Source organism: Cesiribacter sp. SM1 (genome assembly GCF_020178975.1).
Taxonomy (GTDB): Bacteria; Bacteroidota; Bacteroidia; order Cytophagales; family Cyclobacteriaceae; genus Cesiribacter.
Genome location: NZ_JAHXBU010000089.1, coordinates 230,686 through 346,028 on the forward strand (window position 1 = coordinate 230,686; position 115,343 = coordinate 346,028).

The 115,343-nt window shown below is 47.5% G+C and carries 74 protein-coding genes and 3 tRNA genes (2 of these 77 only partly in view); 23 read left to right on the forward strand and 54 right to left on the reverse strand.

Going from position 1 to position 115,343, the window contains the following annotated elements; all coding sequences use genetic code 11:
• The 6 genes from KWJ01_RS16095 to KWJ01_RS16120 form a co-directional block, all read right to left on the reverse strand.
• A protein-coding gene (locus KWJ01_RS16095; RefSeq protein WP_224997777.1) for an oxidoreductase crosses the window boundary here: on the reverse strand, positions 1-459 show its 5' portion. It extends 573 nt beyond the left edge of the window; only the first 459 of its 1,032 coding nucleotides appear in the window; the start codon lies at positions 457-459; its stop codon lies beyond the left edge, outside the window.
• A gap of 130 nt (positions 460-589) precedes the next feature.
• Complete coding sequence (locus KWJ01_RS16100; protein WP_224997779.1) at positions 590-1,123, reverse strand: YceI family protein; 534 nt, start codon at positions 1,121-1,123, stop codon at positions 590-592.
• 91 nt (positions 1,124-1,214) lie between these two features.
• On the reverse strand, positions 1,215-1,817 hold the full coding sequence (locus KWJ01_RS16105) for a TetR/AcrR family transcriptional regulator (protein WP_224997782.1): 603 nt from the start codon (positions 1,815-1,817) through the stop codon (positions 1,215-1,217).
• A 176-nt stretch (positions 1,818-1,993) separates the two neighbouring features.
• Positions 1,994-3,910: an acetate--CoA ligase gene (acs, locus tag KWJ01_RS16110; RefSeq protein WP_224997784.1), complete on the reverse strand. Its 1,917-nt coding sequence runs from the start codon at positions 3,908-3,910 to the stop codon at positions 1,994-1,996.
• Positions 3,911-4,129: 219 nt separating this feature from the next.
• The gene (locus KWJ01_RS16115; protein ID WP_224997786.1) at positions 4,130-4,957 is read right to left on the reverse strand and encodes a universal stress protein; all 828 of its coding nucleotides are present in this window, start codon (positions 4,955-4,957) and stop codon (positions 4,130-4,132) included.
• Between the two features lie 128 nt (positions 4,958-5,085).
• The gene (locus tag KWJ01_RS16120; protein ID WP_224997788.1) at positions 5,086-5,736 is read right to left on the reverse strand and encodes an HAD family phosphatase; all 651 of its coding nucleotides are present in this window, start codon (positions 5,734-5,736) and stop codon (positions 5,086-5,088) included.
• Between the two features lie 177 nt (positions 5,737-5,913).
• Here KWJ01_RS16120 and KWJ01_RS16125 point away from each other — a divergent pair, with 177 nt between their 5' ends.
• Positions 5,914-7,866 carry a sialate O-acetylesterase gene (locus tag KWJ01_RS16125; RefSeq protein WP_224997789.1) on the forward strand — a complete coding sequence of 651 codons (1,953 nt, stop codon included), beginning with the start codon at positions 5,914-5,916 and terminating at the stop codon, positions 7,864-7,866.
• 11 nt (positions 7,867-7,877) lie between these two features.
• Positions 7,878-9,404, forward strand: a complete 1,527-nt coding sequence (locus tag KWJ01_RS16130; RefSeq protein WP_224997791.1) for an acetylxylan esterase — start codon at positions 7,878-7,880, stop codon at positions 9,402-9,404.
• A gap of 250 nt (positions 9,405-9,654) precedes the next feature.
• Here KWJ01_RS16130 and KWJ01_RS16135 read toward each other — a convergent pair whose 3' ends face one another.
• Positions 9,655-10,215 (reverse strand): NADPH-dependent FMN reductase, encoded by a 561-nt coding sequence (locus KWJ01_RS16135; RefSeq protein ID WP_224997792.1) that lies wholly within the window; start codon positions 10,213-10,215, stop codon positions 9,655-9,657.
• A gap of 361 nt (positions 10,216-10,576) precedes the next feature.
• Between KWJ01_RS16135 and KWJ01_RS16140 the strand changes: the two genes are divergently transcribed.
• On the forward strand, positions 10,577-12,559 hold the full coding sequence (locus tag KWJ01_RS16140; RefSeq protein ID WP_224997794.1) for a sialate O-acetylesterase: 1,983 nt from the start codon (positions 10,577-10,579) through the stop codon (positions 12,557-12,559).
• A 394-nt stretch (positions 12,560-12,953) separates the two neighbouring features.
• On the opposite strand, the gene KWJ01_RS16145 is transcribed toward KWJ01_RS16140, so the two are convergent.
• On the reverse strand, positions 12,954-14,081 hold the full coding sequence (locus KWJ01_RS16145; protein WP_224997796.1) for a Fic family protein: 1,128 nt from the start codon (positions 14,079-14,081) through the stop codon (positions 12,954-12,956).
• 390 nt (positions 14,082-14,471) lie between these two features.
• Between KWJ01_RS16145 and KWJ01_RS16150 the strand changes: the two genes are divergently transcribed.
• The gene (locus KWJ01_RS16150; RefSeq protein ID WP_224997798.1) at positions 14,472-15,137 is read left to right on the forward strand and encodes a GNAT family N-acetyltransferase; all 666 of its coding nucleotides are present in this window, start codon (positions 14,472-14,474) and stop codon (positions 15,135-15,137) included.
• Positions 15,138-15,236: 99 nt separating this feature from the next.
• Here KWJ01_RS16150 and KWJ01_RS16155 read toward each other — a convergent pair.
• The 3 genes from KWJ01_RS16155 to egtB form a co-directional block, all read right to left on the reverse strand.
• Positions 15,237-15,323 (reverse strand) — tRNA-Leu (locus tag KWJ01_RS16155).
• A gap of 55 nt (positions 15,324-15,378) precedes the next feature.
• Complete coding sequence (egtD, locus tag KWJ01_RS16160; RefSeq protein ID WP_224997800.1) at positions 15,379-16,419, reverse strand: L-histidine N(alpha)-methyltransferase; 1,041 nt, start codon at positions 16,417-16,419, stop codon at positions 15,379-15,381.
• A gap of 107 nt (positions 16,420-16,526) precedes the next feature.
• Positions 16,527-17,819, reverse strand: coding sequence for an ergothioneine biosynthesis protein EgtB (gene egtB, locus KWJ01_RS16165; RefSeq protein ID WP_224997802.1), 1,293 nt, complete (start codon positions 17,817-17,819; stop codon positions 16,527-16,529).
• Positions 17,820-18,111: 292 nt separating this feature from the next.
• Here egtB and KWJ01_RS16170 point away from each other — a divergent pair, with 292 nt between their 5' ends.
• Positions 18,112-19,149, forward strand: a complete 1,038-nt coding sequence (locus KWJ01_RS16170; protein WP_224997804.1) for a flavin reductase family protein — start codon at positions 18,112-18,114, stop codon at positions 19,147-19,149.
• Between the two features lie 87 nt (positions 19,150-19,236).
• Here the strand turns inward: KWJ01_RS16170 and KWJ01_RS16175 are convergent, their stop codons facing one another.
• The 5 genes from KWJ01_RS16175 to glgP all read right to left on the reverse strand — a co-directional run bounded on the left by KWJ01_RS16175 (position 19,237) and on the right by glgP (position 25,045).
• The gene (locus tag KWJ01_RS16175; RefSeq protein ID WP_224997805.1) at positions 19,237-20,091 is read right to left on the reverse strand and encodes a pirin family protein; all 855 of its coding nucleotides are present in this window, start codon (positions 20,089-20,091) and stop codon (positions 19,237-19,239) included.
• Positions 20,092-20,230: 139 nt separating this feature from the next.
• The gene (locus KWJ01_RS16180; protein WP_224997911.1) at positions 20,231-21,196 is read right to left on the reverse strand and encodes an alpha/beta fold hydrolase; all 966 of its coding nucleotides are present in this window, start codon (positions 21,194-21,196) and stop codon (positions 20,231-20,233) included.
• 79 nt (positions 21,197-21,275) lie between these two features.
• Positions 21,276-22,070, reverse strand: coding sequence for an SDR family NAD(P)-dependent oxidoreductase (locus KWJ01_RS16185; protein WP_224997806.1), 795 nt, complete (start codon positions 22,068-22,070; stop codon positions 21,276-21,278).
• Between the two features lie 404 nt (positions 22,071-22,474).
• Entirely contained in the window at positions 22,475-23,209 is a 735-nt protein-coding gene (locus tag KWJ01_RS16190; protein ID WP_224997807.1) for an SDR family oxidoreductase, read from the reverse strand.
• Between the two features lie 135 nt (positions 23,210-23,344).
• Positions 23,345-25,045, reverse strand: a complete 1,701-nt coding sequence (gene glgP / locus KWJ01_RS16195; RefSeq protein WP_224997808.1) for an alpha-glucan family phosphorylase — start codon at positions 25,043-25,045, stop codon at positions 23,345-23,347.
• A 569-nt stretch (positions 25,046-25,614) separates the two neighbouring features.
• Here glgP and KWJ01_RS16200 point away from each other — a divergent pair.
• Positions 25,615-26,841, forward strand: a complete 1,227-nt coding sequence (locus KWJ01_RS16200) for a sorbosone dehydrogenase family protein (protein ID WP_224997809.1) — start codon at positions 25,615-25,617, stop codon at positions 26,839-26,841.
• A gap of 295 nt (positions 26,842-27,136) precedes the next feature.
• Entirely contained in the window at positions 27,137-27,712 is a 576-nt protein-coding gene (locus KWJ01_RS16205) for a YceI family protein (RefSeq protein ID WP_224997810.1), read from the forward strand.
• Positions 27,713-27,727: 15 nt separating this feature from the next.
• Here the strand turns inward: KWJ01_RS16205 and KWJ01_RS16210 are convergent, their stop codons facing one another.
• Together KWJ01_RS16210 and KWJ01_RS16215 are read right to left on the reverse strand one after the other, a co-directional pair.
• The gene (locus KWJ01_RS16210; RefSeq protein ID WP_224997811.1) at positions 27,728-28,090 is read right to left on the reverse strand and encodes a DUF983 domain-containing protein; all 363 of its coding nucleotides are present in this window, start codon (positions 28,088-28,090) and stop codon (positions 27,728-27,730) included.
• Positions 28,091-28,206: 116 nt separating this feature from the next.
• Complete coding sequence (locus KWJ01_RS16215; protein ID WP_224997813.1) at positions 28,207-30,357, reverse strand: PAS domain S-box protein; 2,151 nt, start codon at positions 30,355-30,357, stop codon at positions 28,207-28,209.
• Between the two features lie 647 nt (positions 30,358-31,004).
• Between KWJ01_RS16215 and pgeF the strand changes: the two genes are divergently transcribed.
• Positions 31,005-31,778 carry a peptidoglycan editing factor PgeF gene (gene pgeF, locus KWJ01_RS16220; RefSeq protein WP_224997815.1) on the forward strand — a complete coding sequence of 258 codons (774 nt, stop codon included), beginning with the start codon at positions 31,005-31,007 and terminating at the stop codon, positions 31,776-31,778.
• A 144-nt stretch (positions 31,779-31,922) separates the two neighbouring features.
• Here the strand turns inward: pgeF and KWJ01_RS16225 are convergent, their stop codons facing one another.
• Positions 31,923-32,552 carry a DUF4403 family protein gene (locus KWJ01_RS16225; RefSeq protein WP_224997817.1) on the reverse strand — a complete coding sequence of 210 codons (630 nt, stop codon included), beginning with the start codon at positions 32,550-32,552 and terminating at the stop codon, positions 31,923-31,925.
• A gap of 312 nt (positions 32,553-32,864) precedes the next feature.
• A complete protein-coding gene (locus KWJ01_RS16230; protein WP_224997819.1) occupies positions 32,865-33,860 on the reverse strand; it encodes a 2-hydroxyacid dehydrogenase in 996 nt (331 codons plus the stop codon).
• Between the two features lie 471 nt (positions 33,861-34,331).
• On the opposite strand from KWJ01_RS16230, the gene KWJ01_RS16235 reads away from it, so the two are divergent.
• Positions 34,332-35,867, forward strand: a complete 1,536-nt coding sequence (locus KWJ01_RS16235) for a S8 family serine peptidase (RefSeq protein WP_224997821.1) — start codon at positions 34,332-34,334, stop codon at positions 35,865-35,867.
• A gap of 570 nt (positions 35,868-36,437) precedes the next feature.
• On the opposite strand, the gene KWJ01_RS16240 is transcribed toward KWJ01_RS16235, so the two are convergent.
• Together KWJ01_RS16240 and KWJ01_RS16245 are read right to left on the reverse strand one after the other, a co-directional pair.
• A tRNA-Lys gene (locus tag KWJ01_RS16240) sits at positions 36,438-36,510 on the reverse strand.
• 170 nt (positions 36,511-36,680) lie between these two features.
• Positions 36,681-36,753, reverse strand: a tRNA-Lys gene (locus KWJ01_RS16245).
• A 73-nt stretch (positions 36,754-36,826) separates the two neighbouring features.
• Here KWJ01_RS16245 and KWJ01_RS16250 point away from each other — a divergent pair.
• Complete coding sequence (locus KWJ01_RS16250) at positions 36,827-37,549, forward strand: SH3 domain-containing protein (protein WP_224997822.1); 723 nt, start codon at positions 36,827-36,829, stop codon at positions 37,547-37,549.
• A 138-nt stretch (positions 37,550-37,687) separates the two neighbouring features.
• On the opposite strand, the gene KWJ01_RS16255 is transcribed toward KWJ01_RS16250, so the two are convergent.
• On the reverse strand, positions 37,688-38,494 hold the full coding sequence (locus KWJ01_RS16255; protein ID WP_224997823.1) for an SDR family oxidoreductase: 807 nt from the start codon (positions 38,492-38,494) through the stop codon (positions 37,688-37,690).
• A 213-nt stretch (positions 38,495-38,707) separates the two neighbouring features.
• The gene (locus KWJ01_RS28355) at positions 38,708-41,368 is read right to left on the reverse strand and encodes a gliding motility-associated C-terminal domain-containing protein (RefSeq protein ID WP_224997824.1); all 2,661 of its coding nucleotides are present in this window, start codon (positions 41,366-41,368) and stop codon (positions 38,708-38,710) included.
• 120 nt (positions 41,369-41,488) lie between these two features.
• Here KWJ01_RS28355 and rlmD point away from each other — a divergent pair, with 120 nt between their 5' ends.
• The gene (gene rlmD, locus KWJ01_RS16265; protein ID WP_224997825.1) at positions 41,489-42,892 is read left to right on the forward strand and encodes a 23S rRNA (uracil(1939)-C(5))-methyltransferase RlmD; all 1,404 of its coding nucleotides are present in this window, start codon (positions 41,489-41,491) and stop codon (positions 42,890-42,892) included.
• Between the two features lie 211 nt (positions 42,893-43,103).
• On the opposite strand, the gene KWJ01_RS16270 is transcribed toward rlmD, so the two are convergent.
• The gene (locus KWJ01_RS16270; RefSeq protein WP_224997826.1) at positions 43,104-44,741 is read right to left on the reverse strand and encodes a methyl-accepting chemotaxis protein; all 1,638 of its coding nucleotides are present in this window, start codon (positions 44,739-44,741) and stop codon (positions 43,104-43,106) included.
• Positions 44,742-44,785: 44 nt separating this feature from the next.
• A complete protein-coding gene (locus KWJ01_RS16275; protein WP_224997827.1) occupies positions 44,786-45,286 on the reverse strand; it encodes a chemotaxis protein CheW in 501 nt (166 codons plus the stop codon).
• A gap of 896 nt (positions 45,287-46,182) precedes the next feature.
• Here KWJ01_RS16275 and KWJ01_RS16280 point away from each other — a divergent pair.
• The 4 genes from KWJ01_RS16280 to KWJ01_RS16295 all read left to right on the forward strand — a co-directional run bounded on the left by KWJ01_RS16280 (position 46,183) and on the right by KWJ01_RS16295 (position 51,523).
• A complete protein-coding gene (locus tag KWJ01_RS16280) occupies positions 46,183-47,856 on the forward strand; it encodes a PAS domain S-box protein (RefSeq protein WP_224997828.1) in 1,674 nt (557 codons plus the stop codon).
• Positions 47,857-48,024: 168 nt separating this feature from the next.
• Complete coding sequence (locus KWJ01_RS16285) at positions 48,025-50,559, forward strand: PAS domain S-box protein (RefSeq protein ID WP_224997829.1); 2,535 nt, start codon at positions 48,025-48,027, stop codon at positions 50,557-50,559.
• 6 nt (positions 50,560-50,565) lie between these two features.
• A complete protein-coding gene (locus KWJ01_RS16290; protein ID WP_224997831.1) occupies positions 50,566-50,937 on the forward strand; it encodes a two-component system response regulator in 372 nt (123 codons plus the stop codon).
• A gap of 67 nt (positions 50,938-51,004) precedes the next feature.
• The gene (locus tag KWJ01_RS16295) at positions 51,005-51,523 is read left to right on the forward strand and encodes a GAF domain-containing protein (RefSeq protein ID WP_224997833.1); all 519 of its coding nucleotides are present in this window, start codon (positions 51,005-51,007) and stop codon (positions 51,521-51,523) included.
• Between the two features lie 718 nt (positions 51,524-52,241).
• Here the strand turns inward: KWJ01_RS16295 and KWJ01_RS16300 are convergent.
• The 10 genes from KWJ01_RS16300 to KWJ01_RS16345 form a co-directional block, all read right to left on the reverse strand.
• The gene (locus tag KWJ01_RS16300; protein WP_224997835.1) at positions 52,242-52,643 is read right to left on the reverse strand and encodes a hypothetical protein; all 402 of its coding nucleotides are present in this window, start codon (positions 52,641-52,643) and stop codon (positions 52,242-52,244) included.
• Between the two features lie 371 nt (positions 52,644-53,014).
• A complete protein-coding gene (locus KWJ01_RS16305) occupies positions 53,015-54,370 on the reverse strand; it encodes a porin (RefSeq protein ID WP_224997837.1) in 1,356 nt (451 codons plus the stop codon).
• A gap of 42 nt (positions 54,371-54,412) precedes the next feature.
• Entirely contained in the window at positions 54,413-56,584 is a 2,172-nt protein-coding gene (locus KWJ01_RS16310; RefSeq protein WP_224997838.1) for a cache domain-containing protein, read from the reverse strand.
• A 938-nt stretch (positions 56,585-57,522) separates the two neighbouring features.
• A complete protein-coding gene (locus KWJ01_RS16315; RefSeq protein WP_224997840.1) occupies positions 57,523-57,975 on the reverse strand; it encodes a hypothetical protein in 453 nt (150 codons plus the stop codon).
• Between the two features lie 13 nt (positions 57,976-57,988).
• The gene (locus KWJ01_RS16320) at positions 57,989-59,404 is read right to left on the reverse strand and encodes a SusD/RagB family nutrient-binding outer membrane lipoprotein (RefSeq protein WP_224997842.1); all 1,416 of its coding nucleotides are present in this window, start codon (positions 59,402-59,404) and stop codon (positions 57,989-57,991) included.
• A 5-nt stretch (positions 59,405-59,409) separates the two neighbouring features.
• Positions 59,410-62,511, reverse strand: a complete 3,102-nt coding sequence (locus KWJ01_RS16325) for a SusC/RagA family TonB-linked outer membrane protein (protein ID WP_224997843.1) — start codon at positions 62,509-62,511, stop codon at positions 59,410-59,412.
• A gap of 443 nt (positions 62,512-62,954) precedes the next feature.
• Complete coding sequence (locus KWJ01_RS16330; RefSeq protein WP_224997844.1) at positions 62,955-64,013, reverse strand: metallophosphoesterase; 1,059 nt, start codon at positions 64,011-64,013, stop codon at positions 62,955-62,957.
• A 111-nt stretch (positions 64,014-64,124) separates the two neighbouring features.
• Positions 64,125-65,675: a glycoside hydrolase family 10 protein gene (locus KWJ01_RS16335; RefSeq protein ID WP_224997845.1), complete on the reverse strand. Its 1,551-nt coding sequence runs from the start codon at positions 65,673-65,675 to the stop codon at positions 64,125-64,127.
• Positions 65,676-65,898: 223 nt separating this feature from the next.
• Positions 65,899-67,821, reverse strand: coding sequence for a glucosamine-6-phosphate deaminase (gene nagB, locus KWJ01_RS16340; protein WP_224997846.1), 1,923 nt, complete (start codon positions 67,819-67,821; stop codon positions 65,899-65,901).
• A gap of 44 nt (positions 67,822-67,865) precedes the next feature.
• On the reverse strand, positions 67,866-68,183 hold the full coding sequence (locus tag KWJ01_RS16345; RefSeq protein WP_224997847.1) for a hypothetical protein: 318 nt from the start codon (positions 68,181-68,183) through the stop codon (positions 67,866-67,868).
• Positions 68,184-68,455: 272 nt separating this feature from the next.
• Here KWJ01_RS16345 and KWJ01_RS16350 point away from each other — a divergent pair, with 272 nt between their 5' ends.
• The 3 genes from KWJ01_RS16350 to KWJ01_RS16360 all read left to right on the forward strand — a co-directional run bounded on the left by KWJ01_RS16350 (position 68,456) and on the right by KWJ01_RS16360 (position 73,673).
• Entirely contained in the window at positions 68,456-71,512 is a 3,057-nt protein-coding gene (locus KWJ01_RS16350; protein ID WP_224997848.1) for a glycoside hydrolase family 3 N-terminal domain-containing protein, read from the forward strand.
• A gap of 49 nt (positions 71,513-71,561) precedes the next feature.
• A complete protein-coding gene (locus KWJ01_RS16355; RefSeq protein ID WP_224997849.1) occupies positions 71,562-72,737 on the forward strand; it encodes an acyltransferase family protein in 1,176 nt (391 codons plus the stop codon).
• A 192-nt stretch (positions 72,738-72,929) separates the two neighbouring features.
• Positions 72,930-73,673: a DeoR/GlpR family DNA-binding transcription regulator gene (locus KWJ01_RS16360; RefSeq protein ID WP_224997851.1), complete on the forward strand. Its 744-nt coding sequence runs from the start codon at positions 72,930-72,932 to the stop codon at positions 73,671-73,673.
• 122 nt (positions 73,674-73,795) lie between these two features.
• Here KWJ01_RS16360 and KWJ01_RS16365 read toward each other — a convergent pair whose 3' ends face one another.
• Together KWJ01_RS16365 and murQ are read right to left on the reverse strand one after the other, a co-directional pair.
• Positions 73,796-75,301 carry a sodium:solute symporter gene (locus KWJ01_RS16365; protein ID WP_224997853.1) on the reverse strand — a complete coding sequence of 502 codons (1,506 nt, stop codon included), beginning with the start codon at positions 75,299-75,301 and terminating at the stop codon, positions 73,796-73,798.
• 114 nt (positions 75,302-75,415) lie between these two features.
• Positions 75,416-76,228 (reverse strand): N-acetylmuramic acid 6-phosphate etherase, encoded by an 813-nt coding sequence (murQ, locus tag KWJ01_RS16370; protein WP_224997855.1) that lies wholly within the window; start codon positions 76,226-76,228, stop codon positions 75,416-75,418.
• A 595-nt stretch (positions 76,229-76,823) separates the two neighbouring features.
• Here murQ and KWJ01_RS16375 point away from each other — a divergent pair.
• The 3 genes from KWJ01_RS16375 (at position 76,824) to KWJ01_RS16385 (ending at position 84,572) form a co-directional block, all read left to right on the forward strand.
• Entirely contained in the window at positions 76,824-80,720 is a 3,897-nt protein-coding gene (locus tag KWJ01_RS16375; RefSeq protein WP_224997857.1) for a phosphodiester glycosidase family protein, read from the forward strand.
• 21 nt (positions 80,721-80,741) lie between these two features.
• Positions 80,742-82,031 carry an exo-beta-N-acetylmuramidase NamZ domain-containing protein gene (locus KWJ01_RS16380; RefSeq protein ID WP_224997859.1) on the forward strand — a complete coding sequence of 430 codons (1,290 nt, stop codon included), beginning with the start codon at positions 80,742-80,744 and terminating at the stop codon, positions 82,029-82,031.
• A 174-nt stretch (positions 82,032-82,205) separates the two neighbouring features.
• A complete protein-coding gene (locus tag KWJ01_RS16385) occupies positions 82,206-84,572 on the forward strand; it encodes a glycoside hydrolase family 20 protein (protein WP_224997860.1) in 2,367 nt (788 codons plus the stop codon).
• Positions 84,573-85,119: 547 nt separating this feature from the next.
• On the opposite strand, the gene KWJ01_RS16390 is transcribed toward KWJ01_RS16385, so the two are convergent.
• From KWJ01_RS16390 to KWJ01_RS16435, 10 genes are all read right to left on the reverse strand, one after another.
• Positions 85,120-85,929, reverse strand: a complete 810-nt coding sequence (locus KWJ01_RS16390) for a DUF4397 domain-containing protein (protein ID WP_224997861.1) — start codon at positions 85,927-85,929, stop codon at positions 85,120-85,122.
• Between the two features lie 11 nt (positions 85,930-85,940).
• Positions 85,941-87,551, reverse strand: a complete 1,611-nt coding sequence (locus KWJ01_RS16395) for a SusD/RagB family nutrient-binding outer membrane lipoprotein (RefSeq protein ID WP_224997862.1) — start codon at positions 87,549-87,551, stop codon at positions 85,941-85,943.
• Between the two features lie 12 nt (positions 87,552-87,563).
• Complete coding sequence (locus KWJ01_RS16400; RefSeq protein ID WP_224997863.1) at positions 87,564-90,668, reverse strand: SusC/RagA family TonB-linked outer membrane protein; 3,105 nt, start codon at positions 90,666-90,668, stop codon at positions 87,564-87,566.
• A gap of 676 nt (positions 90,669-91,344) precedes the next feature.
• Positions 91,345-92,787, reverse strand: a complete 1,443-nt coding sequence (locus KWJ01_RS16405; RefSeq protein WP_224997864.1) for a family 43 glycosylhydrolase — start codon at positions 92,785-92,787, stop codon at positions 91,345-91,347.
• Positions 92,788-92,825: 38 nt separating this feature from the next.
• The gene (locus KWJ01_RS16410) at positions 92,826-94,442 is read right to left on the reverse strand and encodes a family 43 glycosylhydrolase (RefSeq protein WP_224997865.1); all 1,617 of its coding nucleotides are present in this window, start codon (positions 94,440-94,442) and stop codon (positions 92,826-92,828) included.
• 28 nt (positions 94,443-94,470) lie between these two features.
• Positions 94,471-95,619, reverse strand: a complete 1,149-nt coding sequence (locus KWJ01_RS16415) for a glycoside hydrolase family 172 protein (protein WP_224997866.1) — start codon at positions 95,617-95,619, stop codon at positions 94,471-94,473.
• A 97-nt stretch (positions 95,620-95,716) separates the two neighbouring features.
• Complete coding sequence (locus KWJ01_RS16420; RefSeq protein ID WP_224997867.1) at positions 95,717-96,784, reverse strand: family 43 glycosylhydrolase; 1,068 nt, start codon at positions 96,782-96,784, stop codon at positions 95,717-95,719.
• A 100-nt stretch (positions 96,785-96,884) separates the two neighbouring features.
• A complete protein-coding gene (locus tag KWJ01_RS16425; protein ID WP_224997869.1) occupies positions 96,885-98,414 on the reverse strand; it encodes a RagB/SusD family nutrient uptake outer membrane protein in 1,530 nt (509 codons plus the stop codon).
• A gap of 19 nt (positions 98,415-98,433) precedes the next feature.
• Positions 98,434-101,685, reverse strand: coding sequence for a TonB-dependent receptor (locus KWJ01_RS16430; RefSeq protein ID WP_224997871.1), 3,252 nt, complete (start codon positions 101,683-101,685; stop codon positions 98,434-98,436).
• A gap of 41 nt (positions 101,686-101,726) precedes the next feature.
• Complete coding sequence (locus KWJ01_RS16435; protein ID WP_224997873.1) at positions 101,727-103,583, reverse strand: glycoside hydrolase family 2 protein; 1,857 nt, start codon at positions 103,581-103,583, stop codon at positions 101,727-101,729.
• Positions 103,584-104,015: 432 nt separating this feature from the next.
• Here KWJ01_RS16435 and KWJ01_RS16440 point away from each other — a divergent pair, with 432 nt between their 5' ends.
• Entirely contained in the window at positions 104,016-108,008 is a 3,993-nt protein-coding gene (locus tag KWJ01_RS16440; RefSeq protein ID WP_224997875.1) for a two-component regulator propeller domain-containing protein, read from the forward strand.
• 48 nt (positions 108,009-108,056) lie between these two features.
• Here the strand turns inward: KWJ01_RS16440 and KWJ01_RS16445 are convergent, their stop codons facing one another.
• A complete protein-coding gene (locus tag KWJ01_RS16445; protein ID WP_224997876.1) occupies positions 108,057-109,496 on the reverse strand; it encodes a DUF5005 domain-containing protein in 1,440 nt (479 codons plus the stop codon).
• Between the two features lie 277 nt (positions 109,497-109,773).
• On the opposite strand from KWJ01_RS16445, the gene KWJ01_RS16450 reads away from it, so the two are divergent.
• Positions 109,774-110,508: a GntR family transcriptional regulator gene (locus KWJ01_RS16450; protein ID WP_224997878.1), complete on the forward strand. Its 735-nt coding sequence runs from the start codon at positions 109,774-109,776 to the stop codon at positions 110,506-110,508.
• A 33-nt stretch (positions 110,509-110,541) separates the two neighbouring features.
• Here the strand turns inward: KWJ01_RS16450 and KWJ01_RS16455 are convergent, their stop codons facing one another.
• From KWJ01_RS16455 to KWJ01_RS16475, 5 genes are all read right to left on the reverse strand, one after another.
• On the reverse strand, positions 110,542-111,405 hold the full coding sequence (locus KWJ01_RS16455; RefSeq protein ID WP_224997880.1) for an SMP-30/gluconolactonase/LRE family protein: 864 nt from the start codon (positions 111,403-111,405) through the stop codon (positions 110,542-110,544).
• Positions 111,406-111,473: 68 nt separating this feature from the next.
• Complete coding sequence (locus KWJ01_RS16460; protein WP_224997882.1) at positions 111,474-112,238, reverse strand: SDR family NAD(P)-dependent oxidoreductase; 765 nt, start codon at positions 112,236-112,238, stop codon at positions 111,474-111,476.
• Positions 112,235-113,293 carry a hypothetical protein gene (locus KWJ01_RS16465; RefSeq protein ID WP_224997884.1) on the reverse strand — a complete coding sequence of 353 codons (1,059 nt, stop codon included), beginning with the start codon at positions 113,291-113,293 and terminating at the stop codon, positions 112,235-112,237. Before KWJ01_RS16465 ends, KWJ01_RS16460 begins: the two co-directional genes overlap by 4 nt.
• 33 nt (positions 113,294-113,326) lie before the next feature.
• Positions 113,327-114,616 (reverse strand): DUF4185 domain-containing protein, encoded by a 1,290-nt coding sequence (locus KWJ01_RS16470; RefSeq protein ID WP_224997886.1) that lies wholly within the window; start codon positions 114,614-114,616, stop codon positions 113,327-113,329.
• A 30-nt stretch (positions 114,617-114,646) separates the two neighbouring features.
• Positions 114,647-115,343: the final stretch of a sialate O-acetylesterase gene (locus KWJ01_RS16475; protein WP_224997888.1), read on the reverse strand. 866 nt of this gene lie beyond the right edge of the window; only the last 697 of its 1,563 coding nucleotides appear in the window; the start codon falls outside the window, past its right edge; it ends in the stop codon at positions 114,647-114,649.

Consider the following 115,343-nt stretch of genomic DNA (forward strand, 5'->3'; position numbering starts at 1 on the left):
ATCCTGTGTTTGGAGCAACAAAATTTTTCCCTCTATAGGATCGCTAAGCGCCAGGCCTCTGAGAGGATCCCAAAAAGAGATGGCATCAAAAAAAGCTTTCCCGGTTGTATCTGCGTACACCAGCTGCCAATGCCGGCCTCCATCGCCGGTGCGGTAGATCCGGGCTGGCTGGCCTGCGGAGGCAATAAGTGCTTCCTGGGCATTAAAAACCCAAAGTGAGCGAAAATCAAGACTATCGGAAGGTGCAGGGAGTTTCTCCCACTGCATACCTCCATTTAAAGTACGCAAAATAGTGCCGCCACTGCCACTGGCCCAAACTACAGTATCGTTCACCACTGCCAGGCCCCGCAGGCTGGCCGTGCTGTTGCTGTTTTGCCTGGTCCAGTTAAAATGCTGGGCAAACAGGGGCGAGCTGTTAAAGTGAACAAACAGGAAAAGAAAAAACAGGAATTCTCTCATAAGCGGCAGTTTACAAATTTTCCGGAACAGTTACGAGCAGCGTATGGCAGGAATCCATCTGCCAAGTATAAATAAAAAAGGGCCGTCCTGAATATCAGAACAGCCCTTTTCAAATATACGTGAGGAAAGTTTATGCCTGCTTTACCAGCTGCACTTCACCCTGTATCTTCAGCTCTTCTCCCAGCATTACGCCACCTGTTTCCAGGGCTGCATTGTAGTTAATGCCCCAGTCTTTGCGGTTAATTTTACCACTTAGCGAAAAGCCGGCTTTGGTGTTGCCATAAGGATCCCTTACAATGCCGCTGTACTCAGCCGTAACTTTAACTGGCTTGGTTGTGCCTTTGATGGTCAGATTACCAAAGAGGTTGTAGGTATCATCATCTACCTTTTCCACCCTGGTAGACTCGAAGTGCATGTTGGGGTGGGTTTCAACCTCAAAGAAGTCGGCATTACGCAAATGCTCATCTCTTTGCGAATTGTTGGTGTTAATGGAGGCTACCTCTATGTTAGATACCACTTTGGCTTTTGAGAAATCATCACCCTCCGTTTCAGCTATTGCATCGAACTTGGTAAAGCTGCCTGTTACATTAGAAATCATCAGGTGCTTGATTTTGAAACCTAGTTCGCTGTGGGTGGGGTCTAAAACCCATTTAGTTGTTTCCATCTTGTTTTTACTATTAAATCTATTGAATAAATGGATATATCTACTATTGTTATATTTCCTAACAGTGTTAGGTAAAGGGTAAAAAAATATACTACGACTTGATTCCTGATATAAAGCCGGCAATAAAATCTTTTAAAACCATCAGGTTGAGCTCTTCTTTACTTTCATTCACACTCATGATGTTGATAGAGATAAGTCCGTGCAGCATCGACCAAAAGGTATGTAGCTTCAGAAATGGATCTGTGGCCGGATTTTTACCGGCTGCAATTAATTGCTTAACCGGCTGCAGCACCAGCTCGCTGAAAGTGCTCAATTCGCTGATCTGGTTCACGGTTTCGCAGGAGGGTATTCCCAAACCATACATCACCTGGTAGTAGGCCGTGTTTTCGAAGGCAAACCGCCAGTAAGCGTAGGCCATGGCTTCTATCTGCTGCTCCGGGCTGGCAGACTGGCTTATGGCTTTTACCAGCTCACTATTTAATTTCTGAAAGCCCTGCCTTGTGAGCTCCAGCAGGATAGCTTCCTTATTGGCAAAGTGGTCGTAAATCACAGGAACACTATATTCAATAACTTCTGCAATTTTACGGATAGAAAGCGCCTGCCATCCATCCTGAATCACCAGCTGCCAGGCAGCTTCCAGGATGGCGGTGCGCATTTCTTCTCTTTGCCTTTTTTTTCTTTCTGCTATTCCCATTTAGCCCTGTTACTTTTTCTAACAGTGTTAGCAAAGATACAGCAGCTTTTTGAAACAGGCAAAAATACCTGTACAGATTTAGTCTGCAGAATAATAATTTATTCCTTCAGTGGATGCTATAGATGATTACAGGCTCTTTTTCCGGCTGCTTTAAAAGAAAAGGTTAAGGGCGGGCACTATTCAAGTGCCGCCCTGCCTTCAATGATTTGCTGTACCACTTCCGGGTCCTGGAGGGTAGAAATATCGCCCAGGTTTGAGGTATCTCCACAGGCTATTTTCCTTAGAATTCTTCTCATGATCTTGCCGGAGCGTGTTTTTGGCAGTCCCGGGGTAAACTGTATGGTATCCAGTTTGGCAATAGGGCCTATATGTTCTGTAATAATCTGGTTGATCTCCTTGCGCAGGTTAACCTGCATCCTGGATTCTCCTGTTTCTTTCAGCGTAACAAAGCCATAGAGGGCATTCCCCTTGATATCGTGCGGGCAGCCTACAATGGCAGATTCAGCCACAGCCGGATGTTCGTTAATAGCATCTTCTATAGGGGCTGTGCCCAGGTTATGTCCAGAAACAATGATCACATCATCTACCCTGCCGGTGATCCGGTAATAGCCTACAGCATCTCTCCTGGCGCCATCGCCGGTAAAATACTTGTTATCATAAGCCGAGAAGTAGGTTTCCTTATAGCGCTGATGATTTCCCCAGATGGTTCTGGCAATGCCGGGCCAGGGAAACTTAATGCACAACCTGCCCTCCACCAGGTTGCCCTGGAGTTCTTCACCGTTTTCGTTCATTAAAGCAGGCTGTACACCAGGCATAGGCATGGTGGCAAAGGTAGGTATGGTTGGAGTAACATACGGAATCGGAGAGATCATGATACCACCCGTTTCCGTTTGCCACCAGGTATCTACAATCGGGCTCTGGTTTTTCCCGACATTATCGTTGTACCAGTGCCAGGCCTCCTCGTTGATTGGTTCACCAACAGACCCCAGCACCTTTAGGGAAGAAAGGTCGTGTTTTTCAAGATAAGAGAGGCTTTCTTTGGCAAGGGAACGGATAGCCGTTGGTGCGGTATAGAACTGGGTGACCTTGTGCTTTTCTACAATTTCCCAGAACCTGCTAAAATCAGGATAATTGGGAACCCCCTCAAACATCACCGTGGTAGCACCATTGGCAAGGGGGCCATATACAATGTAGCTATGCCCGGTAATCCAGCCAATATCAGCCGTACACCAGTATATATCGCCATCGCGGTACTGGAAAACATTTTTGAAGGTATAGGCGGTATATACCATGTACCCGGCCGTGCTGTGTACCATGCCTTTTGGCTTGCCGGTAGAGCCCGAGGTATATAAAATAAACAAAGGATCTTCCGCATCCATAATTTCAGGCTCACAGGCTGTAGAGGCCTTATCCAGGAGAGGCTGCAGCCATTTATCCCGCCCTTCTTTCATGTTGATACTGGAATTGATCCTTTTTGCAACCAGCACCGTCTCCACTCCTTCGCACTCTTTCAGGGCTTCATCCACAATGCCTTTAAGATCAATTGTTTTGGCTCCACGGTAAGAGCCATCGGAGGTGATCACCATTTTACAATCGCAGTCGTTGATTCTGGTAGCCAGGGCTGTGGCAGAGAAGCCCGCAAACACCACCGAATGTATGGCACCAATTCTGGCACAGGCAAGAATTGATATGGCCAGCTCGGGTATCATGGGCAGGTAAATACATACCCGGTCGCCTTTTTTGACACCATTTTCCTTTAGAACGTTTGCAAACTGGTTTACACGTTTGTGCAGACTGTTGTATGTAATGTGCTGTGCTTCTTCCTTGGGATCATTCGGCTCAAACAAAATGGCTGTTTTCTCACCTTTTCCAAGCAGGTGCCTGTCAATACAGTTTTCGGTGATGTTCAGTTTTGCACCCTCAAACCATTTGATTTCAGGTTTGCTAAAATCCCACTCCAGCACTTTGTTCCAGCGCTTTCTCCAGGCGAAGTGCTCCTCTGCCACTTCTTCCCAAAATAATTCTGGCTCTCTGATCGATTTGCGATAAATTTTAAAATACTCTTCTAAACTTTTGATGTGGTAATTGCTCATAACTATTTATCGTAAAAAAAATGCATCAGCGTTAGGGTCGTTCAATCTCAATATAAGATGGTTTTTTCATAATGTGATAATGGAACAGCAGAAGTTGATTCTGCTCAGGGTTTTTCCGGAGCTGATGACTGGTATCACAACTGCAAAAAAGTAAAATGCCTCTACAGGCTGCCTGCAGTACAGGCTGCCTGTTTAGCAAATGCTGCAGCAGTTTATCAATTATTTTAAAGGTATAGAGAGCAGCGGCACCTCACTGTGGGAGGCCATCAGGCAGGTTTTACTCCGGTGGATGAGTGATTCCCAAAAGCCATATTTGTGTGGGACCATGATCAACAGATCGGCATTCATCTGTTTGATCTCTTTTTCTATCTCTTTTACTACCGCCGCTGATGCTACATGTTTATAATGATGCCTTACCCCTTCCAGCTGTTCATCAATACGCTGTATGCCATACTGGATGTTAGCCTGCTCCTGTAGCTTACTCACTTTATCCTGAACATGAAACACCTCCACATCTGCCCCCAGAGAAGAGGCAAGGCTCTTTATCTTCTCCAGGATATTTTTTTGCACTCCACGTAATACATCACAGGCAAATAAAATTCTTTTTATGCCCTTATAGCTGGCACCGGGTGGAATGGCCAAAACCGGAAACCTGAGCTTCATGATGGCAGAAGTGGTTGTATTGCCAAAAAGATCCTGCGCCAGGGAGCTGGACGCCATGCCCATGACAATCAAATCAGCATGATGACTTTCGAACAACTTATCGAGCTCCTCACCAACCTCCCGCATCAGGCTACAGACACACGCCACTTCAATGCCATAGCTTTTTGAGAGACTGCCGGCCCGCTCTCTTAGCAACTCATTATTGTGGTCAATCAGCTTTTGGATACTGCCTGCTGGCAACAGTGTATTTGTTGTAGAAGCCGGAAGGCTGAATGAATTAAAAATGACAACTTTTGCCTGCAGTGCCTGTGCCGCTGCACAGGCGTATTCCAGTGCACCTTCTGCTTCTGGTGAAAAATCAGTGGCAACAATCAGGGTTTTCATGGTGGTACTGCTTTTTGTACCTCCTTAAGTTCCCCATAAATCCTTTATCAGGATATGATATTTGTCAGCACTTTTCATTTCTAAAGCTGCTGCAGGCTAAAAAACCGGAGCCTGGCAGTAAGTACGGACTATTGATCTTTGCCAGTTATGTAGTCGATCCTGATCCAGTTCATCCCTGCCCGTTCTGCAGCTTTGGTACCAGCTTCGCCATCCTCAAAAACCAGACACTTGTGGGGGCTAACGCCAAGCTGTTGCGCTGCCAGCAGAAATGGATCCGGATAGGGCTTACCCTTTTGTGTATCGCCGGCACATACCAGCACTTCCACCAGGGAGGCAAGGCCCAATACTTCCAGGGTCTTTTGTACCATTTTACGGGAGCCGCCGGAAACCACCCCTATTCTTTTTGTTTCAGCATGCGCAATAAGGTGATCCACAACAAACTGGATTGGCTTAGTCTGCTGAATGTATTCTGTGTAGAACAATTCTGATTTGTCGCGCTCAAATGCAAGCGGATCGAAGCTACTGCCGTAACGCTTGTTTATTTCCTGCACCACTTGCGGTATAGGCAAGCCGGCAAATTCATCAATAATGGAAGGATCTATGTTTATACCACCACGGGCGGCTACATTTACATAAGTATCTTTATGCGCCTGCATATTATCGGCCAGTGTACCATCGCAGTCGTATAGAAAAGCTTCGTAAGCTCCCTGGGATTCTTTACTTAGTTCCTGCAGTGCAGCAGCACCAACCGCTGCTGATTTAGTTTCTTTGAAAGTCATGTTAGAGATTAATTTCCAGATTCTAAACTATAACGAATATTTCATTACCAGTGCTGTAGAAAGGTAAGACGCTTATCGCAGTCACAAAATAGGTACAGCACGAGAAAGTACGCCCGATCCCTGCTCTTCATACCTCCGGATTGCTTATCTTTAGCATACGTGCAAATACTATAAAACATGAAAAGAGCTGTGAAATATAGCTTTCTACTTGCTGCCCTTCTCTTATCTTTTAACCTCTACAGCCAGGTAAGACTTCCGCGCCTGGTTAGCGATGGCCTGGTATTGCAGAGAGATACTGATGTAAATATCTGGGGCTGGGCTGCTCCCGGAGAAAAGGTAAGCCTTAGCTTCAGGGGAAAGCAGTATAACACCAGCGCCAGTGACTCGGGCAGGTGGAGCGTAACACTCCCCCCCATGCAGGCAGGGGGTCCTTACGAAATCACAGTGGAAGCCAGCAATAAAATAACGATCAAAGACATCTTAGTAGGCGATGTCTGGATTGCCTCGGGACAATCGAACATGGAGCTCACCATGCAGCGGGCCTCACCCATATACCAGCAGGAAATTGCCGCGGCCAAAAACCCCAGCATCCGTTACTTTGATGTGCCCGACCGTTACGATTTTAACCAGCCCCAGGATGATCTGGCAGGCGGTAACTGGCTAAAGGCCACGCCTGAGCATGTGCTTAAGTTCTCTGCTGTTGGCTATTTCTTTGCTAAAGAATTATACGATAAATACGGAATACCCATTGGCCTGATCAATGCCAGCTTAGGCGGTTCGCCGGTAGAAGCCTGGATCAGTGAGGAAGCCTTGAAAAAATTCCCTGTCCATTACGCAGAAGCGCAACGCTTCAAAGATGGGGAGTTAATCAGGCAAATAGAGGAGAAGGACCAAAACATCAGCAATACCTGGTATGCAAGTTTGCAGAAACAGGACAAAGGATATGAAAACCCTGCAGCTCCCTGGCACTCCCCTAATGTTGATGATTCGCAGTGGTCCCGCATGAGCATACCCGGCTACTGGGCCGACGAAAAGCTGGGGCCGGTAAACGGCGTGGTGTGGTTCAGGAAAGACATTGAGGTGCCGGCCTCCATGGCAGGAAAGCCTGCCAGACTTCTGCTGGGCAGAATTGTAGACGCCGATTCGGTATTTCTGAATGGCACCTTTGTGGGCACTACTGGTTACCAGTACCCTCCCAGAAGGTATGAGGTTCCTGCCAATGTGCTGAAAGCGGGAAAAAATACACTGGTGGTGCGGGTGATCAGCAACTCGGGCAGGGGTGGTTTTGTAGCAGACAAGCCCTACCTGCTTGCTACAGGAGCCGATACCCTTGATCTGAAGGGTGAATGGAAGTACCAGCTTGGTGCCAGCATGGAGCCCCTTCCCGGCGCCACCTTTATCCGCTGGAAGCCCCTTGGCTTATACAATGGCATGATTGCCCCGCTGATACACTACCCTATTAAAGGAGTGATCTGGTACCAGGGCGAATCAAATGCCGATGAGGCAGCAGAATACAGGGACCTGTTTTCAACACTTATCCGGGACTGGCGTCAAAAATGGGATCAGGGTCAGTTTCCCTTCCTGTATGTGCAGCTGGCAAATTTTATGGAAACCACCAGCCAGCCTACCGAAAGCCAGTGGGCCGATCTGCGCCAGGCCCAGTTGCAGACCCTTAGCGAACCCAACACGGCCATGGCTGTAGCCATAGACCTGGGCGAGTGGAACGACATCCACCCGCTCAACAAGCAGGATGTAGGCAGGCGCCTGGCGCTGGCAGCGCAAAAAGTAGCCTATGGCAATAAGAAAGTGGTACATAGCGGACCGCTCTACCAGTCGATGGAAGTAGAAGGTAGCAAAGTAGTGCTGAATTTCTCCGGGACAGGCAGCGGCCTGGTGGCAAAGAATGGAGGAGCGCTAAAATACTTTGCAGTTGCCGGTGCCGATAATAAGTGGGTATGGGCGAATGCCACCATCAGGGGAAATAAAGTTATTGTATGGAGCGATAAAGTGAAAAATCCCGTTGCCGTTCGCTATGCCTGGGCCGATAACCCGGAAGGCGCCAATTTATACAACAAGGAAGGATTGCCCGCTTCCCCTTTCCAAACAAACAGCACAAGCCAACAGCCTTAAAGCACCTCCGCATGAAAAAAGCAATATACCTGTTCTTTGCCCTTGTGGCTTCTACTGCTTCGGCACAGCAGTCTTCCGGCGGCGCAAATGTAAAATACCAGCCGGTCATAAACTTCAGTGCCCAGGAAGATCATCAGCACATGCTGAAGCAACTGGGCATTAAAGCGCTGCGGCCGGGGCCCAGCGGCGATGAAAAAGCCCCAAACCCTGCTAATTACAACGAAGCCCTGGCGAACCCCTACCCGGAACTGCCAGAGCTGCTGACGTTAAAGAATGGTAAAAAGGTAACAACGGCCGAGCAGTGGTGGAACAAGCGGCGCCCCGAAATTGCAGAAGATTTTGAGCGGGAGGTGTATGGCCGTATACCTAAAGAGGTACCCAAAGTAAGCTGGGAAACCCTTATTTCTGAAAAAGAGTGGGTAGGCTGGATACCGGTAAACGCCAAAAAGCTGGTAGGCCGGGTAGATAATTCGCAGTACCCCCTGCTGGAGGTAAATATAGCCATGACGGTAGTGACCCCCGCCAACGCCAAAGGACCGGTGCCCCTCCTGATGATGTTTGGCCCCAGCGAACTGCCAGCACCGGCCCAACCTCCTAAAGAAAGCCTGGAGAAAATAAACGCGGCTTTTAAAGCCTTACTGATCGAACAGGACCCTTCCCTTAAAGAGGTATTTGAGCAATATCCGGCCTATAATCCCATTGCTTCACAGGTGCCTGCTTTTGGCCCACGGCCGGCGGGCGATCCGCCTACCACACATCAACTCCTGGCGGCAGGCTGGGGCTACGCCCTCATAGAACCGGGCAGCATCCAGGCCGATAACGGTGCCGGCCTTACCAAAGGCATCATAGGCCTGGTTAACAAGGGACAGCCCCGCAAACCCGACGATTGGGGTGCTTTAAGAGCCTGGGCCTGGGGAGCCTCACGAGGACTTGATTACCTGGAAACAGATCCGGCAGTAGATGCTAAATGGGTAGGCATTGAAGGCGTATCCCGCTTTGGCAAAGCAGCGCTGGTGACAATGGCTTTTGATCAGCGTTTTGCCATGGCCCTGGTTGGCTCTTCCGGGCAGGGCGGCGCAAAACTGCACCGCAGAAACTTCGGCGAAGCCGTTGAGAACTTAACCAGCAGCTACGAATACCACTGGATGGCAGGCAACTACCTTAAGTATGGTGCCTCTGAGGCCACCTTTGGTTCTAAAAATGCAAATGATCTTCCGGTAGACGCCCACCAGCTGATCGCATTGTGTGCACCGCGTCCTGTTTTTATCAGTTACGGCATACCGGAGCAGGGCGATGCCAGGTGGGTAGACCAGCAGGGCAGCTATATGGCTACCGTAGCAGCTGGTCCGGTATATCAATTGCTGGGAGCAAGAGATTTAGGTATTACCGAAGATTATAAGACAGCAAAGATGCCTGCGGTGAATACAGGCCTGCTGGAAGGTGAACTCGCCTGGCGCCAGCACGATGGCGGCCATACCGATGCACCAAACTTCAAATACTTTATTCCATGGGCGAATAAGTTTATCCAGGGAAAGTAAACAGATTCAGAAACAATAAGCGAAACAGCAGACGGCTAACCAATCAAGCCTCTGCTTCCGGTAGTGTTAAGATATAATAATTGAACACCACCAGTGAGGTAAGGTAGCAGGGCACTATCAGACAAGCTTATTTACTACACTAAACAAGGGGCTGTGCTGGTTTCCAGACAGCTCCTTTCTTTTTTTCTTTGCCTGATGATTTTTTATGTGCGCCAGGCTGTGGTGCTGGATAAAACAAACAGATAATAACTCAAGCCTCCTGCATTCTGCTCCTGGCTTCCATACTCCACAGCAGCTGATCAACGAATGCCTGTGTGCGTTTGTCTACCGTTTCTGCATCTGCGGGAAAGCCCCCTTCATCAAATGCCTCATGTACTTTAGAAACATGATACCTGGCGTTAACAACCCACACTCCCTTTTTCCATAAAGAAAACAGCAGGGAAGGCAACAGCAGAGCACCACCATAGGGACCTGTAGATACTGTAACAATTCCGGTTGGCTTCCCCTTCCACTCATCCGATAAAAGGTCGATCACATTTTTAAGACTGGCAGGGTAACCGCCATTATATTCCGGAGCAATTACGATAATGCCATCTGCACGATGCATTCTTTCAGCAAAGTCCAGTATCCGGGCAGAAGGATTTTCCATATTCCGTAGCCTTTCTTCAAAAATCGGAAATCCATATTCCTGCAGATCAATCAGGTCGCAGCTTGCTGCCTGCTGACCTTCTATCCACTTTTTGAAATAAAGCCCCAGCCTGTGGCTGTTTCTTCCTGTTCGTACACTGCTTGAAAGTATAGCAATATGCATAGCACAAAATAAGTTTAGCTGCCTTTAAAATAATCGGAAAGCCGCTGCTAAAAGCTAAATACCCAACCCTACAGGGCGCAGCCGCCTTTGTTAAAACCTGCTTGCCTCCATTGTGTTCAGAAAGACCGGCTTTCCTCTTAAGCCTGTGAGCAGGAGAGTTTACCGATAGGATATAATGTGTGTTGCTGCTCTTCTTTAGCAACAGAAGATGGTGTACTCATATTGATGTTTTGTATAAAGATGACTACCAATACAGGGGATGAAAGCAGTAAAAGAGGATATCACTATTAAATAGGGAGCAGCATTTCTCAGTTTATGCATATTCTTTTATGTTTATTGCTCTCTTTTCCCTGTTTGATAAATGAACAAGCTAAAAGCAAATACCAGCTGGAAATACCAGTTACTCGCAATTAAAATTGTTTTTACCCTCCTGCTCATTGCTGCCCATGCGCTGCTGTATGCGCAGGTACAGTTACCAAAAGTATTCAGCAACAACATGGTACTGCAAAGAGACCTGGATATACCTGTATGGGGCACTGCTGATCCGGGGGCGCAGATTACCGTTGAACTGGGAGCGCACCGTATTAAAACCATTACCGCAGAAGATGGAAAGTGGCTGTTGCATATGCCAGGCATGCCGGCAGGAGGCCCGCATAGCATGAAGGTGTATGAGGGAGCACAATCACAGCCGGTGGTTGTGTTCAATGATGTACTGATGGGTGATGTATGGCTGGCATCCGGTCAGTCGAACATGGAGTGGCAGGTACAGCAGTCCATGAATGCAGCCAGGGAGATAAAAAATGCAGATTACCCCGCCATCCGTTATTTTAATGTGCCTCATGCCATGGAAACTGGTCCGCAGAACGATGTGAAGGGTGGCTCCTGGATAGCACTTGACTCTGTAAGTGTAAAAACAGCATCTGCGGTGGCCTATTTTTTTGCCAGGGATCTGCAGGCTGAATTGGATGTTCCCATAGGCATTCTGCAGGCTACCTGGGGCGGCACACCGGTCGAAGCCTGGACCAGCCGTGAGCAGTTGCTCTCATCTCCCATCACACACAACAGGGTGCTTCAAAACGATTCTGTTACGGAGGATCATTTTATAAAAGACAGCCTTGATCTGGAACGCTTCTGGAAGATCGTTTACAACCCACAGCACAATACCCACAAAACCATTCCAGGCAAAAGCTTTAACGATTCTAAATGGCCCCAGCTCAACATGCCTGTTACCCTCAAAGACATGGACATGCCCCCTTACGAAGGAATGGTCTGGTTGCGAAAAACAATCAGCATTCCGTCCAGTATGAGCGGAAAAGGCTTAAGCATTCACCTGGGGCATCCGGAAATGAACTACTCTTTATACTTTAATGGCAAAGAGATCGCCAAAACCATCTGGAATGCCAGTCCAACGCACCACTACAGCATTCCGGCCAAATTAGTAAAAGAGGGGAAAAATGTTATTGCCGTTCGTATGGCCTTTCTGTGGGAGGGCGGTGGTTTTAACCCGCCTGCCGAAGAGATGTTTGTTACCGATGGCAACTCCAGGATAAGTCTGGCAGGCCCCTGGAAATATATGAAAGACCTGGAACCGGCAATACCAACCATAAAAAACTACCATAAGTATCCTACCTATCTGTATAACGCCATGATAAACCCGGTGATACCCTATGGCATCAGGGGCTTTATCTGGTACCAGGGAGAAGACAATGTATCTGCCCCCCAGGACTACCGCACTTTATTCCCTATGTTGATCAGCGACTGGCGCATCAGGTGGAAACAGGGATACCTGCCATTTTTGTATGTACAGCTGGCCAACTACATGGAGCAAAAGGCTGAACCCGCTGAAAGCAACTGGGCGGCCCTTCGTGAAGCCCAGGCCATGGCGCTGGCACAACCCAACACCGCCATGGCTAGCATTATCGATGTTGGCGAGGCAGACGACATTCACCCAAAAAACAAGCAGGAGGTAGGCCGGCGGCTTGCCCTGCTGGCTAAAAATATGGTGTACAACAAGCCTGTGCAGGCCTATGGCCCCCTGTACCAGTCTGCTGAAATAGCTGGCGATCAGGTAAAAATTAATTTTACCGAAACAGGTTCAGGACTGGCCACAAGAGGCAACGGCCAGCTAAAAGGATTTGCTATTGCCGGTAGCGACGGGAAGTTTTACTGGGCCAATGCTGCTATAGATGGAAATGGGGTGATCGTCAGCTCAGAGAAGGTAAAGAAACCAGTTGCAGTACGCTATGCCTGGGCCGACAATCCGGATGCAAACCTGATCAATAATGAGGGCTTGCCAGCTGTTCCTTTCCGTACCGACAATTGGAGCATCACAAATGATGAATAGAGAGAAACGCATCAATGGCTCCGGGAGGCGGCATGCTTTCCGGCAATCATCTCTTTAGTAGTAGCGCTGAACCGTTGCTGACATTGATTTTGGGGCCTCTATAGGGCCCAAGTTATAGGACATCAATGGCTATTATGGCCAAATGCGCTATTAATGTTAAAGATAAAGGTCTCTTTCCGAAGAAAAAGGCCTTTTAAACGTGCGCATGAGAAGACTCGAACTTCCATGCCCTTGCGAGCACCACCCTCTCAAGATTATACATATATCCTGATTAACAGGCATTTAAACATATCTAGGGCCTATATAGGGCCTAGTCATCTGGCTTTTAACTGGGACAAATTTTTATGCACGTACCATTTCAAGAACAAGTTTGATTTAAACCTTAGCTCTCTTTTTAGGAACGGAACAGGTTTAGATAATCACTAAACTCATACACCCTACTTCGCTGTCCACCTGTAATTTCTCTTAGAATTGCCTGAGCCTCCAATTCTTTTATGAGGTTATAGGCAGAGGGCATGGAAAGGCCCGTTACCTTCCTTACATTTTCCGCATTCAACACTGGCCGCTGATACAAGTACTCTAAAACCTTTTGGGCATTCACTGCCCTACTGCCCAGGCTCTGGATCTTAAAATCAGTCTCCTTTTGTAGTCTTAAAATTCCATCGAAGGTGCTAATCCCTTTTTGGGCAGTTTCGATAACCCCCTGCAGAAAAAACTTAAACCACCTGCTCAAATCATTTGCCTCTCGAACGCGCATCAAATTATCGTAGTAGTACTTACGGTTTCTTTCCAGAAAATCAGAGAGGTACAGGATAGGCTTTTTCAAAATTCCTCTACTTACCAGATACAGGGTAATCATCAGGCGGCCTACACGTCCATTGCCATCCAGGAAAGGGTGAATAGTTTCGAACTGGTAGTGAATGAGGGCTATCTTGAGTAACTCAGGAAAATACAGTTCTTCGTTATGCGCAAACTTTTCGATGTCCCCCATCAGTTCCGGTATTGAGGTATGCACCGGAGGCACAAACACTGCATCGTTAATGCTTGCTCCACCAATCCAGTTCTGACTGGTCCGGAATTCTCCTGGCTGCTTCTGCTCTCCTCGAACGCCTTGCATCAGAGTTTTGTGCGTTTCGCGAATAAGCCGGGAGGAAAAAGGAAGCCTATCCAAAGCACCCATCGCATGATTCATAGCCTGAATGTAATTCTGTACCTCTTCCCAATCATCACGTTTATCCAGGGGCACATCCTCCTTATCCAGCAAAGCCTCCTCCATATTCGTTTGCGTACCTTCAATTTTGCTGCTCTGGGTAGCCTCCTTCAGGACGTGCATGCTAATAAATAGCTCTATGTTCGGGATATACTCAGAATACATATCCAGTCGCCCCAGCTCCCGGTCTGCTATACCAAGTAATTGCAACACCTCCATGTCATCCATGATCCAAGGGCGGTTGATGGGGTTTGGCTGAAAGCTTTTATAGGAACCCTGCTTTATGTATTGACCTGCTTTGAACTCTTTCATAGTGGGACCTTATTTAAAGATCTGGCGCGTAATTTAAACAGGCCGACACGCTATTTAAAATTTTAAGGAAAAATTTAAATAAGATAGAGCACTATTTAAGATTTCGGGGCAAAACTTAAATAAGACATAGCGCTATCAAAGTAATGGCCTTTATTTTTAAATTGATACTATATATGCCGTAAGGAGCAGCAGCCAGTGCAGAAACTCGTACTGGTAGAGATCGCTCAATATAAATGCTTTTCCCTCCCTGTGCCTGTAAACAAAAAAGGCCTCTTTCCGAAGAAAAAGGCCTTTTAAACGTGCCCCAAAGCAGACTCACATCGAACTTTTTAGTGGTGGACTTAAAGCGGGTGTTGCTGTTCTACTCAGATTTCAGCTGTTTATTCTGAGATGAAAAGTAATGAACCAAAACCCACTCAGCCCAAACTTCATCATAAGGGGGAGGCTCTCCACCAGCATTTCAAACTTCCTGGTGCTCTCACCGAGCTTAATTCGCTTTTCGCTAATTTAGCTGCAACCAAAACATTGAAAATAAGTATGGATACTGTTGAAGTAGTTAGAGTAACACAAATTGACATAGACCAATTACAAAATATTGGCAGGCAAACCTTCGCTGAAACTTTTTCTTCTGGCAACAGTGAAGAAAATATGAAAGAGTACTTAGACAATTCATTTTCTACAGAAAAATTGAAAACTGAACTGTCTGACAAAAACTCCGAATTTTATTTTGCACTACTTGGTGATCGAGTAGTAGGATACTTAAAAGTCAACCTCGGGCAATCGCAGACTGAAATGCAAGACGAGAATGCTCTTGAAATCGAACGGATATATGTTTTAAAAGAATATCATGGAAAAAAGGTTGGGCAACTACTTTACGAAAAGGCACTGGAGATTGCTGAGCAAAAAGGTGTAGACTTCGTTTGGTTGGGCGTTTGGGAGGAAAATCCAAGAGCAATTCAATTTTATAAGAAAAACGGTTTTGTGGAATTCGACAAGCATATTTTTAAATTAGGGGAAGACGAGCAGACAGACATCATGATGAAATTACAGATGTAATAAAAGTAGATGAAAGTAGCTGGCAACTGTTCCAAGCATGCCCTGATATTTTGTTAAGAACAGACACAAAAAAAGCGACAACTTTAACAGTTGCCGCTTTGGTGCGCATGAGAAGACTCGAACTTCCATGCCCTTGCGAGCACCACCCCCTCAAGATGGCGTGTCTACCAGTTTCACCACATGCGCAGGATTGGAGTACAAAAATAGGAGATTTTTCAATTATTGCCAATACCCCCTTGCGCTATATTTTTTCCCATAGTGAGTCGGTGAAATAATGGCGGCAGTCGAAGAAGTTTTCCTTTACCTCAAAACCGCTTTTGCTGGCATACCGCCTGATGGTATCCAGATCGTACTTACGGCTGATTTCTACATGTACTGGCTCCCAGGCCCTGAAGCTGAAGGTTTTCTCCAGACTGCTGATGTGTACCTCCTGCTGTACACAGCTCATCAGATAGCTGCGTGCCTCGCCGGAATCCGGCTCGTAGAGGGGATAATGCTTCCATTGCTGGAGATTGAAGTTAGCGCCCAGTTCTTCGTTGATCCGGCGCAGCAGGTTCAGGTTAAAGGCGCGGGTGATACCGGCAGCATCATTATAGGCAGCCAGGATCTGCTCGGGATCCTTTTTCAGGTCAAAGCCAACCAGGATCAGGTCGTGCGGGTTGAGTCCTTCTGCCAGCTGCCCCAGGAAATCCATTGCTTCTTTCTCGGAAAAATTGCCAATGTTTGAGCCAAGAAAGAGTACTACATTGCGACGATCTGCTGTTTGCCGCAGCTGGCTTAAGGCTGTAAAATAGTCGTTGCAGATACCCTCCACCTGCAGGCCGGGTATACTCTGTTTCAGATCATTGGTAAGGATCTGGAGTACATTTTCTGAAATATCTATGGGCAGGTATTTAAAGTCTACGCCGGCCCGGGTAAAATGCTTTAACAGGATTTTGGTTTTGAAGCCATCGCCGGCACCAAATTCTATGAGATTGAAACGCCCGCTGCCATTCTGGAACAGCTGCTGCAGGCTTTCTTTGTGCATATCCAGTATTTCATATTCGGAGCGAGTTAGGTAGTACTCGGGCATGTTCATGATTGACTGGAATATAGCATCGCCGCGCTTGTCGTAAAAATACTTGGAGGGCAGTCGCTTTTGCGGAGCAGACAGCCCCGCCAGCACATCCCGGGCAAATGCACTGTTTTTCACTTCTGGGGCTGGAGCCTGGCGCTCCCTCCCCTCCGCAACCCTTCTTACCGCAGGCTGTCCGGAATTCTTATCGGTAGGTTTGGATATCATTTGTTGTTTTATACTGGAATATTGGGGTATACCTGAGTGGCAGCTGCATAGGCCGGGAATTATTACCCTTGCTCTGCAGCTACAAGACTTATTAAAAAAAGCCCCTGCTAAATATGCTGCGCCAGCCTGATGCCACTGTACATCCAGCGCAGATGAGGATTAAAGAAATTACGGTAGGTGGCACGGATGTGATCACGCGGTGTAGCACAGGAACCTCCGCGCAGCACCATCTGGTTGATCATGAATTTACCGTTGTACTCACCCACAGCTCCTTCGGCCTCACTAAAATAAGGGTAAGGCCTGTAGGCGCTGGCGGTCCACTCCCAGGCATCGCCCCAGAACTGCAGGTTAGCTGTTGCCCGAACTGCAGGTTCGTACAGCCTGCTTTCCTGGAAGTTGGCAGTTGCCGGTGGCTCAGGGCTTAGGCGCAGGCAGGCTACCTCCCACTCCTGCTCTGTTGGCAGGCGTAGTCCCTTCCATTTGGCAAAAGCATCGGCCTCATAAAAACTAATGTGGGTAACCGGTTCATCCAGATTTAATGGCTCCAGTCCGTGCATGGTATAGCGGTGCCATGCACCCTCTACTTTATGCCAGTGGTAGGGTGCTGCTATTTTCTCCTGCTTCACCCACTCCCAGGCCTCCGAGAGCCAGTGACGGAAATAGCCATAACCACCCGCCTCCATAAATTCGAGGTACTCACGGTTGGTCACCAGCCGGTTGGCAATGCTATAGGCCTGCAGGTACACCTTATGCCTGCCCAATTCATTATCAAAACAAAAGCGATTGGGATGCTGCCAGCCAATTTCATACACCCCTTCTTCTATTGGCAGCATGCGCAGGGGTTCAGGAGCTGCTGCCGGGGTGGCGGCAGCTGTTTCAGGCCGTGGTGCATAGGCTGGTAACAGCGGGTTGTTGCCCAGTATGTACTTGATGTCATAGATCAGCAGCTCCTGGTGCTGCTGCTCATGCTGAAGCCCCAGTTCTACGATCTGCTGCATTTCCTCCCCTATTTCTTCTTCCTGCAGGTAACGCTCCATATGCTCATATACCCAACTGCGGTAGCGGTAAACCTCTTCTACAGACGGGCGGGTTAAATTGCCCCTGTTGGTGCGCAAAATGCGTTTGCCTACAGTTTCATAATAGCTGTTGAAAACATAGGCAAACTGCTCATTGTAGCGTTTGTAGCCCGGCAAATTACCATCCAGTACAAATTCTTCAAAAAACCAGGTGGTATGCCCCAGGTGCCACTTTGGCGGACTTACATCTACCACCGGCTGCACTACGTAATCTTCCGGCTGAAGGGGAGCGCAAATCTCTTCGCTCCTGGAACGTATGTGCATAAAACGCTCCAGGAGGGATTTGGCTTCCGTATGTATAGCTTGTTGGGTCTGTGTCTGCATATATATATATTTTTTGTGTGGCTGTAATAATGGAGGGTGCGCCCCCTACTGAGGCAGTTATGCTCAATAGAACATCTTTACAGCCTTTCTGTTGAAGGTTTTATAACTTCTCTTATACTTTGATACGTAATATTTCCTAAAATGCTCCTGTCAAGCAGTGTTTTTATCGGGCTATGCGGGTACAGGTGAAACAACTACTCATCCTCTAAACTTAATTAAAGTGAAGGAAGCAGCCCCCCTTATTATTACTATATACGGTTGCTGATCTAAAAGCAGATTATTCAAAGGAAAAATGTCTCTATATAAAACCTTAACACTAGGCAAAATAAAAGAAGAGGTGCCCGGGGTTAAATCATTCATTTTCGAGGAGCCGGATACAGGCCAAATTCAGTACCAGGCAGGCCAGTACCTGACATTTGTGATACCTGGCGGTGAGCAGGAAGTCAGAAGATCCTATTCCATTACCTCCTCGCCTGCCCTGGCAGAACCTTTATCAATTGTGGTAAAGCGGGTGCCCAATGGCATATTCTCCCGCCATATGCTGGACCATGCCAGGCCCGGCGACAAACTGCAGACCATTGGTGCCGGCGGATTTTTCACACTGCCTGCCGATCTCTCTGACATCAGGCAAATCTTCTTTTTTGCTGCAGGTAGTGGAATAGCCCCCATCTATTCACTCATGAAAACTGTGCTCCACACCTACCCGCAAATTTCGGTGGTGCTCATCTACAGTAACAATGCACCGCAAAGCACTATTTACCTGCAGGAGCTGCAACAGCTGGAAAAGGCTTTCAGGGGCAGCCTGCAAATCGAATTCTTATTCAGCATTTCTAAGAATCTTTCCAGGGCCCGCTTGTATAAAGATTTGCTGAAAGCTCTTCTGAAGGAGTATGCCACAGTCCCGGGCCATCAGCTGCTTTCCTACATCTGCGGGCCAGTAAACTACATGCGCATGTGCGTGTATGGATTGCGGCAGGCCAATGTGCCTGCAGAAAACATCAGACGCGAGATATTTCACATTCCACAAATAGTACATAAGATTGAACCCCCGGATACTGATCTGCACAGGGTAACCTTCAGGCTTGGCGGACAAAGCCACCAGCTGGAAGTGCAGTACCCCGACACCATTCTGGATGCCGCCAGGAAAAAAGGCATCAGCCTTCCCTACAGCTGTGAACTGGGCCGCTGCGGTAACTGTGTTGCCAAATGCCGGAAAGGGCAGGTATGGATGCTGAACAATGAAGTACTAACAGAGCGTGATCTGGAGCAGGGCCTTATCCTAACCTGCGTGGGTTACCCCATAGGTGGCGATGTGGTACTGGAGGCATGAGGCGGGGCTGCTAACAAAAAAATGAGCGGCTGCTGCACTGATTGATTCAGCAGCCGCTTCTATTGCTGGCAGACGCAGCCAGAACTTTTAATGAGTCCAGGTGCCGAATTTGCCTGCCCTGAAATCCCTATAGGCTTCCATAATTTCCTGCTCGGTGTTCATCACGAAAGGCCCCTGGGCCACCACAGGTTCGTTGAAAGGTACGGCATGGCCCAAAAGTACTATGGCATCTGCAGAAGCCTCTATGCTGATTTCGCTGCCATCATTGTTGAACTCCACCAGGCGCAGCGCCTCGGTATTCTGGCCATTTACAGTCAGCTTACCCCTGATCACATAGAAGAATACATTCCGTTCCTTTGCAATATCCAGCCGCAGACTACCTCCTGCCTTGAAATCTACGGTGGCCAGGTGCAGGTCTGCCAGTGGCTGAAAAGCACCTTGGGTCTCCTGCCACTCACCAGATACTGCATGGATGGTAACCTTTCCATCATCCTGCACTACTGCCGGAATATCTTTCTGCTGCAGACCTACATAATGTGGGTTCACCATTTTATGCTTTGCCGGCAGGTTTACCCAAAGCTGAAGAATCTCCAGGTCTCCACCTTTTTTCTTGAAGTTATCAGAAGATACTTCCGCATGAATCAGGCCACTGCCGGCCGTCATCCACTGCACGCCACCCGCCTCAATGGTACTTTCAAATCCGCCCGAGTCTTTGTGCATAATATCGCCCGAAAGAATAAAGGTTACTGTTTCGAAGCCACGGTGCGGGTGCGGCCCAAAGGGCAGACCGCGGTTATTGGTCTTATAGACCTGCGGACCATGATGGTTTAAGAACAGGAAGGGATCGATCTGCTCAATGGAATTAGTAGGGAGAGCACGGTAGGTAGTGAGGTCGTCTATTGGGGCTGCTACGGCTTTATGCTGCTTTTTGATGGTTCTCATATGGCTTGATTTTTTTATAGATAATTCAATAATACATCCACTGAAACAATGTTCAAACATCATTCCATATTTTTCGCAGCCCTGTAACTACCAAAGCCGCCTCTTTTTCTCTGCCAGACTGTCATGCATGCTGCTGCCGCTATAATTTTAAAAACTGCAACAGGGGTGTAATAAAGCGGTCAAATGCCTCTATGTGCGGCAGGTGCCCTACGTTGTCAAGCTCTACCAGCCTGGAATTCTTGATCTTTGCTGCTGTTTCTTTTCCCAGCCGGGGGTAATTACCCATTGTTTTCCGTACCTCTTCCGATACCAGGTTTTTGCCCAGTGCTGTTTCATCGCGCTGCCCGATGATGAGCAGGGTGGGTACCTCCAGGGCATCAAACTCATATACCACCGGCTGTGTAAAGATCATATCATAGGTAAGAGCAGAATTCCAGGCAATTATGGGGTAGCGCTCGTTAAGTGTCCAGCCTGCCAGTAAACGTGCCCAGCGGTCATACTGGGGCTTCCATTCTCCGCCATAGTAGTTCTGGGTCTGGTAGCTTTTAATTTTCTCATAGTTCTGCTTCAGCTCGTTCTGGTACCACTGATCTACCGTCTGGTAGGGCACCTTGCGTTTCCAGTCTTCTAGCCCTATGGGATTCAGCAAGACTAGTTTTTCTGTGGTTTCGGGATACATGAGGGCAAAACGGGTAGCCAGCATGCCTCCCATGGAATGGCCCAGTACGGCCACCTTTCGGATCTGCAGCGTATCCAGTATAGACTTTGTGTTTTTTGCGAGCAGCTGAAAGGTATATTGCAGGTGCTCCGGTTTTGTAGATTTACCAAAGCCTACCTGGTCTGGTATAATAACCCTGTAGCCCTGCCCGGCCAATGCCTTTGCTGTTTGCTCCCAATAGGCACCGTTAAAATTTTTGCCATGCAGCAGCATTACCGTTTTGCCATTGGCGTTTGCGGCAGGCTTTACATCCATATAAGCCATACGCAGCTGCTGGCCCTGCTCGGTAAACTGCAGGTATTGTACCGGAAAAGGGTACTGGTAATTCTCCAGGTTTATATCCAGTGGCTTTAGCGGCTGCTCCTGCGCCAGGGCTGGTGCTGCCATCAGCAGCAAACTTAGTAGTGTCAGCAGTAGTAAGCTTCCTTTTTTCTTTGTGTCTAAATTCACCTTAATCTTGTTTTGGTTAAATAATGGAGTGAACAATACCCCCATCTGCCCTGATTGCTGCACCATTGGTGGCTGCAGAAAGAGGGCTTGCCATAAAAACGATCATGTTGGCAATTTCTTCTGTTGTGGCAAAACGCTGTATGAGGGAAGTTGGCCGTGCAGACTTAAAGAAATCAGTCTCCACTTCTTCCCTGGAAATATTCTGCTGCCTGGCCAGATCATTGATAAACTCAACTACACCCTCGCTTTTAGTAGGGCCGGGCAGCACGGAATTTACCCTTACATTGCTGCCTTTTGTAAGCTCTGCCAGGCCCCTGGCTACAGAAAGCTGTGCTGTTTTGGTCATGCCGTAGTGGATCATTTCAGAGGGAATGTTCACGGCAGATTCACTGGAGATAAAAATAATTCTACCCCAGTTTTTCTCTATCATTTTAGGGAAGTACTGCCGCGATAATCTTACGCCGCTAAGTACATTTACCTCAAAAAATCTGAACCATTCTTCATCCCTGATCTCAGCAAAATCTTTCGGTTCAAAAATACCTACATTATTAACGAGTATGTCTACTTCCGGAAACTGATCAATAAGTAGCTGCACCTGCTCTGCTTTGCTAAAATCTACAGGCATTCCTTTTACCAGGGCTCCATGCTGTTCTTTTTTGATGGCAGCAATGGCCTCATCTATGCGCTCCTGGGTTCTGCCGGTTATAATTACCGATGCACCTTCTGCAGCAAGCAGCCTGGCTGTGGCAAAACCAATTCCGGCTGTAGAACCTGTAACAAGTGCTGTTTTTCCTTTAAGTTGTAAATCCATTGTTATTGTGTGATTTTACCAGCTGTTGTGGTAGTGTAAATTTCGTTTGAAAGCTATTCGAATAGCGGCTGATATGCCACGATTATTCTTCAGACCGTGTACAGGTAATTTTGTTTGGGTTGAGGGCCAGGAAGTCAGCAATACTTAAAGGAAAAGCCTATGCATATCCACAGCCATCACCAAAGTAAAGGCTGCTATGCTACAACAGGTTGCTGCCCTGCACTAGCAGATTTAAATTTTTAATGCTTTAAGGTGCTGCACGCCAATAGAAAAGCCGGTGATTGCACCGGCGTTCCATTCTGGCTTATTCTATAGCAATCGTTATGCTGGTTTTCTCTTCTGCTGATGATGCCTTAAGCCCCTGTACGTGAAATAAAGCTCCAGTGGCTTTCGCCTAACAACCTTCAGCGGTTCATTTGCTTTACCATTTCATCGATTTCCTGCCTGGAGGCTTTTCTGGCAGCTTCGGAGCGCCCATAGCCTATCTCCAGCTCACCGGCTTCAAGCCGCTGCATTACCGAATCGGCAAATTCATCGAGTGGCACCCCAAAGGTATGAATGCCTGCCCCGCCCAGGTCTGTTTGTACGGCCGGCGGCACTATTTCCACTACCTTCACGGAGGTATTTTCCAGCTCATGCCGAAGCGACAGGCTAAGGGAATGAATGGCTGCCTTAGTAGCGCTGTAAACGGTGGCAAAAATAGCCGGAGTAAAAGCCAGGCCAGAAGAGACATTTACAACAGCAGCCTTTTGCTGTTTTAGCAGGTGGGGAACAAAGAGCGAGGTAAGATGAACAGGAGCCTCCAGGTTTATTGCAATTTCTGCACGGCGTTCCTCCCAGCTGGCATTATCAACTGTGAGGCTGGTTCTTCGCTGAATGCCTGCATTGTTCACCAGCACATTTAACTGCGGAAACTCCCGAACTGCCCATTCAAAGAGGGCTATCCGTTCAGATGCTTCCCCCACATCACACACCCTGATGTGGAGCTGCGGATGTTTTTGCCGGGCCTCCTGCAGGATTGATTCACGACGTCCGCATATGATTACGCTGCTACCGGCATTTAAAAACCGCTCTGCCAGTGCAAAGCCAATGCCTGTTGCACCACCTGTTATTAAAACTGTATTGTTGGCTAATTCCATTCTTCTTATTGCTGTGCTAATCAAAAAGTTAATCAATGGTTTCTACTCCAGGCGTGAAATTTTGAGCAGCAAAGCATAATATCAGCACATAAAGGCCGGCGAATCTCCGGCCTTTATGTGCTGCAACCCTGCCTGCTAGCGGTAAGCTTCGTTTGCATGGGCCATTCTCTGCTGCTCAACATGCGGGTGGTGGTATATTTCCCGGTAGTACTCATCGGCCATCCTGTCGGCGCTAAAGTAAGGAACCACATCACGCATGCCCTGCTTTACAATAGATAACCACCTGCTCCTGTCGTAATAATACATGGGTATTACTTCGTCCTGCAGTATTCTCATCATGTTATTATAGTCATTATCGTCCTGCTCGGCTTCAGAGAGGCTGGTATCTGTTACGGGAATGAGGAAGCTGTTTTCGCGGTGGCGTGCAAACTCCGGGATCCAGCCATCCTGAATGGTGAAGTTGATGGCGCCGTTCATGGCGGCTGTCATGCCGCTGGTACCGGATGCTTCACGAGGCCTGCGCGGGGTGTTAAGCCACACATCTGCACCCTGCTTCAGCTTTTTGGAGAGGTCAATCTCGTAGCCTGTAAGCACGGCAAAATTATCTTTCTGGTACGAAAGCTTTACCAGCTTATCGAAGATATCGATAGCGCCATGATCGAAGGGGTAAGGCTTGCCCGCCCAAATAAACTGCACGGGCAGCTCCTGCCGGTTAATCAGGTAAAAGAAATGGTGCATATCGCGCAGGAGCAGATCGGCCCTTTTGTAGCCGGCAAATCTTCTGGCCCAGACTATGGTTAACACATCCGGCCTGAAGATCTTGCCTGTCTGGTCTGCCACCACCTCGAAAAGCGTCTTTTTCATTTCGGCTTTTCTGCGTACCAGGGCATCGTCGTTATCATTTTCCAATGCCTGCTGCAGGTCTTTGTCTCTCCAGAAAGGCACATTCTGGGCATTGGTAATGGCTTTTATTTCAGCAATATTGTCATTGCCGTACCACATATCACGCGATACCTCTCCGTGCAGCTGCGATACACCATTGGCCACTTTGGCCAGTCTCAAGGCTGCCAGGGTGTAATTGAACATATCGCCATACATGCCTGTAATAGACCTGGCTTCCTCCAGCGTAAGGCCGTTGAAGAAAGACATTCTGTTGAGCAGGTGTATATCACGCTCTTCGTTACCCGCTTTTTCGGGCGTATGTGTAGTTAGTACAATTCTGTTCCTGACGGCATTTAAGTCCCGCCTTTTTTCATATTTGTAGAAGGCCAGCGGCAGGGCGTGTGCTTCGTTCATGTGGAAAATATCAGCGCCACCCAGGGCATCTACCACTTTGGCGCCACCAATACCCAACACTATGCTTTGTGCAATGCGGGCCTCGGGCTCTACATCGTACAGCTTGTAAGAAATAGTACGGGCCAGGTAGTCGTTTTCGGGAATATCGGTGGTAAGCAGGTAGAGGGGCACTGTACCAAAGGTTTCGGGCTTAAGCACCATTGCTTTTACCCAAACAGTACTGCCATGAATGGTCACCGGCACTTTAATGCCTGTATCTTCCAGGTAGGTATAGTACTTCTTCTGGAACTGAATGCGCATGGTCTGGTCGTCGTTCCGCACCTGGTCATAGTATCCGTATTTCCACAGCATGCCCACGCCAATCATATTCTGGCGCAGATCGTAAGCACTGCGCATGTGAGATCCTGCCAGGTAGCCCAAGCCACCGGAATAAATCTTCAGGGCCTGGTCTATGCCAAACTCCATCGAGAAGTAAGCAACCCGGGTGTTATATTTCTGGTCTACATCGTAGGGGTGATACCATTTGTTGTACTTAGTCATATGGGAAGAGTTATATTAGGGAACTGGAGGCACTTTAGATTATAATCCATACAAGAGGGAGGGGATTACGTGCACATTAAATTTTAGAATAACAGATGCATTTAAATGGCTGATTTAAAAACATCTTTCAACCTTCATCAATTGAGTAAGTGGCCATTTTGTTTTGGCACTGTGGCGGGGGCAGCCGGTAAAAGCAACTCAACTCATGTATGTAAACGTTTGAACGTCAATTTAAACAACTATTTTTTTCTTATCCTCCTTTCTAAATTTTTAGTGGTGCTGCTATAGCCAAGGCTCTTGCTGCAGGCTTTGCCCGGGCACAGCACCGGCTGTTCAGGGTAGCATCTGAACGTTTATCATCATTTCATATATCAGGTGAATCTAATAAATGCAATGAAGAATACTTCAACAATGCAGAAGTTATATTCGGAAACCAGGAAAAATCTAAAAAGAAAGACTTTTAACAAACCAAATACGAAACACTGTGTTAAAACTTTGCTACCCCCTTTCCTCTCCCCTGCTAGCTTACAGCATACATACTTTTTTATCAACTATATAAATGGCAGATTATGAAGAGATGGCTTTACCCAATTTTTTTTGTATTTGTTTTCGTTGGCCTGGTGGTCAGCTGCAGCGATGATGATGACAGTTTCTGGGACTCCCTGATACCTGAGACTGAAGAAGAGGATCCGACCCAATCGCAGATAAACGGGTACGTTTTTAAACCAGAGCTGCAACCCGCCACAGATGAGCATGTACAGCAGTTGGAATTACCTGCCGGCTTCAACATCCAGAAGTTTGCCGAAGGGCTGGTGAATCCCCGCATACTGGTGGCAAACAACACTGGGCATGTATATGTATCTGACCGGCAGGAAGGTCTTGTGCTCCTGCTGGAAGATACCAATGGCGATGGCGCAGCCGAAAGAATAGAAACGGTGGCGGAAATTGACCAGGCACACGGCCTTACTATTCACCAAAACAGGCTGTACATTGTAACGATCCGTGAAATTTATGCCGCCGATATCAACAGCGATGGCACCCTGGGTGAACCACAGCTGCTTAGCGATGAACTACCCGATGGCGGCCAGCACCCCAACAGAACCATAGCTTTCGGACCAGACGGCATGATGTATGTAACAGTTGGCAGCACCTGTAACACCTGCCATGAACCAAATGAAAAGCATGCCACCGTGCTAAGGGCAAACCCAGATGGCAGCGATTTGCATATTTATGCAGAGGGACTAAGAAACACCATAGGCTTTGGCTGGCATCCCGAAACCGGAGAAATGTGGGGCATGGACCATGGCATCGACTGGCTTGGCGACACCGAACAGATGGAGGAACTGAACCGCATTGAAGAGGGTGCAGATTACGGCTGGCCCTATATTTACGATAATGGCAAGTACAACCCGGTAGATCGCCCGCAGGGTGATACCACCTACCAGGAATACCTTGCCATGACAACCCTCCCGCTAATGCTGTATACGGCACATGCAGCCCCCATGGAAATGGAGTTTTACACAGCAGACCAGTTTCCCGCAGATTACCAGGGCGATGCCTTTATTGCCATGCGTGGCTCCTGGAACCGGAGCAATCCCGTTGGTTACAAGCTTGTAAGGCTACATTTCGAAAACGGACAGCCCAGCCACTTTGAGGACTTTGTATCGGATTTTCTGGTAAATGGCAATCGTGCTCATTTCGGGCGCCTGGTAGGGCTTGCTACCCATGCAGATGGTTCGCTGCTGCTCTCTGATGATACCAATGGTGTTATTTACAGAATTGCCTACCAGCAGTAGACCCGCCTGCCACAAAGCAGCGAGCCTCTGTTCCGATGGAAGAGAGGCTCCTTGCAGCAGGGGCTTTTTAAGAAGATAGAGTTCTAGACGAGCACTCAACCCTACAAAGAAATCTGGCCTTTACCGGCCGGATTTTTTTTCTGTTACAGCCAGTATGCAGCCTTTGCACTCAAATTCATCTGCACAGTAGTTTGTAAATTCTGAAAAATTTCAGAAATAGCTTCTGTTACGCTTTTCTTCTCCTGTCATATCATTTTCAAGGATTTTATCCAAAGGCAACCTAACACTTAGAGGTATGAAAACTTTTACCCTTACCCTTGCTTTTGCGCTGTTCAGCACCAGCCTGTTTGCGCAAATGCTATGGAAATCAGATCAGTCTCAATCCAGGCTTGGCTTTACGGTTACCAGCATGGGCATTAACCAGGTAAGTGGCCTGTTTAAAAGCTTTGAGGCCACCATTCAGGCCCGTCAGGAGGATTTCAGCGATGCTGTGTTTGATTTAACGATCGATGCAGCTTCAATCGACACCAGTAACAAAAGGCGAGACAATGATTTAAGGAGCAATAATTTTTTTGATGTTGCCAATCTGCCCAAAATAACCTTCAGGAGCACCTCCATTACCAAAACAGGGCCTGACACCTACAAGCTTACAGGCGATTTAAGCATGCATGGGGTAACCAAATCTGTTACCATTGACCTGATTCATAAAGAAACCGTTAAAGACCCGGAAACGAAAGCACTGATCTCCGGCTTTCAGGTAAAGGGCATGCTTAAACGCTCCGACTTTAACATAGGCCGCGGATTTATGGCATCCATGGTAGGCGATGAGGTAAGTATTGAAGCCGATGGCAGGTTTATAAGGTATCAGTAGCTGCTCACGTGTGTGTTACAGCTTTCTGATCTTATCACAGGGGCCCTCGTAACGAACAAAAATGTTGATCCAGAGCGACCTGGAAAGCCTGAAGATTACTGGTAAAAACCCTATCACCACGCCTACTACTGTTACAAATACCATGAGCATGGTAATCTCCTCAACCAGCAGGTTTAGTATGAACAACGCCATCAGGAAAATGCCTGTGGTAATGGCATAACTGATAAACATTGCGCCAAAATAGTAGCCAGGCTCAGGCTCAAAAGGCTGTCCGCAGCAGGGGCACCTGGGGTTCATTTGTGCAAATCGCTTTGTGTACAATGTACCTTCCGGAAACATGCTGCCCTCCCGGCACCTGGGGCATTTAGCCGTTAGCATGCTGTATATTAAATTGGGTTTGTTGCCCATGCTTTTTTTTGCTTTAGATCAGCTTAACGCAAAGTTAAAAAAATCAGCTCTTGCCACTGGCTAATCTTAAATTTGCAGCTGCTTTTTTAACTTTTAAAATACACTTTAAAGGTTGTTCCCCGATCTAAGTTGCTCTCCACCTCTATTCTTCCGCCTGCATTCTCAACAATCCGTTTTACAATGTAAAGGCCTATGCCGGTTCCCTCTACATGCGTATGCAGCCGCTTAAACATGGTAAAAAGCTTAGGCAGCTGCTCCTGGCTCAAGCCTATGCCATTGTCTGTTACACTCAGAACCGTGTGCTCTTCTTCCCTATAGGTTTTTATCCGGACCACCAGTGGCCGCTTCGGTGACTGGTACTTGATAGCATTCGACAACAGGTTATACAGAATACTTCTTAAGTTCTTTTTTGCATACAACAGCCTGGTAACCTGCAGATCTTCCCGGAAGTTAACGTCCGATACCTCCAGGTTACCTGCCAGGTCTGCCTTCAGCTCTTCCAGAATATCTTTGAATGAGAGTTGTTCAGGTACTTCTTTGCTACCCTTCTGCGTTTTTGTTATTTCTGCCAGGTCCAGAATGGTACTCTTTAGCCGCAAGATGGAAGATTCCATCATTTCCAGCACCGAACGGTCCTTATCTTCGATTTTATCGTTAAAGTTTTTTCTTGCCAGGGCTACTAAGCCCTCCAGGTTTAATATAGGGCTTCTTAAATCATGTGAGGCTGTGTAAATAAAGTTATCAAGGTCGTTGTTGATCTTGTTCAACTCTATGTTTGTAGCCTTCAGATCTTCCTGCGCCAGCAGCAGCTTTTCATTTGCAAGTCTGCGGTCATGTATGTCGGTGTTGGTGCCAATCCACATGCTGATGGAGCCATCGGTGCTGCGCTGGGCAAGGCCCCTGCTCAAGTGCCAGCGATACTCATTGTCTTTTCCTCTTAAGCGGTGCTCCAGCTGAAAATCAAGCCCTGTTTCAATAGAATACATCCATACCTTTTCGTTTTCTTCCCAGTCGTCGGGATGGATAATGCTCTTCCAGCCCCAGTCTTTTAGCGCCTCAAAAGAAAGCCCGGTATAGTCCAGCCACTTCTGGTTAAAATAATCTACATCTCCATTGGCTTTTGCAGTCCACACTTTCTGCGGCATGGCATCGGCCATGAAGTTTAAACGGGCAGCACTTTCTTCCAACACCTTCCTGGCTTGCACCTGCTGGGTAACATCGTATGCAAATACCATAATGCCGTCAACCTGATTTTCGGCATTAAAGCGGGCCTGGTAAATAAAGGTATAATAGTTATTTTGAAGAGGGCCGCCATCATGGCTTGCCAGCGGCATTAGCACCTCGTTACCCACATAGGTTTCTCCGGTTTGATATACCCGCTGCACGATGGGCCAGATTGGCTGGTCTGCCAGCTCAGGCAGCCCCTCCAGCAGGGGTTTGCCCAGGAGCTGCCGCCCCGGGAAAACGCGCTGGTACTGGGGGTTTACAAATTCAAAGATGAAATCTGGCCCGCTGTGCACACATATAATGGCGGGCGCTTCCATCAGGAAACGCTCCAGCCTGTCACGATGCCGTTCTGCTTCGGTCCGGGCCTGCTGTAACTCCAGGGTTCTGGCATTTACCTTTTCTTCCAGCCGGGCATTCCAGGCCTGCAACTGCTCTTCCTTTCTGAGCAGTTCTTCGTTAGAGGCCCTCAATTCCTCCTCCGATGCCCTTAACTCTTCGTTGGTGGCCTGTAGCTCTTCCTGAAAAAGCTGAAGTTCTTTATTGGCTGCTTCCAGTTCTTTTTGCTGGTTCTGCAGCAGCTGACCTGTATTCTCCTTTTCTTGTTCCAGCTGTTTTCTCCGGCTAATATCGCGCATGATCCCGGAGAAGAAATAGTTGCCCTCTTCTTTCCAGGAGGAGAGCGAGAGTTCCAGTGGAAAAACTGTTCCGTCTTTGCGCAATCCTTCTATTTCCACCGTATGGCCTACCAGTTTTGGAAGACCAGTTTTCATAAACCGCTGCATGCCCGCCGTATGTGCCTGCCTGTGTTTTTCAGGCATTATAACATTCAGGTTCAGGCCAATCAGCTCACCATCCCGGAAGCCGAAAATCTCAAAGGCTTTGTGATTGGCAAAAACTATTGTAGCATTTTCATCAGAAATAACAATAGCATCGGTGGCAGTTTGCGCAATTGCCTGAAATCTAACCTCAGAAAACGTTAATCTATCTCTAAAACTCCTCAGCTCGTCCATTCTTGATCACATTAACAAAATGCTGCCCACTGAAAAAAACGTAGCCACAGCCCAAAAATCTATCCTTATTTATCAACGATAAGGTAATAACTCATGCTGTTCAGAATTACCCTATTCATGAGCAAATATTGCATAAGTAGGTTACAAACTATCTGCCCCACATTTCACAGTCCACACTGTTGAATGATTGATTGTAAAAAATAAGCTTCATTAAACGGAGGAGCTTAAAAAAGAAGAACCTCCGGCATGTGGTAACTGTCTGGGGTAAAACTAAAAAAACACACCATTGGAAGGTAAATTCTATGATTTTTTTATTCCGGGATCACTCTTTTTACAGCTGAAGGCTTCACCTAAAAGCTATCTTTTAAATAGTTTTCGTCATCCCCACGGAGGTAGTGGTAGTGATCTGTGAGACATACCCGATAAAGTTAGATTTTACTGCTTTTAGTTAACAGATTCCCCTTTTCAGGGGAATAACGGGAATGCTTAGGCATTCATGAGACTGCTACTGAGATAATCACCTGTGTTTGCCCTAGCTACCGCAATACAAGCTGCTAACTCCCCCCCTGTAGCCAGGCTTTTGCTGCGCCGAAAAGTTTTTAGCTATATTTAAAGTGTATTTTTCCGCACTCGGTAAAACATAAATTATGAAGCAAGTAATGATTAATGGCCTCAGACTGTGGCAGAGCGAAAGCTTAAGCAAAGAAGCTGCGGTTAAACATTTTATAACCGACAGAAGCACTACTGACAACGGAAAAGAATTTACCCTTAGCTACTTAAGCTCCCCCAACCGGGAAGAGATACGCCACAACAGGAGCCTACTGGCAGCAGCAATGGGTGTAGAGGAAAATCAGCTTTACCTGCCCTCGCAGGTCCATAAAACCAAAATAGTGCGGGTGAGCAGCAGTACGCAAAAACAGGAGCTGATGGATACAGATGCACTCATTACCAATGAAAAAGGCCTGTGCATTGCTGTAATGGCAGCTGACTGCGTACCCATCCTGCTGTACGACCGCAGAAACGGAGCTGTGGCTGCCGTACATTCGGGCTGGAGAGGTACTGTTGCCCTGATCCTGGAAAAAACCCTCCGGGAGATGCACAGTGTATTTGGCACCGAGGGCAAAGACCTGGTTGCCTGTATCGGACCTTCTGTATGCCAGGCATCTTATGAGGTAGGCCAGGAGGTTGTGCAGGAGGTGGAGAAAACCTTCGGTGCACACAACAGCTTACTGATACCCCAGGCCAACCAGAAGGCAAAACTCGATCTGTGGAAAGCCAATAAGCTGCAGCTCCTGGATTTTGGTGTTGAAGAATCCTGCATTGAAATATCTGAGCTGTGCACAGTAAAGCACAACGAGCATTTTTTCTCTGCCAGAAAAGGTGATACAGGCCGCTTTGCTGCCGGAATCATGCTGGTATAATGCTCCACCTATGCTGGATTGAGAACTACAAGCTGATACTATGACTATGATAACCCGCTAAAGCCATCCGGTACACGCACCCCAATAACTACCTGCGGAAGCATCTTTAGTCACTGATTGAAAACTAACGGCCAGACACCAGGCTTAAGGCTTCAAATCAGCGGGGATCAGGCTAAGCAGGTCAACTACTTCTACGTCAACATCTGCGCTTACAATAAGCTGCAGTGATACACCGCTTGCCTGCAGCATAAGGTCTTGTACGTTAACAGTACTAACCGCACCTGTCAGTCGCAGCCCCTTTACCTCAAGGCCGGTTTCCAGCTGGCCATTTACCTTCTGTACCTGTTCTGTTATTTTTGCACCCAGGTCGAGCCTGGTTTTACCCAGAATTTTATTACTGGCAATTGTATTTGCCAGCACCTCCAGTCCGGCATTGTAAAAGCTGCTCGATGTTCTCACATCCAGGTTATAGCGGCTTAAGAAAAGCTGCTGCCTGCCATTATCATAGCCCATGGCTGCGTGAACATAAATATCAACACTATCTCTTTTAAAAAGAGTACGCAACACTTTAAGCCTTAGGGCTACTGTTATATCATAAGACTTTACATTGCTGTTAAAAAGGCTTACCCCAAGCACTTGTGCATATTTTACCTCCTCTCCGGAATCGTCTTTTGCCGAAATATATTCGCCTACTAATTTTAGCCTAAGCGCTTCTTCCAGGGAAGCATAAGAAATACGTACAGGTATCCTGATGTTGATATTATGATGGTCCATTGGTGCGTCTTATATTGAATTATGAGGCACGGATTGTACTGGCCATTGACCCACACCTCTACAGCGCTGCTATAGTAGCAAAAAAACCATAGTTACCGAAAAGATCCGCTTAATTTTAGCTGCTGCGGCAATGCCCGGCTGCAAGCTATGAGTGCGCCTGCCCTTAGCCTTATTTCCGTAACTGACTACCAGAACAGCTGCTGGAGTCCCCACCCCAGCAGGCCGGCCAATAAAGCACAATGAGCAGTATTATGGGCAAAAGGGCTAGAGAATAGGCCATGGCAGCAAAGCAATTAATACAACCTGCCGGGTTTAGAACAGGCAAACCTCATTCTGCAGTGCCTGCTGGTTCTGAAACTGGGCAATATTCTGCAGGGTTACTTCGGCAATACTTTGCAGGGCATTGCTGGTAAAGAATGCCTGATGCCCCGTAATGAGCACATTATTGAAAGAGAGCAGGCGCATGAATACATCGTCCTGAATAACCCTGCTGGAAAGGTCTTCAAAGAAGAGATCAGCTTCTTCTTCGTAAACATCGAGCCCCAGGTAGCTGATCTGCTCACTTTTGAGCCCTGCAATAACTGCCCGTGTATCAATAAGCGCTCCCCGGCTGGTATTAATCAGCATCACCCCTTTTTTCATCCGGGCAATACTTTCTTCATTGATAATGTGATAGGTTTGGGGTGTAAGGGGGCAGTGCAGGGAAATAATATCTGCCTGCGAATAAATACTGTCGAGCTTAGAGAATTCAACGCCAATTTCGTCAGCTTCGGCCGATGGCTGAATATCGTACCCCATTACCCGGCAGCCAAAGCCTTTCAGGATGCGGGCGGTTACCAGGCCTATTTTACCCAGTCCGATCAAACCTACGGTTTTGCCGTGCAAATCAAATCCCATCAACCCGTTAAGGGCAAAGTTACCCTCCTTTACCCGGTTGTAAGCCCGGTGGGTTTTACGGTTTAATGTAAGAATGAGCGCGATGGTATGTTCGGCCACCGAATAGGGCGAGTAGGCAGGCACACGCACTACTTTGATGTTCAGAGCAGCGGCAGCTTTCAGGTCTACATTGTTGTAGCCGGCACAGCGCAGTGCCAGTAGTTTTACTCCCTGCCGGGCCAGTTCCTCCAGCACATCGGCATCTACCACATCATTTACAAATACGCACACCACCTCATGGCCTTTGGCCAGTACAGCGGTACTACGGTTTAAGGGCACTTCCAGAAAGTGCAGGTTAAATCCCTGTTGCTGGTTGGCCCTGCTAAAAAAATCTCTGTCGTAAAGCTTGGTGCTGAAAAATATAACCTTCATGGCCGATAGGTTTTGAAAAGAACTAAAAAATCATCTGCTACGGCAAGAAAAAAGATTTACCCAGAGATACAAGGCAACTGAACATATAAAGCTTAAGCCAGTGCAAATTTAATCCCAGGCAGGAGAAGTATGTCATTTCAAAATCCACACACGATAATGAGCCCTTTTTAAATAATTTTTTTATCCATATATTACATCACATCCCTGTTATTTTATACTGTATATATTACAAGGTAAAAAGGCGTAGCCATATGCGACAAAATGTTCCAACATCGAAATTTTAATTTTTTTTTAATTTTGATGATTGTTTATTAAATCAGACATACCTATATTGTTTTTTCATTAATCAATTGTAATCCAGCCGTTTAAATTTATTTTACCTTTTTTAACAATATTTGCTACTGCTCTGCACTTTTTCTCATTTTTCACTGTATTCATTACACAAACAACATACCCACACTAATCAATTTTATGAAGATTAATTACAAATCGAAGGCTGTTTACGGCCTGATGCTTGGACTGACAGTTTCATTCAGCTGCAGCGACAATCTAGAGATTGATGCCGTTAACCCATCATCTCCTGAAAGCCAAAGCGCAGCCAACATGGCGGATCTTAACGCTAACTCCAATGTTAAGTTTAAGTCCAACAGCTACATTGTAATGTCTAGCGGCGCTCTTTCAGACGATCTCAAACAACAGTTAAGAGCACTGAAAGGAGATATTACTGCTTCTATGGATGAAGTAGGTATTGTAACCGTTACTTCAACAGATTCAAAATTTGCCGCCAAAGCAGCCAAGATCAAAGGCGTAAGCTCTGTGATCCGCGACCTGGAAGTTCAGTGGTACAATCCTTCTGAACAAAAAATTGTAGAATTTGACGAAGCCACTTACGGCAACCCTCCTTTCAGCGGCGACAATGATCGTTATTTTGACCTGCAGTGGGGGCATGATGCCATTGACGCACCGGAAGCATGGAATGCCGGCGCCCGCGGCAAAGGTGTTCGTATAGCAGTTCTGGATAGCGGCTTTGACCTTGACCACGCTGACCTGGCTCCAAACATTGACCTGCAGGCTTCTGCAAACTTTGCAGTGGGTGAAACATTAGACTATCGCCTTACAGGTGTAGGCAGCCACGGCACACACACAGCCGGCACCATTGCCGCAGCCGATAATGGCATAGGTATTATTGGTGTAGCACCAGAAGCTACCCTGATCCTGGTTAAAGTATTGCGCGATTCAGGCACAGGTTCTTTTAGCTGGATGATGCAGGGTATTCTGCACGCTACAGCACAGGGTGCTGATGTAATCAACATGAGCTTAGGCGCTGCCATTCCACGTAATGGCAAGTTTTTAGATGATAATGGAACACCAGATGATCCTTCTGATGACTTTATTGTAAGCGACACAAAAGCTGTACAGGAACTGATCACAGCTATCAATAAGGTAACTTCTTATGCAAAACAGCAGGGTGTTACCCTAATCGCTTCTGCCGGTAATGATGCAAACAATGGTCAGCAGGACAAATCCCTGGTACACATTCCTTCCAGCTCACCAAGCGTAATTTCTATTTCAGCTACAGCACCACAGGGCTGGGCACTGGCTCCAACAACTACTTTCCTGGATAACCTTGCTTCTTATTCAAACTACGGTATCCATGATGTAGATTTTGCCGCTCCGGGTGGTGACTACTCTTACCCAGGCAACGAGATCGCAACCATCGGTGCTGTTACCCAATATGTGTATGTATTTGATTACGTATTCAGCAGCGGCAGCAACCTAGATCCAACAAGATCATCATACTACTGGTCTGTAGGTACCAGCATGGCTGGTCCTCACGCTGCAGGTGTTGCTGCACTGATCGTAGGCCAGAATGGTGGAGACATGGACCCTGCAAAAGTTGAAGCTGTTATGAGAGCTTCTGCCGACGATCTTGGCAAGCCCGGCAGAGATCCTTACTATGGCCATGGACGCGTAAATGCAGCCAAAGCTGTAACAGCAGTACAATAAACATACAACAGGAGATACTTTAAGTATCACTACTTCCTTAACAGGGAAGAATAATTAAAAAAACTGCCATTCATGGGTTCATGAATGGCAGTTTTTTTTTTAGCCCCAGTTTATCTGTAATCAAACCTAACTGCAGGAGATGAAATCATTGTGCTGCACCGTTAAGGAATCAGTAAAAATGCTCGCTCCGCCTCCAGCTGGGCAGCATTCTTTAAAAGGCTTCCTGCGCACAACAATCAAAAACATGAGCTCCGGCAAAGAGCTTACAGCACATGCAGCGCTGCCCAATAGAAAAAAAGAAAAATGGGTTAAGCAGAAGCAAGGAGGCTTCAGGAAAGCCGCCACCCGCCTGGAGGCGAGGCGGCATAGCATATACTCTTTTGCAGCGGCACCCCTAACACCCCTAAATAAAAAAGCCTCAAATCAAGAAGACTTGAGGCTTTTAGAGTAATCCCGTTGGGATTCGAACAGCGCGGCTGCCGCCCAGAACCCACACATTAAACGTGTATTGCTCTACCAGCACCATATTAATAGAAAAAGCCTCTAAAGAAAATTTAGAGGCTTTTAGAGTGATCCCGCTGGGATTCGAACCCAGGACCCATACATTAAAAGTGTATTGCTCTACCAGCTGAGCTACGGAATCGGTGCTTTCTAAGGCATTTTAATGACAGGCCGACGCAAAATGGCAGACCCATACATTAAAAACCTGTTACTCTATCGTACGACGAACCGCAACAAAGTAACGGAATCAGTACTTTAGAATTTTTTTTCAGTCAATATATTCTCCGCTTCCCGGAAAACGTTTTTACTTTGTGATCCCGCTGGGATTCGAACCCAGGACCCATACATTAAAAGTGTATTGCTCTACCAGCTGAGCTACGGAATCAAGAAAAAAACAGGGCCGCCTTTTTAGAGAGCCCTTGTTTTGCTTAATTGCGTTGCAAAGGTAGGAACTCAACATGAAATTGCAAAACATCATATTCAAAATCTTGACTTTTTCTCTACTTTCGCTGTCGGCACTGGCAGCAAAACCTGGAGAAACCCTGCAAAAAGCAGACTCGCTCTTCAATCAACAGGCTTATACCGAGGCACTTCCACTCTACGAGCAACTGTTAGAAAAAAACAGGGCTTCGCCGGCAATGTTATTACGCATGGCCTACATTCAGGAGGCCCTGGGCCATATTCCGGAGTCCCTGTACCTGCTTAACCTGTATTATCGCGAAACTTCTGATGAGGATGCTGCCGCCCGTATTAGGGAGCTGGCGGGGCGCTACGAGCTAAGCGGCTATGATATTATCGAAGAAGAATACTTGCGCAGCATTATCAGACGCTACCAGCTTCCGATTGTAGGTACGCTGCTTTTTTTCAGCCTGCTCCTCACCGGCCTGATCCTGTACCGCAGAATTAAGCATCAACACAGATCGGTAATTACTACCTTGTTTTTAATGGTGCTCCTGGGCGGGCTCTTCTACTTTGTGAATGTAAGACCCTCCTACTCCAAAGGCATCCTGATGCAGGACAACACTTACCTGATGCGAGGTCCTTCTGCCGGGGCCGGGGTACTTACACAGCTAAAAGCCGGACACCGGCTGGAGGTTCTGGGCCGGGAAGATGTATGGATAAAAGTTATCTGGAACAACGAAGTCGCTTACGTGAAAGCAGATTTTATTGAGACGGTGTAGAAAGTAACAAGTGAGTGGGTGACTTGATCGTCTGTCGTTGTGGTGAGTTAATGTACTGTTTGTTGAATGATATCAACTTCAAAGAAAATTATCCGCAGCGCCTTTTAACTCAATATTCACCAGATCACTCACTCACAATTATTTGAAAGGAGAATCAGGCTCTTTGGCCATCTTGTTGTACACAATTTTATCCATGATGCCTGGCACCCATTTATTTAGGAACACAGCCAGCTTTCCTTCTCCGGTGAGGATCAGGTCCCTTTTTCCCTTTTGAAGGGCTCTGAAGGTCTCTTCTGCTACTTCTTCGGCCGTCATCATCTTGCCTTCATCCCGCGGTGAGGCTCCCTGTGGCGTGCCATCGGCAGTGAGTGCAGCATTCCGTATGTTCGAAGCAGTAAAGCCAGGGCACACCATCAGCACCTGCACGCCCCGCTTCATTACCTCGGTACGCAGCGACTCAAAAAAGCCTTCCATGGCATATTTAGAAGCTGTATAGGCGGTACGGGCTGGCGTCCCCCTGTGCCCGTTGATAGACGATATACCAATGATTGCTCCCCTGCCGGCCAATATATGGGGCAGGGCATATTTAACGGCGTAAACAGCACCATAGAAGTTAATATCCATCACCTGCCGGAACACCTCCAGCTTCAGGTCTTCGAACAAGGCTCGCATCGAAATACCTGCATTACATATAAGCACATCAAGCCGCCCGAACTGTGCCACCGTTTCCTTAACCATGCGCTCATTATCCTGCTCAAGAGCGGCATCGGCCTGCACAGCCAGCACCTGAAAGCCCTGCCCCTCCAGCTGCAGCCGCGCCTGCTCCAGTTTGCCGGCATTACGACCCGTAATCACTACTTTAGCCCCATTGCGGCCGAACACCTGTGCCAGCGCCAGCCCAATACCCGAGGTGGCGCCAGTAATAAGTACTACTTTCCCTTGCATAGCGGCAAAGCTAATAAAAACTGCCAACCTTCGGGGAAGCAAGCCTGCAAACTATTGCCCGATGCTCCTGCAACACAGCCTTTAACAGCACTTAACATGATCATAAGAAGATAAAAAAAGGGCCTGCGAGAAGAGCAGGCCCGGGAACAGAACAATTTGCAACGTATGATTTCCAGAGATACTAGCTCGCACAAACTTTAGTTTGCACAATCTTTAGTTTGCACAATCCGCCCCAAAGGCAGGGTCGCCCAAGAGTAGCGAAAGCGGACTTCGGTAAGTCTGGTTGGTGTACTTCAGCAAGTAGTAGTAAGTACCCACAGCATAGCCCTCGCCATCCCACCTGAAGTTCCTTTCATTGCTCTCGAATACCAGCTTACCCCAGCGGTTGTATACCCGCACATACTCAAAGCGGTTGTAGCAGTTATCTTCGGGCAGGTCTTTGATTTCGAAATACGGATTGCAGCGGTCGCCATTGGGCGTAAACACATTCACAAACCTAACAGGGTCAAAATCCTGCTGCCTGTCTTTCACTAAAATCTGCAGGGTTAGATTGTCAGACTTTTTGTCCAGACAGGGACTATCCTCCAAGTTGAAAGAGAAACTAACCATAGCCTCACTTTCTCCCTGCAAAAGATCGCAATCGGCTGTAAAGGAAAGCAAGGAACTTACTTCACCTGTTCCGCTTACATCCTGCCAGTTATAGTTAATGGCATTGTTAGGCGATTCAATATTCTGCAAACTCAAAAGTAGCCCGTCTACTTTATTAGCGTCAATACCACGCAACAATATACTTACCTCTTCTCCCACAAAAAGCTCTAAGCGTTCAATATTGTCTCCTTCAGCCACACGAGCTGATAGCTGAGGAGCAAAATTCGTTGGATAATTCACCCTAATATTTACTTCAATGGTATCAGCCATTGATCTTTTGCATAAGGCAGCATCCTGACTAATAAAATAAACTTTAAATACATCCTTACTTGTATCTATGTTACCGCAGCCTGGTATCCAGCTAAAATCACCCTGAACCGTACCAACACCAGTGCCTCCAGTAAATGACATACCATAGTCTTCCAGATCAAAACCTGCTCCAACAGCTCTAAGGTTGAGTTGATCCACATCGGGATCCTCTGACTTCACCAAAAAAGTGAGTGGTTGTTCAAAAAGAACCTCCATGTCCAGCTCATCTGCCTGCTGAAAATTATTTATGGAGGTCGTTACATCAGGAGGCAGGCTCCCTGGTAATTCTACCCCAAAGCTCACATCATAAGTAGCCTGCCGGTGCTGGTCACAATCAGGCTTATCATCAAGCGCAAGCCTGAATGTAAATTTATCCTTAACACCAAAATCGCGCTGGGCGCTGCAAACGGCTTCCCAGCGTACACCCCAGCGCACTTTTCGCTGTCCGTCCGGTGCTACTACCTCATCAATTTTATTAATGCTGAAACCCCATTGCTGTGCATCGAATCCCTGCGGCACCCAGTTGAATTCAAGGTCATCGCCATCGGCATCAAACCCTTCCACAATAAAATCATATACATCACCCTCCTGCACCACCGGCATATTGTGGGTTCCCTGGCGCACAGAAAGCTGGCTATTTGCCAGGTTCACAAAATGTGCAGGTTCGTTTGCCGGAGGGGTAAGGGATACCTCCACGTGCAGGGTATCGGTCATAGGTACGGAACAAACATCATCATAAGCCACTACACTAAAACGGTAAGGCTGCGTGAATACGGGCGGACATTCCGGCAGGCACACGTTAAGGAAAAGCTCTGGTGCATTTGATGTTACAGTTCCCTGCTGCACAGAAAGGGTGACACCACCTGCGCCGGAAAAATTATCACCTACTACCCTAAAGCGCAGGTTCTCAGTAAAACCGTCTTCTGCCTGGATGTCTTCATCTGTAACCTTAAGGCTAAGGCAGCGATCCTGGCCTGCCACCGGAAAATCGGCATCCACCACCTTAATGTGATCCCTGAAAATCTGACCATCTGCCTTTTCGGCCACCAGTACAGGAGGAAAGTCTTCTCCTGCCACATTATAGACCAGCATCTGGAAGTCACGGCGCACTTCACCGATCTTTACACCTTCTCTAAACTCTTCTGCCAGTACGGAAAAAACAAACAGGCCTTCTCTATCCGGTTTTACACGTAAATAGCCACCCTTGTCAATCTGCAAGGCAGGATTGCCAGGCACCATATTACTTACAGAATAGCCTGTGGCCCATGTTACACCCGGATAGGGAGCTGAATTTGGTGAAGAAGGAATCGGGAAATCCGGACTGCTGAAGCCTGCAATGGGCGTAGCCAGCTTGTAGACCAGCGAATCTCCGTCGGGATCGGTACCCCTGAAATCAAAGAAAAAAGGATAGCCCAGGCGCGCAAAATCGCTTAGGGGCGGAAAAAGAACCGGAGAAGAGTTCACAAAGGACTCTCCATTGCTGTTCACAACTGGCGGAAACTCCAGGTAAAAAGTCTGGCCGGAAGCATCAGGCCTTACTATGTTATTGATGATGTTGTTACGGCAGCAACGTTCATAGGTCACGTAATATCCTTCTTCATCATTGTAAAAATCTTCGCGAAGTGTTATATCTGACGAATATACTACCTTACTGGTCTTAAGCCGCGCAATGGCACAGGCCGGGTTGGTATAGGGCACATCTTCCCTGCTCCGGTAAGGCAGGTTTACAATCTGCATCAGCTGGTTATTGCGCTTACTCCAGATATACACCTGCGCATTAGGATCTATAGCACCGGGATTACCGTTAATGTCGTCGTTATAGAGGATGAGTCGTAACCTGTAGCGTTCTCTCTGTAGGTACTGTAACTCAAATTCGCCGCCCACGATATGTGTAGCAAAGGCCGGACCTGCTGACACTAGTAAAAGTAGGGCGAGAATGTACCAAAAAATCCCTTTTTTTCCCATAAGTGTAATATATGCAGAATTTTAGTATTAGACCTGAGCCTAGCGTGAAAAAATTGTAAATTTGCAGTGCTCATGGCAAGACTAAAGAAAAATCAGGTACTGGAGAAGCTGGAGATAGCTACTGTAGCCGCCGAAGGAAAATGTGTGGCCCGACATGAAGGGCAGGTAATATTTGTGCAGAACGTGGCTCCCGGCGATGTGGCAGACGTACGCATCATCCGTGATAAAAAAACCTATGCCGAAGGCATGCCGGTGCGCTTTCACTCCTATTCAAAGCTGAGGCAACAGCCTTTTTGCCAGCACTTCGACTACTGCGGGGGCTGTAAATGGCAGCACCTCACTTACGAAAGCCAGCTGGAATTTAAGCGTCAGCAGGTGGTGGATAACCTGCAGCGCATCGGGAAAATAAGCCTGCCGGAGGTAAAACCTACCATTGGCTCCGAAAAGATCAGCATGTACCGCAACAAGCTGGAGTACACCTTCAGCAACCGTAAATGGCTTACCCAGGAAGAGCTGCAGAGCGGACGCGAAATCCGGAAAGACGCCCTGGGCTTCCATATGTCGGGGCGCTTTGACCGGGTGCTGGATATTGAGTACTGCCACCTGCAGCCCGACCCCAGCAACGCCATCCGCAATGCGCTGCGCAAATTTGCCCACGACGAAAACCTGCCGTTCTACGACCTGGTGGTGAATGAAGGTTTTATCCGCAACCTCATCATCCGCACCAGCAGCACCGGCGAAACCATGGTGATTGTGCAGTTTGCACGCCCCTTTATGGAGGAGGTACAAAAGGTAATGGAGTTTCTGAACCGGGAGTTTCCGGAAATCACATCCCTGCAGTACATCATTAACCAGAAGTTTAACGAGACCTACTACGACCAGGAAGTGGTATTGTTCAAGGGCCGCCCCTGGATTGAGGAAGAAATGGAGGGGCTGCGCTTCAGGATAGGACCAAAATCGTTCTACCAGACCAATTCCGACCAGGCCTATACGCTTTATAAGGTAACACGCGATTATGCCGCTCTTACCGGCTCCGAGGTGGTATATGATCTTTACACCGGCACCGGTACCATTGCCAACTTTGTTGCCCGGCAGGCACAAAAAGTGGTAGGAGTTGAATCGGTACCCGAGGCCATAGAAGATGCCAGAATAAATTCAGAGATCAACGGCATTGGCAACACCAGCTTCTTTGCCGGCGATATGCGCGATCTGCTCACGCAGGAATTTATACAGCAGCATGGCCAGCCCGATGTGGTGATTACCGACCCACCACGGGCCGGCATGCACGAAGATGTGGTTAAAACCCTTTTGGCCGTAGCTCCACAGCGCATTGTGTATGTAAGCTGTAACCCTGCCACCCAGGCCCGCGACCTGCAGTGGCTATCAGAAAAATATGATGTGAAAGCCATACAGCCTGTAGATATGTTCCCGCACACCCACCACATCGAAAATGTGGTGCTGCTGGAATTGAGGTAAAAATATTTACACTTCTTCTAACCTCCAAGCCTCACTCCTGTAAATCAAGCATTTACAGGGGTGAGGCTTTCTTTTTTACTTTACCATCAATAGCCAAGCATCAATACTTTAAAAAAGCTGATCGAACAGGATCAATCAGCTTTTTGGATGTTAGCAATATCTAGGAGTAGTATCTGGGAGACTGTTTTTCTGACTAACCCAGATTTGTCTGTTACATTTTTTCAAAGTTACTATCTAGTGCATCTCCTGCCCCGTTCGTGGCAAGATCAAGCACGAATCCATTACTTGTTAAAACCTTACCAGTGGCTGGTGCCGGTATGTTAGTCTTAGATTTTCTAATGTAAGACTGCTGTTGTCCGTGCCCATCAATCTTGAAAAAAGAGATGGTTTCCTTTAGTTGCTCTGCTTGACTAGCTAATTCTTCGGAACTGGAAGCCATTTCTTCTGATGCTGATGCATTTTGCTGCACCACTTGGGTTAACTGCTGTATAGCCTTATTTACCTGCTCTGCCCCTGAATTCTGCTCAATGCTTGCCGCAGAAATTTCCTGTACAAGTCTGGCAGTATGCTGAATGTTTGGCACAATGGTTTCCAGTAGTTTAACAGACTGATCTGCAATACTTACACTGGAACCAGATAATTCGTTTATTTCAGAAGCTGCTTTTTGACTTCTTTCTGCCAGTTTACGAACTTCAGCAGCCACCACCGCAAAACCTTTTCCATGCTCCCCGGCACGAGCCGCTTCTACAGCGGCATTCAGTGCTAGCAGGTTGGTCTGGCGGGAAATTTCTTCGATGATTGTTATTTTATCGGCAATCTTCTTCATAGAATCAACGGTCTGATGAACTGCTTTGCTACCTTCGTTCATGTCTTCGGCTGCTTTCAAAGCAATTTTTTCAGTTTGTTGCGCATTATCTGTATTCTGCCCGATATTGGCAGCCATTTGTTCCATGGATGATGAGATTTCTTCGGCAGAAGCAGCCTGCTCCTGAGACCCTTGTGCCATTTGTTGTGAGGTTGAACTCATTTGACTGCTGGCCATGGCAATATTACCGGACGCCATCGAAACAGAAGAGAGCACTTCTTTTAATTTTGTGACCATGCGGCTCATTCCCTGCAAAAGTGTTCCCACTTCATCGTTAGAATGATTGTTGACAGTGACAGTAAGATTTCCTTCCGAGATTTCTTTTACCACTTCATTGGCATAAGTAAGGGATTTAGTGATGGTATTAACAAGCCAGTAAGCCAGTACAAGCGATGATACCAATACAATTAAGAGAATAGTGCTGATGATAATCAGTGAGGAATTATACAACTGATCTCCATAGAGGCTGGCTTCATCTCCCTGACGCCTATTTTCATTTACCACCTTTAAAAGAAGTGCAGAGGCCTCTGTAAAGTTAGCCATTGATTCGCCATTCATGATAGCCATGGCAGAATCAGTCTCTAGTTTGCGAGAAACGTCAATTACCTCTTCGCTAAGTTCTGTATATGCTTCCCACTTTTCCAGGAAATTATTCCAGTTTTCTCTTTCAACCTCAGTTGATATTAAGGGTTCATATCCCGCTTTCATCTTGTCTATCTCTACTTTGATCTTTGCTATTGCCTTTTCCTGCTTTTTCATTTCCTTGGGTGTGGAGGCAATGATATGGCTAAGCTCTGCGATGCGAAAATCACTGGTAAGCGTATTGATATTTGAGGTATAGTAAACGCAAGGAAGCGAGTTACTGGCAACCACCGTGGATTGATCATTAACAACATCCAGTATTTTGATGGAGCTAATACCTAAAATCAGGATGATAATGCTGATGGAGCTAAAGCTCAGGAGAAGTTTTTTGCGTATAGTCATGGTATCTAGAATGCTTAATTAGGATGTATTGTATTTGAAGTAGTTTATGCTATGGGATTTGTTGCGGCCATATGGTCTTTCAGGTTGACAATGTCCTTGCTTGCAAAGACCTTATCAATGTTCAACATCATCACAAAATCATCACCCTGACTTGTAAAACCTTTCAGATATTCAGAATCATACTTACCACCTATCTTCGGTACAGCTGCCAGAGTAGACTCATTTATTTCTAGTACGGCTTTTACTTCATCTACTAACACTCCCACCGTTGTGTTCTCCGCACCACAATCTATAGAGAGTACTATAATACAGGTGCTTGCAGTGTCATTAACAGGTGCAAGACCAAATTTTATGCGAGTGTCCACTACTGGAAGTACTGTTCCACGAAGGTTGATTACCCCTCGTATATACGCTGGTGCTTTTGGAATTTTAGTAATATGAGGCACTTCCAGTATCTCTACTACTTTGCTTACATTCACACCGAAAGTCTCCCGATCAATCTTAAAGATCAAGCAGGTGTCAAGGTCTGATTCTAAAGTTTTCAAGTTTAGCGTATCAAGGGTGATTTCTGGTTAGGGAGTTGGCTTGTCACGTTTGTAACGTGTAGCAAGAGATTGTAAAGCTGCTGCTAGAAAGAAGTTACAACAGCTTTATGTCTTAGCAGACCTATCTTACTTTTAGAAACAGTTTAGATAACACCTCACTTAGACAAACCAACACCATTTGTTATCGTGTAGAGCTTTTTCTCTGACATGTACAAAATTACTTCAACGCTGCTCTTTAAATTTCACCTTAACAGAAGCAACCCTACATTAACTAGGTCTACCTGCAAATCACCAAAGATTGTTAGAATAGGCATAAATGGGTGACACTACAAATCTTCAAAAAAGGCAAATTAGTTTAAGCTGAGTAGCGATAAGAAAAATCCTTGATGACAATTTACCTAGAGTTTCCACGGAATTAGCTGCAATTTTTTAATCTATTTATAATTTCCATCCTCACGTTTGATTCTTTTTGACAGAACATTACATTTTGACTTTCAATGGTATATAAATAAAAACAACACCACAAAGCAGGCACTTGTATCGGAACAAATCAGCGGGTTAGAGGTATATTTCCCGAAAGAATTACAGTGTTTTACAATTAATCCTTTACACGATTGACCGACATCTTCATAGGATACCCGTCACTGATCTTACTCCTGTCAAAGTTTGACCTACAAAAAGTCTCCGCTTTAGTTTGAACACTTAAAAAAATACTTTTCTATCAGCCACTACTTATACACCTTCTGTTCTGGGATTATTCTTAACCTGAAAGGGCAGCCAGCAAACGAAAGGAACTTTTTATTGATAGCCGGGATTTTATTTCCACTAATTAGCCAGATCCACTGAGATAATTGGTACCGACTTATGTGTGCTGTTGAAACTTACACCAGAAATAAATGGGGAATCAATTCATCAAAATTAGCAGTACAACCGAATTTAATGAGGCAAGATTTGAGGCTATTGCGCAGACTGCCTCAGATTCCATTGTGATTGCTGATGAAAACTCCACCATTGTTTTTGCAAACAAAAAAACCTACGAGCTTTTTGGGCATGCGGAAGCATCATTGGCAGGAGCAAGCTTAAGCATACTGATGCCCGAAACATACAAAAAGGGACACAGTGCATGGGTGCAAAGGTATGTTGCTACTGGTGCCCCGGTGCTTATGGGGCGCACGATAGAGATAGAGGGAGTACGCAAAGATGGGTCGGTGTTTCCTCTGGAACTTTCCCTATCAAGCTGGAAAGAAGCTGACACCTATTTCTTCTCGGCTATCATAAGGGATATTTCGGAAAGAACGCAGATTCTTCGGGAAAAGGAGGAGGCAAACACAAGACTTCGGGAACAGCAGAAAGAACTGGAAGCAGCCAATGAAAAGTTAAAGGCTGCCGAAGAAGCCCTTCGCAGGGTCAATAACGAACTTGAACAAAGGGTTGAACTTAGAACCAGGGAACTATACGAAAGTCAGCATGACCTAAAGAGAAGTGAACAGTGGTTTCGCCTGATCACAGATACTATGCCTGTGCTTATATCTTATAAAGACAGGGACTACATTTACCGATTTATTAACAAAGCCTATGAAGATTTTCGGCATGAGCCAAGAGAAAACGTTATAGGCAAGCATGTATGGGATGTAATTGGCCAGGATGCCTTTAAAACAATACAGCCTTTGTTTGAGAGAGTCTTTAGAGGAGAAATAATAGATGCTGAAATTGTAGAGCTGGATGTAAAGGAGGTAGGAAAAGGGTGGTGGAGATTTTCCATGATTCCTCATATGGTTAATGGTGAGGTGGTGGGTGTTTTCCATCTAACGGAAGACATTACTGAATACAAGAAAACCCAGCTTGAACTTGAATTAAAGAATACTGATCTGCAAAGGAGTAATAATGATCTGAACAGCTTTGTTTATACAGTATCTCATGATCTGAAAACCCCAATCACCAATATAGAAGGACTGCTTTCTCTTTTAAAGGGAATGCTCTCCGGTAAAGTGGAACCAAAGGAAAGTAAGCTGCTGGATATGATGGATACCTCTGTTCAAAAGCTTCAAACAACCATTGGTGATTTGTTGAAGATAATCAGAACACAGAAGGAGTTTGATGAGGTGGTGGAGGAATCCATACGTTTCGATGAGATTTGCAGGGAAGTACAGGAGGATGTGTTTACCCTCATCAGCGAAAGTAACGCTACCATAACTGAGAATTTTGAAGAAACCTGTGTTGAATATAAAAGGAGCAGTTTGAGGAGTATCCTGTACAACCTGCTTTCTAATGCCATCAAATACCGCAGTCCGGAAAGGCCATTAGAGGTTCAGTTAAAAACCTATTGTAAAGATGGCTGGACAATTCTTTCTGTAAAAGACAATGGATTAGGCCTTTCGCCAAAACAGCAGAAGAAAGCTTTCACCCTTTTTAACCGTATGCACAAACATATAGAAGGAACAGGGATAGGTTTATTTATGATAAACAGAATAGCTGAAAATAATGGTGGCAAAATTGAAATGGAAAGTGAGGAAGGAAAAGGCACAACCTTCTATGTTTACTTAAAGAGATACGTCCTTCCTGGAAAATAGACTCCCTTCATCAGGACTTTAGTGCAGAGAAGCATGAACTATCGGATAGGTATCAAAACCTGCTCTTACTATCTTGTTATTCAACATAATATTTATACAACATTAACAGGCCAGTAAACAGCAGTGTTGTAACTTTGTAATCATTTCAGAGAGAGAAGATTAGCGTAAATGGAAGTTAGCAGGGATGTAAATATTTGGGAGAAGATAGTTAAAAATTCTCTTGATGTTATCTGTACCATTAATAAGCAGGGTATTTATGTTAATGTAAATGAAGCATTCTGGCGTATCCTGGGGTATGAAAGCAGGGAGGTTGTAGGCCAGCACTATGCCCGCTTTCTACATCCCGATGATCTGGCATCCACAGGCAGGATAGCAGAAGACATTCAGCGTGGATCAAGGGTAAGTAACTTTGAAAATCGTGGCATCCATAAAAACGGGCAGGAAGTCTGGATGCTCTGGTCTGCTGTTTGGTCAGAAGATGATGATGTGATGGTATGTGTGGGCCGTGACATAAGCACACAGAAGATTTCACGCCGAAAAGAAGAGTTTCAAAAAATATTGGCTGAATATGGTGCTGATACCCTGGCAGTGTTTGATGAGAAGCTGAATTATATACATAGTGGCGGCTCTATCTTTAAGCAGATGGGGTACACACCTGAACAACTGGTAGGCACCAGCCTGCTGGATTACATTCATCCCGATGATTTGCCAGTGGTCAAAGAGTCTCTGGCAAAAGCAGTGAGTTCCCGGAACGATTTTGTAGTCTCTAACCTGCGGTTCAGAAATGCAAAGGGAGAATGGAGATGGATAGAAAGTACTGTTAGTAATCAGCTACACAACCCTGCGGTACAGGCTATTGTAACCACCTCACGGGATGTAACCGAGATGGTTAATCATAAAGTGTGGTTAGAAGAAAGCCAGCAGCGGTTTAAGTCTCTTTTTGATTACCATGCAGATATGATTTTCATCCAGAACAGAGATGGCGTGATCATTGATGTTAATGCTGCCGCCCTGGCAGTTCATGGCGTTGAAAAGGATTTCTTTTTAAACCGGGACTTATCTCATATTCTTCCTCCTGAATTAGTGCATGTCCATAAGCAAATGCTGGAGAAGGCACTTAATGGCGAGCCTGTTAGAGCAGAAATAGAATTACCCATACAAGGCAGGGGAATGGCCAGTATCGATATATTGAAGATTCCGGTGGTTGTGAAAGGGGAAACCATTGGTACATTCAGCATATTGAAGGATGTTACAGAGATCCGTAACTCCAACAACCTGATCAGGCGGCAGGCTGAAAAGCTGAACAACATCATGGAAAGCATAACAGATGCTTTCTGCACCCTGGACAAAAACTGGATTTTCACCTATGTGAATACAGAATTTGAAAGACTCTTTCGCACCGACAGGAATAGCCTTTTAGGCAGAAATCTCTGGGAAATGGATATGGGTAAGCTCAGAGAAGCATTCCAAAAACAATTTTACGGTGCTGTTGAAACAGGAAAGTCTGCCAATTTCGAAATTTACCTCGAGGAGCTTGATATGTTCCTGAATGTAAAAGCTTTTCCATCAGCAGAGAGTTTATCTATTTTCATAAATGATATCACGGCCAGCGTAAAAGCAAAGCAGGAACTGCAAAAGCTCTCCCTGGTGGCTAGTAAAACTACTAATGGAGTTATTATTAAGAATGCAAATGGGGCTATCGAGTGGGTAAATGAAGGCTTTACAAGCCTTACAGGCTATACCTTATCTGAAGCAACAGGAAAAATAGCAGCCAGCCTTCTTTCCGGAGGGGAAACAAATGAGGCTACCACCAAACGCTTTCAGGAAAAAAGAAAGCAGGGATTGCCCTATCAGGGTGAGTTACTCATATATAATAAATCTGGTGAGCAGTTATGGGTATTAGTAAACTCCACACCCATACTAAACGAAGCGGGAGAAGTGGTAAAGTACATTACCATTCAAACAGATATTACCGACAGAAAAGAAGCGGAAGCAAGCCAGCTACTGCTAACAAAAGACCTCTACAGGCAAAACCAGGACTTACAGCAGTTCACCTACATTGTTTCACACAACCTTAGGGCTCCTGTTGCCAATGCCATGGGCCTTGTTGAACTTTTAGCTGTAACCGATAAAGAGTCTGAAACCTTTAATACCTCCCTGGGCTACCTGAAAAAGAGTGTTTACCAGTTAGACGGCGTTCTAAGAGACCTGAACATGATTCTCTCCATCCGTGACAAAAAAGATAGCATTGATGGAGAGCGCATACAGCTTGTACAAATCTGTAAACAGGCCATAGAAGACTTTAGAGAATCGCTGAATACTTCCGGAGCTGAGGTATCTTTGGCTATTGAGGAAAGTATTTATGTGCATGGTGATAAAGCGTACCTGTACAGTGTGTTCTATAACCTGCTATCTAATGCCATAAAGTATCGTTCTCCAAAGCGCCTCCTGAAAATTAGTATTAACAGCATTAGCAATACCGAAAGCGGTAAGATCATTTCCTTTTCTGATAACGGCTCTGGTTTTGACATGAACCTGGCAGGTGATAAGGTCTTTAGACTATATAAAAGATTCCATACAGGCTCTGAAGGAAGAGGGATAGGCCTGTTCCTGGTAAAGGCGCACCTCAATGCCATGGGTGGAAATATTGAAGTAACAAGCCAGGTGAATGTTGGCACCAGGTTCCTGATCTATTTTAAGTAATTTTTAATGAGAGTATTTATTATTGATGACGAAGAAGTGAGTATCTTCATTATCAGAAACATGTTAACCTTCCAGGGAATTGCCAGCGAAGAGGAGATTACATCTTTTCTGTATTCAGAGGAGGCGTTGGATACTTTGCTAAAGTGTGAAAAGGAAGAATTACCAGACATTATACTACTTGACCTGGCTATGCCGGTACTGGATGGATGGCAGTTGCTTGAAAAGCTTGCACCCTTTAAGTCAAAATTCGAGCGGTGCCGTATTCACATTCTCACATCATCCATTGTACAGTCAGATGAAGTCAGGGCTAAAAAGAATTCTATGGTGTCGGGTTTCATGCATAAACCTATAAGTGCAGCAGAAATCAGCAAACTGTAGATGAATGAAGGAAATAGGTTAACATACCTTCAGGGAGAGGTGCTCACAATTAATCAATAAAAAGGGGATGGAGAATACGTTTGGGATACCAATCATTCCAGATAACGACAGGGAGAGACTTGAAAAGCTGTACAGCTACAATGTTATTGATAGGTACGATGAAGATGGAATTTTCAAACATGTAGCAGCCATGGCTGCCAAGATCTTCAAGGTTCCTATTGCACTGGTTTCTCTCGTAGACAAAGAACACGTTATTTTCAAGGGCAATGTTGGTATGGAAGGTACCGATATAGTAAGCAGGGGAGCAAGCCTGTGCTCACTGGCCGTTCTTAATGATGGCGTTACCGTCTTTGAAAATGCGAAAGAAGAGCCTTGTTTACTTTCCAACCCACTGGTTGCAGGCGATTTTGGCCTCAAGTTCTATGCAGGTGCTCCTATAAGAACACCAGATGGTTTCAATATTGGAACCGTATGTGTAGTAGATAAAAAAGTCAGAGAGTTTACTGAGGAAGATCAGCGCCTGCTGGAAGGTTTGGCAACAGCTGTAATGACTGAACTTGAAGATCGGCAATTAGCTGGAGAGTAAGCATCAGCAATTTGATACCTGCCTCCCACCCCTACTTTCCGGAATTAACTGCCGGAAAGTAGGGATTTTTGATTTCACCTTCACTATCGGCTTATAGCCATTTAAAACAAAGTCAAAATATCTGTCATACAGAAGGTAAGAATTGTTAAAACAATCACAACAACAATACTAATCAGCAATACCGCATCAGCCAGTCTGTCGAACCTGTCTTTGCTGCCCCTACCTTTTTTCACCATTCCTGCTACCATTTTTTATTGTAAAGGTATGGCTAAGGGTTTTCCCTTACAGGCTAGCTTTATTCATAACATTACATCATCCAGGACGATGGAATCATTGCACTTATGCTTGCTTATTTATCAAAATAACAGAAACATAAGCTGTTAGTGTTCAAACATCTATCTAGCTACATTTAAACTCCGGGAATCAACGCTTATAGTAAAAGCAATATATTATAGAATTATTCCTTAGTTAAAAATACACTCTCTTTTGCCGCTGAATGTAACAAATCTTACGCACCCCCGATAAAGTGCTGCTCATTTCCAGCACAGGGTGGCAGTAATAAGAGCAGGCTGTTTTTAATAAAAAAAGCGAAGCCCTCTTGAAGGCTTCGCTATTATGGTCGCAAAATAAACCAAAGTACCTAAGTACTGTACCTGTAACATACTAACACGGCGTTCGCAGGCACCATGTGTACCAGAAACAGGTATATTCTGTTGTCCTATTCTTCCTGTTTTTCAGGATCGGTTGCTTTTTGAGCAACAGCTTTGCCCTTCTCATCGAAAAGCACAATCAGGCTTGGCTGAGCAGTTTCGCTTTCACCAAGTGCTGCCTGGTAATATTTAGTAGTTGCCTGCGCATCATCCTGCTCTACTTCAGCTACTGCTAATACTGTATAAGCCTTGAACTCATCACTTTTCAGTGACTCCTGAACGGCTGCAGGCAAATCGGCAACCTCCATCTCACGCAGACCGGGTTGTGCTGGAGTGTCAGACATTTTATCAGTAGTGATAGACTCTTCTGTATTAACGGCTGGTTTATCTTCAGTTTGTGGAGTAGTCTGAGCAAATGCAACACCCATTCCAAAAGCTAATGCTACAAAAGTTAATGCTGTCTTTTTCATGTTTATTTCTAATTATAAAAATAGTACTGCCCTAGTATTAGAAAAGACTATGCCAAAAAATGAAAAATATCATAACACACTGTTTTATAGGATTTTATAAAATTAAACTTAGTTTCCGGCGTCTACAGAAGTGAGGAATGCATCAACAGTCGTAGAGTGATTCAACAGGAAAGTGTGGAAATAAAAAACTGTACACCAGGAAATTACAGCCTTCCCCGATGTACAGTTTTTATTTTTAAAGGCTTTTGCTCAACGCTTACCATCCCTCTTACAGAAGGGCGGCCTGTGCCGGCAAGCGAAGCTCATAGGCGAAAGCCTCAGCAGGCTTTTGCAAATAAGCAGGCATGTAAAGCACTGTTTTTTGCTAAGTCTTATAAAAAGATGTGGGTTTGAATGGTGAGCTCACCAGCATTTCCAAGATGTTGCAGGCTTTTGCTGTACAGCGGGCGAGTACTGTATTGGGCCGTTATTTTGGCATTATGACCATTGATGAAGTAGTTTAGCCCCAGGTCGTACTGGCTGCTGCCTTTCTGGAAGAACTCAAAGTTTTTCCTGGTGTAGGTTACATAAGGCATTAGCTGTGCCTGATTTTTTAACTTAGGCAACAGCACACCCAGCTGGGTGTAAGAAATAGTTCCGGTGCCAACTGTTGGCTGTGCTGTGCCTGCGCCATTGAAACCCAGCTCTTCCCAGGTGGCAGATCCCTCTTCTGGTGTCTGCCCCACATTCATGATACCTATATTCCTGATGTAGTTAGGGCCAAAGTCGTAGCTGTACAGGCTGGAGTATGCAGACAAGGCATATCTGCCCACCGGCCTCTCATAGAAAACATCTGCACCCAATAATAGCATATCATGTATCTGCACCTCCCCATCCTGCATGAGGGCTGTTGACTTGGGGTGGTGGTGGAAACCCAGACCGATGTTGAAGATTTCTTTGGTTCCCAGGTAAGTACCAACCATATAGGGTAACTGGTTGCTCTCCTGCTCCAGAAACTGGTAGTTAAGGTAACCCTGCAATGCCAGCTCATCATTCAAGCGGTTAGTTGCCCGGCCTTCTACAGGCGCACCACCTGTGGTAAAGGGTTTATTAAGGGCCAGCCTGTAATCCAGCTTACCCAGCTTGCCCTTTGCATAAATACCGTACTGGCGTGCAAACTGATCGGTGAGCTCAATATTGGGCCAGTTAAATATAGGTGCATCAAGTGTGAGCATGTTTAACGTACTGGAGTTCGTTAACCGGCTGATACCATTCCAGTAATGCAGCCCGGCACCAACATACAGCTTTTCATTGATCACCGCGTACTCTGTCCAGGCATCATGAATAAACAGACCTGGCTTTTTATTACCCGTACCATTAGCCCCTCCGTTCACAAAGGAGTGGTTATTGATCCCAAAATGAGTAAGGATCAGGAAACGCGGTGAAATCTGTGCCATTGCCAGCATCCTGGACCTGCGCAGCCCAATATCAAAGCTGTTCGTTACCGGCTCCCCTGCTACGTTTACGGTTCCGGGGTTATTCTCAGAAGAACGCACCCAAAACTGGTGCCACATGATCAGGCGAAGGTATTTGGAACCCTCCTCGTTTAGGCGTAATACCAAAGGCTTATAGGAATGATCTACCGGGCCTATGGGCGCTACATCTGTTGAATCTTTGTAAGCCTTTACCGGAGACCAGGCCATGGCCAACAGTACAAGTAACACACTCAGTCTGTAAATTTTATTCATACACCTGTTTATATCTTTAATCTTTGATAGAGAAGGTTTAGATTATTTGGTGACAGCTGCTGCTGTACCTTTCTCTTTTATCAGCTGCAGCTGTTCGTGCAGCTGCATGTTTTCTCTTTCTACTTCCCGTAGTTTTCTGCTCATTTCTTCCTGGGTGGCCAGGAGTTCTTCGGTATTCTGGCGTAACTCTTCTTCCTGTGCACGAATCTCCTCGGTCATCTGCTGGGTATCCTGCAGCAGGCGCCTGGTCACTTCATTCACTTTTACAGAAGAAACCGAGGAGGCAATGCTCTCTGCCACTTTCTGAAGAAACTCAATTTCATAGGGCTTATACTGGCGGAAGGAGGCTAGTTCAAATACACCAAGTACCTCATCGTTGTTGATCAGAGGCATCACCAGGAGTGCATTAGGGGTTGCCTCGCCCAAACCGGAATTTATACGCACATAGCCCTGGGGAATATCAGTAAGGTAAAAGTAATCTTTCTCCAGCACCGCCTGCCCTGCTAGCCCCTCGCCAATTGCCAGGCGCTGATCTGCATATTTGCGTTTATCGTAGGCAAAGCAAGCTTTTAGCTCGAGGCACTGCTTATTTCCCTCCTGGCTTTCCAGGATGTAAAAAGAGCCCTGGTTGGCACCCATATATTTAACCAGCTGGCTGTTAATGTTCAGGCAAAGTCCCTCGAAATCATTGTTGTACTTTCTTAGAACCTCGCTGAAGATTGCAATACCCTCATTCACCCATTTGCGGATACCTTCCTCTGTGGCAACCTGCTTCAGGTCATGCCGCATCTGCAGCAAAGAATTACCCAGGGTATCCTCTTCGCTAAGGGCAGCGAAGTTGGCATCGAGGTTGCCCTTGCCTATTTCCCTGGCAAAAACTGTATAGGAATCTATGCCATCTACCAGGTTGTTCAGGGAGTCTGCCATTTCACCAATTTCATCTTTGCTGTTAACCGTAACCCTACCAATTGATTTGCCCAGTGCTAAGCTTTGCAGCCTGTCTTTTACCTGGTAAATGGCGTTTGTCATGGTTTTGGCCAGGAAGAAAGCCGAAACAGAACCAGCACCAATAAGCACCACGCTTACCAGTACAATAGTTAGCACCAGGGTGTTGATCTGACCCGACATCTCCTCCTGCCTGGCCGCAATCATTTTATCTATGCCGTCAGTATGTACGCCTGTTCCAATTACCCAGCCATACGGCTGGAAATGCCTTACATAAGATAGTTTAGGTTCGGGCTGACTGCTTTCCGGCAATTGCCACATGTATTCCACAAAACCGCTGCCCTTGCTTTTAGCTACCTCTACCATGGCCTGGTAAAAGTTCTGGTTTGTGCCTTTCACACAATTGAACTTAGCATCATCCAGCGGCTTGTTGTTCAATTCAGGCTTTACCGGGTGCATTACCATCAAGGGGTAAGGCTGCTGGTCATTGTTTATCCAAAAGTAGCCCTTGTCTCCGTCGTAGCGTAAGTCAGCCACCTCTTTCAGGGTCTTTTGCATAATATCTGCCCGTACATCATCCATATAAACCCCTGTACCTATTATCCAGCCCCAGTCTGCAAACAGCGATACGTAGGATAATTTCTGTACAGTGGCAGCCATACCTCCAGCACCTGGCTTGGGCCATTTATAATCTACAAAGCCCCTGCCGCTGGTCTTGCATACCTCTACCATAGCCTGGAAAAGATTCTGATCCTTACCCATAGCACAGTTGTACTTTGGGTCGCTCAGTAATTGTCCGTTTAGGTCGGGCTGCATTGGGTGCAGGATCATGCTGGGATATGGAAGTGTTGCATCGTTAACCCACACATATCCGCTACCATTGTCATAGCGGATTGCCTGAATTTCTGCGAGCGCCTGCTGCTGGGCCTCTGCCAGGCTTAGCTGGCCTTCCCTTACCTTAGTCGCTTTCGCCCTTAAAATTGATTCTGCAACATCAATAACATTGGTAAGCCTGTGTCCATAGATTTTCTGGATATATTCCTTACTCTCCAGATTCCTGTAATTGGTCTCCACTGACTGGTAAGCCAGGTTTACATAGCCCTCCAGTGTTTCTCTAACCTTTTGGTTTTCTTCATCCCTGAAAGTCTGCAGATCCCTTTCTACCTGCTCCCTCATGTTGTAAATAGCTATGAAGGCAAGGGTAACTACAGAAAGAACAAGTGTGAAGATTACCAGAAGAGATACTTTTCTTCTAATACTCAACTTCATGACAGTAGTGGTGATATCGGGTACAATAATATGTTCAGGTTCAACGAGATCCGGGCAACGCGCCGCAACAGATCTAATGACCAGCACAATACTACGGCACGAATGCCGCACATTGGTAACTATTTAATAAGTCATATTACACCCTATCAATCACCATGCGAAATGCCATTTTATCGCACAGCCACGGCTCCTGTTAACAAATCATTTATTAGAAGGAAAATGAAATTACGCAACACATTGATATATAATGTTTTAAAAATTCAAGATTACACATAAGTGCAAACCATTATCAGGGGCAGGGAAAACCATCAAAAACTGTTATTTATGACGGACATCATTCAAAATCATGATTTTAGTCATAGGAAAGACTCTTACGTTATAAATGCAGAGAAACAGTATGATTGGCACTAAAACATTATAAAACCTGATGTACCTTACCTTAACCAGGCAATGACAGGAACCTACAACTCCCTGATAGAAAGCAGCTACGCGTTTTAGCATACAGCTAAACCAGTCTTTTACAGCAAACAAAAGCCAGTGGATTTTCAGGAAATAGTACTGGCTATGGATGTGCTAAAAGTAGTACCGCAAGGCGGGCAAAGTGTAAGCATTAGCTGTATGGCAGCAGCATCTCATTCAGTTAAAGTAAGTCTGTAAAAAGAAGAAAGCCCCCTGTAAACCAACAAACAGGGGGCTTTACTACAATAAACCAACCAACAATCTTTATCAGTAACTTACTCTGTCAACATTCTATTACTCGCAGGCACCTGTAGCCTCCGGGTTTGCCGCTACTGCCGGTGGGCCTTGCGTAGCAGCTTCTCTTTTTCGCTAAACAGGCACCGCATCACTGATGTATATGCCATTTAGGTCAAATGGAAACCGGGCAGCAACAGAGCATCTGCCTGTTTCTGCAACTCTTCATCAAAAATCCAGGTACACTACCGTGCAACGGTAAGCGCAACTGACGAACTCACAGGGTACTCCTCCAGGCCTTCGTTGTAAACCCTGCTTTGTATTGAAAATGCAGCTCCAGGTTGTAGGTTGGCAGGTACTGTATAGTTAAAGATCAGGGAATCGGTTCTGCTCAGGGTGCTGTAGGCAGGTACATAAGCCTGCTCTGTTAACAGTGTTTCGTTCTCGCCCTGTATCATCCAGAACTCAACTTTGCTCAACGCTCCCTCTGACCAGTAGCGTAAATCGAAGGTAGCCTGGGTGCCGGGCTGTACGGTTGTTGTTGCCGGAGATTTAAGCGTGAAAGACGCGATCACCGGCAGGTAGCCAAGATCCTCCTTAATGATGTTGGTTAAATCTTCTGTGGGTTCTTTTTCACAGGAGGCAAACAGCACCATACCAAAAAATAATGCTGCGAATGTTTTATATAGTTTGTTCATAGCAATTCATCTTTTATTCAAATAACCACAATGTAACGCCCTGATCAGGTACTTCCGGCAGGCAGGTGTTTACCCCCGGCTCATCATCAGCAATGTTGGAGCGCTGTATCCAGGGGTTTCCCGGTATCTGGTTTACTATGGGTTTCTCAAGATCAATGTAAACTTCAGGATCGTACTGGTACCTTCTCATGTCTGTCCAGGTTTCTATTTGCAGGTAAAGCGCCAGGTACTTCTGAAGCATAATATCTGAGATGGTTAAATTCTCTGCGCCCACGGCAATTTCCGGACTTTGCATAAAAGCTGCTATATCTTCCGGGGCAACACCCACCTTGCTAAGGCTGGCCTCTATGCCCCTTAAATAGGCTGCATAGGCTGCAGCTTTATCTGTGGGATAATAGGCTTCTGCCAGTATAAATTGCATTTCAGCATAGGTGATCATTTCTAAAGGAGCTTCTGCACTTGCATGCCAGGTTGATGCGGTAACATCTACATTGGCCTGGGCATTACTACCAATGAGTTCACCGGGTGTGATGCCATCTGCCTCGGCTGTACCGGTTTTGGTCATGTAAACGGTAAGGCGTGGATCTTCTACAGCAAAGGCGCTTCTGCCAGCCAGCAAATCAACCAGGTAACTACTGGGGCGCATAATTTTATTTGTAGCATTTCCTAAGAACCCAAACCAGGGGTTTGCATTTTGCTCTTCGTATGTTAATGCCAGATCATCTGCATTGGAGGTAAAAGAGCGCTCGGCATCGGCTATGGCATTGCTTAACAGCTCCGGGTTGCGGTTAGCAAGGTGCAGATAATAGCGGGCACGCACGGCATAGGCTGCTTTCAGCCACTGCTCCAGGTCGCCGGCATAAATGTAATCGTTTTGCACCACCCTTAAACCTGCCAGTTCTGGCGCAGGCTTTTGCAAGTCTTCAATAGCCTCGTTCAGCAGGCTTATGATGTGCTCTTCGTAAAGCTCCTGCATGGTATCGTAGCAGGGGTATAGGTTACCGGTTCCCTGGTTGGCCTGCGTGTAGGGAATGGATCCATACACATCAGTAGCAGTCATGAGCAGCAGCCCCAGCAAGGTTTTTGCAATACCTGAGTAATTATAGGCTTCTGCGGCTTCTGCCCTTACAATAATGTCCTGCAGGGTGGGCAGTGCTTCCGAGTACAGGGGCCTCCACAGCTGGTCGAAACCATAGGGGGTGTACTGGCTGATGGCCTGCCCCGCCAGGTACTGCGGGTACTGATTGCCATATTGTGCCGCACCATACATGGTTGTGGCACTGGCGCGGATGGCACTTGGAAGCAGGGTTGGCAAAGTGGCTTCTTCTGCACTTACACGTGCAGGATCGTCGTTTACATTAAGCAAGCTATCGCATGAGCTAACCAACAGAATGCCTAACACACAGCATATATAATATAATCTTTTCATGTAAATCAGAAAGTTAGGTTGAGGCTTAGGTAGATACTTCTGATGGCAGGAATGTTAGTGCCAACATATCCATACACATTGCTTCCGGGACCATAGGCGCTTTGCTCCGGATCAAAGCCAATAAATGGCGAAGTCATCCACAGGTTGTTACCGGTAACCGAAGCTGTAATGCCTGTAAAGGGCAGCCGTTCCAGCAAAGAAGCAGGCATTGTATACGAAAAGCTCACATTTTGCAGGCGTATAAAGCTGGCATCCTGGAAGCCGTTAAACTCGCGGGCCAGCCGGTAACGGAAAGCCTGGCTGTATAACTCGCTCACACCAATGGGCACTGCCAGTTCGTTTTCTACCCACTGGGGCTCATCTACGGTACCAATGTTGGTTACCCCATCAAACACCACCAGCCTGTTGCGCAAATCGGTTTCCGAACCTGTTGGCGCTTCGCCACCAGCAGCACCATAGCGCAGGCGCCTGTTAATATCAAAGGCATAGCCACCCTGGCGGGTAGTAAACAGGAAGCTTAGATTGAAGCCTTTGTAGCGCAGGCTGTTGTTCCAGCCAGCCTCCCAGTCAGGAAAAGCATTGCCAATGTACCTGTCTTCAGAAAGTGCCGTTCCTTTCCACTGGTCGTTTACATTCGGATAGCCATCTACAATTACCAGCCTGCCATTAAATTCACTGCCCGGGTCTTCTACCCGGCTTAGCTCCCAGCCATACCAGTCGCCTGGCCTGCCGCCTGTTTGTATGCGCTGTTTTACCCAGGGGGTTTCCGGCTGAAAAGTGATAACATCTACCCCTTCCGGCATGCTCAACACCTCACTACGCAGCCTTGTAAAGTTTAGCATGGTATTCCACCCAAAATTTTCTGTGCGTACTACGGCTCCATCCAGCAGTAACTCTATTACCCGGTTCTGAATCTCCCCGGCATTAGCAACATAAGAGGTAAAACCAGTGGCCCTGCTGGTGGGGATGGGCACAATCTGGTCTACAGAATTCTGGATGGCATAGGTAGCATCCAGCCTGATGCGGTTATCAACAAAGGCAAGGTCCACACCAAACTCGTAGGCTTTGGTACGCTCGGGTTTCAGGTCTTCGGAGCCTATCACCAGGTCTCTCTGTACGCCTGCAACACCCCTGAAAGGCGTTTGGGTAGAATAATAATTGCCAATCATGTAGGGAGAAGCATCTTTACCAACCTCTGCATAAGCAGCCCTTAGCTTACCAAAAGAAAGAATGCTGTTGTTGCCCAGCCCCAGGGTTTCGGTAAACACATACCCCAGGCTTACCGAAGGATAGAAGAATGACCTGTTTGCTTCCGGTAGCGTTGAAGACCAGTCGTTACGGCCTGTTACATTCAGGAAAAGTGTTTCGCGGAAGCTAAGCTTAGCATCGGCAAATACTCCAATGATATTCCTTTCGCTTGGAAAAGATCTTACCGTATACTGCCCCAGGTTGTTTACACTGTTAAAAGTAGGCAATATGAAATTGGTGCCTGAGCCCGATACGTTTGTGGTGTTGATACTGGTGATCTGGTTTCCCAGTGAAACAGAAAGCGTAAGCCCCTCCGATAGCTCTCCCTGTCCGTTCAGCAGTAAGTTGCTGTTAATCTCACGATAGGTCAGAAAGTCTTCGCTGATGCTTCCGCGGCTGGCGCCTGAAATTAAGAGCGGAGGCCTTGCAATCAGGAACCTTTCGTTGGCATAATTATCCATACCTATGCGATAGTCTACATTTAGCCAGTCGGTAAAGGCATAGTTAAGGCCAAGGTTTCCAATAATACGGTTTAGCGTCTCATCCTGATAGGCATTTTCGGCAAAGTAGAAAGGGTTCTCCAGCTGAGTAGAGTACCTGACAGGTGTGCCATCAGGATTTATATAATCTTCCATATTGATCTCCGGCGCATAACGGGTAGCATACGATATTACCCCGGCAGCACCAACACCCATTCTTGGGGTGGTTCCATCTGAGTTAATGAAGTTGGCAGAACCATCAATAGTCAATTTATCTGAAGGCTTAAGCGAACCCACAATCTTAACATTGGTTCTTTCAAAGCTGGTATTGGGCATTACGCCCGACTGATCCAGCCTGCCCAGCGAGCCGTAGAAAGTTGCTTTATCGTTACCACCGGAAAAGGAAAAATTATTCTGAAACTGGTGGCCAACCTCAAAGAGCTGATCCCACTGGTTGTAGGTTTCTGTACCATCAGGCAGCGGCGGGCCATCCGCCCGGTAATCGGCCGGATCAAACCTTCCCCTGAAGCCCCTGCTGTACCTGTCCTGCATGGGCGGGGTACGGTAAACATCATCAAAGCTGTAAGCGGTTTTAAAGCTAAAGACTGTTTTACCGGCTTTACCTGATTTGGTGGTGATGATAACGGCACCATTTGCAGCCCGAAGGCCATAAAGTGCCGAGGCTGCAGGTCCCTTCAAAATAGAAATGGTTTCAATGTCCTCGGGGTTGATATCTGCAAAGCGGTTTGTATTGGTAAAATTTCCTCCGCCCCGCCCGCCGGTCAGGTTTGTTTCGTTACTTACAGGTATACCATCTATCACAAACAGGGGCTGGTTGTTTGCATTGGGGTTGAGGGAGTTGATACCCCTGATGACAATATCGGCGCCTGCACCGGGAGCACCACTGCTGCTGGTAATGTTAATACCTGATACCCTGCCTTTCAGCGCATTTAAAGGGTTTGGCTGGTTGGTTTCCTGAATTGCCCTGCTGTTAACCTCCTGAACTGAGTAACCCAGCGACTTTCGCTCCTGCTTTATACCAAAAGCTGTTACAACAACCTCACTGAGGGTTTCCAGATCCTGGGCCAGGGTAACCTCCAGGTAAGACCTGTTGCCCACTTCCAATACTTCCTGCAGATATCCTACAAAAGAAACCTCAAGCCTGTTTTCATCTGGCGCCAGGCTTATCGAAAACTGCCCGTCAACATCGGTTACGGTACCTTTGCCAGTGCCGGGCACCCTAACAGTGGCTCCTACAACGGCATTGTTATCTGTAGCATCAGTAACCCTGCCCCTGACTATTCGTTCCTGAGCCAATGCATACTGCCCGCTACAGACCAGCAGTAGTAACAGCATAAAAATGCGGTAGTCGTTTTTCATTCTGATTATGTTAGTGGTTATTAAAAAATCAGGTGCGGTCACAGCTATACCGGCCATCATTTCCCAGTAACTAGCTGAACCTAAGTTAATAAGATTGAAGTTAAGATTTACATCTCCATCACTGAATTAGTCCCTGCACAAAATCAGCATACCTCTTGATCCATGCTTTACCGGCACAATACCATCAAAGCAAGATCATCCTTTCAGCACCCTACCTTGCTTAGTCTTACTTGGGCATTGAAGCAAAAAAATACTACCCAAGACCGGAGACGGGCCATCGTCCGTCAGCAACACCATGCGACAGGTACTGGCTACAAACCAGGTTTCTGGCAAATCATCAAAGAACAGGCTACATGAGCAAAAAATAACCTGCTTAATACCGCGTAGTTCTGCTTACACAAGAGCTAAGCTAATGTGACAGGCATGTTAATCAGGGGATTGTATCACTGTTTTGTTTTAGCAGCTGCACCTGCTTTTTCTTCCAGGGCCAGGCCAGCCTGCTGTGCTTCAAAAGCACTCCATTCTGCTATTTTCTTTCTTTCCAGCTCATCTTCCGGCTCCAGCTGGTGCTCCCATTCAAAAGTCTTTCGCTCCCAGCTTAGGGCATTTGCCTCTGCGCGAAAAAGAGTGTACCCAGGTTTATAGCCCTTCCAGTTACCGCCCCACCAGGCTGCACTTACCGACTGGCTGGTGATGTACCATACACCATTAAAGCAAAAGCCTTCGGGCACATGGCTATGCCCCTGCAACACTGCCTTTACGCCATGCCTTTCTATAATATGCCTGAATTCGCGGGTATCCTCTACTACCATATGGCCAATGGCCTTATAATCTCTATCTCCGTTTAGCTGGCCAATATGACAAAAGGCTGCTATGTGGGTCATGATAACGGTGGGCTTTCCGCTGTGCTGCCCCAGATCAAAGCGTAGCCATTCGAGCTGTTCTGCACCAAATTTAGCTTTATAAGAGGGTCCATGGGCCTCCTGCGTGGGATATATGGAGTCCATCACCACAAAATGCCAGCCTTTGTGGTCAAAGCTGTAGTAGCTTTTCTCCATGTTCAGCATCTGCATAACCAGCACTTTTCCCAGGTCGGGATCATCTGTCGCTACTTTTCTGCGCGCATTCCAGCCCAGCACATCGTGATTACCTATGGAGTTATAATAAGGCATCTTCAGCTGGTCTGATATCTGTTTGTAGAGTGAAAGCTGATCTACAAACTCTTCCTTGGCTGTATAATTTCCGTCAAAAGCCAGGTCTCCCCCCATCAGTACAAAATCGGCAGCTGCTTCTTTTTTATTCACCGCATCAATACATGCCTGGTATCCTTTATGGCCCTGCCGCTTTCTGCGCACATGCATATCGGTAAGATGAAGAAAGGTAAAGCTGTTTTTTTTGGCAGCCCCCTTATCTGTAGCCAAAGCAGTAGGCAAAACCAGCCCAAGGCTTGCGCCAGCAAGCGATAGCTTTTTCAGGAAACTGCGTCTTTGGTTGCTGCTCATAGGTACTGCTGTTTGAAATGTTAAATACCTGCTTCTGCACTAAAATTTACATAGCGTTGCCTGTGGCCGGCACCGGCTTATGCCTTCCCTGCGTTACTACCAGCAATACTGCTATTGCAAGCGTATTTCACCTCTTTTGCCCCTTGTTTTTATCACCACCGGGGCTCCTGCCGTACTTTCGTTATGCAGTCTGTCTACGGCCGTAACAAAGTAAGTATATGCAGTTCTTTTCTGGAGCGAATTATCTACCCAGTGCTGTACTGCATAAGGATTTCGAGGTACAATGGCTGCTATGTTCGCAGGATTGTTTACATCCGGCTGATCCCCTTCCTGGAAACGGTATACCACATAGTAGGCACTGTTGCGGGAGGCACCCTCCTGCCATTCGAGCCTTACACCACTTCCCTGAGATCCACTGATACTTTTCAGGCTTGGCGCCTGCGGGGCCTCTGCAGGGAGCCAGGGCATCAGGGGTACCAGCGCCTTGTGCTGATAGAGGTTTTCCATCTTCTCAACAACTCCCTGCTTATTGTGCCTGAACACCTTTGCACTAAAATACATACTGCCATGTACCTGCGGGTAGGATCGGTTCAGCTGTATCTGCCTGATGATTTCGTTAGGATCTTCCCAGCCTTTTTCGCCCATCCGGTAGATGCCCTGCCCAATGTACAAATGCCTGCCGTAAGCGTTTTTACTCCACCAGTCTACCAGCACCTGGTAATCGGCCAGCTCAAAACCTATGTGCCAGTACAGCTGTGGGGTAACGTAATCGATCCAGCCTTCTCTAAGCCATTTTAATACATCAGCAAACAGGTCGTCGTAATTGGTCTGGCCTGCCTTTGTATTGGAGCCCAGCGGATCTTTGGCTATGTTGCGCCAAACACCAAAGGGACTGATCCCGAATTTTACATGCGGTTTTTCTGCCTTGATTCTCCTGGATAGCTCCTCTACAAAATAATCTACATTATTTCTTCTCCAGTCTTCAATATTCTCAAAGTCGGCCTTGCCATAGGCAGCATAGGAGGCACTGTCGGGAAACTCCTGTTTGGCAATGCGGTAGGGATAAAAATAATCATCGAAGTGGACAGCATCCAGATCGTAATGCTTTACCGTTTCCATGATGGAATTAAACACAAACTCCCGGGCTGCAGGAATACCCGGATCGTAGTACCACTTTCCACCATACTGCACAAACCACTCGGGGTGCTTGTTAATGGGGTGATCGGCCGAATGCACAAAGCCCTCGTTCATGCTGGCCCGGTAAGGGTTAAACCAGGCATGAAACTCCAGCCCTCTCTTTCTTGCCTCTTCTATCATAAAGCTGAGCGGGTTGTAATAAGGCTGTGGCGACTGCCCCTGCACGCCGGAAAGGTACTCAGACCATGGCTCGTAGGAGGATGGATAAAGTGCATCTGCAACCGGCCGCACCTGCACAATAATGGCATTCATGCCCACCGACTGCAGGTGGTCCAGCAGTTCCACAAACTCTTGCTGCTGCTCCTGTGCGCTTAATCCTTTTTTAGATGGCCAGTCAATATTTGCTACGGTGGCAATCCATGCAGCACGCATTTCCCTTTTTGGCGCCTGCTGAGCCAGGGAGGAAAATGACAAGAAAAGAAAAAGAGCTAACAGCACCCCAAAAGAATCAGCTTTACTTTGCATCAGATGGCTTTAATATTTGTGTAATTCAAAAGCAAGGTTTACCTGTTCCAGTACTTTTCTACCGCAAAGTCCACAGGCACTTCCCTTTTACTTTACCGGGCAACAGGAGGCAAAAAATGCCTGGAACCGGGCCTGGCTAATCAGAAGGGCAGTACCGGGGCAACACCAAACCGACACCTACCCCTAGCTGGCGGCTAAAGACAGCAGCTGAACACTTAGAAACTCAATCAAATTTCCAGCGAACAAAAGCTTCCATGGCCTCGTAGTCTGCCAGCCCCAGGCGGTGGTAGCTATTTGCCGTTTCGCGGTTTCGCTCCTGTGCTCTTACCCAGAATTCACGCTCGTCATCACCCGGAAACACCGGCCTGTCTTTTTGAGACTGGTGCTGGAAAATAGCTATTTTTTTACGTGTTACCTCCTGGGGCGATAACGGCACTGCCATTTCAATTTCGTGGGTTTCAAACTCAAGCCAGGCACCCCTGTACATCCACAGCCAGCAATCCTGCGCCCAGGCCTCCTTTTTGCGCAGTTGCTCCAGTGCTGCCAGAATAATTCTGAAGCAAACAATGTGCGTGCCGTGGGGGTCGGCAAAATCACCGGCAGCAAATACCTGGTGGGGCTTTACCTGCTGCAGCAGCGCTACTGTTTGCTCTACATCAGCCGCTGTTACCGGGTTCTTTACTGTTTTACCTGTTTCATAAAAAGGCAGGGCCATAAAGTGTATATGATCATCAGACAGGCCTGCATAGCGCGCACCGGCTATTGCCTCTGACTTACGAATAAAAGCCTTAACGTCACGAATTTCCTTTAGGTCTACCTCATTGGGTTGCTTCTTTTTGAAGAACCTGCGCATTTCTTCATAAGTAGAGCAAAGCGAATCACAATCCTTGCCAATGCTTTTGTTGAAGTCTATGGCAAACTCTACGTAACGGAGTACATCGGTATCCCACACCGCTGTATTGCCCGAGGTTTGATAAGCCACATGCACATCATGCCCCTGGTCTACCAGGCGTATAAAGGTGCCTCCCATGGAGATTACATCATCATCGGGATGTGGCGAGAAGATCAGGCAGCGTTTCCGGGCAGGCTCTGCACGCTCGGGGCGCTGGGAGTCGTCGGCACTGGGCTTGCCCCCGGGCCAGCCGGTAATGGTATGCTGTAGCTTGTTGAATACATGGATGTTGATGTTGTACGCAGGACCTTTTTCTGTGGCCAGCTGTGCCATGCCATGGTTGTTGTAATCCTCGTCGGTAAGCTTAAGAATAGGCTTATTAACAGTTGCAGAAAGCCAGATAACCGCCTTTTTGATGAGCATATCATCCCACACACAATCTTTTACCAGCCAGGGGGTGTTAAAGCGGGTAAGCTCAGAGGCGGCATCTTCATCCAGGATAAATTCTACATTATCGGAAAGCTGCAGGTAGGTAGCAGGCACCTCGCCTGATATTTCTCCTTCAACAGCTTTTTGAATAATGGGTGCCTTCTTTTTGCTCCAGGCCATCAGAATAATTTCCCTGGCTTTAAAAATGGTACCAATGCCCATGGTGATGGCTTTGGTTGGCACATTTTCTTTTCCGCCAAAGTCGCGTGATGCATCGCGGCGGGTAAGGTCATCCAGGGTTACCAGCCTGGTGCCAGAGTTAGGAGCAGAGCCTGGTTCGTTAAAACCGATGTGACCTGTACGGCCTATGCCCAGAATCTGCAGGTCCAGTCCGCCATAAGCTTCTATTTTCTGTTCGTAGGCCAGGCAGTAGGTCGCTATATCTTCTTTTGCAAGCGTACCATCCGGAATATGGATGTTCTGTTTGTCGATATCAATATGGTCGAACAGATTTTCGCGCATAAAGGTAACATAGCTTTGTTTGGCTGTGGGCTGCATAGGATAGTATTCATCCAAGTTGAAGGTTACCACATTTTTAAAGCTTAAACCCTCCTCCCTATGCAATCGTACCAGTTCGGCATACACGCCTACAGGCGTGGCACCCGTTGCCAGCCCCAGTACTGCTCTCTCGCCCAACTCCTGCTTTCGCCGAATGAGGTACTCTATTCGCTGCGCCACCATTCTGGAGGCAACATGCTCATCAGCATAGACCGTTACCGGCAATTTCTCGAACCGGGTTTCTTCAAGAAGATTTAAACGAGCCATAGTTTTTATTAATGATTAATGCTTGGTTGATCTGCATTCAGCTGTCATGCTGCTCCCGATAGACCGGAGCTGTAGAATGAATAAGCTGTAGAATTTATGGGTGCCAGCAGAACAATTGGTCCGGTATTCCTGCTGATGTTGGAATTACCCGCCGCCACCTGACAGCCCCCGGTACGATATACAGCTTCTGCTGCGTTTACTAAAGGATTGATGAACAGCGTACGACCATACACTTTTGCCTGTTGCTGTATAGCCTGTTGCCTGTACAGCCTGCCGGCAAATGCCCCTGTACATGAAACAAAGGATGCAACAACAGCAGCTGCAAGGAGTAAAAAAGAGATCTGGCAAAAAAGAATAGTCATGAGATGCAATCTTATGGGTATATTACATGCATTTCCTTATCCATATCCCTGGTAGCGCTTGCGGTAGAAAAGCCTCGCCGAGCGTTAACAAAAAGCTTAAAAACTCCTGATTGACAACCCCCGCCACTTAGGCATCTTTTAGCGCTCTGTTTGGCTTTAGAACCAATGCTGTAATATTGCTTTTTTTTGCGGTTTTTTAAAAATTTTCCGCATAAAAAATACAAGTGTATTATTTTCTTCTAAATTAGCATAGCACTTATCACCCACTGCTTATGACTGCCACATATAGACTAGCCCTTGTTTTTACTCTAGCAGCTTTACTCCTGGCGCCCTCCCTAACCAAGGCGCAGCAGCCTGCAAAAAGCGCAGAATCCCGCAAAACAAGCGCAGCAAAAAGCACAACGGCGGCTATTCAGCCAAAATCTGCTCCAGACTTCCTGAAAGAAACCAACCACCACTGGGTTGACTCCGTATTCAGCACCCTCAGCCCGGAAGAACGAATTGCGCAGCTGATCATGATTCCAGTATACTCCAACAGGAACCAGTCCTATGTCGATTCCATCAGCACCTTAATAGGAACTTATAAAGTGGGGGGCATGATTTTCTTTCAGGGCGGCCCCGTACGGCAGGCCCACATGACTAACCGCTTTCAGCGCGAGAGCAAGGTACCTATGATGGTGGCCATAGATGGAGAGTGGGGCCTGGCAATGCGCCTGGACAGCACCGCGCGTTTTCCTTACCAGATGTCTCTTGGCGGTATTGAAAACGAGCAGCTCATCTATGAAATGGGCGCTGAAATAGGCCGGCAGTGCAGGCGCCTGGGCATACAGATTAACTTTGCCCCAACCGTAGATATCAATAATAATGCAAATAACCCGGTCATTGGCTTCCGCTCTTTCGGAGAAGACAAACACAATGTAGCCAGCAAATCGCTGGCTTATATGCAAGGGCTTCAGGACCAGCATGTACTAGCCAGCGCCAAACATTTTCCAGGCCATGGCGATACAAATGTCGATTCTCACTACGGATTGCCACTTATTAACTTTTCCCGCATTCGCCTCGATTCTGTAGAACTCCATCCCTTCAGGCACCTAATGGCCAACGGACTGGCAAGTGTAATGGTAGCCCATATGAACATCCCTGTGTTAGACAACACCCCTAACCTGGCCTCTACCCTATCAAAACCCATTGTTACCGATTTACTGAAGGGAGAGCTGAACTACAAAGGGCTTGTGTTTACCGATGCACTCAATATGCAGGGTGTTGCCAAGTTTTACCCGCCCGGCGTTGTAGACGTAAAAGCACTGCTTGCCGGCAACGATATTCTTCTCAACGCCATGGATGTTGCCAAAACCCTGGAGGAAATCAAAAAAGCCATTAGCAAAGGCGAAATTACGCAGGCAGAAATAGACACTCGCTGCCGGAAAGTGCTGGCAGCAAAAAAATGGGCCGGCCTGGACCAGTGGCAGCCCATAGAAACAAAACAACTTGTTCAGGATCTGAACAACCCGCACGCTAACTACCTGATCCGGCAGCTTACTGCGGCCTCGCTTACCTTATTGCGCAACAAAGAGAGCATCGTACCTCTCCGGCAGCTGGACACTTTGAAAATAGCTGCACTGGCCATTGGCAGCAGGGAGCAAACAGAATTTCAGCGCAGCCTGGCCCTGTACACCAAAGTAGATACCTTTTTTCTTTCTCCCAGCAGCACACTGGCCGAACTGCAAAACCTTAAACTACGCCTGCAGCCTTACAATCTCATTATTGCAGGGGTACATAACCTGCAGCTAAAAGCCGGCGGCGCCAACTTTGGTGTTACCGCCGAAATGGACCTCTTTCTGAAAGAACTTATTCGCTCCAAACCTACCCTGGTAAGCATCTTTGGCAATGTTTACAGCCTGGGCAGCTTCGATAGCCTGGAAAAAGCAGATGCCCTGCTGGCCGCATACCAGGAAACACCACACACACAGCAGCTGGCAGCACAACTCTTTTTTGGTGGCATTGGAGCAAGCGGCAAACTACCTGTAAATGTTAACCAGTTCTTTCAGCTTGGCGACGGCTTAACCACCCAGGGTGGCCTGCGCCTGGGGTACAGTGTGCCAGAGGCAGTTGGCCTCCGTTCTGCCGATCTGGCCGGGATTGACTCCCTGGTACAACAAGCCATCAGTGAAAAAGCAACACCCGGTGCCCAGGTGCTGGTGGCCAAAAACGGCAAGGTTATTTACCACAAATCTTTTGGCTACCATACCTACGAAAACCAGATACCGGTACAAAACACCGATTTGTACGACCTGGCATCAGTTACAAAAATCAGCACGGCCCTTGCCGCCTTCATGAAGCTCCAGGGTGAAGGCCGCTTTGATGTAAACAAAACACTGGGCGAATACCTGCCCATGATGCGGGGCTCCAACAAGGAGCAACTGGTATACCGTGATATTCTTACACACCAGGCAGGTTTGAAATCCTGGATTCCTTTTTGGAGAGAAACAGTTAGGAAAAATGGCAAATTCAGGTGGTATACCTTTAAGAATAAGCGCTCCAGGCGCTTCCCTATCATGGTGGCTGACAACCTGTACATTCACCGTAAATATGCCGACAAGATCTATAAAGAAATCAAAGAATCGCCCCTGAACGAAAAGCCAGGCTATGTGTACAGCGACCTGTCTTTTATACTGGCTCCCAAAGTAGTGGAAGGCATTACGGGCCAGGAGTTCGAAACCTACCTGAAAGAGCAAATATACAAGCCACTAGGGGCCACTTCTTTAACCTTTAACCCCTATAAACACTACCCCTCATCCCATATTGTACCAACAGAATATGAACCCCATTTCCGCAACCAGCTACTGCATAGCACAGTACATGATGAGGGTGCGGCAATGCTGGGTGGCGTAAGTGGCCATGCCGGTTTATTTGGCAATGCAAATGACCTGGCTAAACTCATGCAACTATACCTCAACGATGGCACTTATGCAGAAAGAACCTACATTGAAAACAATACAGTAAGCCAGTTCAGCAAGTGCCAGTTTTGTGAACAGGGCAATTACCGGGCCCTGGGATTTGACCGTCCCTCCAAGCCCGGAGCTGCCAACAGCAATGCAGCCCAAAGTGCGCCTGCGGAGAGCTTTGGCCATTCTGGCTTTACCGGCACCTACACCTGGATAGATCCTGCCAATGAGATTGTTTATGTATTCCTTTCTAACCGGGTTAACCCAAGCCGCGATAACAGTAAATTAAGCAAACTGAATACGCGCACCAATGTACTTCAGGTGGTGTACAATGCCATACAAAGAGCAGAAACAGCAAGCACTGCCACTTCTTCTGAAGAGTAATTCCAGGCAAGGCCCCTTATAAGCTTTATCACTTCAGCCACAGCAGCCCATGAGCTTCATCACCTTAAATAAGCCTGCAGCAGCCACTCAGCTGGCGGGCCAGCAAACCTCGGGAAGATACCTTTCACTGGATGTACTCAGAGGCTTAACCATTGCACTGATGGTTGTTGTTAATAATCCCGGAAGCTGGGGCAGCATTTATGCTCCCTTCAGGCATGCAGCCTGGCATGGCTTTACCCTTACCGATCTGGTGTTTCCTTCTTTCCTCTTTGTGGTTGGCAATGCCATGAGCTTTAGCATGCGCAAATTTGAACTTCAGCCTGACAGTGTGTTTCTGGCAAAGGTTATCAAGCGAACTGCCCTTATTTTTGGCATTGGGCTGTTTCTGCATCTTTTTCCCTTTATAAGCCGCACAACAGAAGGCCAGCTGGTGCTTAAGGAATTTACAGGGGTGCGCATTATGGGAGTACTGCAGCGCATTGCCCTCTGCTATTTTATTGCAGCCATGGTACTGCATTACCTGAAGCCTAAAGGCGCACTTATCTTCAGTCTTTTTGCCCTTTTCGGATACTGGGCCATTTTATACATTTTTGGCGATAGTGCAGCACCCTATAGCCTGGAAGGCAATGCTGCTTTAAAGTTTGACTCACTTTTCATACCCGATCAAAATCTATACAAAGGTTTTGGAATTCCCTTCGATCCGGAAGGACTCCTTAGCACCCTGCCTGCAGTGGTGAATGTAATAGCAGGATACTTTGCAGGTAAATTCATCCGGAAAAATGGAAACAACCTGCAGTCTGTTCTCATACTAACGGTAGCAGGTGCTTTGCTGATAGGCGCAGCCCTGGCATGGGATACACAATTTCCTATCAACAAACCCTTATGGACCAGTTCTTATGTATTGCATTCCGTAGGCCTTTGCTCAATATTACTGGCAAGCCTTATGCTGGTGATTGAAATAGCCGGCTATACTAAATGGGCCTACTTCTTCGAGGCCTTTGGTAAAAACCCCTTATTTATCTTTGCTTTTGCCACCCTGGTCATCAAGCTGCTGAATTTTATTCAGGTAGAAGGTAAGAGCCTGCAAATGGGGATTTATACCAACCTCTTCCTTAGCTGGACGGAAGGAAAAACTGCTTCCCTCCTCTTTGCCCTTAGCTATATGCTGCTGATGTGGCTGGTAGGTTACTGGATGGACAAGAAAAAGATTTATGTTAAAGTGTAATCTTTGCGCAGCAGCAGCTAAACGGCACTAAGCGGCTTTATTACGCCCTCCTTCAATGCAAAATAACATCAGCCCTGCCTGCTATCAAACCATTCTTCCAGTTATCAATATCGTTTACAGCGCCATATAAAATCCTTTTTATATTGAAGCCCATCACCCTATATTTGTAAATTATCTCATATCATCAGGTATATGTTAAAGGAAGAACGTCAGGATTTTATCATAAAGCAGATCAACCTGCACAACAAAGTGCTCTCGTCTGATTTAAGCATTAAACTTAATGTATCTGAAGATACTGTAAGAAGAGACTTAAATGAGCTGGCCGAAAGCGGAAAAATCCTGAAAGTTCATGGTGGTGCCCTCTCCAAATCATTTCACTATCCTTTTCAGGCTAATGATGTTTATGCAAAAGAGTCTAAGAAGCACATTGCCCAGAAAGTAATTCAGCTACTAAAGGACGACATGACAGTGCTTGTTGGAGGCGGTACTACCATGATAGAGGTAGCACGCCTGATTCCTGATGGTTTAAAATGCACATTTTTTACTGTAAGCCCGCTGGTTGCACTGGAGCTGGCAGAGCACAACAGCGTAACAGTTATTTTATTGGGAGGGCAGCTCTCTAAAAACGCACAAATAAACATAGGCGCACAGGTCGTAAACCAGCTGTATGAAATCAAAGTTGATCTGTGCATTTTAGGTGCCAACAGCATCTCACTGGAGGAGGGCGTTACCGACTCCGACTGGGAGGTTGTTCAGGTAAAAAAGGCCATGATGAGAAGTGCGAAAAAAGTAGTGATCATGAGCATTGCTGAAAAACTAAACTCCAGCCAGGATTTGAAGGTTTGCGATTTAAGCAATGTCCATTACCTGGTTACAGACCTGAAACCATCGATCCCTTCTCTCAAAGGATACACCAAAGCAGTAACGGTGTTATGAGTACATTCGGGCTTAGTTAATGTTTCACTAGCCGCTGTTCTTCAGGCATACTTTTACTGCAGCCTGCAATCATTTAGAGCCGGACTTGGCACCTTCTATTGCAAATTGGCTACAGGCTTTGTCTATGCCGGCATTTTAGATGCCGTATTGATACTCTTCTGATCTGTTTTGTATAATCCACTCGTTGCCAGCAGTAAAAGCATGGTGATGGCAGCATTTACCACAATAAGCTCAAAACCCATGGCGTAGCCTGTCCATTCAACAGAATTGGCATCAAACACATAGGTAATAGCCGGAGCAAGAATGCAGATAAAAGGCACAAGCCTGTCGGCCACGGCACGGTTGCCCATCATACCATAAGCGAACAGTCCCAGCAGCGGGCCATAGGTATAACCAGCCGCCCTAAAGATTGCATTTACAACAGAATCATCATTAATGATTCTGAAAACCAGGATCACCAGCAGCATAATAACCGAAAAAACCACATGCACCACATGCCGGGTGCGGATGAGCCCGGGATCATTCTTGTTTTCCTTTTTATCGAAACCCAGAAAGTCAACACAAAACGAAGTGGTTAGCGCCGTAAGTGCCGAATCTGTGGTAGCAAAAGTGGCTGCAGTAAGTCCCAGCATAAAAATAATGGCAGGCAAAACACTCAGGTGGTTCAGGGCAATTTCAGGAAACAGGTGGTCTGGTGTTCGCAGAGAAGTCAGATCTACTCCCCGGACAGCAGCATACTGATACAACAGTGCCCCTACACTCAGAAAAAATATGTTGATGAAGACAAACACCACCGTAAAGGTGAGCATGTTCTTCTGGGCTTCCCCGATGTTTTTGCAGCTTAGGTTTTTCTGCATCAGGTCCTGATCCAGGCCTGTCATGGCAATTGTAACAAAGATACCCCCTATGAAATGCTTCAGAAAGTGGGTTTTACTCGCCATAAAATCTTCCCAGAAAAAGATTTTCGAATAGGAGCTTTCTTTAACTGCCTCAAAGGTTTGTGCCAGGTCCATACCCATACTCCTGGAGATAAACCAGATTGACAGCAATACCGAAGAAAGCAGGAACAGGGTTTGCAGGGTATCTGTGATTACGATGGTTTTAAGACCTCCTTTGTGGGTATACAGCCAGATAAGCACCAGGCATATGGCAACCGTTGCTGCAAATGGCACATTCCAGGCATCAAAAATAAACTTCTGCAGCACAATAGCCACCAAGTAAAGTCTGAAGGCTGAACCGATAACCCTGGATATCAGAAAGATCATGGCACCTGATTTGTAGCTCCAGTAGCCCAGCCGCCTCTCAAGATAAGTGTAAATAGAGATCAGATTAAGCCTGTAGTACAATGGCAGCAGCACAGTGGCTATAAGTACAAAACCAACTGCATTGCCTAACACAAACTGAAAATAACCAAAACTACTGTTGACAACGGCCCCGGGCACTGATATGAACGTTACCCCTGATAGCGCGGTGCCAATCATGCCAAAGGCAACAAAATACCATTTTGAATTTCGGTTGGCTATAAAAAAGCTTGAATTGTCAGATGCGCCTTTAGAAGTGATGTATGAAATGAAAATCAGTACGGCGAAGTAACCAATAAGGAAGGTTAAGAGAACGATCGGGGGCATAGCAACTATAGATTTATGATGGAAGGATTACATCGCTGCAGCGAATGCCGGCAAACCTGCGGGAGTTTGCCGGCATTCGCCTACAAACAACATTTGCCTAAAGGAGGCAGCTGATTAAGACGACAAAAGTACACTATCTATTGCTTTGCGCACCCCGCCATGCTGTTCTAACAGAACTGAGGCTGCCTGTTCATCAAGCCCGGTTTCCATCATAACAATTCTGACACCTCGCTTAAATAGCTTATGGTTTGTAAGTTGCATATCCACCATTTTGTTACCCTTTACACGCCCCAGCTGAATCATTACTGATGTACTTAACATGTTCAGTACCAGTTTTTGCGCCGTGCCAGATTTCATTCGTGTTGAGCCGGAAAGAAACTCTGCCCCCACCACTACCTCTACAGGATACTTAGAAACTGCCGCCACGGGGCTACCCTGGTTACACACAATGCAGCCTGTTACAATACAGTGTTCATTTGCTTTTTTAAGCCCGCCGATCACATAGGGAGTAGTGCCAGATGCAGCCAGGCCTACCAACACATCCTTTTCGCTTATCTGAAACTGCTGCAAATCAATCCAGGCCTGTTCTGTATCATCTTCAGCAAACTCTACTGCTTTTCTTATAGCAGTATCACCACCGGCAATAATACCTACCACCCAATCGAAGGGAACGCCAAAGGTAGGAGGGCATTCCGAAGCATCTACAATACCAAGCCTGCCACTGGTGCCTGCCCCAATATAGAACAGCCTGCCACCCTCTTTCATTTTAGCGGCAGTAACCAGCGCCAGCTGCTCTATTTGCGGAAGCGCCTTTTCCACAGCATCAGGAACGGTTTTATCCTCCTTGTTTATATTCTCCAGGATCTCCTTTACAGACATGCTTTCAAGGTGATTGTAGCTAGAGTCTTTCTCTGTTATAATTTCCATATGTATAATATTCTATTGCCATCAATAATCTTCTGTTGTCTGAGCACACTGCAGGAATTTTATCTTTTTCCTGCACCAATGCCATATTCCATCATCTTCTAAACTTCCAGCATACTCCCCTCTGGTAAACGATGGGCAGATGCACTAAATCATTCAGTCCTGTATAAAAAGACAAAAGCCAGCGATTGCCTAAGCAGCCTTAAAAGCATTGCCCTACTTGTTATCTCTGTACTGCACTTCTGTTTACTGGAGAAATGAGAATGCGCATGAAACCGCAAAAACACGAAAGGTGCAGAGGAGTACACCACTATAGACTGTCAAAATTTAGCAAATGATATTGTTTTATGCAATATTATTAAATAAATCTTGCATAAACCTGCAAACAATATTATTTTAAACCAGGCAATATGAGTTTTATTATCTGCAGCAGACTAACTCTTTTCCCAAACCTGCTATACTTGCCTGCCTGGCCCGGAAGAAATATCCTGCAGCCATTGGCAGCATTTATAAGGTAACAAGGTAACATGGGATAAAATTGTACATCGGGCCTGCAGAATTCCCTGGCTTTTTCACCTCTGACTAAATTTTTAAAGGCATGCACAACCACCGCAAATATATGCCTTTCATGAGCAGCATATTTTCTAAACATCTGTTCTTTCTAAGCATACTACTGGCAGTGAATCTGTTGGCAGCAAGGGCACAATCCTTTAACCTACAGTGGGCAGCACGCCAGGATCTCAACGTTCTGCTCCCACCCTCTGTTAGAATTTATGAGGCAAACGGTACTTTGCCTGATGGAGCCCCCATACGTGCCACCTATGCTACCATAGACCTAAGCGATAAAAACCTACACTTCCGCGCAGTAGGCAGCAATACCCTTCGGCAAACTACCCGGGAGGCCTACCGGCAAAATCACGGAATACTGGCCATCAATGGTGGTTACTTTTCTGCCAATTCTTCTGTAAGCCTGCTTGTTTCTGATGGCGAAGTAATAGCAAAGGGCGCTGCAGGAACACCTGTAAGAGGTGCCTTTGGCCTGGTAAATGGCAAACCTGAAATTGTATGGCCTTTTGTATCTGAACCGGACAACAGCCTTTACTACTACTCCAGCCCGAAACCACCCTCAGCTGCTACAGGAGGAGCCAGGCGCTGGATGGCAAGCCAGGCGGTAGGAGGTGGTCCTGTATTGGTGAAAGAAGGTAAAATCAGAGACACCAGCAAAGAAGAGGGTTTTGCCGGAAGCCACCTGGACCGCCACCCGCGTTCTGCCATAGGCTACCTGAATGAGCACACGGTGCTGGTGATGGTAGTAGATGGCAGGCAACAGGCTAGTGCAGGTGTTACCATAAAAGAATTAGCCCGGCTTATGCTGGAGGCAGGCTGCCTGGAAGCAGTAAACCTGGATGGCGGTGGCTCATCAGCCCTTGTAGCAGCCGATGAAGTAGCAAACATTCCTACTGATATTCCGGGTGGCAACCGCTACAGCCTTCGTAAAAATGCTTCAGCCCTGGTATTGTCGGAGCTCACGCCTACAGCAAAGCATCAGGTGCATTATATAGATACTGACAGCCGCTCTTATACTGAAAGGGGATTATGGCGCAACAGCAACCAGCTTCATCAGTACGGCAACACCGCCTCCCGCCTGGCCTCGGCAAATAAGGAGTACAATAAAGCAATTTATTATTTCGATAGCATTGGCCGCAACAGGTATCAGCTGGCCGCCTGGTGGACGGTAAACACCGAAGCAAATACCAGAGAAGCCCGGTATGTGGTACACCATGGCAACAAGACAGATACCCTGCGGGTGAACCAGGCTTCTCTATCCGCCAGCGGCAAGTGGAATGTACTTGGAGAATACAGGCTTGGCCCCGGTGATTATCTGGAGCTGATCGGAAATAAGCAGGATGGCAAGCTGGTGGCAGATGCTATACGACTGGTAACGCTGGAAGCACTGCCTGAGCTGCGCCCGCGCGGAGATTTACGGATTGCCGTAATCAGCGACCTTAACTCCGGCCTGGGCGCCGCCACCTATGAATGGCAGGTAGACAGCATCATAGCCCGCATACCGCGTATCTGGCAGCCAGACCTGGTGATTTGCGGAGGCGATATGGTTGCCGGCATGGGCGTTTCTGATACCAGCACCCTCTCCAAGATGTGGGCCGGTTTCGATAAACACATTGCAAGCCCTTTGCGAAAGGCAAACATTCCCTTTGCATTTACCCTGGGCAACCACGATGGGCCCCGCTCCTATCCAGCAGAGCGTAAAGCAACTGCAGCTTACTGGAATAAGCCTGAAAGCGAAACAGGATTACAATTTACAGACCGCAGCCACTTTCCCCACTACTACTCTTTTGTGAAAGACAGTGTATTTGTAGTCTCCTGGGATGCTTCCTCTGCCGAGATAACAGAAGAGAACCTACGCTGGATGGCAACGCAATTTGAGAAGGAGGAAGCAAAAAAGGCAAAATTCCGGTTTGTGATAGGCCACATGCCCCTGTACAGTGTAGCCCAGGAGCGTAACTCTGCAGGCAATGTATTGGCACAGCCAGAAAAGCTGCGCCAGCTGCTGCAAAAATACAAGGTCCATACCTACATCAGTGGCCACCAGCATGCATACTATCCCGGTAAGCGGGGTGCACTGGAGCTGCTGAATGCCGGCGCCGCAGGTGCTGGTGCCAGAGGCTGGCTTGGAATGGAAAATACGCCCCTGCACACCATCACCATCATGGACCTGTTTTATGAACAGGACAGCATTACGTACACCACTTACGACATACAGCAAAGGGCTGCCAAAGACATGGCTGTTTTAGACGATAATGCCTTACCTACTGTTATGTTTGGCATCAATGGCCACCTCCTGCGCCACAATGTGCCGGAAGCGCAGGAGGCCTCAGGCGTTTTCTCCGGCTTCAACACAACTGCAGAGAATGGATTAGCAGGCAAAGGCTATGCAAGGGCAAAGATCAGCAATGGTAAGTTAATGCTTGATGGTGACATTAGCGGCCTGGGAGCAGAGGCACGAAGCACCCCCCTTACCTTAGGCTTATACTCAGGCAGAAATACAGAAGAAGGCCAGCTGCTGCATCCGATCAGGTTCAGTCCAAAAAAAGGGGGCTCCGGTACATTTAAAGGCACATTCGACCTCACAGAAGAGCTGGCAGAACTTTTGTCGGCAGGAGCACTCTACCTCATGCTCCGTACAGATAACCAGCCACAGGGAATCCTGCGAGCACAGTTATATGCTGCTCCTAACAGTCCGCCGGCAGCTCCGTCTTTTACTTCTCATAACGAGCGCAATGTATACGCAGTACGCAATGTAGAAGCGCTGTACTCCATAAACTGGGCAAAATCAGCTGATCCTGATGGTGATTTTGTGGCATACACCTACCAGGTGGCCACCGATAACCAGTTCAGCAACCTGCTCCTGAATAAAAAAACAGGTCGTGTTCCTTTCCTTAAACTAACAGAAGAAGAGTGGTACCAATGGCTGGGGGAGTCTGCAGAAGGAGAAACCGTTCAGCTTTACCACCGCATAATTGCAACAGATGGCAAACACCTCTCCTATGGGCCTGCTGCTTCCCTTAGGCTGATGAAAAGCCATGAGCCCCTGGAAGATTATATAGAAGTAGCGCCTCCTGATTATGTATTTGATGGCAAGATAGAAAACGCAGCCGGTGCCGGCTATGGAGCCCTCTGGGACAAGCAAGGAAAGCTATGGCTGGCCGATTATAACGGGGCACTTATCATCAAGCTGCAGAACGGCAGCCCTGCACCCTTTTCACCCCTTAAGTCTATCAGTGTAAATGGCACTAACTATTCCCTTAACCCGGTTAATGGCATAGGCTTAGACCTGGACGGCAACATACTGGTTGGCCGTAACCGCCATCTGCTAAAAATAAACGCCGGCACCGGCGAGGGCATGGCAGTCTGGGAAGTACCTGAAGGCAGACGGGCTATTACGTCTCCCAGGGTTAACAACAAGGGAGAGATCTATGCCATGTCGCTCTTCGCCGAAGACCCAAATTATGTACTAAAACAAAGCATAAAAGATCCTGCCACTTTTGAGCTGATCCGCAGCCTGGATCTGCCCAACCGCATCCTTGCCCGCACCTTTGATATGACAACCGACGGACTTACCCTGTACTTTCCCAACCCCGGCAGCCCCAGTATTCAAAAGTACAGCAGCAAAGACGGCATCACTTATACACAAGCGGAAGACATCAGCAGCACACTGGCAGGCTGCAATGCCCTGCAGCTTGCCGGTAACAGCGCTATATACACGGCTGTACGCTCCAATGGCATACTCCCTGCTACTTTTCACTTTCGAGATGATGCGCGTAAAATAATGTGGACACTGCCCCTGCCGGAGCTTAACGGAGCCGAAGCCAGGGGCATAGGAGTATCGCCAGATGGAGAAACCCTCATTTTTTGCAGCTGGGATAAAGGCGGTGGTTTTTACCGCTACACATTAAAACGGGATGTACCAAAATAGTGCCGCCAAATATTAATCACCATGGCAAATTTTTCAACTTTACAGAACAAAGCAACAGGCATTCTACTGCTTGCCTGCCTGCTTTTTAGCACTTTTAGTGGCAAGCAAGGTGCTGCAATGGCAAGCAACCCTCCTGCACGGGTAGTGGTTGGAGCCGAACGCCTGCTGCAAGCCGATTTTCTGCCCCTGATCAGGAACAAGCGGCTGGGGCTGGTTATCAACCATACCAGTCTGCTGCCAGACGGCAGACACCTGGCCGATGTACTGCACCAACATCCTGATGTACAGCTGACCGTATTATTTGGGCCTGAACATGGCATCAGGGGCGAGGAAGACAATCATGTAAGCAATGGCACCGATCCCAGAACCGGCCTGCCCGTAGTCTCCCTCTACGGAAAGGTAAGAAAACCTACTGCAGAGATGCTGCAAAATGTTGATGTACTGATATTTGACATTCAGGACGTGGGTGCCCGTTTCTATACCTACATTGCCACCATGAACCATGTAATGGAGGCCGCGGCAGAGCACAACATCCCATTCATGGTGCTGGATCGGCCTAATGCCATTGGCGGACAGTATGTAGACGGGCCCGTGGGTGAAAAAGCCAGGGAGCCGGTAACTGGCCCGCAACAATTGCCTGTAACCCATGGCATGACCGTAGGCGAGCTTGCGCTCATGTTCAACGGAGAGCGTGCGGCTAAAAATTTACCACAGGCAAAGCTTACCGTTGTACCCATGCAAAATTACAGCCGCCAACAGTGGTACAACGAAACAGGATTACCCTGGGTAAAGCCATCACCCAACATGCTAACCCTTACAACCGCCACAGTATATCCGGCTACCTGCCTGCTGGAAGGCACCAACATATCCGAAGCCCGCGGCACGCTGCAACCTTTCGAACGTATTGGTGCCCCCTGGATAAACGGAGAAGCACTTACGAAAAAACTAAATGAATACAGATTAGCAGGCGTTACTTTCCGGCCGGTTTCCTTTATACCCGACAGCGTAGTAGATGGTATCAGGATCTATCCACCCAAGTTCCTGGGGCAAAACTGCGAAGGCACCGAAATAGTAGTAACCGACAGGAAAGCTTTTGCCTCTGCACAGGCTGGTGTTTATATACTGCACGCACTCTACAGCCTCTACCCCAAAGAAATGGAATGGCGGGAGGCGCGCATGGATCGCCTGTGGGGTACGCCCCAGGTACGCCGCCAGCTGCAGGAAGGACGTACTCCGGCGGAAATTGTAAAAGAATGGAACGACGAGCTGGCATATTTTCGCCAGGTGCGAAACAAGTACCTCCTCTACTGAACTATGCACAAACATCTACGGGGTTTCCTCCCCCAGAAGACTACAAATAGAATAAATGCTTACCACCTCCCTGCTTCAGCCGGCACAAAAACAGATCACGCGCTAACAATACCAGGCCAATTAACCAACAGTACAAATCAGTTAACAAACACAGACTTTATTAGCAGCTAACCCATGTACCTGAAAAGAATACCAATTGCTACCATACTCTGCTTTAGTGCTTTCATGAGCATGTTCGCTGCTATCGCCCCTGTTCAGGGACAGACTGGCACAAAAGAGCAGGCGGTCTCCATTATTCCGCAGCCACTCTGGCTTGCTACCCAGCCAGGCAACTTTTCCCTGAATGCTAATACCCGGATTTATGTAGACCCGAAAAATGCAGAGCTTGAAAAGATTGGCCAGTACCTGGCTTCTGAAATAAAGGCAGTAAGTGGTGTATTGCCCAGGGTGGTGCAGCAAAGCCCGGCCAGGAAAAGCAGGAATCATATCCATCTTAGCCTGCTTAATCCGGTAGATTCTTTGGGCAACGAGGGATATACGCTTGCCATTCAGCCCACTGGCGTTAGGCTGACAGCCAAAACCCCGCAGGGTCTTTTTTTAGGTACACAAACCATCCGGCAGCTTTTGCCTGCAACACCCACTGCAGCCCATATACAATTACCGGCCCTGGAAATAGCCGATAAAGCCCGCTTTGACTGGCGGGGCATGCACCTGGATGTCAGCCGTCATTTTTTCCCGCTTGCGTTCATCAAGCAATACATTGACTTCCTCGCCATGCATAAGATGAATACCTTTCACTGGCACCTCACCGACGACCAGGGCTGGCGCATTGAAATAAAAAAATATCCTAAACTAACCGAGGTTGGCGCCTGGCGCGACAGCACCCTCATTGGCCATTATCATAAAAATTTTCCGCATCAGTACGATGGAGAGCGCTATGGCGGCTACTATACACAGGAGCAGATACGGGAGGTGGTGAAATACGCGCAGGATCGATACATTACCGTGGTACCGGAGATAGAAATGCCCGGTCATTCCCTGGCTGCGCTAGCTGCCTATCCGGAGCTTTCCTGCACAGGCGGTCCCTTTCAGGCAGCACAGAAGTGGGGCATTTTTGAAGATGTGTATTGCGCCGGCAACGAACAAACCTTCGAGTTCCTGGAAGATGTACTGACAGAAGTATTTGAGCTGTTCCCCAGTCCGTACATACACCTTGGCGGTGATGAATCTCCCAAAGCGCGCTGGAAAGAATGCCCCAGCTGCCAGGCCCGCATTAAAGCAGAAAACCTGGAGGACGAACACGAACTGCAGAGCTACTTTATTCAGCGCATGGAGAAGTTTGTAAATGCCAATGGCAGAAAGATTATCGGCTGGGATGAAATTCTGGAAGGTGGCCTGGCTCCTAATGCCACCGTTATGTCCTGGCGCGGCACCAAAGGCGGAATTGCCGCAGCAAAGGCTGGCCATTATGTAGTAATGACTCCTGCCACCCATGTATATTTTGATCATTACCAGGGAGATTATGAAATGGAACCCACCACCATTGGTGGCTTTACCCCCCTGCAAAAAGTATACAATTATGAGCCTATACCTGCCGAGCTTACTGCAGATGAGCAGAAGTATATATTAGGTGCCCAGGCCAACGTCTGGACAGAATACATGAAAACGCCAGAACAGGTAACCTACATGAGCCTGCCCCGAATGTCGGCCCTGGCTGAAGTACTCTGGACAGCTGCTGACCAAAAAGACTGGGAAAGCTTTAAGCAGCGCATGGAGCAGCAGTACATGCGTTTTAATGCCATGGGCATCAATTATTCAAAAAGCGCTTATGATGTAAGGCCAGAGCTTACGCCAGATTTTGCAACGCGCACTGTGAGCGTAAAACTGGAAAATGATGCAGCCGGCACCCACATCTATTACACACTTGATGGAACAGATCCTACCCCTGCCACTGCCCTGGCCTATACCGAACCCTTTATTTTAAATAAACCTGCCCTGCTGAAAGTAGGCTCGTTTGCAAATAACAACCTGGTTAGCCGGGTAAGCACAACGCCTGTAACCATTAGCAAGGCATTTGGGCGACCGCTTGCCCTGACCACCGCAGCACACAGCAGCTACCAGAGCAGCGGCCCCTCTTCATTAGTGAACGGAGAAACCGGCACTACTAATAATTACGATGGCAGGTGGCTGGGCTTTTATGCACAGGATATGGAAGCCGTGATTGACCTCGAAAACATAGAAACCATCAGCAAGCTTAGCAGCTCGTACCTGCAAAGCATTGGTTTCAGAATTATACTACCGGCCGAGGTAAGCTATGCAGTTTCACTGGATGGCAAAAGTTACACTACCTTAAAAACGGTTAGCAGCGCACCCGATCCCGCAAGGGGCGGTGTTTTCAAAGAAAGTTTTACGGCAGAGGTACCTCCCACCAAAGCCCGTTATGTAAAAGTAACTGCCCGCAACATCATGAGCCTGCCCGACTGGCATCGTGCTGCAGGTCAAAAAGCCTGGCTCTTTGCCGACGAAATTGTGGTGGAGTAAGCACCTGCATCTACATTACCTCCAGCCGGACGCTGGCTTCTGAACCAAAGCGACAGACTTCTGGATTAGCCGGGAACAACACCAGCTACTCTTTTCCATGCTCCATGAGCAGCTGGTACAACTTTTCCTGCAGAACTTTCCCTGCGCAACTGGCTTCAACATAGCCTTTGTGTCTCCCCATATTATTGGCCGGCATGTTATACTTATACCATCGTGCGTTAAGGATTAAAGCCACTGATAATCTGCCTGTTATCATCTTATACAGCTAAATACAAGCCCTCATTCTCCTGAAGAGGGAGATCTGTTTGCATTTAGAGGTGAAATCACCATTCCTGTTTTTAGCTGACAGATTCCCGCCTGCGCGGGGATGACCATTAAGGAGCAATTAGCGCTGTTGCTAACTCATCACTCAGGTTATACTACCTTACAGCTTAGGCAGCAGCTTAAGCTTCAACATCAGAAGTTCATATACACAGCACAAAAAAGCCCTCCTGTTTTACAACAGGGGGCTTTAAACTAAACCAACCAACCAATTAACAAAGTATCACTATCGTTCCCTCCAATAATCTATGTTTGTAGATTTAGGGGTTTCGGAATAAGTGCCTCTGATCTGTGTAGAATACACCCTGCCCATGGTTGCCAGATTAAATGTATGCTGTATATAGGGCGTTGATGTAGAGGGATCATATTCAGTGCCTGCAGGAAACAATTTATACGTATAGGCGCCTGGCTTTAACTCCTTGTACTCGCCATGCTCCTTAAACCCGATGTTGGTGCCCAGGGCAATAACTTCCTCTTCCTGCGCAGGTGCATCATCAGTAGCCGGCAGTGCTGCTCTAATCGCATAGGCATCTACATTAAAGGGCATTCCGGACATGGTATTCACAAACCTCCAGTAGTTTTTTACAGGATCTGCCGCAGGCAGGTTATCTTCAGCCAGGTAAATTTCATACTTAGCTGTTGTGCCTACCAGGTATGCCGAGTAGTTCTTATCTGTTTGCAGGCTTACATCTGCAGTTGCCAGCACCTCGGCAGATCCGGTACCGGTAATGGCCACTGTATCTATGGCACTTAGGGTAAAGTTACCTGCAGGCAGTACTGCATAGGCATTGCTGGGATAGATAGAACCATACAAATTACCCAGCACATCATTATTGGCGGTAGATGCAACAGCAGTAACTTTTTCATTATCCAGGTAGAAGTTAGCGCGGGGAGCGCCCTCTACATGGAAAAAGAATTTAACATGAGCAGCCTCCGGTACCGGTTCTGTCAGTTCCGGAATTCCATTCTTCTCACAGGCGCTTAGCAGCAGGCCCGCCGCCAGCAACATAAATGATTTATTAAGTATTTCTTTCATGATGTCTGTTATTATTCGGGCTTGCTAAACCATGTTTCGTAGGTATGATAATCTTCTTCAAAGCCTCCCAGCTCTTCCAGTGCCTGCTTATTCCACATGTACTCGGAGTTAAACCTTGGGCGTGCTCTGTATGCCGGTTTTTCCTGGTTGGAAATATGCAGAGGATCTGGCAGCACAAAGCCTTTATACACTGGATCGGCTGCATTTTGGTCGTAATGATACCTTCTCATATCTGACCAGGTCTCCAGAAAGCCCCAGCCCCAGGTAGCAATGTACTTTTGCAACATAATTTTTGATAGGCTAAGCCCTGCTTCTGTAGTAGGCATGAGTTCTTCGCTGGCCATATATTCGGCTTTTCGCTGATCAAACACTTCCTTGTCCGGGGCATAGTTACGGGCAAAATCCATGTGAGCATTTACCCCTGCTGTATAGGCTTCAAGAGCCATACCCTTATTGTTGGCAATCCAGGCTGCCTCTGCTTTAATAAACTGCAGCTGCGAATATGTCATGAGCGGGAATAGCGCATCGTTGCCGAAAAAGTAAATCTGCGGTTCTGTAGTTGCTTCAATATCCAGGGTATTCCACAGGGTTTTAGGTCTTTGGCTTGCCAGGGCAGCCGGCCATTCAGTAAAACCTACACCAGGGGTAACGCCTCTGTATTGTCCGTCGGGAGAGGGTGCCAGCATCGCAGTAAGGCGTGGGTCTTTCAGGTGCTGCCCTGCAAACTGCTCCTGCGGATCTTCGCCAATCAGCGCAGGGTCTGTAAGCACAGGATTACTGCCATCCAGTAAGCCAACAATAAACTTGCTTTGCCTGTAATACCTGATATTATTTCTTCGCGGACCAAAGAAGTTAGAATTAGCAGACACTTCTCCCTGAAAGCCAATCTGGGCATTATCTGCATTGCTGCTCAGGGCCTGATCTACATACCCGATTACCTGGGCCGGATCATACGTGGATTTGTTGGTAAGGCGATGAGCATTAATGGCCAGTAGTCCGTAAGCAAATTTCTTCCATTTCTCCCTGTCTCCTCCATAGATCAGGTCTGCTTCGCTCAGGCCCGAGCTGGCAGCATCCAGACCATCAGTTCTATCCAGGTTTTCAATTCCCAGCATTAAAAGCCGCTGAATTTCTGCATAAACTGTTTGTTCATCATCATAGTCAAATACCCTTCTATCCGGATCGAACGCCTGGGTAACAATTACAGGTCCGTGGTAGTCGGTAAGCACCTGCCAGCCAAAGGCCCTCAGGATATAGCCAACTCCTACAAAATCATACTTCTTGTTAAGTTCTCCACTTTCTATCATGTCGGAGAGGTTATACCCCATGCTCCAGTACACTGCCCGCCACAACTGGGCATAAGTATCTGCCAGTGGGTTTGCATGCAGATCCAGCGAATAATTAACGTCTGTGTAGCCCCAGTTTTGGGTATAAAATCCGGCAAAGCGGCCATCCCACTGTACAGCCACGGCCAGCTCCGACTGGATTTGCGGCAGGAATAACTCAGGCTGCAGTAGTGCATCGGGTCCGTTTGGATTGGTATTAACATCCAAGAAGTCTTCGCAGGCAGTAGTAGCAAATAAGCTAACTGCTATAAGAGAAGCACATAATATTTTTTTCATTTGATTTCCTGATTAAAGTCCGATTCTAACACCAAAGTTTATGCCTCTTGGCAGGGGAAAATTACCGTAGTCAATGCCGGCACCACCAGCACCACCCACGGCAGCAGAGTTGCCGTTTGCAACCGGATCGAGGCCAGAGTAGTTGGTAAGCAGGAACAGATCGGTGCCGGTTACAAACACACTGGCATCTTTAATGATTCTGCTACGATCCAGCAGGTTTTGAGGCAGGCGGTAATTCAGGGTAATATCCCGCAGACGCACCCAGTTGATGTCTTTCTCGATAAAGTTTTGATGCGGATAAATAGATGCCCAGTAATTTGAGTTTCTGGAAAGATCTATTGCTATGTTGTTTTCAGTGGGATTTTCAGAATTTTCCAGCCCATCTTTCAATACACCGGCTACAATTCTGGGTTCCTCCCGGTTTAGGGTGCGCATGCTAAGGCCCCTGGTGGTAAGGTAATGCTCTGTTGCGTTGTACACATCGCCGCCTTTCCTAAAATCAAGCAGGAAGTTAAGCGACAGGTTTTTGTAGGTAAAGGTGTTGGTAAGGCCTACTGTAAAATCAGGCTGCCGATCGCCTACAACCACCCACTCGCTCGTGTTCAGCATTGGCAAACCAGTAGTTGGGTTAACCAGCACATCGCCATTATCATTACGCTGAAAGTCGTATCCGGTAAAAGAAGTAAGGGGCCCTCCTACCCTGGAGCCTACCCGCACGTTGCCATACAGCCAGGTATCTGAATTATAGAACTCCTGCACATCGCCCGGCAGGCTTACCAGTTCACTCCTGTTCCTGGTGTAATTAGCCAGTATGTCCCATGAAAAATTATTCTTTAAGATCGGAGTGGCACTTAACTGCAGCTCAATGCCTTCATTCTGAATTTCACCGGCATTGAAAGTCATCAGTACAAAACCTGTAGCATAGCTAAGGCGCATGTTTTGCACAATCTGGTCAACAGATTTCTTATTGAAATAGGTAGCATCGATTCCAAAGCGGTTCTTGAAGAACTTAAGCTCTGCACCATATTCATAAGAAGTAGTCATCTCCGGCATCAGGTTTAAGCTGGGGCCGCTAAAGCCGTAGCGGAAGCCACCACCTGTGGTAGCAGCAGCCTCATAAAAAGGCCTGATACGGTATGGACTTGCATCTTTACCCACCTGGGCAATGGAAGCCCTAAGCTTACCATAGGAGAGTATGTGATAGATTCCTTCCAGAGGAGCCAGCTCTGTAAACACAAAGCTTAAACCGGCAGAAGGATAAAAGAAGGAATTATTTTTAACCGGCAGCGTAGAGCTCCAGTCGTTGCGGCCTGTGAGCGTCAGGAACAAAAGCTCGTCATAGTTCAGATTAAGGCTACCCCACAACCCAAGTAAGCGTCGCTGGGTTAAATTGTTATAAGCCCGCTGCGTTTCCAGCCTGGTGTTGTTGATAGACCAAAGATCCGGTGCCTGAAAATCCTCACCGCTTGCGGCTGCACTAAAGGTATTATAATCATATATGGTGGTACCTATCTTCAAATCTGCAGAAAGCTTATCATTGAAAAAGGCTGCCGGGGCTACCTGTGCATAGGCCTGCATGGTAAGGTTTCTGTTTGTGATAAGAGCCTGGTCAAACAAACCGCCGTATGCCCTGCCTGCATTAGATTCCGGATGGCGCACAATAGTGTTTTTCTCTGTATAGTAATCAACCCCAGCCTGCCCAACAAATTTTAACCAGTCTGTGGCCGATGCTGATAGTTGCGCATTCAGGCGGTACCTGTCTGTTAGAGAATTGAATACATTCTTATTCACATTAAAGAAAGGGTTCTCTACATCGGAGGCAAATTCGGCATAATCCCTCCTTTCACCGGTTGGCGTAAGGTAGTTACTGGCATTGTCTGTTGTAGGCCACAAGAGCAGGTGCAGCAACGGCCCTCCAACGCCCCTGAAGGTCTGGTCGTTATCTGAACGGGTGTAGTCAAAGGTAACATCTGTTGATATACGATCATTGAGCTTAGCCGTGATTGCAGAAGAGAGGTTGAGCCTCTCCAGGCCGGTTCTGGGAATAAAGCCTTCGGCATCGGTATAAGCACCTGAAATACGGTACTGTATGTTTTCAGTACCCCCTGTAAATGCCAGGTTATGCTTTTGGGTTTGTGCGGTCTGGAAAAAATCCCTTACGTTATCGTAAAACTGAGTTTCTGCAGGATACTTAGCACCAAAGTAGTAAAGCTCTTCTTCGCCTTCTACAGTATAGCCATTGGCACCCCTGCCATATACCTGCTGTATCTCTGGATAGCGCACAATTTTATCTACCCTGAAGCTGTTGCTGTAGTTAATGCGGGCAGCACCAGCCTTACCTCGTTTGGTGGTAATTACAATTGCTCCTGAGGCAGCTTCTATACCATACAGGGCGGCAGCTTCCGGCCCTTTTAATACAGTAACGCTCTCTATATCTTCCGGGTTAATATCCGCAGCCCTGTTAGTAAAGTCTACCCCTCTGTTTTCGAAAGACTTGGCCCCGCCGCCAATGGAAGAAGCAAACACTGCCGTAGAGGTAGTGTTATTGCTGATAGGCAAACCATCCACAACAAAGAGAGGCTGGTTACTTCCACTAAGGGAGCTTATACCACGAATCACTATAGAAGAGGACGAACCAGGAAGACCGGAGGTAGCATTTACCTCTACACCTGCAATACGACCCGCAAGACCATTCACAAAGTTTTCGCGCTGTGTTTGAGCAATGGTAGCACCTTTCACTTCTGTTACCGCATAGCCCAGGGCTTTTTTCTCCTGCTCTATACCCAGTGCAGTCACCACAACTTCGTCAAGGGTTTCATTGTCAGGCCGCATTACTATGTCTATGGTAGTAGCATTTCCTACCTTGCGCTCCTGCATTGTCATGCCAATAAACCTGAATTCCAATACATCTTCAGGAGCTGCCTTAATGGAGTAACGGCCATCAATATCTGTTACTGCGCCATTGGTGGTGCCCCTCACCATCACAGTAACCCCGGGCAATCCTGAACCATCTTCGGAAGTTGTTACCCTCCCGCTTATGGTCTTGCTCTGGGCAAAACCTGCCTGGGCTATAAGCAAGCTCAAGGCAAACAGCATAAATCGTAATCCTCTTTTCATATCAAAAATTAAGTAACTGTTAATTGAATCGGTGAAATATCAGACCTACCTGTCTTAGTAAGTTGCTGTACTTTAAAATTGGTTTGCTAAGCACGAACTTGCCGCTTAGCCGCTTCACCAGAAGAAGTGCTAATCCTCCCTGTTGGCAAAATTCCAACAAGACATAATTCTCTACTTATATATAAAGGCTGCAGCCGGAGTACACGAAAGACTCTACTACCAGGGACCTGAGTTTCTGCCTGCTCTGTTTAACAGGCAATCGCAGCGTTAGCCAGACTAAGAACCCGCAAGAAACCGTAACAGATGTACTAAAAAGAGTAAATTTTAATCTAATAAATGAAAAACGCAGACAATTGCCTAATACTTGTGCACTTTTTTTTAGCAAATCGGCATAAAACAGCAAAAAGTAAGCGCAAACCTGCATGTAAGCTATTCATGGCCTGCATCACCATATAATAAGACTGGCTTGTGGCAGAAAGGTCGTTTTTAACAATAACCTGCCCTGAGTATTTTCCCTTTTATGCGGGTACGTTATCAGGTCTAGGTGTTGAAACACATCAAGCACTTACTGACTTTAGAGGAAGAAGAGCATCCGTGCTTTCATCTAAAAAAAAGAAGCCCCCTGTAACCAACAAACAGGGGGCTTTTACAATAAACCAAACAACACTACTAACTTCTATTCATCAAATACCTTTAGCTCCCACAGGCCGGTGCGGGTAAGGTTGGGGCTTTGGCTAAGAATGCTGATGCGCACATAGCGGGCATCTGCCTCTTTCCGGTGGCTCACGGGCCACACTGCTGCCTGCGCATTATTACCCTCTGCATAGAGTTGCCAGTTGGTACCCTCTGCAGAATGTTCAATGCGGTACTGGTAATCGCCCATCACCTGGTCAAAAACAGGCTGAATCTCTTTAATGCTGATGCTTTTCCCAAAATCGGCCTGCAGCCATACTGGTGATGTTGCTTTCGGAGCCGCCCAAAGAGTACCGTAGTCGCCATCGAATGCCTTTTGGGCGCCGAGTGCCGGACCTACAGTTGCAGATGCTTCGGTTGCGACTGGCTGTACAGGCTGGCGGATGTTGGCAGTGTTTACAAAATCAAGCGGCACTCCCCGGTCGGTGGCTACCACTGGCTTAATGGTGCCATCATCCTCAAAAGCCAGCTTATCGATGAATACCTGGCGGATAAGATCACCCCCGGGCTTTGCCTCCGGCAGTGCATGGGCGTGATAAACAATATAGTACTGGTCGCCGCGCTTGAGGGTATAATGATGTCCCGGGCCTGTAACCTTGCCATCGGGTGTTGATTTTAAAATGGGGCTGTTCCTGCCCTCTGTAAACGGACCCATCGGGCTGTTGGAAGTTGCGTAGCGCACTTTGTAGGTGGAGTCGTAGTAGAGGCTATCGGAGTACATGAGGTAGTAAATGCCGTTTCTTTTCATCATGTGCGGCCCCTCGAAATACTCATTTGGTGTGATCAGCTTAGGCTCCTCTTTGAAGGAAACCATATCCTTATTCAACCTGCCTACGGCACAGATGCCATCTTTAAAATCGAAGCCTGAGCCCCAGTATAGGTAGGCCTGTCCATCGTCGTCAACAAAGCAGTCGGCATCGATGCTGTGCATTTTTTCCCACCACTGCCGGTTTTTGATAAAAATGCTATCGCCACCCAGTATGTTGGTAAAGGGGCCTTTGGGATGATCGGCTACGCCTGCGTATATATTATGATCGGTGGAGGTGTATAAATAAAACCTGCCATCGGTGCCCTGGGTAACGGCCGGTGCCCAGATATCGGGCTTACCCATGCTGGTGGGCCAGTTAAGCCTGGTCAGCTTCCAGTCTGTAAAGTCGGGAGAGTACCATACGGTGGCTTCGCTGCCGGTGGTGGCATAAATGTAAAAGGTATCCTGATGCACCAGGATACATGGATCGGCAAAATTGCCTGGCAGGATAGGATTGCCTGAAAACACAACCTCCTGTTGCTCCAGTTGTTGCTCCTGCTCTTCTGTTACCTGCTGCTCCCCACTGCCGGAGCAACTTTGCTGCAGGTACAGGAGGCTCATCAGGATAAACAGATAAGGATAAGGCCGTGTATTTGTGCTGGTACAGAGTCTCTTCATGTTTTATATAGCGGTACTTTTGAAATCTATGTCTGGTTCTAATTAATTGCTTCGGTTGTTAGGCGAAACCAGTTAAAAGCTGCCGTTGCGCCTGCAGGACCCTGTGCGGTGAGTCCTACCCGCACTGCCCGGTCCCAGGGTGGCAGGTAGGAGGCATCCAGAGATTGCTGATTCAGCGTATTCCAGTTTGTGCCATCCAAACTCCAGGAAAACTGCAGCTGGTCTCCCTCCCTGGCTACCAGCCTTAGCTGTACCTGCTCTGCGGCAGGAGCAGGCACCTGTGCCACGGTATTTCTCTTGTTTTCCTGCACTGTCCAGAGAGTAATATTATCTGCGCCCACCGAGATGCCCACCGCATTTTCCTGATCGCCAATGGCCGCAAGGCCTGCCTGGGTGCCCCTTTGTAGCTGGGCCTTATCTACAGCGGTGGTCACTGTATAGTCTGGCGTGGTGGTGCGCTGCGCCAGCAGGTTTCCTATTTTCTCAGGAGAAGCCTGCAGCACCAGCTTCCCATCCTGCACGGATGTCAGGCTGTAAAAGGAGGGCTGCTTATCTACCGGCCACTGCCAGCCTTCCGGCAATTCATCCTCCTTAAATTCTTCTGTAACACTTAGGTTATCCGGACTATTCTCCTGGTGAGGTGCTACGGCCGTAACACTTGGCGCATCTTCGCTGAAGTAGGGCCAGCCTTCATCATTCCAGTAAATCTTGTCGAGCAGTCCCTCACGGCCGGTGTATACGGTACCATCGGTGCTGTAGGCATGGTACAGGAAGTAGTAGTCGCCCTGCGGGTCGGTTACTACTGAGCCATGCCCTGCACATTTCCAGGCTTCGTTCTGCTTCATGATGGGATTGCCGCTGTACTTCTCCCAGGGACCTTTAAGATTACGGGCACGGGCTACCCCAACGCCATAGGTACACTCACGGCCGCAGCAGGCATCGCCGGAGTAGAAGGTGTAAAAATAATCCCCTTTGCGCATAACATAAGCCCCCTCCACCAGACCACCCTCCCAGGTGCCTGGCTCGTTGCGGAATAGCTCAAACATCTCACCCAAGAGCTGGGTGCGCTCTTCGTTCATGCGCTGGCCCCACATAGGGGTAGGCAAGCCTCGGCTGTTGCCATCTTCTTTCCAGATCAGGTACAAATCTCCATTTTCATCCCTGATGGGAAAGCCATCGATAGAGCCTACCTCCTGGCACACCAGCGGGCCATGATCGGTGTAAGGCCCTGTTGGATTACTGGCGCTGGCTACGCCAACACAAAGGTTGCCGCCCTTCTTTTTTGCAGTGTAGTAGATGTAGTAGGTACCCCCTTCATAAACAATTTCGGGAGCCCAGAAGTGGGCTTCGGCCCAATCGGGCAGCTTTTCCGGAAAAACATGCCCCCTTATTTCCCAGTCTACCAGGTTGGTGGAATGCAGCAGCGGGTACAGGGGCGCCCATTCCGAAGAGGTAGCTGTAGCCCAGTAATCATCGCCCACCCGTACTACTGAAGGGTCGGCAAAGTCGCCGGGCAAAACCGGGTTCTGATAGGTTACTGCCGTGCTGCTGGCAGCTGTATCAGGAGCACTGGTCTCCGTAACAGCCGTATTCCTTTCACTACATGAAGCATAGGTAAAGCTGATGAGGCAGAGATATAGGTATATTTTTTTCATGGCTAATTAAAGTCTGGTTAAAGCTGCTTCAGTTTACCTCCAGCAGGTTCTTGACAGGCAGTTTTGGAAAAGGTGCATGGGGCTCGGCCTGGTACCAATATACCACCGAGCTGATGTCGGACTGCTGCGGCAGGTAGCGGTGGTCGCTGCGCCAGCCCAGGTCCTGGATGGTTACCCTTAGGTCTTTATCGAAGCGAATGGGATCTACAAGGTGCCAGCGGTACATGCCGAAGCGCTGTTGAGAACTGTACAGCCCATCGGGACGGATTACCTGGTGCAGACCGGCATAGGGCGTGGAGTACTCCTCGTACTGCCGGGTCTTTTTGTTCTCGAAGTTGTAGGAACCCAGGAAGTAATCTTCGGTACCGGTGCCGTTAATGGTAGGAAATTTCTTATCTCCATCCATGTAAAACTTGATTTCGCCCTCGCCCCACCAGCCGTTGTTGTTAACGCCCCAGGCCATATAGGTGCCTACATAATGGCCTTTACCCCTGATGCCATCTATAAGGGTATGCAAGGAGCCTTCTGTAGGGTTACTTCTGCGAAACTGGGCATGAAAATAGGCAGCATCGGCAGGCACCTCTGTTAAAGTATAATCTATCTGATAAAAGAGTGTCATGGTTTCGGCGCCTATGTTCTCCATGGTGATCCTGCACTTTTTACGGAAGGGCATTACCCAAAAGGAGTTAAAGGCACTGCCGGGATTAACAGTTACAGCCAAAGAGTTTAAGGGCGCATATTCGCCCCAGCCCATGCCAAAGAAATCACCAACGGGTACTTCTACAGAAGGTTCTTTTTCCCCATCCCAGTAAAAGCGCAGAATGGAGAAACGCCAGTTGCCGGTAGGTGTCATCCAGATATGCTGAATAGCCCCGGAGCCATCTATTTCAGCAAGGGTAAAGGTAGTGCCAGGCTCAATTCTTATAAAGGGATTCACCTTCCAGCCCTGCCCCAGCTCCCGGGCCTGGTGTCCGTGCACGCCCTCCTCCAGCGTTGCCATGCCTCCCTTGCCGGGCTCGCCGGTAAAGTTCTCTGGACTGATGGAGCGGGTTTTTGCATTGGATAACTGGTACAGATTGCCCATGCCTGTATGTAATCCGTTAAACTGCCCGGCCTGTTGCCCCAGCATATTCAGCGAAATCCATATCAAAGCAAGTGTTATGGTTATTCTTTTCATGATGTCTTTATTAGGTTAAACACCTGTAGGTTAAACACCTGGCAGCCCCTTACCCCGAGGCGCTATGCGGCTGTTGCTTCCAGTTTGCCCTACTTCACTACTCAAATACCGGTCCTTCCTGCCTTGTAAGGCTGGGCTGCTGGCTTTGTATGGTAGGCCAGCCCTCTTCCCACAAAAGCTTGTCAAGCATCAATGATCTTCTGTTGGTGCCGTTATCGAGATATGGATTGGATTTTTTGATGGCATGGTACAATATCCAGTCGGTTCCTTCTGCATCGGTAATGATCTCTGCATTGTGTCCGGGGCCCGCAAAGCCGTAGTCCTCCCTGTTGGTTTTCAGGATAATTTCTCCGTACGGCCCCGCTGCCAGGCTATTGCCCTGTTTATCTACATAAGGGCCCAGGAGGGATAGCGAGCGCCCCACGCGCAGCTGGTAAGTACTGTTTGCACCAGCACAGCAGGAGCCCTCGGAGGCAAACAGGTAGTAGTAATCGTCTTTTTTATAGATGTAAACACCCTCAAGATGGGTAAAGGCAATATGTGTCTTTTCTCCACTTACTGCTTTACCATCTTCGGTTAGGCCAATGGCATAAATACCATGAAAGCTCCCCCAGAAAAGATACTTTTGCCCGTTCTCTTCTATGTAAAAGGGATCAATGGAGTTCTCCACCCCTACTTCATCAGAGTGGAATACTTTACCCTGGTCGGTAAAAGGACCTGTGGGCGATTCGGCTATGGCCAGGCCTATACCGGGATTTGGATCTCCCCAGGTAGAGTAGGAATAGTACATATAGTAGCTATCATCTACGGGGGTAACATCAGGCGCCCAGATGCCTCCCTGCTCCTTCCAGCCCGGCTTAATCCTGAATGCATCGTTCATGTAGGTCCAGTTCACCAGGTCTGATGAGCGGATAACGGGCACCAGCCGGTAGCCACCTTCGCTCCCCCAGTTGTCTTCGGTGCCATAGGCATAAAAGTATTCTCCTGCTCTTACAACACTGGGATCTGCCAGTACAGGCGTAAAAACAGGGTTGGTGTAGTATAGCTCTTCATCCGGATCTGTGGTAACGGGTGCCGGGCTGGGATCGGATCCTGCACATGCCAGGCAACCCTGCACCAACAGCAACAACCACACCCACCATTTTACGCTATTGGGTAAATTCATTCCTGATTAGTCTTTAGAATCTTAAAATATTCTGCTGGTTAAATTACCCTATCCCCTGCCCTTCTCCTAATAGAAAAAGGGCAGGGATAGGGCAATTATCTTACCACCTGGGGTTCTGTTCCAGGTTGGGATTGATATCCAGGTCTCGCTGTGGAATAGGCAGTAATTCGTGCTTGCCAGGCTCAAAGTTAGCAAAGCCCGGATCTCTGTCGGCCAGTTCCGGTCCCAGGTCACCCCAGCGCATCAGGTCATTCCAGCGATGACCCTCTCCTGCCAGCTCCAGCAGCCGCTCATGTTTAAGCTGCTCCAGGAACTCCTCCTGGTTCAGGTTGGGCATAACTTCGGAAAGAGGCGCCAGGTTTACACGCTCCCGAACCCTGTCTACATACTGGTAGGCCTGCTCGGTGTTGCCTGTTGCGTTCAGTACTTCAGCATACATCAGCAGCACATCTGAGTAGCGGATAAAGCGCCAGTTGTTGGGCGAGCGGTAGCCTTCTTCATCTTTCCAGTGGTCGTTCAGGAATTTTCTGAACCACACTTCTCCCTCATCATCCGGATAGCGTTCGGCAAAGGTTTGGCCATACACCATGGTAAATTCCGGACCACGTACATCTGTAGAGTCGAACAGATAAGTAGCTTCCAGACGCGGGTCTCTTTCGCCGTTAACTGTTTCCTCCTCCAGAAACTCATAAATGGGCCAGCGGCGTGCCTGCATATCAGACCAGCCAATGCCTCTTGGCGCCATAAATTGGGCAATTGAGGTACCATAGTTATGATCTGGCGTCTGCACATCGTTATCGGTAACTTCAGTAGGGTTTTCCGCAAACTGCCATTCAAACACAGACTCCATGTTATTTTCGGTGGTAATCAGGAAGTTATCGCGGTAATCAGGCACAAGGCCATAAATACCGGCACCTTCGCCCTCTACCAGCCACTGCAGGGGTGCCAGGGCAGCCTGGTAGTTTTGCTGTTGCATATAGGCTTTAGCCAGTAAGGCATTGGCGGCACCCTTTGTGGCACGGCCAATATTACCAGGTTCGGAATATGAAGCGGGCAGTGCATTGGCAGCAAAGGTAAGGTCTTCCACTATCTGGGCCCACACCTGCTCTTTTGAAGCTGTTTCCGGCAGATCTGTTGGCGTTGATGGATCCAGCATCAGGGGCACATTACCCCAAAGTGTAACCAGGTGATAGTAAAACAAGCCGCGCAGAAAGTGGGCCTCTCCCAGTAACCGTTGCTTCAGTGTGTTATCCATCTCTATATCAGGCACATTGGCAATTACCTGATTTGCCCTGAAAATACCCACATAGTTATCTACCCAGATATCGGCTACAGGACCAAAATTATAATCGGGTTGTATAAACCTGTCCAACGCGTTGGCCAGATCTGCCCAGGGGCTGGCACTATAACCAATATCTGAACGGGAGATGTAAATCATAGGCATCCAGCGGGAGAAACCACCCCTGTGGGAGGTACTGTAGATAGCATTCACCCCCTGCTGAGCATCCTGTGCATTTTGCCAGAATACTTCGATGGTTGGCTGGTTAGGATTGATAGTATCTAAATCCTCTTCGCAGCCTGCAAACACAACACCGGTTGCGATCAATATATATTGGAATATCTTTTTCATAGATTGCATCATTATTGGCTTATAGTCCAAGTTGTAAGCCTATGGAAAATACACGACTGGAAGGCCAGTTGCCCCTGTCGAAACCTCTTTCCAGAATGGCATTGTCTGCGTTACCTGTCACATCAGGATCGAGTCCGGAATACTTAGTGATAGTAAAGAGGTTTTGGCCGCTGATGTACAGGCGGGCATTCTGAATGTTGAAGCGCTCGGCCATGCCCACAGGCAGCTGGTAACCAATTTCGAGGTTACGCATGCGTACATATGATGCATTTTCCAGCCAGCGGTCGCTTTCCAGCCTGGCATTGTCGCTAAGCCCTGGATCGTCTGTGGCTACACCAAGCCTGGGATCGTCACCATCCGGATTTTCTGGTGACCATGGATCAATACCTCTTCTGAAGTTGGTGTTCTGGTAGCTGTCCAGCACCTGGCGCACACCATTCATAACCTTCTGTCCAAAAACGCCTACCAGCTGCATGTTGATGTTAAATGCACCATAAGAGGCATTGAACTGGGCTCCGGTTTGCAGCGTAGGCCAGGGCGATCCGCGGAAGGTTCTGTCCTGCTGGTTGATAGTGCCATCGCCATTCACATCCACATAGCGAACATCGCCGGGCTGGGCAAAGGGTTGTATCAGCTCACCTTCGTCATTGGTATAGGCATCAATTTCTGCCTGGCTTCGGAACAGTCCGTTTGTTTGTAAAAGGTACCATTCTCCAACTGATCGGCCTACCTGGGTACGGGTAATTCCTGTCTGAAGATAATTGATGCCCTCTCCCTGGTTACCCACATCTTCTACAGTATTTTTAATAGTGGTAAGGTTGGCTGAAACATCCCACTTAAAGGGGTTCGCCCCACTACGATAGGTAGCTGCCAGTTCAACACCCTCGTTTCTAATAGATGCTGCATTTACCGCAGGATCGCCCCCTAAATTACCCAGATACCAGGCGATAGGTAAATTCAGCAGCACATCTTCTGAAAGGGAATTGTAGTACTCTGCCGAAAGCGTGATCCTGTTGTCCAGGAAACCTGCATCAAAACCAATATTACGGCTTATTCTTTCTTCCCAGCGCAAATCGGGGTTAGCCAGCTGTGCCTGCAGGGCACCTACAAAAGCATCCTGATCGGGACCAAATATTGCCCGCGGATTGCTGTTCAGGAAGCCGATGTAATCCCAGGAATCAACTGTCACAATACCCAGCTTACCCCAGGAACCACGCAATTTCAAATCAGATATGAATGGAAGCTGGAAGAAATTCTCATCGCTGATGCGCCACCCCAGGGCTACAGAAGGAAAAAAGCTGGATCGGTATTCAGAAGCAAACCTTGAGTCCTGATCGTATCTGCCTGACAAGGTAATCAGGTATTTTTCGTTTAAGGTATAATTCAATCGGCCTAAGAAGCCTCTGATCTTATAATCAACCGGTGTTTCGCCATAGCTTACCGACTCTCCGGTAGCAGAGTTAATGGTGGTAAGATACTGTCCATTAAACATCTGCAGATTAGTACGCCCACCAGAAGTTAATTCTCTTCTGGTTGCCTGCTGCGAATACCCCACAACACCATTAATGTTATGCAGTCCAAATACCTTATTAAAATTGAGTGTATGTTCAAAAAGCAAGCTCGTGAACCTGGAGCGATCTTCATTTACTACAGAAGGTGCCGCAGGCTGGTTAAACCGATACTCCCCACGTTTTTGTAAAAACCTGGAGTAGTCAAAGCTGGCTTCGGCACCTGCATTGAAACGATAGGTGAGCGCATCAAGAATCTTCACATCCACAAATGCGTTACCGACCAGTTTTGAGTAATTGCTGCTTCTGGTGGTAATGTTGTTTACGGCAACCGGGTTCCATGCATAAGTTACAGCATCTGTTGTACCAATGCCCCAGCCCTCTGGGTTTGCTGCTGTAATGTAATTGTCACTCTGTACCGGGATTACAGGCAGCATCTGAGGCATATCGAAGAAAGGGTTCCCCCCCCAGGGTGCTTTCTGGCTGGAATAGGTGAGCAGCAGGTTTTCACCAAAAGTTACACGGCCTTTTTCGGTTTGTGAATTAATGCGCAGGGCAGCTCTGTCAAAAGAGTTACCAATCAGCACACCCTCATTGGTAAAATAGCTACCTGATACCAGGTAATTGCCGCTGCTGGATCCGCCTGAAATGGTGGCATTATAATCCTGCAGACTTCCGGTGCGGATCACTTCTTCCTGCCAGTCGGTATCTACTCCCGGGTTAAACTGATCGCTTAGGCTTGGTGGAGGGGTTAAACCGGAGTTTTCGTACTGCATGCGCTGCATGGCCGTAAATTCCTCCCGGTTCATAACATCCCAGCGCTTAGGGATCTGCTGCACGCCATACTTGGCGGTAAAGCTAACACGAGCCGGGCCCTCTTTGCCTTGTTTGGTAGTGATGATAACAACACCGTTTGCCGCCCTGGACCCATAAATAGCTGCGGCAGAAGCATCCTTTAAGATCTGAACCGATTCTATATCGTTGGTATTGATGGTGGGGTTCGCATCCGAAATCATGCCATCGATCACGTATAAAGGGCTTGTATTCCTAAAACTTGATACTCCACGTATTTCAATGTTGGCGCCGGCACCCGGTGCCCCGCTGTTCCTGACAGTAACGCCCGGAGCCAGGCCCTGGATAGACTCTGCCAGTGAAGCTGCTGTTACCCTGCTAGCGGCTTCCGGGCTTACAACACCCACCGCACCGGTAACATCTTTCTTCTGTACCGTCTGGTAACCAATAACCACCAGCTCCTGCAGCGATTCTACATCTTCGGCCATCTGGAGGTTTATTACAGACTGGGTGCCTACGGCTACCTCCTGATCCTCATAACCTACAAAAGAAAAGACCAGCACAGGCTGCTGATACTCATCCGGAATACTCAGGCGGTAATTTCCGTCCATATCCGTTACGGTACCAACGCCAGTATCTTTTACCCTGATGGATACCCCGGGCAGGCCTTCTCCTGTATCGTCGGTTACCCTGCCGGTTACAATTCTTTCCAGCGCATTTGTTGCACTGCGAACATCAAACTTCCCGCCGAACGCCCCTGTTGCGGCCGGAGCAGCAGCTCTTAAACCATTGCCTGGCAGCAAACCGGCAGCCATGTTTAACGCACCAGCACGATGGGTTTGCCTTGCCCCCTGTTCAGCCTTCAGCAAATTCAGACCTGCTGAATGTTGTGCCGAAGCTGCAGTGGCAAGACAACACACCGCTAATGCAAGCCCGAACATGCTTAACCAATGTGTAAATCCTTTTTTCATAAGTTGTTGGTTAGTATTAGTAGGTAAAAAATCCTTTGGTACTATTCTTCTTTCAGCTCTACTAAGGAGGAGTCGTATAGCTTGCTATGCACCGCTCTTAGCTGCTCTGCCGGAATTTTAATGATCCGGCGGTCATACGTCATCAGGCCATTCGTTTCTATTTCCACATCAGTGGTTTGGGTGTAAATAGCAGCCGATAAACCTTTCGGAATCATATCCTCCAGGCGGTCGATAAACTCCTTGTATTTCTCAAAGAGCTCCTCCTTGTTTTTAAAGCTCTGGTAGCCCCAGTTATCTTTTGTCTGCCAGGTGTGGCCCTCTACAGGCAGCCCCAGGCCGCCATATTCTCCCAGCACCAATATTCTGTCTTTGCCAAAAAGATCCGACCTTGGCATGGCCGGGTCGGGGTAATTATGAATATCGATGATATGGCCTACCGGATGGAAGTTGCCGCCACTGGCGGTATTAACCAGGCGTGAAGGGTCTCTCTCCATAGTCCAGTTGGTAATTTCTTCAGTCTTAAACTGGCCCCAGGCTTCGTTAAAGGGCACCCACACCACAATGCTGGGAAAGTTGTGGAAGTCATCCATAATGGCTGCCCACTCGGTGCGGAATATCTTTTCTGATTCAGGGCTGCGCTCCATGTCTTCGCCTATACCCGCAATGCCCGGGTTATTGCCCCAGCGCCCGCCCCAGTCGCCATTGGGCATATCCTGCCATACCAGCATGCCCAGCCTGTCAGCATGGTAGTACCAGCGGGCGGGCTCTACCTTTACATGCTTGCGGATCATGTTAAAGCCCATTTCTTTTGTTTTCTGAATATCGAAGAGCAGTGCCTCGTCGGTGGGGGCCGTGTAGAGACCATCGGGCCACCAGCCCTGGTCGAGCGGCCCAAACTGGAAGACAAACCTATTATTGAGGAGCATGCGCTGAATACCATTTTCATCCGGTTCCATGCTGATCTTGCGCATGCCAAAATAGCTTTGTACCCGATCTACCACCCGTCCGTTGCGCAGCAGGCTTAGCTGAAGGTTATACAGGAAAGGATTTTCCGGCGACCAGAGCTTTTGGTCCTTCAGCTGCAGCACAGCCTCCTGCCCTGCCGCCACCTCTGTTTCGGCAACTTTGGTATTGCCATCCAGAGCAGTGATCCTGATGCGGTCATTTGCCTGCTGATTTTCCAGCTGTACATTTACGGTAAGGCTCTGCTTATCGATATCGGGGGTTTGTCTGGTTCCGGCGATGTAGGTCTGCGGCACCGGCTCCAGCCATACTGTTTGCCAGATGCCCGTAACAGGGGTATACCAGATGGCATGGGGCTCATTAACCTGCTTGCCGCGGGGCTGGGGGCCTTCGTCTGTTGGGTCCCACACCCGTACTACTATTTCCTGCTGGCTGCCATTGCGCAGGTGGGGTGTTATATCAAAAGTAAAGGGATCGTAGCCGCCTTCGTGGGTGCCTGCCTCCCTGCCATTCACCCACACCTGCGTCTGCCAGTCTACAGCTCCGAAGTGGAGCAGTAACTTTTGGCGCCGAAGGCTGGCTGGTACTTTAACTGTTGTTCTGTACCAAAGCACACTGTCTTTGCCCACTCTTTTGCCTACGCCCGAGAGGGCTGATTCAGGGGCAAAGGGCACTAAAATACTGCCGCTGAACTGTGCAGGAGCAGCCTGATCTTTTGGTGTGATGGTGTACTCCCAGAGTCCGTTTAGGTTCTGCCAGTTCTCGCGCACCATTTGCGGCCGCGGATACTCTGCCAGGGGTGCTGCAGGATTCACCTTTTCTGCCCAGGGAGAAGTGATCCTGTCAGCAACAGGTTTCCAGGAAGCCTGCTGGGCTTTTACAAGCCCCTGCGAAATCAGTAAAGTAAAAAAAATCAGAAAGTAGAATTTATTCATAGACCCAAGAGTATAGTTAGTTGTCTCTTACAGGCTGCAGCTCTGTTACTGCAGGATATGTTCTTTTGATACTCGCCAGAGGATGTACTCATCCAAAGGATGTAAGCACCCCTTTGCCTGCTCACAGAACCAGCAAAAATTTCAGTCCTGCGCGTTTAGCAGCCAGCTACCGCTAAATTGTCAGGCAAAAGCTCATTCAGTTTAGTTCAATCGATTGCAAGTATCAGTACTCGCAAGAACGAGGATTAGATTTTACACAGGCTGTATCAGCAGGTCAGAATTTCTTCAAATCCTCTCAAAAATTATTTGCAAACGATTGTAAAGCATTTTTGAGACGATTTATGGAAGTTTGATACAGGATGTAGAAGCTTTGTGGCTATCTTTAGTAAGCGGCATTTTTAACTGATACAGGGGCCTGATATGCGCAACACTATGAAGTATAAATCAGTATGGCTGGTGGCGGTACTCCTTTTTATTGGGGAGGCTTTAAGCGCACAATCCTACTATTTCAGAAACTACCAGGTAGAATCCGGCCTTTCGCACAACTCTGGGATCTGCACCATGCAGGACAAGCAGGGCTTTCTGTGGTTTGGCACTAAAGATGGCCTTAACCGCTTCGATGGCCATACTTTTAAAGTATTTCGCAACAATACAAATGATACCAGCAGCATTGGCAGTAATTTTATACAGGCACTCTACGAGAGCGGGGGTAAACTTTGGGTGGGAACCGACAAGGGCCTCTACCAGTATGATGAAAAAACAGAGAAATTTAGCCTGCTAAAGATCACCACCAACAGCTACATTCGTGATATTACTGAAGACAAGGCCGGAAATCTGTGGTTTATCTCTGGCTTTACCCTCTACCGCTACGACAGAAGCAGGCAGGTGCTACAGTCTTACGAAACCAATAAATACTTCCTGGCCACCTCGCTGTGCATTACCCCTGATGGTACCTTATGGGTATCCAGCACCGAAGGCACCCTTAACAGCTACAATGCAGCCCATGATGCCTTCGTCAGCTATGATGTGTTTGAGAACTCCAGCCCTGCGGCTACAGACTGGATCGAAACCATCTATCCAACCGGGCAGGAATCAATACTGGTGGGTACCCAAAGCCAGGGGTTTAAGCTGTTTAGCACCAGGCATGGCAGTTACCAGGATATACTCACCCATGATACCGACAGCTCTGCCCTCTTTGTGCGGGATTTTGTAAAGAGCAGCGAAAACGAGTTTTGGGTAGCTACCGAAGCCGGTATGTACATTTATGATTTAGAAAAGGGTACCCTTACCAACCTCAAAAAGAGCTATAACAACCCCTATTCTATTTCTGATAACGCTATATACACCCTCTATAAAGACCAGGAGGGCGGTATCTGGGCCGGTACCTATTTTGGCGGCGTTAATTATTACCCAAAGCAATACACTCCCTTCGAAAAATTTTTCCCTAAAATGAGTGAAAACTCCATTAGCGGAAATGCCGTGCGCGAAATTTGCCAGGACCGCTGGGGAAACATCTGGATTGGTACAGAAGATGCCGGCCTCAATAAATTTAATCCCAAAACCGGGCAGTTCACCAACTATAATACCAGCGACCAGAAGCGTGGGCTATCTCATTACAACATTCATGGCCTTCTGGCCATTGGCGATGAGCTCTGGATCGGTACCTTTCACCAGGGGCTTGATGTGATGGACATCAAAACCGGTAAAATTATACGGCACTATGGTGCAGGTCCACAGGAGGGTGCCTTAAAAAGCGACTTTGTGTATGCTATTCTGAAAACCCGCTCCGGGAAAATACTGGTAAGTACCTCTGCAGGAATAAACCAGTATAATGCCGAGAAAGATGAGTTCGATCCTGTGTCTCACTTTCCGGATCAGTTTTACACGATTATGTTTGAGGACTCGGAAGGGGTGCTCTGGGCCGGCACCTACCGCGATGGTCTGTACTACTACAACCCCGCCACCCGGCAGAAGGGATTTTATAAAAACGAAGCTCAGAATGCCAGTAGCCTAAGCAATAATGCTGTCAACGGTATTTTTGAAGACAGCAAGCATAATTTATGGATTACCACAGAAGATGGACTGAACCTGTTTAATCGTAAGGAAAAGCAATTCAGGAGAATTAATACTGAGGAGGGCCTGCCCAGCAATGTTACCTACCGGGTGCTGGAAGATAAAGATCAGCACCTTTGGATAAGCACATCCAAAGGCCTGGTGTGGTACGATCCGGCTACAGAGGAAATGATCGTGTATACCAAAGCTCATGGCCTGCTGAGTGATCAGCTAAACTATGGCTCATCCTATATGGATGCCGATGGTAGCATGTATTTTGGAACTGTTAAGGGGCTCATGCGCTTTGACCACACCAAATTTCTCAAAAACACCTACATCCCTCCCATCTATTTAACGGGCTTTCAGGTGCACAACCAGGAGCTGCCGGTAAACAAGCCCAACTCTCCCCTTCAGAATTCCATTACCTTTACTGATAAGATTGTACTGAATCATAAGCAGTCGTCCTTTAGCCTCGATTTTGCAGCGCTTAGCTATACCGCCCCCGGTATGGCAGAGTATGCCTACAAAATGGAGGGGCTGGACAGAGACTGGACTTACCTTAAAACAAACCGAAAGGTATATTTTACCCAGCTGCCGCCAGGGAACTACACCTTCCAGGTAAAAGCCTCAAACAGCAGCGGCTTGTGGAATGAAAAAGCAACAAGCCTGGAGATTGTTATACTCCCCCCCTTCTGGGCCAGCTCCTGGGCTTATGCCATCTATGCACTGCTGGGCATTTCGCTGGTCATGCTGGGGGTAACTTACTACCACCGGGTAGCGCAGCGAAAAAACCTGCGACGAATAAAGCTGCTGGAGAGTGAAAAGGAGAAGGAAATTTACCAGGCAAAGATCGAATTTTTCACCAATGTAGCCCATGAGATCAGAACACCACTGACCCTGATCAAAGGTCCGCTGGAAAACGTACTAAGATCAGCCGTAGATTGCCCAGACATAAAGGACAGCCTCCGGATCATGAACAAGAACACCAACCGCCTGCTGGATCTGACCAACCAGCTGCTTGACTTCCGGAAAACAGAAGCAAAAGGCTTTAGCCTGAACTTTGTGAAGGTGAATATTTCTGAACTGGTGGAAGAAACCTATTACCGGTTTAAACCCGCTGCAGATCAGAAGAATTTAAGCTACAAGCTCAACCTGCCTGAAGCACCCCTTTTTGCCTTTGTAGATAAGGAAGCCTTTACCAAAATCTTGAGCAACCTGCTGAACAATGCCCTTAAATATGCGGAGAGCAGGGTGCAGCTAAGCTTTACACCGCTCTCTCCTGCCGATAAGGAGTTTGTGATCGAGATCCGGAACGACGGGCACCTGATTCCTTACGAGATGAAGCAAAAGATCTTTGAACCATTTTTCAGGCTGAAGGAATCAGAAAATGAATTGGGAACCGGCATTGGGCTATCCCTGTCGCGTTCGCTGGCCGAGCTGCACAAAGGCACACTGGTACTCAAGCAGAGCGAAAGTGATCTTAACGTTTTTGTGCTGAGCCTGCCGCTGCACCAGGAAAATGAGTTTAACCTGTACGACGATCAGCTGGCAGAAACCAACAACGCAGAGCTCCATAAAGAAGAGCCTGAGCCAGCCGGAGAAACCAGGCCCAACCTGCTGCTGGTAGAAAACAACCGGGAAATGCTGGAGTTTATTGCCGGAGAGTTAAGTGCAGACTACCACATCCTTAAAGCCTACAATGGCGAGAGAGCACTGGAGCTGCTGCAGAAAGAAAGCGTTCAGCTGATCGTGAGCGATGTGATGATGGACGGTATGGGAGGCTTTGAGCTATGCAAACAGGTAAAAGCCAACATAGACAATAGCCACATTCCAATTATCCTGCTCACCGCCAAAAACAGCCTGCAGGCCAAGATTGAGGGTTTGGAGTCTGGCGCAGATGCCTATATCGAAAAACCGTTCTCTCCCGAGCACCTGAAGGTGCAAATCACCAACCTGCTCACCAACCGGACGAAGATCAAGGAGTACTTCTCCAGCTCACCCCTGGTCCATCTCAAAAGCATAGCCTACAGCAAAGCCGATGAGCTCTTCCTGGAGAAGCTAAACGAAGCCATCTACAAAAACATAGCCGATGCCGACCTGAACGTAGACCACCTGGCGGAGATCATGAACATGAGCCGCCCCACCCTCTACCGGAAAATCAAGGCCATCTCTAACCTTACCCCCAACGAGCTCATCAACATTGCCCGCCTGAAAAAGGCAGCAGAGCTCTTAATAGAGGGTGAGTATAAGATCTATGAAATAGCGAACATTGTGGGCTACAACTCCCAAACCAGCTTTGGCAGAAACTTCCTTAAGCAGTTCGGGATGACCCCTTCTGAATATGCGAGTGCTAAGGTTGGGGTGGTGAAATAAAATAGAGCCAAGCCCTGGAGGTTTTAGAACTTCCAGGGTGGGTAACTGCTACCTTACCACCACCTTTGATACACTCATTTTATTTCCGGCAGTAATATATAGCAGGAACATCCCTGTACTTCTTAACTGGATGTTTGTGCTGGTACCATCCATATCCTGTTCCAGCACCAGTTTACCCTGCAGGTCTCTTACCTGTATTTTGATTGCTACTCCTGGAGCAGCACTGTTTACCTCCACCGTAAAACGATCACCAGCACTGGGGTTGGGATACACCCTCACCTGCTTTAGCGGCACCCAGCCTGCAGGCAAACCAGTAGGGTCTGTTTCCGGAAAGTATCGATCTGGCACATTCAGGGTAGGATCGATGTAGGTGAGCGGTACCCGTATAAACTTGGGGCGGTACCCATCTGCATGTCTCCTGTCCCTGAAAGCATCGCGGCATTCGTTCTGGCAGGATACGCCCTCTACGCCATTATTAGCAAAGCCATTTACATTGTAAGAAATAAGCAGTTCGTTGTTACGGATAAATTCAGGATGTGCTGTGGCATTATAGGTTACCCAGTACTCGCCCTGGTATTTGTCTTCGATGGTATAAAGCAGCTTTTTGTTAGTGAATGGCCCCTGTGGCGAATTGCTCTCCCAGGAGTATATTTCACGGCCATAGCCACAGGTAAGAAAGCCAATATCCTGAGAGATCATATAATATTTATCCTGTAGCTTAATTACGCTAAAGCTGGGAGAAACATAATCATCAGTGCTCCCCATAACTTGTTGGGCATTCCAGTAACCGCTTGTCCAGGTGTTTCCATCAAAAAATTCCCAGGCACTTAGAATATCCTGCTCCATGGAAACCCTGGCCACCAGCGGCCGGAAGAGAATCCAGTCTTTCATTTGCCCGTAGATGTACAGGTATTGTGATGCAGAATCTACCACAACGGCGTTTCCCCACTCTATTCCACCGGGCAGGGGCAATTTTACCATTTCCTTGATAGCAGATGCATCGGTAAGATCCGGGGTGTAGATTTTTGTAAGGTAAGTAGCCCTATGTTCCATGCCTGCGCCCGTATAGGCACCCCAGAAGACCACCGTTGTATCGCCTTTGCTGTAGCCATGGCCCGGCCAGAAGTACAGTTCCTCATTTTCCGGATCCTTTACCGGTGTTCTGTTGATACCTTCCTGAGTATTATCCAGAATGGTAATGAATTCTTCCGGATGCTCCATATCCTGCACCATCATGGAATTCCTCACCTGAAACAGGCAGGGTATGCTGTTGTCGGAAGCTTCATACCCATCGATATGAGTATCGCCAAACAACCAGAGGGCACGATTTTGGGGTAGTGGTATCGATATGGTCGCATCAGATGCTACCCAGCCGCTGGTTCTGCGAAAAAACTCGGTAAATGCCTCATCTTTATAAGCAGGCGACTGGGCCAGTACCTCCTGAAACAGTACAGCGAAAAGTATTATAAAGTAAACGATCTGTTTCATGATATTAGAGACTTGTGGTGTGACAGTACACAAAGAAAATGAATGAGTAAAGGGTGTTGAACATTTCAGCAGAAAGCAGCATCAGCATAGAACATACTATCCAGCCAACAATCTACAGAGGTGTTTACCAACAAATAGATGCAGTGCTAGTTAATATTCAATTATCAGAGAAAATGGCTTATTCTAAAATGCAGGCCATTTTCAGAATGGTTCATGTAAAACAATAGGCAGTTTGACATAATTTTATATATTTGTTTGAACAAAAAGACATATTCCTTTGGAAAATAACATTTCGATTGACCATAACAGCCCACTGCCACTTCATGTGCAGGTAGAGCAACTGTTGAGAGAGATGATCAAGGATCCTGCCTATCAGAATGGAAAACTGCTGCCTAAAGAGGTAGATCTGGCCAAAAGGCTTGGTATTTCCAGGAATACAATTCGACAGGCAACCAATAAGCTGGTGCACGAAAATCTGCTGGACCGGAAAAAAGGAGTAGGCACCAAGGTGAACAAACCCAGTATTTCTACAAAGCTGGATAACTGGTTTAGTTTCTCCAAAGAGATGCACAAAAAGGGTATTGACTTTAAAAACTATAAGGTTGAAGTAAGCTGGGTGAATGCCGATGAAGAGATTGCCGCTGCCCTGCAAATAAAAAAAGCTACAAAGGTGCTGAAGCTGGAAAGGCTTAAGGGTTTCGATAAGGGACCATTTGTATACTTTATCTCCTACTTTCATCCGCGGGTTGGCCTTACGGGTACCGAAGATTTTGAGGGATACCTGTACGATATACTTGAAAAAGATCACCATACGGTTCCCTCTATCTCCAAGGAGGAGATTTCTGCCATGCTGGCCGATGGCCGGCTTTCCAAAATGCTTGGCACGAAAACCGGCGACCCGATCCTGTTCAGAAAGCGGCTGGTGTGCGATCCCGGCGACCGCCCCATTGAGTACAACCTGGGCTATTACCGGGCCGATCAGTTCAAGTATACCATCGATATCAAGCGTTAATCTTCTAAACATGCTGTTGCTTTTGGGCATCCTTTATGCTCCTGCCTGGCTGCGATAAACTGCTAATGCTAATCCGGGCTCATCCATGGCAATTTTGCCGATGTGCCATCTGCCCAGGCTTGCTATAAACATGTGAGAATACCCCTCCCCGCCAAAAGCAATGTTCGTGGGGTTGGCAAGGGTGTGGCCTTCCCAATCATCCAGCAGCAGGCTTACTTCCTGCTTAGGGCTTACTTTATAGATGCGGTTGGGCGCATAGCACGATATGTACAGATTGCCTGCAGCATCAAATGCCACGCCGTCGGGACAGGTTTGGGGAAGGGTGGTATAGACTTCTCTGCTACCCGCACTGCCATCCTCCCTGATGGCAACTCTTTCTACCCCCGGCAGCCAGGTACAGACGATGTAGAGGTGCTTTTCATCTGCAGAAAGGGCCATGCCATTGGCAAAATTAAAAGGCCCGTTATGCCAGACACGGCCTTCTCCGGCAGTATCAAACTTGAATACCTTCCCGCTCACTTCTCTGAACGCACCACTTTCAGATACATAGAGATTACCCTGGCTGTCGAAAACCGGATAATTCGGAATATTAAAATTCACCCCGTCTGCGCCAGTAGCAAATTTCGTAAGCTGCAGGCTCTCAAGCTCCAGTTTCCAGAGGCATTTATGCTTCAGGTCGCAGAGGGCCAGCCAGCTGGCATCGGGTGAGAAGGCAATGCCTAAGATAAACCCTCCCGTATTACTTACTTCCTCCACCTGCCTGCCATCTGCCGAAATACGGTATACCTGGCCTGCCTCACCACCGGCCCATACAGAACCATTGGGGTGCACGGCAATACATTCGGGATGGTCAAGCCCATCGGCAAAGATTGATACGTTTTCAACTGATAGGGACATACAGAATAGTTTTTGAGGTTTTGGTAAATCAGGAAGTACAGCTTGTTTATTTACATATGCTTTTTGCGCTATACCTCATCTCTTTTACTACCACCAATAGAGATTCCAAGGCCACCATCGATCCTGATGGCTTCGCCAGTGATAAAGGAAGCTTTGTCTTCGCAAAGAAAAGTTACCAGCGCAGCCACCTCTGCAGCCTCCCCAATACGCTGGGTCAGGTGCATGTCTATACACTCCTGCATTACCTCGCCGGGGTCTGGCGACAGTGCGAAGGAATCCTGCAGCATGGGCGTATTGATGGTGCCAGGACAAACAGCCACACAGCGAATGTAGGGAGCATAATCGATGGCAATGCTGCGGGTTAAGCCAAGAATGGCAGTTTTAGCTGTTGTGTAGGCTGCTACCTTGCGCTGGCTTACAAAAGCCTGTACACTTGCCACATTGATGATCACTCCTTTTTTGTGTGGCTGCATAAGCGGTATGGCATGTTTCGCGCAGAGAAACATGCCCTTCAGATTAACATTAAAAACCAGGTCCCACTCCTCGGCAGAGGTTTCGGTAACAGAGCCGTAGCGTTGTATGCCGGCATTGTTCACCAGGTAATGTACTTCACCAAAAGTTACCTGAATGGCAGAAAAAGCCTGTTTTACACTTTCTTCTGCCGATACATTGCACTGCAGGTACAGCCACCTTTCGGCGGGAGAAAGAGGCCCTTCCTTGTCAACATCCAGCAATACCACGTTGGCACCTTCATCATGAAACATTTTGGCACAGGCAGCCCCAATGCCTTTTGCTCCACCGGTTATTACTGCTGTTTTATCTTTGAACTTCATAGAAAGTCTTTAAAAGTTGTATCTATACTTGTATCCTGTTCCTGCAGCCTAGCCCCTATCATGATCTTCCCCTCTGCCACTTCAATGCTGCTGACACCTGTATAATTATTTTGCACTTTTAAGAGGAAGGCGAGGTAACGGCGTGATACTGTTTCCCCTGCATCGATGTAAGCAAAGGTGCATTCACCAAATACCCGTGGAGCGGTTGCCAGTATTTCCCTGAAAGGCTTGTGAATACCTGCCGTGCCAAACTCAATGCCCCTGTAGCAGATCTGCTCGCCAGGCCAGTGCTGCCACAGGTGTATCCAGGGATAATCTTTGCGATTCCAGATATAACCAATCAGGGTTTGGTGGATGGGCGAAAAAGCGGTAACCCAGCCTATGGTGCTGGTTTTGTCCACTACAAAAGAATATACAGCATTATAAGTTTTATCTGGCCGCCTGAGATTAATCACAGATACCTCTTCAGTAATGCCCATAGGCCAGTCCATGCCATACAGGTTAGGCCCCTGGCTGAAGAACTGGTTGAAGCCAGTTTTTGCGTTACAATCCACTACCGTGGCAGCATTCAAAAAAGGACTGCTTAAGGTGGGGTGCTGCACCATGTTATAGACCCTACCCAAAGGATTGATGTTGGTGACTTTTTCCTCCACAGCAATAACTGCACTGTCGGCATCCAGCTGGAGGGTTCTGCTTAGCTGCAATCCCTCCAGGGGGGCCGTGGCTGTCATGTACAGCGCATCCCTTTGTTCGCTTTGTTCCTGCTGCCATAAGATATTTGCAAACTGTCCGTGGTTTGGCATTCCGGCCCTTTTTTCGCCCTCAGAGGGTTCTCCCCAACGGCCCAGGCATATAAAGTGCCCCTGGTAAGGCGCTCCTACCCTGTTGTTCTCGGGCATTTGCTCACTACTAAACTTAAAGCTTAACGGGTTAACGCCATTCTCCAGTAAATGAAAATCAGTAATAGCCCCACCCCATAAATCAAGGCTCAGGGAGGCAAGGCTGTTTTTCAGCGTTAACTCCTTACTAATCCCGGGGCTGGTCCTTTTTTTCATCCTGTGCTGGTTATCGAAAGCGCCAATAATTATCTAATACTTAATCCTGATAAACCTGGGCCGGAGGTGGTGGGGGTGTCTGTGGATGTCGTCAATGAAATCAAATGAGTTTACATTGTAGCTGATTAGCAGCTCCCCCGGCTCCGACAGGTGTGGGTGCGCCTTGGCATTATAGGTGTAAAAGTCTATGTCTTCGTAAATTTCGGGTGTTTCGTAAACTGCTTTGTAGGGCTGAAAAGGACCAACCGGCGAGCGTCCTACCTGTATGGCTACAGTTGGCGAATTGGTATCCAGCTGATAGGCGGCAATCACCCGGCCATCCTCCATAAAGCTCACGCTCATTTCGTTAGATACCCTGCTGGTAAGGGCAGCGGCGCTATGCACATCGGTATTCCAGTTACTGCCATCCCAGTAGCGCCACTGGCTAAAATCTTCGAAGGCTTTATCGGGTACACGGGCAACCAACAGTTCTTTGCTGGGGCCTCTTAGACCATATACATAAATAAAACCATCTGGCTTTGGAGCGCCCGCCCCTACAGTATTGGCCATTACACTAATACCGAAAACTACTTTACCCCTGCCCTTGCTGTCTTTGATAAATAATGGAGTATCCATCTGCCGCTGATTTTCGAAAGGCGGACGGCTGCCTTTTGGCAGTGCTATCAGTGATACACCTACATCTTCGAACGGGTACACACCACCCGGCACATTTTTTATTTTATAAGCGAAGATGTAAATGGTGCTGTCGGTGGCATGATTAAAAAAACCATCTCCCAGCCAGTAGTATTCATCTTCTGAGGTGCCGGGCATGGTAGGCTCAAACATAGAGATAGCTTCACCCTGCTCGCCTTTGCGCCAGCTGAACTTGATCTTGGAGGGGTCTGGTTCACCACCCTGCATATAGCCTACAGAGTTATGCACCATTTCCCAGTCGTCCTTCAGGGAATCATCTTCAATTTCACCAATGATAGTATCGCTGAACCAGAACATGGTTTCCGTATCGCCGGCTTTTCCGGGTGTTTCAACACCATTTAAGGCTACGGCATAAACACCATCGGCCCCCAGCCAGCCGGAGTTGTGCCGCAGCATTTCCTCCCATTGCGAAACAGAGCGGGCCTTTATCTGGTATTTTTCCTGCTGATCTGCAGTCTCCTTGTCCTCGACCCCAACCGCAGGACTACCTGCCGCAGATTCGCCTGCCGCAGATTCGCCTGCCGCAGAACTGCCATTATTATTGTTACAGCTTGCAAAGGCTATGAGCAGAGGCATAAATAAGAGCAAGAGAGTTCGCTGGCGATAGGGATAGGATATTTCTGTTTTCATGCTACATAAAGTTGAGGATGATAGAATAGCTTATTCCTCCCACTGATCGGTTCGGAAGGGCATGGCTGGCAAGCCTTCCTTATTGCCTAAGTTTGTAATGGGGTAGTTTGTAAAGGCATAGCGTACAGCCACAGGCTTTTTCACCTTATCTGAATGCAGCCATACCTGCTCCCCTACAATACATGCTTCTGCCGGGTAAAACACCCTGTCTTTACCGGCCAGGTAAAAGTGTTTAGGCGCCTGCTGATCTGTAGTAGTTAAGCCAGTGCCAATACTTTCCGGATCAAAAGCCACCCTGACAGTATTTCCCTTTACGGTATACTTGCTGTACCTGGGCCCCAGGTAAACAGCATTTTTTTGATTATAGGTATGGTGGAGGGCAAGCTTAGAAAGTCTGATGCCTACGTCTTTCTTATTTCGGGGGTGAATGTTATCTGCTTCGCCTATATCCATGGTCACAGCCATTCCTGTACCAGCTACCTGTTTCATTACCGCTTCCTGTGCTTCGCGCAGGCGGGCATAATAGGTGGCGGTTGAGTCGCTTTCTTCCCAGTTGTAGGGCGTCATCTGCACATAATAAAATGGAAGCTCGCCCTGGGCAAAGTCTTTCCGCCAGCCCCTGATGAGGGCTGCCTGCAGCCTGGTGTACATGCTGCCATCTTTCTTGTTGGCTTCGCCCTGATACCACAGAAAACCCCTGATTGAAAGATTCTTTAGCGGATAAATC

Bases quoted from the DNA above. Each gene is read 5' to 3' on its own strand.
- KWJ01_RS16115 (WP_224997786.1), bottom strand. From the start codon at position 4,957: ATGAAAACCCTGATTGTTGCCACTGATTTTTCACCAGAAGCAGAAGGT.
- egtD (WP_224997800.1), bottom strand. From the start codon at position 16,419: ATGATATCCAAACCTACCGATAAGAATTCCGGACAGCCTGCGGTAAGA.
- KWJ01_RS16145 (WP_224997796.1), bottom strand. From the start codon at position 14,081: ATGAAAGAGTTCAAAGCAGGTCAATACATAAAGCAGGGTTCCTATAAA.
- KWJ01_RS16310 (WP_224997838.1), bottom strand. From the start codon at position 56,584: ATGAAGTTGAGTATTAGAAGAAAAGTATCTCTTCTGGTAATCTTCACA.
- nagB (WP_224997846.1), bottom strand. From the start codon at position 67,821: ATGGCTCGTTTAAATCTTCTTGAAGAAACCCGGTTCGAGAAATTGCCG.
- KWJ01_RS16200 (WP_224997809.1), top strand. From the start codon at position 25,615: ATGAAGAGATGGCTTTACCCAATTTTTTTTGTATTTGTTTTCGTTGGC.
- egtB (WP_224997802.1), bottom strand. From the start codon at position 17,819: ATGCAGACACAGACCCAACAAGCTATACATACGGAAGCCAAATCCCTC.
- KWJ01_RS16445 (WP_224997876.1), bottom strand. From the start codon at position 109,496: ATGAAACAGATCGTTTACTTTATAATACTTTTCGCTGTACTGTTTCAG.
- KWJ01_RS16190 (WP_224997807.1), bottom strand. From the start codon at position 23,209: ATGGAATTAGCCAACAATACAGTTTTAATAACAGGTGGTGCAACAGGC.
- KWJ01_RS16135 (WP_224997792.1), bottom strand. From the start codon at position 10,215: ATGCATATTGCTATACTTTCAAGCAGTGTACGAACAGGAAGAAACAGC.
- KWJ01_RS16385 (WP_224997860.1), top strand. From the start codon at position 82,206: ATGTACCTGAAAAGAATACCAATTGCTACCATACTCTGCTTTAGTGCT.
- KWJ01_RS16400 (WP_224997863.1), bottom strand. From the start codon at position 90,668: ATGAAAAGAGGATTACGATTTATGCTGTTTGCCTTGAGCTTGCTTATA.
- KWJ01_RS16140 (WP_224997794.1), top strand. From the start codon at position 10,577: ATGAACAAGCTAAAAGCAAATACCAGCTGGAAATACCAGTTACTCGCA.
- KWJ01_RS16365 (WP_224997853.1), bottom strand. From the start codon at position 75,301: ATGCCCCCGATCGTTCTCTTAACCTTCCTTATTGGTTACTTCGCCGTA.
- KWJ01_RS16170 (WP_224997804.1), top strand. From the start codon at position 18,112: ATGTCTCTATATAAAACCTTAACACTAGGCAAAATAAAAGAAGAGGTG.
- glgP (WP_224997808.1), bottom strand. From the start codon at position 25,045: ATGACTAAGTACAACAAATGGTATCACCCCTACGATGTAGACCAGAAA.
- KWJ01_RS16305 (WP_224997837.1), bottom strand. From the start codon at position 54,370: ATGAATAAAATTTACAGACTGAGTGTGTTACTTGTACTGTTGGCCATG.
- KWJ01_RS16380 (WP_224997859.1), top strand. From the start codon at position 80,742: ATGGCAAATTTTTCAACTTTACAGAACAAAGCAACAGGCATTCTACTG.
- KWJ01_RS16285 (WP_224997829.1), top strand. From the start codon at position 48,025: ATGGAAGTTAGCAGGGATGTAAATATTTGGGAGAAGATAGTTAAAAAT.
- KWJ01_RS16440 (WP_224997875.1), top strand. From the start codon at position 104,016: ATGAAGTATAAATCAGTATGGCTGGTGGCGGTACTCCTTTTTATTGGG.
- KWJ01_RS16345 (WP_224997847.1), bottom strand. From the start codon at position 68,183: ATGACTATTCTTTTTTGCCAGATCTCTTTTTTACTCCTTGCAGCTGCT.
- KWJ01_RS16420 (WP_224997867.1), bottom strand. From the start codon at position 96,784: ATGAATTTACCCAATAGCGTAAAATGGTGGGTGTGGTTGTTGCTGTTG.
- KWJ01_RS16470 (WP_224997886.1), bottom strand. From the start codon at position 114,616: ATGAAAACAGAAATATCCTATCCCTATCGCCAGCGAACTCTCTTGCTC.
- KWJ01_RS16280 (WP_224997828.1), top strand. From the start codon at position 46,183: ATGGGGAATCAATTCATCAAAATTAGCAGTACAACCGAATTTAATGAG.
- KWJ01_RS16325 (WP_224997843.1), bottom strand. From the start codon at position 62,511: ATGAAAAACGACTACCGCATTTTTATGCTGTTACTACTGCTGGTCTGT.
- KWJ01_RS16175 (WP_224997805.1), bottom strand. From the start codon at position 20,091: ATGAGAACCATCAAAAAGCAGCATAAAGCCGTAGCAGCCCCAATAGAC.
- KWJ01_RS16360 (WP_224997851.1), top strand. From the start codon at position 72,930: ATGTTAAAGGAAGAACGTCAGGATTTTATCATAAAGCAGATCAACCTG.
- KWJ01_RS16355 (WP_224997849.1), top strand. From the start codon at position 71,562: ATGAGCTTCATCACCTTAAATAAGCCTGCAGCAGCCACTCAGCTGGCG.
- KWJ01_RS16215 (WP_224997813.1), bottom strand. From the start codon at position 30,357: ATGGACGAGCTGAGGAGTTTTAGAGATAGATTAACGTTTTCTGAGGTT.
- KWJ01_RS16105 (WP_224997782.1), bottom strand. From the start codon at position 1,817: ATGGGAATAGCAGAAAGAAAAAAAAGGCAAAGAGAAGAAATGCGCACC.
- KWJ01_RS16330 (WP_224997844.1), bottom strand. From the start codon at position 64,013: ATGAGCAGCAACCAAAGACGCAGTTTCCTGAAAAAGCTATCGCTTGCT.
- KWJ01_RS16230 (WP_224997819.1), bottom strand. From the start codon at position 33,860: ATGAAGGTTATATTTTTCAGCACCAAGCTTTACGACAGAGATTTTTTT.
- KWJ01_RS16255 (WP_224997823.1), bottom strand. From the start codon at position 38,494: ATGCAAGGGAAAGTAGTACTTATTACTGGCGCCACCTCGGGTATTGGG.
- pgeF (WP_224997815.1), top strand. From the start codon at position 31,005: ATGAAGCAAGTAATGATTAATGGCCTCAGACTGTGGCAGAGCGAAAGC.
- KWJ01_RS16235 (WP_224997821.1), top strand. From the start codon at position 34,332: ATGAAGATTAATTACAAATCGAAGGCTGTTTACGGCCTGATGCTTGGA.
- acs (WP_224997784.1), bottom strand. From the start codon at position 3,910: ATGAGCAATTACCACATCAAAAGTTTAGAAGAGTATTTTAAAATTTAT.
- KWJ01_RS16460 (WP_224997882.1), bottom strand. From the start codon at position 112,238: ATGAAGTTCAAAGATAAAACAGCAGTAATAACCGGTGGAGCAAAAGGC.
- KWJ01_RS16415 (WP_224997866.1), bottom strand. From the start codon at position 95,619: ATGAAAAGAATAACCATAACACTTGCTTTGATATGGATTTCGCTGAAT.
- KWJ01_RS16180 (WP_224997911.1), bottom strand. From the start codon at position 21,196: ATGGCAGCACCAGCCCTGGCGCAGGAGCAGCCGCTAAAGCCACTGGAT.
- KWJ01_RS16185 (WP_224997806.1), bottom strand. From the start codon at position 22,070: ATGGATTTACAACTTAAAGGAAAAACAGCACTTGTTACAGGTTCTACA.
- KWJ01_RS16210 (WP_224997811.1), bottom strand. From the start codon at position 28,090: ATGCTAACGGCTAAATGCCCCAGGTGCCGGGAGGGCAGCATGTTTCCG.
- KWJ01_RS16270 (WP_224997826.1), bottom strand. From the start codon at position 44,741: ATGACTATACGCAAAAAACTTCTCCTGAGCTTTAGCTCCATCAGCATT.
- KWJ01_RS16395 (WP_224997862.1), bottom strand. From the start codon at position 87,551: ATGAAAAAAATATTATGTGCTTCTCTTATAGCAGTTAGCTTATTTGCT.
- KWJ01_RS16150 (WP_224997798.1), top strand. From the start codon at position 14,472: ATGAAAAGTAATGAACCAAAACCCACTCAGCCCAAACTTCATCATAAG.
- KWJ01_RS16295 (WP_224997833.1), top strand. From the start codon at position 51,005: ATGGAGAATACGTTTGGGATACCAATCATTCCAGATAACGACAGGGAG.
- KWJ01_RS16435 (WP_224997873.1), bottom strand. From the start codon at position 103,583: ATGAATAAATTCTACTTTCTGATTTTTTTTACTTTACTGATTTCGCAG.
- murQ (WP_224997855.1), bottom strand. From the start codon at position 76,228: ATGGAAATTATAACAGAGAAAGACTCTAGCTACAATCACCTTGAAAGC.
- KWJ01_RS16100 (WP_224997779.1), bottom strand. From the start codon at position 1,123: ATGGAAACAACTAAATGGGTTTTAGACCCCACCCACAGCGAACTAGGT.
- KWJ01_RS16430 (WP_224997871.1), bottom strand. From the start codon at position 101,685: ATGAAAAAAGGATTTACACATTGGTTAAGCATGTTCGGGCTTGCATTA.
- KWJ01_RS16410 (WP_224997865.1), bottom strand. From the start codon at position 94,442: ATGAAAAAAATATACCTATATCTCTGCCTCATCAGCTTTACCTATGCT.
- KWJ01_RS16405 (WP_224997864.1), bottom strand. From the start codon at position 92,787: ATGAAGAGACTCTGTACCAGCACAAATACACGGCCTTATCCTTATCTG.
- KWJ01_RS16390 (WP_224997861.1), bottom strand. From the start codon at position 85,929: ATGAAAGAAATACTTAATAAATCATTTATGTTGCTGGCGGCGGGCCTG.
- KWJ01_RS16425 (WP_224997869.1), bottom strand. From the start codon at position 98,414: ATGAAAAAGATATTCCAATATATATTGATCGCAACCGGTGTTGTGTTT.
- KWJ01_RS16290 (WP_224997831.1), top strand. From the start codon at position 50,566: ATGAGAGTATTTATTATTGATGACGAAGAAGTGAGTATCTTCATTATC.
- rlmD (WP_224997825.1), top strand. From the start codon at position 41,489: ATGGCAAGACTAAAGAAAAATCAGGTACTGGAGAAGCTGGAGATAGCT.
- KWJ01_RS16225 (WP_224997817.1), bottom strand. From the start codon at position 32,552: ATGGACCATCATAATATCAACATCAGGATACCTGTACGTATTTCTTAT.
- KWJ01_RS16130 (WP_224997791.1), top strand. From the start codon at position 7,878: ATGAAAAAAGCAATATACCTGTTCTTTGCCCTTGTGGCTTCTACTGCT.
- KWJ01_RS16300 (WP_224997835.1), bottom strand. From the start codon at position 52,643: ATGAAAAAGACAGCATTAACTTTTGTAGCATTAGCTTTTGGAATGGGT.
- KWJ01_RS16350 (WP_224997848.1), top strand. From the start codon at position 68,456: ATGACTGCCACATATAGACTAGCCCTTGTTTTTACTCTAGCAGCTTTA.
- KWJ01_RS16120 (WP_224997788.1), bottom strand. From the start codon at position 5,736: ATGACTTTCAAAGAAACTAAATCAGCAGCGGTTGGTGCTGCTGCACTG.
- KWJ01_RS16320 (WP_224997842.1), bottom strand. From the start codon at position 59,404: ATGAAAAGATTATATTATATATGCTGTGTGTTAGGCATTCTGTTGGTT.
- KWJ01_RS16205 (WP_224997810.1), top strand. From the start codon at position 27,137: ATGAAAACTTTTACCCTTACCCTTGCTTTTGCGCTGTTCAGCACCAGC.
- KWJ01_RS16465 (WP_224997884.1), bottom strand. From the start codon at position 113,293: ATGAAAAAAAGGACCAGCCCCGGGATTAGTAAGGAGTTAACGCTGAAA.
- KWJ01_RS16375 (WP_224997857.1), top strand. From the start codon at position 76,824: ATGCACAACCACCGCAAATATATGCCTTTCATGAGCAGCATATTTTCT.
- KWJ01_RS16250 (WP_224997822.1), top strand. From the start codon at position 36,827: ATGAAATTGCAAAACATCATATTCAAAATCTTGACTTTTTCTCTACTT.
- KWJ01_RS16455 (WP_224997880.1), bottom strand. From the start codon at position 111,405: ATGTCCCTATCAGTTGAAAACGTATCAATCTTTGCCGATGGGCTTGAC.
- KWJ01_RS16125 (WP_224997789.1), top strand. From the start codon at position 5,914: ATGAAAAGAGCTGTGAAATATAGCTTTCTACTTGCTGCCCTTCTCTTA.
- KWJ01_RS16315 (WP_224997840.1), bottom strand. From the start codon at position 57,975: ATGAACAAACTATATAAAACATTCGCAGCATTATTTTTTGGTATGGTG.
- KWJ01_RS16335 (WP_224997845.1), bottom strand. From the start codon at position 65,675: ATGCAAAGTAAAGCTGATTCTTTTGGGGTGCTGTTAGCTCTTTTTCTT.